The 105,915-nt window shown below is 56.7% G+C and carries 101 protein-coding genes and 3 pseudogenes; 43 read left to right on the top strand and 61 right to left on the bottom strand.

Going from position 1 to position 105,915, the window contains the following annotated elements; translation table 11 throughout:
* The 3 genes from GOV89_RS22710 to GOV89_RS19430 all read right to left on the bottom strand — a co-directional run.
* On the bottom strand, positions 1 to 314 hold a 314-nt coding region (locus GOV89_RS22710; RefSeq protein WP_217352183.1), incomplete at its 3' end, for a hypothetical protein.
* A 200-nt stretch (positions 315 to 514) separates the two neighbouring features.
* Positions 515 to 2,932, bottom strand: a complete 2,418-nt coding sequence (gyrB, locus tag GOV89_RS19435) for a DNA topoisomerase (ATP-hydrolyzing) subunit B (protein ID WP_171181218.1) — start codon at positions 2,930 to 2,932, stop codon at positions 515 to 517.
* 114 nt (positions 2,933 to 3,046) lie between these two features.
* Positions 3,047 to 3,619, bottom strand: a complete 573-nt coding sequence (locus GOV89_RS19430; protein ID WP_171181215.1) for a TetR/AcrR family transcriptional regulator — start codon at positions 3,617 to 3,619, stop codon at positions 3,047 to 3,049.
* A gap of 100 nt (positions 3,620 to 3,719) precedes the next feature.
* Between GOV89_RS19430 and GOV89_RS19425 the strand changes: the two genes are divergently transcribed.
* Positions 3,720 to 4,286, top strand: a complete 567-nt coding sequence (locus tag GOV89_RS19425; protein ID WP_171181213.1) for a carboxymuconolactone decarboxylase family protein — start codon at positions 3,720 to 3,722, stop codon at positions 4,284 to 4,286.
* Here GOV89_RS19425 and recF read toward each other — a convergent pair.
* From recF to mutM, 6 genes are all read right to left on the bottom strand, one after another.
* Positions 4,283 to 5,380, bottom strand: coding sequence for a DNA replication/repair protein RecF (recF, locus tag GOV89_RS19420; RefSeq protein ID WP_171181210.1), 1,098 nt, complete (start codon positions 5,378 to 5,380; stop codon positions 4,283 to 4,285). The two genes, GOV89_RS19425 and recF, sit on opposite strands and share 4 nt — an antisense overlap.
* Before the next feature lie 59 nt (positions 5,381 to 5,439).
* Positions 5,440 to 6,561, bottom strand: coding sequence for a DNA polymerase III subunit beta (gene dnaN / locus GOV89_RS19415; RefSeq protein WP_171181209.1), 1,122 nt, complete (start codon positions 6,559 to 6,561; stop codon positions 5,440 to 5,442).
* A gap of 225 nt (positions 6,562 to 6,786) precedes the next feature.
* A complete protein-coding gene (gene dnaA / locus GOV89_RS19410) occupies positions 6,787 to 8,172 on the bottom strand; it encodes a chromosomal replication initiator protein DnaA (protein WP_171181206.1) in 1,386 nt (461 codons plus the stop codon).
* 556 nt (positions 8,173 to 8,728) lie between these two features.
* Positions 8,729 to 8,992, bottom strand: coding sequence for a 30S ribosomal protein S20 (gene rpsT / locus GOV89_RS19405; protein WP_039541017.1), 264 nt, complete (start codon positions 8,990 to 8,992; stop codon positions 8,729 to 8,731).
* A 228-nt stretch (positions 8,993 to 9,220) separates the two neighbouring features.
* Complete coding sequence (locus GOV89_RS19400; protein WP_171181203.1) at positions 9,221 to 9,997, bottom strand: enoyl-CoA hydratase; 777 nt, start codon at positions 9,995 to 9,997, stop codon at positions 9,221 to 9,223.
* Positions 9,998 to 10,063: 66 nt separating this feature from the next.
* Positions 10,064 to 10,915 carry a bifunctional DNA-formamidopyrimidine glycosylase/DNA-(apurinic or apyrimidinic site) lyase gene (mutM, locus tag GOV89_RS19395; RefSeq protein ID WP_171181201.1) on the bottom strand — a complete coding sequence of 284 codons (852 nt, stop codon included), beginning with the start codon at positions 10,913 to 10,915 and terminating at the stop codon, positions 10,064 to 10,066.
* Positions 10,916 to 11,001: 86 nt separating this feature from the next.
* Between mutM and ubiE the strand changes: the two genes are divergently transcribed.
* Together ubiE and ubiB are read left to right on the top strand one after the other, a co-directional pair.
* Entirely contained in the window at positions 11,002 to 11,754 is a 753-nt protein-coding gene (gene ubiE, locus GOV89_RS19390; RefSeq protein WP_171181199.1) for a bifunctional demethylmenaquinone methyltransferase/2-methoxy-6-polyprenyl-1,4-benzoquinol methylase UbiE, read from the top strand.
* Positions 11,754 to 13,283: a 2-polyprenylphenol 6-hydroxylase gene (ubiB, locus tag GOV89_RS19385; protein WP_171181197.1), complete on the top strand. Its 1,530-nt coding sequence runs from the start codon at positions 11,754 to 11,756 to the stop codon at positions 13,281 to 13,283. The genes ubiE and ubiB overlap by 1 nt, the downstream gene beginning before the upstream one ends.
* Before the next feature lie 97 nt (positions 13,284 to 13,380).
* Here the strand turns inward: ubiB and GOV89_RS19380 are convergent, their stop codons facing one another.
* Positions 13,381 to 14,556, bottom strand: coding sequence for an acetyl-CoA C-acyltransferase family protein (locus tag GOV89_RS19380; RefSeq protein ID WP_171181194.1), 1,176 nt, complete (start codon positions 14,554 to 14,556; stop codon positions 13,381 to 13,383).
* Between the two features lie 113 nt (positions 14,557 to 14,669).
* On the opposite strand from GOV89_RS19380, the gene GOV89_RS19375 reads away from it, so the two are divergent.
* From GOV89_RS19375 to GOV89_RS19355, 5 genes are all read left to right on the top strand, one after another.
* Complete coding sequence (locus GOV89_RS19375; RefSeq protein ID WP_171181191.1) at positions 14,670 to 15,233, top strand: helix-turn-helix domain-containing protein; 564 nt, start codon at positions 14,670 to 14,672, stop codon at positions 15,231 to 15,233.
* 110 nt (positions 15,234 to 15,343) lie between these two features.
* Positions 15,344 to 16,528, top strand: coding sequence for a glycine C-acetyltransferase (locus tag GOV89_RS19370; protein ID WP_171238834.1), 1,185 nt, complete (start codon positions 15,344 to 15,346; stop codon positions 16,526 to 16,528).
* Between the two features lie 14 nt (positions 16,529 to 16,542).
* Complete coding sequence (gene tdh / locus GOV89_RS19365) at positions 16,543 to 17,571, top strand: L-threonine 3-dehydrogenase (RefSeq protein WP_171181246.1); 1,029 nt, start codon at positions 16,543 to 16,545, stop codon at positions 17,569 to 17,571.
* 63 nt (positions 17,572 to 17,634) lie between these two features.
* Entirely contained in the window at positions 17,635 to 18,516 is an 882-nt protein-coding gene (locus GOV89_RS19360; RefSeq protein WP_171181187.1) for a tryptophan 2,3-dioxygenase, read from the top strand.
* Positions 18,517 to 18,519: 3 nt separating this feature from the next.
* On the top strand, positions 18,520 to 19,347 hold the full coding sequence (locus GOV89_RS19355; protein ID WP_171181185.1) for an alpha/beta hydrolase: 828 nt from the start codon (positions 18,520 to 18,522) through the stop codon (positions 19,345 to 19,347).
* Positions 19,348 to 19,638: 291 nt separating this feature from the next.
* Here GOV89_RS19355 and GOV89_RS19350 read toward each other — a convergent pair whose 3' ends face one another.
* The 3 genes from GOV89_RS19350 to GOV89_RS19340 all read right to left on the bottom strand — a co-directional run bounded on the left by GOV89_RS19350 (position 19,639) and on the right by GOV89_RS19340 (position 22,271).
* Positions 19,639 to 20,550: a PhzF family phenazine biosynthesis protein gene (locus GOV89_RS19350; RefSeq protein ID WP_171181183.1), complete on the bottom strand. Its 912-nt coding sequence runs from the start codon at positions 20,548 to 20,550 to the stop codon at positions 19,639 to 19,641.
* Between the two features lie 55 nt (positions 20,551 to 20,605).
* Positions 20,606 to 21,586, bottom strand: coding sequence for an alpha/beta fold hydrolase (locus tag GOV89_RS19345; RefSeq protein ID WP_171238833.1), 981 nt, complete (start codon positions 21,584 to 21,586; stop codon positions 20,606 to 20,608).
* 67 nt (positions 21,587 to 21,653) lie between these two features.
* A complete protein-coding gene (locus GOV89_RS19340; RefSeq protein ID WP_171181179.1) occupies positions 21,654 to 22,271 on the bottom strand; it encodes a pyridoxamine 5'-phosphate oxidase family protein in 618 nt (205 codons plus the stop codon).
* 118 nt (positions 22,272 to 22,389) lie between these two features.
* Between GOV89_RS19340 and GOV89_RS19335 the strand changes: the two genes are divergently transcribed.
* The gene (locus tag GOV89_RS19335; RefSeq protein ID WP_171181175.1) at positions 22,390 to 23,289 is read left to right on the top strand and encodes a LysR substrate-binding domain-containing protein; all 900 of its coding nucleotides are present in this window, start codon (positions 22,390 to 22,392) and stop codon (positions 23,287 to 23,289) included.
* A gap of 277 nt (positions 23,290 to 23,566) precedes the next feature.
* Here GOV89_RS19335 and infB read toward each other — a convergent pair whose 3' ends face one another.
* The 6 genes from infB to pip form a co-directional block, all read right to left on the bottom strand.
* Complete coding sequence (infB, locus tag GOV89_RS19330; protein ID WP_171181173.1) at positions 23,567 to 26,041, bottom strand: translation initiation factor IF-2; 2,475 nt, start codon at positions 26,039 to 26,041, stop codon at positions 23,567 to 23,569.
* A gap of 8 nt (positions 26,042 to 26,049) precedes the next feature.
* Positions 26,050 to 26,673 carry an RNA-binding protein gene (locus GOV89_RS19325; RefSeq protein WP_171181171.1) on the bottom strand — a complete coding sequence of 208 codons (624 nt, stop codon included), beginning with the start codon at positions 26,671 to 26,673 and terminating at the stop codon, positions 26,050 to 26,052.
* A 22-nt stretch (positions 26,674 to 26,695) separates the two neighbouring features.
* The gene (nusA, locus tag GOV89_RS19320; protein WP_171181168.1) at positions 26,696 to 28,315 is read right to left on the bottom strand and encodes a transcription termination factor NusA; all 1,620 of its coding nucleotides are present in this window, start codon (positions 28,313 to 28,315) and stop codon (positions 26,696 to 26,698) included.
* Positions 28,315 to 28,905, bottom strand: a complete 591-nt coding sequence (gene rimP, locus GOV89_RS19315) for a ribosome maturation factor RimP (protein WP_171181146.1) — start codon at positions 28,903 to 28,905, stop codon at positions 28,315 to 28,317. Before rimP ends, nusA begins: the two co-directional genes overlap by 1 nt.
* 159 nt (positions 28,906 to 29,064) lie before the next feature.
* The gene (locus GOV89_RS19310) at positions 29,065 to 29,886 is read right to left on the bottom strand and encodes an ABC transporter substrate-binding protein (protein ID WP_171181142.1); all 822 of its coding nucleotides are present in this window, start codon (positions 29,884 to 29,886) and stop codon (positions 29,065 to 29,067) included.
* Positions 29,883 to 30,860 (bottom strand): prolyl aminopeptidase, encoded by a 978-nt coding sequence (pip, locus tag GOV89_RS19305; protein WP_171181140.1) that lies wholly within the window; start codon positions 30,858 to 30,860, stop codon positions 29,883 to 29,885. Before pip ends, GOV89_RS19310 begins: the two co-directional genes overlap by 4 nt.
* Before the next feature lie 48 nt (positions 30,861 to 30,908).
* Between pip and ubiG the strand changes: the two genes are divergently transcribed.
* Entirely contained in the window at positions 30,909 to 31,658 is a 750-nt protein-coding gene (ubiG, locus tag GOV89_RS19300; protein WP_171181138.1) for a bifunctional 2-polyprenyl-6-hydroxyphenol methylase/3-demethylubiquinol 3-O-methyltransferase UbiG, read from the top strand.
* A 134-nt stretch (positions 31,659 to 31,792) separates the two neighbouring features.
* Complete coding sequence (locus tag GOV89_RS19295) at positions 31,793 to 32,311, top strand: hypothetical protein (protein WP_171181136.1); 519 nt, start codon at positions 31,793 to 31,795, stop codon at positions 32,309 to 32,311.
* Between the two features lie 107 nt (positions 32,312 to 32,418).
* Here GOV89_RS19295 and GOV89_RS19290 read toward each other — a convergent pair whose 3' ends face one another.
* The 4 genes from GOV89_RS19290 to GOV89_RS19275 are packed head-to-tail and all read right to left on the bottom strand — an operon-like array spanning position 32,419 to position 34,729.
* Positions 32,419 to 32,859, bottom strand: a complete 441-nt coding sequence (locus GOV89_RS19290) for a MarR family winged helix-turn-helix transcriptional regulator (protein ID WP_170334681.1) — start codon at positions 32,857 to 32,859, stop codon at positions 32,419 to 32,421.
* Between the two features lie 15 nt (positions 32,860 to 32,874).
* Positions 32,875 to 33,705 carry a carbon-nitrogen hydrolase family protein gene (locus tag GOV89_RS19285; protein WP_171181134.1) on the bottom strand — a complete coding sequence of 277 codons (831 nt, stop codon included), beginning with the start codon at positions 33,703 to 33,705 and terminating at the stop codon, positions 32,875 to 32,877.
* Positions 33,705 to 33,962, bottom strand: a complete 258-nt coding sequence (grxC, locus tag GOV89_RS19280) for a glutaredoxin 3 (RefSeq protein WP_171181132.1) — start codon at positions 33,960 to 33,962, stop codon at positions 33,705 to 33,707. Before grxC ends, GOV89_RS19285 begins: the two co-directional genes overlap by 1 nt.
* Positions 33,963 to 34,000: 38 nt before the next feature.
* Positions 34,001 to 34,729 (bottom strand): ComF family protein, encoded by a 729-nt coding sequence (locus GOV89_RS19275; protein ID WP_171238835.1) that lies wholly within the window; start codon positions 34,727 to 34,729, stop codon positions 34,001 to 34,003.
* Between the two features lie 16 nt (positions 34,730 to 34,745).
* On the opposite strand from GOV89_RS19275, the gene GOV89_RS19270 reads away from it, so the two are divergent.
* Positions 34,746 to 35,576, top strand: coding sequence for a methyltransferase domain-containing protein (locus GOV89_RS19270; RefSeq protein WP_171238832.1), 831 nt, complete (start codon positions 34,746 to 34,748; stop codon positions 35,574 to 35,576).
* A 57-nt stretch (positions 35,577 to 35,633) separates the two neighbouring features.
* Complete coding sequence (hemH, locus tag GOV89_RS19265) at positions 35,634 to 36,683, top strand: ferrochelatase (protein WP_171181128.1); 1,050 nt, start codon at positions 35,634 to 35,636, stop codon at positions 36,681 to 36,683.
* 132 nt (positions 36,684 to 36,815) lie between these two features.
* On the opposite strand, the gene GOV89_RS19260 is transcribed toward hemH, so the two are convergent.
* Both GOV89_RS19260 and GOV89_RS19255 read right to left on the bottom strand, forming a co-directional pair.
* Positions 36,816 to 36,998, bottom strand: a complete 183-nt coding sequence (locus GOV89_RS19260) for a hypothetical protein (RefSeq protein ID WP_010442520.1) — start codon at positions 36,996 to 36,998, stop codon at positions 36,816 to 36,818.
* A 139-nt stretch (positions 36,999 to 37,137) separates the two neighbouring features.
* A complete protein-coding gene (locus GOV89_RS19255; protein ID WP_171181126.1) occupies positions 37,138 to 37,737 on the bottom strand; it encodes a L,D-transpeptidase in 600 nt (199 codons plus the stop codon).
* A gap of 169 nt (positions 37,738 to 37,906) precedes the next feature.
* On the opposite strand from GOV89_RS19255, the gene GOV89_RS19250 reads away from it, so the two are divergent.
* On the top strand, positions 37,907 to 38,422 hold the full coding sequence (locus GOV89_RS19250; protein WP_171181124.1) for a CAP domain-containing protein: 516 nt from the start codon (positions 37,907 to 37,909) through the stop codon (positions 38,420 to 38,422).
* A gap of 50 nt (positions 38,423 to 38,472) precedes the next feature.
* Here the strand turns inward: GOV89_RS19250 and GOV89_RS19245 are convergent, their stop codons facing one another.
* The 7 genes from GOV89_RS19245 to GOV89_RS19215 all read right to left on the bottom strand — a co-directional run bounded on the left by GOV89_RS19245 (position 38,473) and on the right by GOV89_RS19215 (position 43,251).
* The gene (locus tag GOV89_RS19245; protein WP_171181242.1) at positions 38,473 to 38,937 is read right to left on the bottom strand and encodes a PTS sugar transporter subunit IIA; all 465 of its coding nucleotides are present in this window, start codon (positions 38,935 to 38,937) and stop codon (positions 38,473 to 38,475) included.
* 58 nt (positions 38,938 to 38,995) lie between these two features.
* Positions 38,996 to 39,559, bottom strand: a complete 564-nt coding sequence (hpf, locus tag GOV89_RS19240) for a ribosome hibernation-promoting factor, HPF/YfiA family (RefSeq protein ID WP_171181122.1) — start codon at positions 39,557 to 39,559, stop codon at positions 38,996 to 38,998.
* A 252-nt stretch (positions 39,560 to 39,811) separates the two neighbouring features.
* Complete coding sequence (gene lptB / locus GOV89_RS19235) at positions 39,812 to 40,570, bottom strand: LPS export ABC transporter ATP-binding protein (RefSeq protein WP_171181120.1); 759 nt, start codon at positions 40,568 to 40,570, stop codon at positions 39,812 to 39,814.
* Positions 40,570 to 41,061 (bottom strand): LptA/OstA family protein, encoded by a 492-nt coding sequence (locus GOV89_RS19230; RefSeq protein ID WP_171181118.1) that lies wholly within the window; start codon positions 41,059 to 41,061, stop codon positions 40,570 to 40,572. Before GOV89_RS19230 ends, lptB begins: the two co-directional genes overlap by 1 nt.
* A 3-nt stretch (positions 41,062 to 41,064) precedes the next feature.
* Positions 41,065 to 41,664, bottom strand: a complete 600-nt coding sequence (lptC, locus tag GOV89_RS19225) for an LPS export ABC transporter periplasmic protein LptC (protein ID WP_171181116.1) — start codon at positions 41,662 to 41,664, stop codon at positions 41,065 to 41,067.
* 13 nt (positions 41,665 to 41,677) lie between these two features.
* Positions 41,678 to 42,640, bottom strand: coding sequence for an SIS domain-containing protein (locus tag GOV89_RS19220; RefSeq protein ID WP_171181114.1), 963 nt, complete (start codon positions 42,638 to 42,640; stop codon positions 41,678 to 41,680).
* A complete protein-coding gene (locus tag GOV89_RS19215; protein WP_171181112.1) occupies positions 42,637 to 43,251 on the bottom strand; it encodes a ribonuclease D in 615 nt (204 codons plus the stop codon). Before GOV89_RS19215 ends, GOV89_RS19220 begins: the two co-directional genes overlap by 4 nt.
* A 133-nt stretch (positions 43,252 to 43,384) precedes the next feature.
* Here GOV89_RS19215 and GOV89_RS19210 point away from each other — a divergent pair, with 133 nt between their 5' ends.
* From GOV89_RS19210 to GOV89_RS19185, 6 genes and pseudogenes are all read left to right on the top strand, one after another.
* Positions 43,385 to 43,642 (top strand): metal-sensing transcriptional repressor, encoded by a 258-nt coding sequence (locus GOV89_RS19210; protein WP_171181110.1) that lies wholly within the window; start codon positions 43,385 to 43,387, stop codon positions 43,640 to 43,642.
* A gap of 3 nt (positions 43,643 to 43,645) precedes the next feature.
* Positions 43,646 to 44,965 (top strand): MFS transporter, encoded by a 1,320-nt coding sequence (locus GOV89_RS19205; RefSeq protein ID WP_171181100.1) that lies wholly within the window; start codon positions 43,646 to 43,648, stop codon positions 44,963 to 44,965.
* 52 nt (positions 44,966 to 45,017) lie between these two features.
* Positions 45,018 to 45,446 carry an Lrp/AsnC family transcriptional regulator gene (locus GOV89_RS19200; protein WP_171181099.1) on the top strand — a complete coding sequence of 143 codons (429 nt, stop codon included), beginning with the start codon at positions 45,018 to 45,020 and terminating at the stop codon, positions 45,444 to 45,446.
* 73 nt (positions 45,447 to 45,519) lie between these two features.
* A complete protein-coding gene (locus GOV89_RS19195) occupies positions 45,520 to 46,218 on the top strand; it encodes a transglycosylase SLT domain-containing protein (RefSeq protein ID WP_171181096.1) in 699 nt (232 codons plus the stop codon).
* Positions 46,219 to 46,227: 9 nt separating this feature from the next.
* Positions 46,228 to 46,752: pseudogene (locus tag GOV89_RS19190) on the top strand (FHIPEP family type III secretion protein); the annotation flags it as partial.
* Positions 46,746 to 47,015, top strand: a pseudogene (locus tag GOV89_RS19185) (flagellar basal body P-ring protein FlgI); the annotation flags it as partial. The pseudogenes GOV89_RS19190 and GOV89_RS19185, both read left to right, overlap by 7 nt.
* Before the next feature lie 37 nt (positions 47,016 to 47,052).
* Here GOV89_RS19185 and GOV89_RS19180 read toward each other — a convergent pair.
* From GOV89_RS19180 to GOV89_RS19145, 8 genes are read right to left on the bottom strand one after another with little or no spacing between them, the layout of a single operon-like run.
* On the bottom strand, positions 47,053 to 47,697 hold the full coding sequence (locus GOV89_RS19180) for a DUF1523 family protein (RefSeq protein ID WP_171181089.1): 645 nt from the start codon (positions 47,695 to 47,697) through the stop codon (positions 47,053 to 47,055).
* A gap of 10 nt (positions 47,698 to 47,707) precedes the next feature.
* Positions 47,708 to 47,974, bottom strand: coding sequence for a hypothetical protein (locus GOV89_RS19175; RefSeq protein WP_171181087.1), 267 nt, complete (start codon positions 47,972 to 47,974; stop codon positions 47,708 to 47,710).
* 1 nt (position 47,975) lies between these two features.
* Positions 47,976 to 49,313, bottom strand: coding sequence for a DUF6638 family protein (locus GOV89_RS19170; protein ID WP_171181085.1), 1,338 nt, complete (start codon positions 49,311 to 49,313; stop codon positions 47,976 to 47,978).
* 30 nt (positions 49,314 to 49,343) lie between these two features.
* On the bottom strand, positions 49,344 to 50,264 hold the full coding sequence (locus GOV89_RS19165; protein WP_209509746.1) for a restriction endonuclease: 921 nt from the start codon (positions 50,262 to 50,264) through the stop codon (positions 49,344 to 49,346).
* The gene (locus tag GOV89_RS19160; RefSeq protein WP_171238831.1) at positions 50,257 to 52,194 is read right to left on the bottom strand and encodes an ATP-binding protein; all 1,938 of its coding nucleotides are present in this window, start codon (positions 52,192 to 52,194) and stop codon (positions 50,257 to 50,259) included. The genes GOV89_RS19165 and GOV89_RS19160 overlap by 8 nt, the downstream gene beginning before the upstream one ends.
* 56 nt (positions 52,195 to 52,250) lie before the next feature.
* A complete protein-coding gene (locus GOV89_RS19155) occupies positions 52,251 to 53,369 on the bottom strand; it encodes a hypothetical protein (protein WP_171181082.1) in 1,119 nt (372 codons plus the stop codon).
* Between the two features lie 33 nt (positions 53,370 to 53,402).
* On the bottom strand, positions 53,403 to 53,741 hold the full coding sequence (locus GOV89_RS19150; RefSeq protein WP_171181080.1) for a hypothetical protein: 339 nt from the start codon (positions 53,739 to 53,741) through the stop codon (positions 53,403 to 53,405).
* A gap of 42 nt (positions 53,742 to 53,783) precedes the next feature.
* On the bottom strand, positions 53,784 to 54,863 hold the full coding sequence (locus GOV89_RS19145; protein WP_171238830.1) for a hypothetical protein: 1,080 nt from the start codon (positions 54,861 to 54,863) through the stop codon (positions 53,784 to 53,786).
* Positions 54,864 to 55,130: 267 nt separating this feature from the next.
* On the opposite strand from GOV89_RS19145, the gene GOV89_RS19140 reads away from it, so the two are divergent.
* From GOV89_RS19140 to GOV89_RS19130, 3 genes are all read left to right on the top strand, one after another.
* Entirely contained in the window at positions 55,131 to 56,606 is a 1,476-nt protein-coding gene (locus GOV89_RS19140) for an NAD-dependent succinate-semialdehyde dehydrogenase (RefSeq protein ID WP_171181076.1), read from the top strand.
* Between the two features lie 128 nt (positions 56,607 to 56,734).
* Positions 56,735 to 58,918 carry an esterase-like activity of phytase family protein gene (locus tag GOV89_RS19135; RefSeq protein WP_171238829.1) on the top strand — a complete coding sequence of 728 codons (2,184 nt, stop codon included), beginning with the start codon at positions 56,735 to 56,737 and terminating at the stop codon, positions 58,916 to 58,918.
* A gap of 214 nt (positions 58,919 to 59,132) precedes the next feature.
* Positions 59,133 to 59,489 (top strand): hypothetical protein, encoded by a 357-nt coding sequence (locus GOV89_RS19130; protein ID WP_171181072.1) that lies wholly within the window; start codon positions 59,133 to 59,135, stop codon positions 59,487 to 59,489.
* A gap of 261 nt (positions 59,490 to 59,750) precedes the next feature.
* Here the strand turns inward: GOV89_RS19130 and GOV89_RS19125 are convergent, their stop codons facing one another.
* From GOV89_RS19125 to GOV89_RS19100, 6 genes are all read right to left on the bottom strand, one after another.
* On the bottom strand, positions 59,751 to 60,218 hold the full coding sequence (locus tag GOV89_RS19125; protein WP_171236348.1) for an Hsp20 family protein: 468 nt from the start codon (positions 60,216 to 60,218) through the stop codon (positions 59,751 to 59,753).
* 124 nt (positions 60,219 to 60,342) lie between these two features.
* The gene (locus GOV89_RS19120) at positions 60,343 to 61,158 is read right to left on the bottom strand and encodes a serine protease (RefSeq protein WP_171181067.1); all 816 of its coding nucleotides are present in this window, start codon (positions 61,156 to 61,158) and stop codon (positions 60,343 to 60,345) included.
* Positions 61,155 to 61,946, bottom strand: coding sequence for a trypsin-like peptidase domain-containing protein (locus GOV89_RS19115; RefSeq protein ID WP_348540128.1), 792 nt, complete (start codon positions 61,944 to 61,946; stop codon positions 61,155 to 61,157). The genes GOV89_RS19120 and GOV89_RS19115 overlap by 4 nt, the downstream gene beginning before the upstream one ends.
* A gap of 118 nt (positions 61,947 to 62,064) precedes the next feature.
* The gene (glcF, locus tag GOV89_RS19110) at positions 62,065 to 63,378 is read right to left on the bottom strand and encodes a glycolate oxidase subunit GlcF (RefSeq protein ID WP_171238828.1); all 1,314 of its coding nucleotides are present in this window, start codon (positions 63,376 to 63,378) and stop codon (positions 62,065 to 62,067) included.
* Positions 63,379 to 63,382: 4 nt separating this feature from the next.
* Positions 63,383 to 64,501 (bottom strand): FAD-binding protein, encoded by a 1,119-nt coding sequence (locus tag GOV89_RS19105; RefSeq protein WP_171238827.1) that lies wholly within the window; start codon positions 64,499 to 64,501, stop codon positions 63,383 to 63,385.
* Between the two features lie 61 nt (positions 64,502 to 64,562).
* Positions 64,563 to 66,002, bottom strand: coding sequence for an FAD-linked oxidase C-terminal domain-containing protein (locus GOV89_RS19100; protein WP_171181061.1), 1,440 nt, complete (start codon positions 66,000 to 66,002; stop codon positions 64,563 to 64,565).
* A gap of 82 nt (positions 66,003 to 66,084) precedes the next feature.
* Here GOV89_RS19100 and GOV89_RS19095 point away from each other — a divergent pair, with 82 nt between their 5' ends.
* Positions 66,085 to 66,795 carry a DUF599 domain-containing protein gene (locus GOV89_RS19095; protein ID WP_171096663.1) on the top strand — a complete coding sequence of 237 codons (711 nt, stop codon included), beginning with the start codon at positions 66,085 to 66,087 and terminating at the stop codon, positions 66,793 to 66,795.
* A gap of 5 nt (positions 66,796 to 66,800) precedes the next feature.
* Entirely contained in the window at positions 66,801 to 67,178 is a 378-nt protein-coding gene (locus tag GOV89_RS19090) for a hypothetical protein (RefSeq protein ID WP_371732334.1), read from the top strand.
* A 3-nt stretch (positions 67,179 to 67,181) separates the two neighbouring features.
* On the opposite strand, the gene GOV89_RS19085 is transcribed toward GOV89_RS19090, so the two are convergent.
* The 4 genes from GOV89_RS19085 to GOV89_RS19070 form a co-directional block, all read right to left on the bottom strand.
* The gene (locus GOV89_RS19085) at positions 67,182 to 67,667 is read right to left on the bottom strand and encodes a flavodoxin family protein (RefSeq protein WP_171181058.1); all 486 of its coding nucleotides are present in this window, start codon (positions 67,665 to 67,667) and stop codon (positions 67,182 to 67,184) included.
* A 1-nt stretch (position 67,668) separates the two neighbouring features.
* Positions 67,669 to 68,139 carry a 23S rRNA (pseudouridine(1915)-N(3))-methyltransferase RlmH gene (gene rlmH, locus GOV89_RS19080; RefSeq protein WP_171181056.1) on the bottom strand — a complete coding sequence of 157 codons (471 nt, stop codon included), beginning with the start codon at positions 68,137 to 68,139 and terminating at the stop codon, positions 67,669 to 67,671.
* Between the two features lie 44 nt (positions 68,140 to 68,183).
* Positions 68,184 to 68,543 carry a ribosome silencing factor gene (gene rsfS / locus GOV89_RS19075; protein ID WP_171181054.1) on the bottom strand — a complete coding sequence of 120 codons (360 nt, stop codon included), beginning with the start codon at positions 68,541 to 68,543 and terminating at the stop codon, positions 68,184 to 68,186.
* Between the two features lie 164 nt (positions 68,544 to 68,707).
* Positions 68,708 to 70,060 (bottom strand): mechanosensitive ion channel family protein, encoded by a 1,353-nt coding sequence (locus GOV89_RS19070; protein ID WP_171181043.1) that lies wholly within the window; start codon positions 70,058 to 70,060, stop codon positions 68,708 to 68,710.
* Between the two features lie 90 nt (positions 70,061 to 70,150).
* Between GOV89_RS19070 and GOV89_RS19065 the strand changes: the two genes are divergently transcribed.
* The 7 genes and pseudogenes from GOV89_RS19065 (at position 70,151) to GOV89_RS19035 (ending at position 77,155) form a co-directional block, all read left to right on the top strand.
* Positions 70,151 to 70,258, top strand: coding sequence for an isopropylmalate isomerase (locus tag GOV89_RS19065; RefSeq protein ID WP_171181041.1), 108 nt, complete (start codon positions 70,151 to 70,153; stop codon positions 70,256 to 70,258).
* A 43-nt stretch (positions 70,259 to 70,301) separates the two neighbouring features.
* The gene (leuC, locus tag GOV89_RS19060; RefSeq protein ID WP_171181038.1) at positions 70,302 to 71,705 is read left to right on the top strand and encodes a 3-isopropylmalate dehydratase large subunit; all 1,404 of its coding nucleotides are present in this window, start codon (positions 70,302 to 70,304) and stop codon (positions 71,703 to 71,705) included.
* A gap of 37 nt (positions 71,706 to 71,742) precedes the next feature.
* Complete coding sequence (locus tag GOV89_RS19055; protein ID WP_171181036.1) at positions 71,743 to 72,288, top strand: HdeD family acid-resistance protein; 546 nt, start codon at positions 71,743 to 71,745, stop codon at positions 72,286 to 72,288.
* A 42-nt stretch (positions 72,289 to 72,330) separates the two neighbouring features.
* Positions 72,331 to 72,936, top strand: coding sequence for a 3-isopropylmalate dehydratase small subunit (gene leuD, locus GOV89_RS19050; RefSeq protein ID WP_171181033.1), 606 nt, complete (start codon positions 72,331 to 72,333; stop codon positions 72,934 to 72,936).
* Positions 72,937 to 73,269: 333 nt separating this feature from the next.
* The gene (locus GOV89_RS19045) at positions 73,270 to 74,100 is read left to right on the top strand and encodes a hypothetical protein (protein ID WP_171181031.1); all 831 of its coding nucleotides are present in this window, start codon (positions 73,270 to 73,272) and stop codon (positions 74,098 to 74,100) included.
* Positions 74,097 to 75,125: pseudogene (locus GOV89_RS19040) on the top strand (endonuclease/exonuclease/phosphatase family protein). The gene GOV89_RS19045 and the pseudogene GOV89_RS19040 overlap by 4 nt, the downstream one beginning before the upstream one ends.
* 182 nt (positions 75,126 to 75,307) lie before the next feature.
* Positions 75,308 to 77,155, top strand: coding sequence for a dihydroxy-acid dehydratase (locus GOV89_RS19035; RefSeq protein ID WP_348540127.1), 1,848 nt, complete (start codon positions 75,308 to 75,310; stop codon positions 77,153 to 77,155).
* A gap of 190 nt (positions 77,156 to 77,345) precedes the next feature.
* On the opposite strand, the gene GOV89_RS19030 is transcribed toward GOV89_RS19035, so the two are convergent.
* The gene (locus GOV89_RS19030; RefSeq protein WP_171236341.1) at positions 77,346 to 78,269 is read right to left on the bottom strand and encodes an epimerase; all 924 of its coding nucleotides are present in this window, start codon (positions 78,267 to 78,269) and stop codon (positions 77,346 to 77,348) included.
* A gap of 84 nt (positions 78,270 to 78,353) precedes the next feature.
* Here GOV89_RS19030 and GOV89_RS19025 point away from each other — a divergent pair, with 84 nt between their 5' ends.
* Complete coding sequence (locus tag GOV89_RS19025; protein ID WP_171236340.1) at positions 78,354 to 79,247, top strand: LysR family transcriptional regulator; 894 nt, start codon at positions 78,354 to 78,356, stop codon at positions 79,245 to 79,247.
* A gap of 3 nt (positions 79,248 to 79,250) precedes the next feature.
* On the opposite strand, the gene GOV89_RS19020 is transcribed toward GOV89_RS19025, so the two are convergent.
* Complete coding sequence (locus GOV89_RS19020) at positions 79,251 to 79,778, bottom strand: redoxin domain-containing protein (protein WP_171181023.1); 528 nt, start codon at positions 79,776 to 79,778, stop codon at positions 79,251 to 79,253.
* Between the two features lie 91 nt (positions 79,779 to 79,869).
* Between GOV89_RS19020 and leuB the strand changes: the two genes are divergently transcribed.
* On the top strand, positions 79,870 to 80,973 hold the full coding sequence (leuB, locus tag GOV89_RS19015; protein ID WP_171181021.1) for a 3-isopropylmalate dehydrogenase: 1,104 nt from the start codon (positions 79,870 to 79,872) through the stop codon (positions 80,971 to 80,973).
* Positions 80,974 to 81,026: 53 nt separating this feature from the next.
* Here leuB and GOV89_RS19010 read toward each other — a convergent pair whose 3' ends face one another.
* Positions 81,027 to 83,201, bottom strand: a complete 2,175-nt coding sequence (locus GOV89_RS19010) for a transglycosylase domain-containing protein (RefSeq protein ID WP_171238826.1) — start codon at positions 83,199 to 83,201, stop codon at positions 81,027 to 81,029.
* Between the two features lie 258 nt (positions 83,202 to 83,459).
* Here GOV89_RS19010 and GOV89_RS19005 point away from each other — a divergent pair, with 258 nt between their 5' ends.
* Both GOV89_RS19005 and GOV89_RS19000 read left to right on the top strand, forming a co-directional pair.
* Entirely contained in the window at positions 83,460 to 83,798 is a 339-nt protein-coding gene (locus GOV89_RS19005; RefSeq protein ID WP_058273036.1) for a P-II family nitrogen regulator, read from the top strand.
* Between the two features lie 33 nt (positions 83,799 to 83,831).
* The gene (locus tag GOV89_RS19000) at positions 83,832 to 85,142 is read left to right on the top strand and encodes an ammonium transporter (protein ID WP_171181017.1); all 1,311 of its coding nucleotides are present in this window, start codon (positions 83,832 to 83,834) and stop codon (positions 85,140 to 85,142) included.
* Positions 85,143 to 85,189: 47 nt separating this feature from the next.
* Here GOV89_RS19000 and GOV89_RS18995 read toward each other — a convergent pair whose 3' ends face one another.
* The 5 genes from GOV89_RS18995 to GOV89_RS18975 form a co-directional block, all read right to left on the bottom strand.
* Entirely contained in the window at positions 85,190 to 85,486 is a 297-nt protein-coding gene (locus GOV89_RS18995; protein WP_171181015.1) for a YciI family protein, read from the bottom strand.
* A gap of 137 nt (positions 85,487 to 85,623) precedes the next feature.
* A complete protein-coding gene (locus tag GOV89_RS18990; protein ID WP_171181013.1) occupies positions 85,624 to 86,808 on the bottom strand; it encodes an amino acid aminotransferase in 1,185 nt (394 codons plus the stop codon).
* Complete coding sequence (gene sseA, locus GOV89_RS18985; protein WP_171181011.1) at positions 86,808 to 87,662, bottom strand: 3-mercaptopyruvate sulfurtransferase; 855 nt, start codon at positions 87,660 to 87,662, stop codon at positions 86,808 to 86,810. The genes GOV89_RS18990 and sseA overlap by 1 nt, the downstream gene beginning before the upstream one ends.
* A gap of 93 nt (positions 87,663 to 87,755) precedes the next feature.
* Positions 87,756 to 88,025 (bottom strand): hypothetical protein, encoded by a 270-nt coding sequence (locus GOV89_RS18980; protein WP_171181009.1) that lies wholly within the window; start codon positions 88,023 to 88,025, stop codon positions 87,756 to 87,758.
* Positions 88,022 to 88,585, bottom strand: a complete 564-nt coding sequence (locus GOV89_RS18975; RefSeq protein ID WP_171181007.1) for a helix-turn-helix domain-containing protein — start codon at positions 88,583 to 88,585, stop codon at positions 88,022 to 88,024. The genes GOV89_RS18980 and GOV89_RS18975 overlap by 4 nt, the downstream gene beginning before the upstream one ends.
* 107 nt (positions 88,586 to 88,692) lie before the next feature.
* Here GOV89_RS18975 and ilvD point away from each other — a divergent pair, with 107 nt between their 5' ends.
* Positions 88,693 to 90,525, top strand: a complete 1,833-nt coding sequence (gene ilvD / locus GOV89_RS18970; protein WP_171181005.1) for a dihydroxy-acid dehydratase — start codon at positions 88,693 to 88,695, stop codon at positions 90,523 to 90,525.
* A gap of 105 nt (positions 90,526 to 90,630) precedes the next feature.
* Here the strand turns inward: ilvD and GOV89_RS18965 are convergent, their stop codons facing one another.
* Positions 90,631 to 91,449, bottom strand: a complete 819-nt coding sequence (locus tag GOV89_RS18965) for a sulfotransferase family protein (protein ID WP_171181004.1) — start codon at positions 91,447 to 91,449, stop codon at positions 90,631 to 90,633.
* A 143-nt stretch (positions 91,450 to 91,592) separates the two neighbouring features.
* Between GOV89_RS18965 and GOV89_RS18960 the strand changes: the two genes are divergently transcribed.
* Together GOV89_RS18960 and GOV89_RS18955 are read left to right on the top strand one after the other, a co-directional pair.
* A complete protein-coding gene (locus tag GOV89_RS18960) occupies positions 91,593 to 93,170 on the top strand; it encodes a DUF5928 domain-containing protein (protein ID WP_171238825.1) in 1,578 nt (525 codons plus the stop codon).
* Between the two features lie 323 nt (positions 93,171 to 93,493).
* Positions 93,494 to 97,093: a flavoprotein gene (locus tag GOV89_RS18955; protein WP_171181002.1), complete on the top strand. Its 3,600-nt coding sequence runs from the start codon at positions 93,494 to 93,496 to the stop codon at positions 97,091 to 97,093.
* On the opposite strand, the gene GOV89_RS18950 is transcribed toward GOV89_RS18955, so the two are convergent.
* Both GOV89_RS18950 and GOV89_RS18945 read right to left on the bottom strand, forming a co-directional pair.
* The gene (locus GOV89_RS18950; RefSeq protein WP_171238824.1) at positions 97,090 to 98,253 is read right to left on the bottom strand and encodes a hypothetical protein; all 1,164 of its coding nucleotides are present in this window, start codon (positions 98,251 to 98,253) and stop codon (positions 97,090 to 97,092) included. The genes GOV89_RS18955 and GOV89_RS18950 overlap by 4 nt on opposite strands.
* Positions 98,254 to 101,541, bottom strand: a complete 3,288-nt coding sequence (locus tag GOV89_RS18945; protein WP_171238823.1) for an adenylate/guanylate cyclase domain-containing protein — start codon at positions 101,539 to 101,541, stop codon at positions 98,254 to 98,256.
* A gap of 478 nt (positions 101,542 to 102,019) precedes the next feature.
* On the opposite strand from GOV89_RS18945, the gene GOV89_RS18940 reads away from it, so the two are divergent.
* From GOV89_RS18940 to GOV89_RS18925, 4 genes are all read left to right on the top strand, one after another.
* On the top strand, positions 102,020 to 102,289 hold the full coding sequence (locus GOV89_RS18940) for a potassium channel family protein (protein ID WP_348540126.1): 270 nt from the start codon (positions 102,020 to 102,022) through the stop codon (positions 102,287 to 102,289).
* Positions 102,290 to 102,469: 180 nt separating this feature from the next.
* On the top strand, positions 102,470 to 103,549 hold the full coding sequence (locus GOV89_RS18935) for an AI-2E family transporter (RefSeq protein WP_171180990.1): 1,080 nt from the start codon (positions 102,470 to 102,472) through the stop codon (positions 103,547 to 103,549).
* A complete protein-coding gene (locus tag GOV89_RS18930; protein WP_171180988.1) occupies positions 103,546 to 104,610 on the top strand; it encodes an HlyD family secretion protein in 1,065 nt (354 codons plus the stop codon). The genes GOV89_RS18935 and GOV89_RS18930 overlap by 4 nt, the downstream gene beginning before the upstream one ends.
* Before the next feature lie 16 nt (positions 104,611 to 104,626).
* The gene (locus GOV89_RS18925) at positions 104,627 to 105,607 is read left to right on the top strand and encodes a DUF2955 domain-containing protein (RefSeq protein WP_171238822.1); all 981 of its coding nucleotides are present in this window, start codon (positions 104,627 to 104,629) and stop codon (positions 105,605 to 105,607) included.
* Positions 105,608 to 105,915: the final 308 nt, after the last annotated feature.

The raw sequence follows: 105,915 nt of genomic DNA, 5'->3' as shown, positions 1-105,915 counted from the left end.
CGTGATCTGGAGTAATCCCGATGCGTTTTCGAGTGAGCTTGACGTGCAGAACATGATGAATTTGTATCCGGGAAGGTTCTGACGACATTTGGTGACAATCGGCCGAACGAACCGTTTAATGCGACCCACGCGGGCGACGGTTCTTTTAGAAGCTCACTGATTTCGAAGAAGAAAACTCTTGGGACAACTTCACAAGCTCTGTTTTCGGCACCACCAAGCGTTTGCCTGGCCATAACGCGACATGTTTGTCGATTGGTGAAAGCTATTTCTTTGGTGCCTTTCTTGAAAATTTGCAAAGTCAGCTTTCTGCGCATCGCAGACCTTCGCGAGAATCCAAGTTTCCTTAGGGAGGCCCTTTGCGGGGTTGAGCAATGCAAAGGGCCATAACCGCGACGACTAAGCCATAAACTGATTGAATTCGTCGCTAATGCAGACAAACGCGCAGCGCAAAACTATGGGCGAACTACGTAAACTTATGGGGTGCGCGAAGTGTTATGCGCAAACCTACAAACGATCAAAAATCCAGGTTTTCAACACTCAACGCGTTTTTCTGGATGAATTCGCGGCGTGGTTCGACCACGTCACCCATCAGCTTGGTGAACAGATCGTCGGCCTCGACCATATCGTCCACGCGCACCTGCAGCAGCGTGCGGGCGTCCGGGTCCAGTGTTGTCTCCCACAGCTGATCCGGGTTCATTTCACCCAAACCTTTGTAGCGTTGCAGCGACAGACCCTTCTCGCCCTCTTCCAGGATAGCGCGCAGCAGGTCTAGCGGTCCGTGGATCACTTGGGAACGGTCGCGACGCACCAGCGTTGCCGGGGTGTTGTAGACCTCTTGCAGGCTCTGAGTGAAGCTGCCGGTTTTTCGCGCTTCGCCCGAACGCAGCATGGGGCCGTCCAGCGTGCGCACCTCTTCCACACCGCGCAGGATACGGGCCAGTCGGATGCCGTGATCCTGAGTGATCCGGCCTTGCCAGCCGCGTTCATATTCCAGCGCGATCAAGTCGAGACGGGCAGCAACTTTGTCAGCCACGCCTTGCAGGTCGGCATCAACGGCACCTGGCACGAAGGCCCCGGCTACGGCAGCCTGTTCCAGAATGTGACGCGGGTAATGCGTCGGGAAGGCGTCCAGAACACGTTTCAACTGGCGCGCTTCGTCCACGACACGCGTGAGGTCTTGGCCGATGATTTCTTCACCCGAGCCAAGCTTCAACACGGCCCCTTCGACGCCCTGATTGATCAGATAGTCGTCCAGCGCGGCCTGATCCTTCAGGTAAACCTCTGATTTACCTCGTGAAACCTTATAAAGCGGTGGCTGAGCGATATAAAGGTACCCGCCCTCGATCAGTTCCGGCATCTGCCGGTAGAAGAAGGTCAGCAGCAGCGTCCGGATATGTGCACCGTCCACGTCGGCGTCGGTCATGATGACGATCTTGTGGTAGCGCAGCTTTTCGATGTTGAACTCATCGCGGCCAATACCAGTGCCCAGCGCCATCACTAGGTTGCCGATTTCCTGCGACGACAGCATTCGATCAAACCGCGCGCGTTCCACGTTCAGGATTTTCCCGCGCAAGGGCAAAACAGCCTGAGTCAGACGATCCCGACCTGTTTGCGCGGAACCACCTGCCGAGTCCCCCTCGACCAGGAAAACTTCGGTTTTGGACGGGTCTTTCTCGGAACAATCCTTCAGCTTACCGGCCAGATAGTTCACATCCATCGCCGTCTTGCGGCGAGTCAGTTCACGGGCCTTTCGGGCAGCCTCACGGGCCAGAGCAGCCTCGATGATCTTGCCGACGATACCCTTGGCTTCATTGGGGTTTTCTTCAAACCACTCGGCCAGTTTTTCATTCATCAAACCTTCGACCGCCGGGCGAACCTCGGACGAGACAAGCTTGTCCTTGGTTTGGGATGAGAATTTCGGGTCTGGCACCTTTACCGACAGCACGCAGGTCAGACCCTCACGCGCATCGTCCCCTGTGAAGCTGACCTTTTCCTTCTTTGCGATCCCGCTGGACTGCGCATAATTGTTGATTGTCCGAGTCAAAGCGCCCCGGAAACCGGCGACATGCGTACCGCCATCCCGCTGCGGAATGTTGTTGGTGAAGGGCAGAACCGTCTCATGGTAGCTGTCATTCCACCACATCGCGATTTCCACGCCGATGTCGTCACGCTCACCCTTGATATATATCGGCTCGGGCATGGCCGGGGTCTTGGACCGATCGAGATACTTGACGAACTCCTTGACACCGCCCTCATAGAACAGCTCGGTCTCCAACCGCTCGGCAGGGCGTTCATCAATCAGGATGATCCGCACGCCTGAGTTCAGGAAGGCCAACTCGCGCAGACGCTTTTCCAGCGTGTCGAATGAGTATTCGAGGTTCGAAAACGTGTTGGTCGAGGCCAGAAACCGCACTTCGGTTCCTGTTCGATCGCCGCAATCACCCACGACCTTCAGATGTTCCGCTGTCTCGCCACCCTCAAAGCGTGCGACATGTTCCTTGCCCGCACGCCAGATGCGCAATTCCAGCCAATCGGACAGGGCGTTCACAACCGAAACGCCCACGCCGTGCAGACCGCCCGACACCTTGTAGGAATTGCTGTCGAACTTACCGCCCGCGTGCAGTTGGGTCATAATGACTTCAGCCGCTGAAACGCCCTCTTCCGGGTGAATATCGACCGGAATTCCGCGCCCGTTATCACTGACAGAAACGCTGGAATCCGCGTGGATTTTTACCGTGACATGGTCAGCATGCCCCGCCAAGGCTTCGTCGATCCCGTTGTCGACCACCTCATACACCATGTGGTGCAGGCCCGAGCCATCATCCGTGTCCCCGATATACATGCCGGGGCGCTTGCGAACGGCCTCTAACCCTTTGAGAACTTTAATGGAATCTGCGCCGTATTCTTGAGGAGCCTGTGCGTCTTCGGACATTCAGTCAGTACCTATATTATTTTGGTAACTTATACGTTTTCTGGTGGGGAATGTCACGCGATCCCCCAAGATTTTGTGTTTGCGAGGGTCGTTTTTTGCCTGCTGGTTACAGGCTCACAAGCGATCAATGTCAGCGGCAATATCCGCAGCGATTTCCTCTGCGTCGACATCCTCGCGCTCAGCCGACAATCGCAACCCAAGAATGTCAGACTGATACCGCGCCGCCAGTCGATCCGGGTCATGTTCAGACCGAATTTCACCAGCATTCTGAGCGCTTCGGAACAGCTCGGCAAAACACGCTTTCATCTCAGTCATGTGCCGCGCAGCTTGATCTGCAAGATCGTGATCTTTCGCTTGCAACTCCGCATATGTCTTTGCCAACATGCAGGCTTTCGTCGGGCTCTCGACCGCTTCGATCACCAAACGGGGCTGCGCTTTCAACGCCCCTTTGGGCCCCAACTTTTCAGCCAAGGCCTTTAGGCGTGCCACGCCTTCCCGGGTGTAGCTTTCCATCGTCAGCGCATAGAGCGCATCCTTCGAGCCGAATGCCGCATAAAAACTGCCGGGCTTTAGCTTCAATTCCCGCTCCAAATCCTTCAACGACGTCCCGGCCCAGCCCTGACGCCAGAAGATGTCCTTTGCTTTAGCAATCAGAGCATCACGATCATATGCGGGTTTCCGGGGCATCAGCATCACCAATTCTTGAACGTTCACTCAAGTATATACTTGAGCGATCGTTCAATAAACTCTAAATACGATTCATCGCGCCAAAAACAGGAGTTCCGACATGGCCAATTTTCCGTCGCACGACCTCGAAACCGCTCCCGAAGGGTCCAAACCTCTTCTCGAAAAATCGCAGGCCGCGTTTGGTCGCTTGCCCGGTTTGCACAAGGTGATGGCCGAAAGCCCGCAGCACCTGGAAGGTTATCAGGTTCTGCACGGCCTCTTCTTGCAAACCGATTTCGGCAACGATGAGAAAACCGTTGTTTGGCAGACCATCAACGTGGAAAACGAGTGCCACTATTGCGTGCCCGCGCACACCGGTATCGCCAAGATGATGAAAGTCTCGGACGAAATCACCGAGGCGCTGCGCAATGAAACTCCGCTGCCTTCGGCCAAGCTCGAGGCACTGCGCACCTTCACTCTGCAAGTTATGGAAACACGTGGCAACCCGACCGAGGAACAGCTGCAGGCGTTCTTCGATGCGGGCTATTCACACCGCGCTGTTCTGGATGTGGTGCTGGGCCTGGCACAGAAAACCATGTCGAACTACGTCAACCACATGGCCAAAACCCCGGTCGACGAAGTTATGCGCGGCTTCCTGTGGGAACGTAAAGTCAGCGAACCGGCCTAAGCGGTCACGACCGAGCCCTCATCCCCTTCGGTGACAACCACCGTTTGGGCCCGGTCCCCCAATTCAGTAAACAACTCAGGCCCGGTGCCCGTCATCCAGGCCTGAGCCCCCAGAGCGCAAATCTCATCATAAAGCGCCGCGCGCCGACCTGCGTCCAGATGGGCAGCCACTTCGTCCAACAGTACAATCGGAGGCGCCCCAACCATCTCTGCCAGCGCACGCGCGTTCGACAAAATCAAAGACACAAGCAACGCTTTCTGCTCGCCTGTCGAGCAATCCTTGGCCGGAACGCCCTTTGCAGCAAAAACCCCATACACGTCTGACCGATGCGGCCCTACCAAAGTCCGGCCCGCAGCCAGATCCCGGAAGCGACTCTCACTTAAGGCGTCACGCAGATCCTCTGCTGTCTCAGGCATCGCGCCTTCAGTCTGGATCAATTCCAGCTCAGCCGACGGAAAAGCCGTCTCCGCCCGATCCTGCGCGGCACGCAGATAATCCAACGCCGAAAGGCGCGCAGCATGGATGCGATGTCCGGACTCAGCCATCTGACCCTCCAAGGCCGCATACCAATGGGCATCCCTCACCTGCTCTTTCAACAGACGGTTCCGTTCCCGCATTGCTTTTTCATATGACAAAGACGCTTCGGCATGGGTCGGATCAAAACTCAGCGCGATACGGTCCAGAAACCGCCGCCGCCCCTCGGCTCCTTCGATCCAAAGCCGGTCCATCGATGGGATCAGCCAAACAACCCGCGCCAGTTTACCAAGCTCGATCTGGCTCGAGGCTTTTTCGTCAATCCGAACCTGCCGCGCCGCACCGCCCTCGGACCAGGTTTCGATCTCATATCGCTGCCCCTGCGCACCCAACACCCCTGACACCTTCCAGCCCAACGCCTCGGGCCGCCGCGTCATCTCTGCCGCGCTCGCGCGCCTCATTCCGCGCCCAGGCGAAAACAAAGATACCGCTTCAAGGATGTTGGTCTTGCCGGCTCCGTTCGGCCCATGAATCGCGACGGGCCGCCCATCCAAAGACAACCGCGCCAGTTTGTGAGATCGAAAATGCGAGACCGTAAGCTCGGTCAGGGCCAATCCCATGACCCCTCCCTTCTTCTTGTCAAAAATACGGTCGCCGAAGGCATCGCGCGCCAGCGCGATCAGACGCGCATCGGCATGACAACGTAAACCGCGCTCTGGTCATTGCCTTCGCGCATCAGGGTCGGATCACCCGCAGAGTTAAACAGGAACACTGCATTCTCACGATCGACCTGAGACGCAATCTCTAGCAAATACTTGGCGTTAAACCCGATCTCCAACCGTTCATCCCCATAGGCGACGGCCAGTTCTTCTTCAGCAGCGCCACTGTCTGGTGCATTAACCGAAAGGACCAGCTTGTCGCCGTCCAGTTGCAGCTTTACCGCACGCGACCGTTCGGACGACACTGTCGCCACCCGGTCTACAGCCTGCGCAAACTCGGCCGCATCGACCTCAAGCTTGCGCGTGTTCCCTTGCGGGATGACGCGTGTGTAATCGGGGAATGTGCCATCGATGACCTTCGAGGTCAGAGTTATATCCGGCGTGGCAAAACGTACTTTGGTTTCGCTGACCGAAACGGCGATATCCATTTCATCATCGTCCAGCAGCTTGCGCAGCTCGCCCACGGTTTTGCGTGGCACGATCACTCCCGCCATGTCTGCGGCCCCATCCGGCAGATCTGCATCGATACGCGCCAGACGGTGACCGTCGGTGGCCACACAACGCAGAACTTTGCCGCCGTCAGAGCCATCAGCCACATGCATGTAGACACCGTTCAGGTAGTACCGGGTCTCTTCCGTCGAGATGGCGAATTTCGATTTGTCGAACAGCCGACGCAGCAGCGCCGCTGACGCGGTGAAATTCGATTGATATTCCGAGGACGCCATGACCGGAAAATCTTCTTTCGGCAGCGTCGCCAACGAGAAATTTGACCGGCCTGCCTCGACGGTCAACCGACCTGCAGCACTGTCTGCGGTCAGAGTCACCAGCGCCCCATCCGGCAGTTTCCGCACGATCTCATGCAGGGTGGTCGCCGCAACAGTGGTCGCACCGGCTTTCTCGACCTGCGCGGGCGCTTTATCGAGCACTTCGATATCCAGATCGGTGGCGCGGAACTGGGCCTGATCGCCCTCCGCCTCAATCAGCACGTTGGCAAGTATGGGAATGGTATTGCGCCGTTCCACAACGGATTGAGCCTGCGAAACGGCCTTGAGAAGGGTGCCGCGTTCAATGCTGATCTTCATACCCTCAGTTCCTCTGACTTGCGTACCGACATGGGCGGGACTGGCACGTTAGCGGTTCCACCCTGAGGCACAAGGATTTTTTACGGATTTCTGGGTTGGAAAGCCCTTAGCGTCAAGGGCATCGTGCCAAACTAGCCTCAGTTCTGGTCCAACCGTGGATTAATGCGCACAAGAAAACGCCCCGGACGCAAAGCACCGGGGCGTTTTCTTCATGAAATGCTCAGATCAGGCTTCCAGCGACCGCCGCAGCATTTCTACATCTTCGGCGATCTGACCGTCGGTCAGTTTCAGCTCTTCAATACGTTTCACGCCGTGCATGACCGTTGTGTGGTCTCGCCCGCCAAAACGGCGGCCAATCTCGGGCAACGAGCGGCTGGTGAGCTGCTTGCACAGATACATCGCCACCTGGCGCGGACGCGCATAAGACCGCAGGCGCTTGGGCCCGATTATGTCGGAAAGGCGAATATTGTAATATTCGGACACTTTCCGCTGGATCTCCTCAACGCTGATCTTTCGTTCTGAGGCACGCAGCACGTCAGCCAGACAGTCCTGTGTCAGCTCCATATCGATTTCGCGGCCCACCAGCGATGCGAAGGCGAACAGACGGGTCAGAGCACCTTCCAGAACGCGGACATTGGTCGAGATGCGATGCGCCAGAAACTCCAGAACACCATCGGCAATCGATAGATCGGGATAGGTGCTGCTGTACTGCTGCACCTTGTTCTGCAGGATGCCCAGGCGCAGTTCGTAGTCAGTTGGATGCAGGTCGACGACCAGACCGCATTGCAGGCGCGATTTCACACGGTCTTCCAGATCCTTGATCTCACCCGGGGCGCGGTCGGCCGAAATGATGATCTGCTTGTTCTGATCCACAAGCGCATTGAAGGTGTGAAAGAACTCTTCCTGCGTCGAATCCTTGCCCGCGATGAATTGCACGTCATCCACCATCAACACATCGACCGAGCGGAACAAGTGTTTGAAATCCATCATCCGGCGTTCACGCAGCGCCTGAACAAAGCGATACATGAATTGCTCGGCCGAAAGGTAAAGCACGTTAAGCTCAGGATGTTTTGTCTTCAGCTCCCACGCGATGGCGTGCATCAGGTGGGTTTTACCTAAACCCACACCACCATACAAAACCAGCGGGTTGAAGGTGACAGGTCCGCCTTCCGAGACACGGCGGGCGGCGGCATGCGCCAGTTCGTTGGGCTTGCCCACAACAAAGCTGTCAAAGGTAAAGCGGGAATCCAAAGGCGCGGCCTGCAAGGACTCGAGCGCATCCGAGGCAACCTCAGCCACGGGCGCGACAACAGGATCTGCAGGCGCGTCCGGGGCCGCTTGCAAGTTTGGTTTCGGACGTGCGGGCGAATTGGCGGCAACCCGGAAATCCAGCCGCTGCACGGTTTCACCTGCCGTGTTCAGTTCATACAAAATGAGGTCTGCAAAATTTTGACTGACATAGTTGCCCATAAAATTGGTCGGCACGGAAAAAACCGCCACACCATTCTGCAGCTCCTTAAATTCCAAAGGCTCGATCCAGGTGGTGTAGTTGTTCCGACCGACGGCCTTCAGCAATTTGTTACGCAGTAGTCCCCATTTCTCTTGTGTCATTCAGCGCCTCACGCATCCCATTCTTATTGGCCTGTCGGCCTTATTCATACAAACCCGGTCGCCCGGTTAAGCGTTCACTCGCACACAGGTATCCAAGCGCCAAAACCAACCCGGTTTGGCGGGATGTCTTTCAAATGCACACATGTCCCCGCTAAACGCCCGGCAATAGTTGAGCGTCCGGAAAACCGGGTTGCACGTCGCACTCTCAATTTTTTAGACAGGGCCGAGCACACCGGGCTTGTCCCGGATTTCTCGACAAATCGGCAGCCTGACATCAGCCAGTCGTCGACAACTTCTCCGGATCGTCCTGATGCCCGTCAGTTCGACCGAAGAAACAGCCTGTCCCCCCAAGCGAGTGAATCGCTGATTACAGTGGTAACAACTCCTTGCGGGGCGCGGCAACGAAACTCTGTTATTGACTCGGTTCTTTGGCCGAAAGAATCTCTCAGTTTTGTGAAGGCGCGGTTTTCCGGCAACACGAAAAAAGGCGCCGCTTCACGCGACGCCTTGTATTTAGATCAGCCTTGCTGACATGACCATTGGTCAATCAGTGGACTTAGCCCAGTGCTTTGACGCGGGCCGACAGGCGCGACATCTTGCGGGCTGCGGTGTTTTTGTGGAACACACCTTTGGTAACACCGCGCATCAGTTCAGGCTGAGCGGCACGCAGAGCAGCGGTTGCCGCGTCCTTGTCGCCAGAAGCAATCGCTTCTTCGACTTTGCGCAGGTAAGTACGGATGCGCGAACGACGCGCTTTGTTGACTGCGAAACGCTTTTCGTTCTGACGTGCGCGTTTCTTTGCCTGGGGCGAATTTGCCATGTGTTTCTGACCTTCGTTCGGTACGGTTATCTTGGGTTGCGCGCCACGGACATATCCGCACCGGATCAGAAATCACGAGTGTGAGTCGGGCCAAGCGGGCCGCACGCGCATGTATGGCGGCGGTATGTATCCAAGTTTTTCGGGTTTGCCAAGCCGATTCTCTGCGCTTGCGAACCGGACAAAAAAAGGCGGGCAAAAGCCCGCCCCCGAACCTTGGCTAGCTACGCCTTACTTGTCGCGGAATTGCGCCGCGCGCTTTTCCAGAAACGCCGCCATGCCTTCTTTCTGGTCTTCAGTCGCAAACATCGAATGGAAGACGCGACGCTCGAACAACATGCCTTCACTTAGCGGAAGTTCATAACTGCGATTGACGGCTTCTTTGGCTGCGATGGCGGTAATCTGCGACTTCTCAGCAATCTTTTGAGCCGCTCCAGTTGCCTCTTCGATCAACTTCTTGGCGGGCACAACTCGGCTTACCAAACCTGCGCGCTCGGCCTCTTCTGCATCCATGAACCGGCCCGTCAGGTTCATATCCATCGATTTCGATTTGCCGACGAACCGCGTCAAGCGCTGACTTCCACCGAGCCCCGCGATGACACCCAAATTGATCTCGGGCTGTCCGAACTTGGCAGTGTCTGCGGCGATGATGAAATCGCACAGCATCGCCAGCTCGCATCCGCCGCCCAACGCATAGCCCGCAACAGCGGCGATGATAGGCTTGCGGATCGCCGAAACCCGGTCGTTGGCATCGGCAAACAGGTTCACGTTGTAGACGTCCACAAAGCTCATCTCGGACATTTCCTTGATGTCCGCACCGGCGGCAAAGGCCTTGTCCGATCCGGTAATCACAATGCATCGCACCTTGTCGTTGCTGTCTGCATCTTCCAGCGCGGCACACAACTCACCCAGCAACTGGGTATTGAGCGCATTCAACGCATCCGGTCGGTTGAGTTTGATAAGAGCGACGTGGTCTTCGATTTCGACGATGATCGTCTCAAAAGCCATGAGGTGAAAGCTTCCGGTTGTTCCGTTCAGATACGATTCCTTATCACGCGATTTCGTTGGATCAAGTTATCTTTGGCATTGCACACAATAGAAGGATGAGCGACCGGACTGTGTGATTCTCTTGATTGTCGCGCCACAGCCCTCTGTCCGGCAAGGCTCTCCCTCGCGCCCATAGACGTCAAAGCTGTGCTGAAAATATCCAAGTTCTCCATCAGCTTGGCGGAAATCTCGCAAGGAAGAGCCGCCTGCTTCTATGGCGTCCTGCAACACTTGCCGGATGATCGGAACCAATGCGGCAACACGGGATGCAGAAATCTGCCCGGCTTTGCGACGTGGCGACACCTTGCCGCGATAAAGCGCCTCGCAGACATAGATATTGCCCAATCCGGCAACGATTCCCTGATTCAAGAGCGCGGATTTGACCGGGGTGTTCTTGCCTTTGAAGGCCTCGATCAGGTGCTCTTCGTGGAAGTCATTGCCCAAGGGCTCTGGCCCCAGAACCGACAGCAACTTGTGGTCATCCGCCGTTGCTGTCGGCATCAGGTCCATGGCGCCAAACCGACGTGGGTCATTGAAGGTCACGCGGGCACCGTTGGCCATGTGAAAGACGACATGGTCATGCTTCTCAGGCATCGGGTGCTCATGTACAAACCGCCCCAAAGGATCACCTGATACTGTCATGCGGCCCGACATGCCCAGATGAATCAGCAGCGTTTCTCCACTGCTGAGATCGGCCAGAATATATTTCGAGCGCCGCCGCAAACGATCCACCCGCTGACCCGTAAGCCGTTCGGCCATACGCTCGGGGAAGGGCCAGCGCAGATCAGGGCGATTTACGTCTGCCTGTTCAATCACCACGCCTTCCATCGCAGGGCTCAGGCCGCGTCTTACTGTCTCGACCTCGGGCAATTCGGGCATTACACGGCTCCTAATTCAAAGGGCCGCATTGTGCGCGCCTCTTATGGCCCTATAACAGAGGCGAAATTCGACGAACGGCAAGGCAAATGTCCGACAACAGCGACAAGACCACTCATTTCGGGTTTGAAACCGTGCGCGAGGCTGACAAGGCCGGGCGCGTGCAGGGCGTATTCAACTCGGTGGCCTCGAAATATGACGTGATGAACGATGTCATGTCGATGGGCATCCACCGAGTCTGGAAAGACGCGATGATGGATTGGCTGGCCCCACGCCCTGGCCAACGGCTGCTGGATGTGGCGGGCGGAACAGGGGACATCTCTTTCCGCTTCCTCAAACGCGCAGGCCACGGCCACGCCACTGTTCTGGACCTGACCGAACCTATGCTGGTCGAAGGCCGCCAACGCGCCGAAGCCGACCAGATGTCGGACAGCCTGAATTGGGTGGTCGGGGATGCGATGGCCCTGCCGTTTGAAGACAACACCTTTGATGTTTACACGATCTCTTTCGGCATCCGGAACGTCACCCGCCCGCAAGAGGCCCTGAACGAAGCGTTCCGCGTACTGAAACCCGGCGGTCGCCTGATGGTGCTGGAATTCAGCCAGTTGCCCAATGACGGGCTGCAAAAGCTTTACGATCTCTACAGCTTCAACGTCATCCCACGCATGGGTAAGCTGATCGCCAATGACTATGACAGTTATCAGTACCTTGTGGAATCTATCCGTAAATTCCCCGATCAAGAAACCTTTCTGGGCATGGTCCGCGCTGCTGGCTTCGAGAACGCCAAGTACCGAAACCTGAGCATGGGCATCGCCGCGCTGCATTCCGGCTGGAAAATCTGATGCGCGGTCCTCACAATATTATCCGCCTGATCCGCACAGGCGCCACTTTAGAGCGCACCGGTGCCATGAACGTGGTTCTGGACGCTTTTGAGGCCCCCCGGTCGCTGCGGTTTATCGCCCACGCGTTGGGCAAGCCGTTCCAGTGGCTGGGCTACAAAGGCGATCCTGACATGCCGCCTGCCACCCGTGCTCTGACAGCGCTTGGTCCGGCCTACATCAAGTTTGGTCAGGTGCTGTCCACCCGCCCCGATGTCGTCGGCAATGAACTGGCCGAACAGCTGCGCGTTCTTCAGGACAAACTACCCCCGTTTTCTAAGTCTGAGGCCATGGCCGAGGTCGAAAAAGAACTTGGGCAGCCTGTTGCCGAGATGTTCAGCGATTTCAGCGAACCAATCGCCGCCGCATCAATCGCGCAGGTCCATAAAGCCAAACTGGTCAGCACGGGCGAGGATGTTGCCGTAAAAGTCCTGCGACCCGGCATCGAACGCGCGTTCCGCAAGGATGTAGACGCTTTCTATTTCGCGGCCCGTATCGTGCAGCTTTTCGCCCCCGGCGCGCGCCGTTTGCGTCCGATGGAAGTGATCGAACATTTCGATGGCGTTGTCCGTGGCGAACTCGATCTGCGGCTGGAAAGCTCTGCTGCATCGGAATACGCCGCCAACACCAAGGATGATGCCGGGTTCTGGCTGCCGCCCGTGGTCTGGTCGCTGTCTGCGCGTCGCGTGATGACACTGAGCTGGGCCGACGGTATCCCGCTGGGCGACAACGCAGCCCTCGACGCCGCAGGCCACAACCGCCGCGATCTGGCCGAACGCGTCCTGCGCCTGTTCCTGCTGCACGCCCTGCGCGACGGGTATTTCCATGCCGACATGCACCAGGGTAACCTGAAGGTTGCCGCCAATGGCGATATCATCGCCTATGACTATGGCATCATGGGCCATATCGACGAATACACGCGCCGGGTTTATGCCGAGATCCTCTTTGGTTTCATCCGCCGCGATTATAAACGCGTGGCCGAGGTACATTTCGAAGCAGGATATGTCCCCGCAAACCAGGACGTAGATGAATTCGCCCGCGCCCTGCGTGCAGTTGGCGAACCCATCTTCGGCATGGATGCTTCACATATCTCGATGGGCCGCCTGCTGAATTACCTATTCGAGGTGACCGAGCGCTTTGGCATGGAAACAAGAACCGAGCTGATCCTGCTGCAACGCACCATGGTGGTGGTCGAAGGTGTCGCGCGCTCACTCGACGACCACATGAACATCTGGGAGGTCGCCCGCCCTGTAGTCGAAGACTACATCAAGCGATCTATCGGCCCTCGCGCCGCTCTGAGGGATTTTGGGAAAACCGCAATGGTGCTCGCCCGTTTCGGCCCGCGCCTGCCAGCGCTTGTTGAAAACGCACTGATCGCGCAAACCCAAAAAGACGACAAAAAGAGTAACGGCTTTGGTGCATATGCCCTACCTGCCACGATAGGTGCGCTCTTTGGAATAGCCGCAACGCTGATTGCCGTGGTGCTGGGCTAATTCAAACCCGCCTGCTTCATCTGGCTAAAAATACCTTCGGGGGGAATTGCGCCAAAAGCGCAATGGGGGGCAGACAGCCCCCCTGCTCCGTTGTCGTTCAGAGCCGCTCAATGGCAAGGGCAATCCCCTGACCACCGCCAATGCACATGGTGATCAACGCTTTTGACCCACCCGTACGCTCCAACTCGTACAGCGCCTTGAGGGTGATGATCGCGCCGGTCGCGCCAACCGGATGGCCCAGCGCAATGGCACCGCCGTTGGGGTTTACCTTGGCCGCATCCAGACCCAGCTCCTGATTGACGGCCAGTGCCTGTGCGGCAAAAGCTTCGTTGCTTTCGATCACATCGAAATCACCTGCCGACAAACCGGTCTTCTTGAACAGGTTTTGCACCGCCGGGACCGGGCCAATACCCATAACTTCGGGTCGCACACCGGCATGGGCATAGCCGATCACGCGTGCTTTCGGTTTCAAACCGGCTTTTTCTGCCGCGTCCGCCGTTGCCAGAACCATCGCAGCCGCGCCGTCATTGATGCCCGAGGCATTCCCGGCCGTGACGCGCCCGTCTTTCTTGAACACTGGCCTCAACCCGGCCAGCGCCTCGGCTGTAGTCGCTTTGGGGTGTTCATCGACCTGGAAATCGACCATGTCGCGTTTGACCTTGACCTGCACCGGAGCGATCTGGCTTTCGAAAAATCCCCCCTCAATCGCAGCAGCCGCACGGGTCTGGCTGGTCATGGCAAACTCGTCCATCTGCTCACGGCTGATCTGATGTTCGTCGGCCACGTTTTCGGCCGTGACACCCATATGCCCTGTGCCAAACGGGCAATTCAGTGCGCCCAGCATCATATCGAGCGAGGTAACATCACCCATCTTAGCGCCCCACCGCGCCTGAGGCACGATGTAAGGGCTGCGCGACATGCTCTCGGCACCGCCCGCCACAGCAAATTCCGCATCGCCAAGCATCAGGGACTGCACGGCGGATACAATGGCCTGAGCCCCGGACCCGCACAGACGGTTCACATTCATGGCCGGCGTACCGTTGGGGATACCCGCCTGCATCGCAGCCACGCGTGATAAATACATGTCGCGTGGTTCGGTGTTGATGACATGACCAAAGACAACGCTGCCGATCTGCGCGCCTTCAACACCCGAACGTTCAAGGGCTGCTTCGGTGGCAACAGTTGCCAGATCAATCGGAGCCATCGAGGCCAAAGCGCCACCAAATGTGCCGATGGCGGTACGCGCACCATCCAGAATCACTACGTCAGTCATATTTTCTCCTCCAAAACCCGCGCGCATTATGCACTTGCAGCATGATCTTCAAATTAGACTCACTGTCACGCCCGGAATTGACATTACGTTGCGCAACACGCATGGATTCCGTCATGACGGAAAACACAGACGATATCCTGAACCTCCTGCCTGCACGCCTGAAAGAGGCACGCCGGGCAAAAGGACTGTCGCTTGAGGCGGTTGCCAAACTCAGCGGCGTTTCCCGGTCCATGGTCAGCCAGATCGAGCGCGGCGAAAGCAGCCCTACGATCTCGACCCTTTGGAACCTGACCCGCGCTTTGCAGGTGGATTTTGCAGGTCTGTTGGAAGGCGCACAAGCCAGTGACCAGATCGAGGTTCTGCGAAGCTCTGAGGTCCCCAGTATCGACAATATGGGGCAAAACTGCCGTATTCGCATCCTTTCCCCGCCGGAAGAAGCCGGAGGTCACGAGGTCTATGAAATTGAGTTTGGTGAAGGCGGAGCTTTGAACAGCCAACCCCACGCCCGCGGAGCGCACGAGCAGCTGACGGTGCTGGAAGGCAGGGTCAGGGTCACGTCCGGCAGCGCCATGTCGGACCTGAACCAAGGAGACACCGCGCGTTACGCTGCAGACATCGCGCATTCCATTGTTGCCAAAGGGCCCGCACGAGTCTTTTTGATCGTGAAAAACGCCTGAATCCGGCAAAATTCCGCCTTCACGGAAATTTTTCCTTCATATTGAATTTCCCCTATTTGGGAAATTCATCCGCTATGTTAGATGTGCGACTCAGTTGAACGGAGGTCGCCATGGCAGATGCATTCCTGTCCCACATCACGGACACACTCGCGCAGATCGAATCCGAAGGTTTGTACAAGCGCGAACGAATGATCACTTCGCCTCAGGGCGGTGAGATTACGGTGGGCGGCAAACAGGTCATCAACCTGTGCGCCAATAACTATCTGGGTCTGGCCGATCATCCGGCGTTGATCGACGCCGCCAAGGGCGTGATGGAGCCCAAAGGATTCGGCATGGCATCGGTCCGGTTCATCTGCGGGACGCAGGATATTCATCGTGAATTGGAACAGAAGCTGGCGACTTTCCTGAACAAGGACGACGCGATCCTGTTTGCTGCCTGTTTTGATGCCAACGGCGGTTTGTTCGAACCGCTGCTCGGCCCCGAGGACGCGATTATCTCAGACAGTTTGAATCACGCCTCGATCATAGACGGAGTGCGGTTGTGCAAGGCAAAGCGCTATCGCTATTTGAACAATGACATGAACGACCTCGAAGCCTGGCTGAAACAGGCACGCGAGGACGGGGCACGGCATATCATGATCGCAACGGATGGCGTGTTCTCGATGGATGGCTATCTGGCTAACCTGCCGAAGATTCGCGAACTGGCGGACAAGTATGACGCCATTGTCATGGTTGATGATTGCCACGCCACCGGCTTCATGGGGCCGAACGGTGCGGGTACGCCGGACCACTTCGGTGTTGATGTCGACATTCTAACAGGAACTTTGGGCAAGGCACTTGGGGGGGCAATCGGCGGTTACATCGCCGGGCCGCAGCCAGTGATCGACCTGCTGCGGCAGCGGGCGCGGCCCTATCTGTTCTCAAATTCGCTGCCGCCTTCCATCGTCGCCGCAGGGCTTGAGGCGATCCGTCTTGTAGAAGAAGGCGACATGCTGCGTGCCCAGCTGTTTGGCAACGCCAAATACTGGCGCGCGGGGCTGGAAAATCTGGGCTTTGATCTACTGCCCGGCGAACACCCGATCATCCCGGTGATGTTGGGCGAAGCGACGCTGGCGCAGGACATGGCGACAAAGCTGTTTGATGAGGGCGTCTATGTCTCGGGTTTCTTCTTCCCGGTTGTTCCACGCGGACAAGCGCGGATCAGAACGCAAATGAATGCGGCTCTAACCAAGGATGAATTGGATCGCGCGCTGACCGCCTTTGGCAAGGTTGGCAAAGAACTGGGGGTGATCTAATGCGCCCCAACACCATGAAGGCACTGGAAAAATCCAAACCCGAAGAGGGCCTGTGGATGGTGCAGGCCCCGGTGCCCGAGATCGGGCCGGAAGAGGTGCTGATCAAAATCAACAAAACCGGCATCTGCGGGACCGATATTCATATCTGGAACTGGGATGAATGGGCCTCTGCCACTGTGCCGGTTCCGATGATCACCGGCCACGAATTCGCCGGTGAGATCGTCGAGATCGGGCGCAACGTGACGGGGCTTGAGATCGGTCAGCGGTGTTCCGGAGAGGGGCATCTGATCACCACCGACAGCCGCCAGAGCCGCGCGGGCAAGTTCCACCTCGACCCCGGCACTCGCGGGATCGGTGTGAATGAGCAAGGGGCCTTTGCGCAGTACCTGAAATTGCCGGCTTTTAATGTCGTGCCACTGCCCGACGATATACCGGATGAGATCGGAGCCATTCTCGACCCCCTCGGCAACGCTGTTCATACAGCGCTGAGCTTCGATCTGCTGGGCGAAGATGTTCTGATCACTGGCGCAGGCCCGATCGGAATCATGGCCGCCGCAGTTGCGCGCCATGCCAGTGCGCGGAATGTTGTGATTACCGATATCAATCCAGATCGCCTGAAGCTGGCTGAACATGTGGTGCCAACTGTCCGCACCGTCGACGTGTCCAAAGAAGACCTGCAAGACGTCATTACCGAATTGGGAATGAAAGAAGGCTTCGACGTCGGTCTTGAAATGTCCGGGTCTCAAGCCGCGCTTGACCAAATGGTCGAAGCTCTTGTGATGGGTGGAAAGATCGCCTTGCTGGGCATTCCGCCCGGGAAATCACCGGTCGATTGGTCGCGTATCGTGTTCAAGGCCATCACCATCAAGGGCGTGTATGGGCGCGAGATGTTCGAGACCTGGTACAAGATGATTGCCATGCTGCAAAACGGGCTGGATATTTCTCGCGTGATCACACACCAGATGAAAGTCGACGAGTTTACCGAGGGTTTTGCCGCGATGAAATCGGGTAGGTCAGGAAAGGTGGTCCTCGACTGGACCTGACACTCTGGCCCTGCGCCGATTCACCCCCTACACATGGGGGGACGCCGGCGCAGGGAGAAGCACATGAGCGATAAGGATGATCGATTTCTTGAACGCGGGATCGAAGACACTCTGGTCACCGATTTCGCGCAGACCCATCGCAAAAGCTATGGCGATTTCCTGCAGCTCAAGACACTGCTGAACCTGCAAAAGACCTTTCAGGACCCTGCGCAACCAGATGAGATGCTGTTCATCATCATCCATCAGGTCAGCGAGTTGTGGTTGAAACTGATGCACCACCAACTGGTGGAAGTACGTCATTTCCTGCAACAGGACGAGTTCGGCCCGGCGATGAAGAACCTCGACAGGGTCAAGGCGATCCAGCGACAGTTGATCGCGGCGTGGGAAACCCTGCTGACCATGACGCCCGCCGATTACATGACGTTTCGGCAGGCTCTGGGCAACTCTTCAGGGTTTCAAAGCTATGGGTACCGGCAGATCGAGTTCATACTGGGCAACAAGGACCCCGCGACCCTAAAAGTGCATCAGCATGACCCCGAAGTTATGGCGATGCTGAATCATGCGCTGACCAAACCATCTCTGTACGACGAGGTGTTGTTCATGCTGTCCCGCCAGGGCTTTGACGTACCAAAGGACCTGTTAGACCGCGACTTTGCACAGCCCTATTCCGGTGATCCGCGCGTGGTCAAAATCTGGCTGCAGGTGTTTCGGGATAGGTCGCAGTATTGGGATCTTTATGCACTGGCGGAAAAGCTGATGGACGTGGAATCCCTATTCCAGCGCTGGCGTTTCGATCACGTCACAGCGGTGGAAAGAGTGATCGGCAACCAACCCGGCACCGGCGGCTCCAGTGGCGTGTCGTTTTTGCGCAAGGCCTTGGATTTACGCTTTTTCCATGATCTCTACGACCTACGCACCGAATTGATGTATGCGGATCAGGAGTGAGCAATGCTGTACCGGGGGTTCACACAGGCCGAGTTGGATCAGGAGTATTCGCCCTCGTCAATGATCGGTGGAGACCTCACACCCTATCTGGACAGCTACGCCGCGCTCAGTGCACAGCATCGCGCGCAGATGGAGGTGATCGGGAACATCTCTTACGGTGATGGAACCGCTCAGGTTCTGGATTTCTTTCCCGCAAAAGGTGCTGGTGCTCCGCTGCATGTCTTTATTCATGGGGGCTATTGGCAAGCCCTCAGCCAGCGCGATTCGGCGATGATGGCACCTGCCCTGATCGAGGCTGAACAGTCGTTTGCGACGCTGAACTACACACTCGCCCCGAATGCACGGATCGGAGAGATGGTCGAAGAATGTCGCGACGCTTTGCTCTGGCTAGCAACCAACGCATCTGATCTGGGTTTTGACCCGTCGCGGATCACCTTGTCCGGGCACAGCGCCGGGGCTCAGTTGGTCAGCATGGTAATGGCAAGCTCAGCCAACAAACTGGCGCGCGCGGGGCTGCGTGTGCGCGACGTGATCCTGATCAGCGGAATTTATGATCTTGAACCGATCAGCCTGACGCCGATCAACGACCCCCTGCAATTGACCCCGGTTGAGGTGAACGACCTGTCCCCCACCCGCCACCTGCCCCGCCCCGGCCCGCGCTATCACGTGACCGTGGCCGAACGCGATACGCCCGAGTTCATCCGCCAGAGCCGGGACTATGCCGAACAGCTGCGCAAAGCCGGGCATTCCGTCAGTTTCGATCTGAAACGTGGGATGCACCATTTTGACATCATCATGCATCCGGGGACGTTTTTATCGGTGTCGCGTTAGTCAAGGACATCGGGCGCCCAAAAGATTTGTCCCCTTCGCCGAGAGCCAAATAATCAAACACGAACCGAGGTTTGTACCGGAACTGCAAATGCCAGCCCCAAGCGCAACCCGGCCATTGAAATTTCGTGCTGCCCCCGCGAGCAGCACGAATTGTTGTTCCGAAACGCAAATACTCGTGTCGCATTGCGATGGAAAAGCAGTCCATACGCCAATGGAATGAACTCATTTCGTAAACTCGTCCTACGCGGAATTGGCCCCAACGAACGTCACACGTGATCAGCTTTTTTGTCGCTAGAAAGCAATTTGAAGCGAGCGCGCGACCTTGCCGTAGCCACCCGCCATGAGGCCCGAGATTGCGCCATCCTCAACCTCCAATTCAACTTTAATTAGGCTCGGGCTTGCAGGGTTCATAAACACTCCTTGCTCGATCTGGAATGAACGCTGAGATGAATCGCCAAAATCGTGCAATACACATGCCAGCGGCCCCGCGGCCATCCCGGTCGCTGCTTCCTCTTCAATCGCGTATCTGGGCGCGAACATGCGAGTCGTGGCATCTCGACTTGTCGCTAAGGGATCGTTTGTGAAGACGTAGTAGCCGATCAAATCCAGCTGCTCACTGATTTGAGTGATTTTGGCATAATCTGGTTTGACATTGGCAAGAGCCCTGGCATTTGAAAGACCAACAACGATGAAGCTATTACCGGTATTGACCAGAAGCGGTGGGAACCTCCGATCAATTTGAGAATTGTCGATCCCGAGTGAGTTCAGAACATCATCGATTTTCACGCCCTTTTTGGCCCACTCTTCAACTCCTGAATAGCGTGGGGCCAATTGCTCCATGTAGGCGGCACCTTCTTTCATGAGGATGCGCCTCGGCCCATCAACCGTCTCCTTGGAAGTATCGGGGTTGGGGATCCGACCTAACGCATCAAGGTGCGAAAAGGCTGCGATTGTCGCGTGACCGCAATGAGCGATGCGTCGGTTCGGTGTGAAGAAATCCAGCTTGAAGCCTTCGGTCTCGGACCGAGAGACAAAGGCCGTTTCGGACAATCCAACCCTTGCTGCAATGTCCTGCATGTCTTGCTCACTCAATTCATCAGCGTCCAAAATGACACCTGCGGGATTTCCTCCGGTGCCACCGTCGACAAAGCCGTGTACGACTTCAACCGTTGCCTGTCTGGCTGTATTTGCCTGCGTGTTCATTGTTCGTCTCCATGCATAAGGCCGCACCCTTGAGCATGGTGCGGCCATTTCTACGTCAGTTGCTGGCGTTGGTGATACGATTCAGAAAGGCAGTCATCTGCGTGGCAATCTCGGGTCCATACTCTTCCAGCGCGAAGTGTCCAGTATCGAGCAGGTGAAACTCAAGATCCTTCAGATCACGTTGATAGGGAAAGGCACCTTCGGCAGGGAAGATGTGATCATTCTTGCCCCACATCAGCAGCGCCGGTGGCTGATGCTTGCGAAACAGCGCCTGCCATTTTGGGTATTCGGCAACGTTGGTGCCGTAATCCAGGAAAAGTTCAAGTTGTACCTCCTGATTGCCTTCGCGGTCGAGCAAGTATTGGACGTGCCAGAAATTGTCCGGGTTAATCAGTTCCGGTTTCTGGACACCGTGGGTGAATTGCCATTTGGTAGCATCCAGAGTGAGGAATCCACGAAGCTGATCGCCATTCTCTTGCGATGGCTCGGCCCAATAGGCTTTGATTGGATCCCAGAATTCGCGCAGCCCTTCCTCATAGGCATTCCCGTTTTGAATGATGAAGCCCGTGACTCGTTCGGGCCGTTCCGCAAACATACGAAAACCAACCGGAGCGCCGTAATCCATCAGATAGACCGCGTAGTGATCTACGCCCTTTCGGTCGAGCAGCGACGTCATCATTTTCGATATATTCGCGAAGGTATACTCGAAGTCTTCGGCCATCGGCATATCCGATGCCCCGAATCCTGGAAAATCGGGCGCAATCACGTGGTAGCGCTTGGCCAGTTCAGGAATAAGGTTTCGGAACATGTGTGAAGAGGTCGGAAACCCATGAAGCAGCAGGACAGTGGGCCTGTTCGGATCTCCGGCCTCACGATAGGCGATATTGATGTCGCCGATTTGTTCCGTACGGAAACTGATGGCCTGAGTAGCTTCAACTTGGGTCTCTGCGGCGATTGCAGGGGCTGGTGCCAATGGCCCAACAATAGAAAGCGCAAGAATACTGGCGCTCAGGATGGATTTCAGATTGCGCGGCATGGGTATTTCCTTTCGTCATTCTAGGGCGCGCGTCTTAACGCGCGGGGTTTGACACCGGTCAGTTTTGCTAGCCGAGCGCCTCTTCGAGCCTTGCGTTTCGCGCTTTCAGCGCTGCCAGTTCAGTGCGAAACGGGGCCAGATAATCTTCAAATTCTTCAAGGGTCATGCGTTGGGGGATGTGCTGCGGGCAGTTCCAGTCCATCGCCTCAAGCTTGATCACAATCGCCCGCTCAGGATGAGCGCGATAGCCTGGCGCACTCAGGCGCCGCATCAGGGCCGGATCAGTCTCGGCATCAATGAGCATCGCCCGACCCCAGATCTTGAGACGTCTCTGATTGGGGTAATCCATTAGGATCAGCGAGATGCGGTCATTGATCAGCAGGTTGCCTGTACTGAGATACTGCCGGTTGCCCCGAAAATCGGCGTAGGCAAGTGTCCGTTCATCCAACACCTTCAAAAAACCAACTGGTCCACCGCGGAATTGTACGTAAGGCCAGCCGGTTTCCGAGACCGTAGCTTGATAGAAGCCGTCCCTTTGCGCGATGAAGCTGGCCTCAACCGGGCTGATCAGGTCCTCCTGACGGGCACCTGCCAGAAACTTCGCGTAACCGGTCGCTGACCCATTCTTGGCCTGCGTTTCGCGTACGGAGGGCGTGAAACTGATCTCTGCAAAGGGTCGTACCATCGTATTCTCCACCTTGATCTGGGCTATGCCCTGGGACTGAGGTGAAGTTAATCAGAGCTTCTGTGTTGCGGAATTAGGATAATTGGCAATATATTATTCCAAAATATGGAATAATATTTTGGACAGATTTCACGCGCTAAACGTCTTTGTCAAAGTGGCCGAGCTGAAAGGCTTTGCCGCTGCGGCCCGTCACCTCAGAATGTCGCCGCCAACAGTGACCCGAATGGTTTCCATGCTTGAGGAAAGCCTCGGGCTACGTCTTTTTGTGCGCACAACGCGCTCAGTTATGCTGACTGATAGTGGGCAAAGGTTTTTTGAGGATGCCAAACGTATTCTGGCTGATCTTGAAGAGGCCGAGCGCGCTGCAATCGGTTCCTATTCCGAACCCACCGGGGAATTAAGTGTCACTGCATCGGTCTTGTTTGGTCGTATGTTCATTACTCCGCTTTTGGGCGAATTTCTGGATCTGTACCCAAAGCTCTCGGCACGTACCCTCTATGTTGACCGCGTGGTCAACCTGATTGATGAGGGCCTCGACGTCGGCATCAGGATCGGCAACATGGCGGATTCAAGCCTCATGGCTGTCAAATGCGGCGCAGTGAGGCAGGTACTATTTGCGTCGCCGGCATATCTTGACCAACACGGCGAACCGGAAACACCCGAAGACTTATCCAATCGTGCCATAATCAACTCAACTGCGCTCAATCCATCGGCCCAATGGCATTTTCAAACGGGCAGAAAGACAACTGTCAAACGCGTGAGCCCGCGCATCAGCATGAATACAAATGATGCTGTGATCGAGTTGGCCTTGCGAGGCCATGGCATCGGGCGGCTTCTGTCTTATCAGGTGGCACCCTACATAGCAGATGGGCGACTCAAGACTGTTTTAAAGCCTTATGAACCGCCCGAGGTTCCCATCCATCTTGTGCATCAAGAGGGCCGAACCGTGTCTGCGAAAGTGCGCGCCTTTGTGGATTTTGCCGCCGAGTGCCTCAAGTCCAACCCCCTACTTGGCTAAACGGGATCCCGGTTTGAGAGCGCGACCAACTAAAAGGCGAACTCGTACTATTCAGCCGCTGCTGCACCCGAAGATGTCCATACATTTGGAACAAAGGCACCATCCAACGCAGTGTTGAGAGGAAATGCAGTTGCCGCGAATGCGTCAGGATGCTGCGTCAGAAAAGGTGCGGAATCCAAGATTGGTTTTGCCCACGCGGCAGATGTTGAAACCCAACAAGAACCAACAAAAAAGCGGCCCAAGGGGGCCGCTTTCTCTAATTTCGTTTTGAACCGGATCAATCCAGTGTCCGGGTGACCTCTTCGCGCTCGAAGATTTCGATAACGTCTCCTTGGCGAATATCGTCGTAGTTCTCGAACGCCATACCGCATTCCTGACCCGACTGAACCTCGGCCACTTCGTCCTTGAAGCGTTTGAGCGTCTTCAGCGTGCCCTCGTGGATCACCACGTTGTCGCGCAGCAGGCGGACACCTGCCGAACGACGGGCAACACCTTCGGTGACCAGACAGCCGGCAACTTTGCCGACGCCGGTGACCTTGAAGACTTCGCGGATCTCGGCATAGCCGATGAACTTCTCGCGGATCTCGGCGCTCAGCAGGCCGGATGCAGCTGCTTTCACGTCGTCCACAAGGTCATAGATCACCGAGTAATAGCGGATCTCAACACCCTTCTGGTTCGCGGTGTTCCGGGCCGATGCGTTGGCACGAACGTTGAAGCCCATGACTGGCGCGCCTGATGCTTCGGCCAGGCCGACGTCGGTCTCGGTGATCGCGCCCACGCCCGAATGCAGCACGCGCACGCGCACTTCGTCGTTGCCGATTTTTTCCATCGCCTGAACGATAGCTTCGGCAGACCCCTGCACGTCAGCTTTGACGAGGATCGGCAGCTCGGCCACGTTCTCGTCTTCTTTCGCCTTTTGCATCAGCTGTTCAAGGGTCGTTGCGGCACCAGCGGCGGCGCGTTTGTCCTTGGCAGCTTGTTCGCGATAAGCGGCGATTTCGCGGGCTTGTGCTTCGGTCTCGGTCACGTTCAAAACGTCACCGGCTTCGGGCGTGCCGTTCAAGCCCAGAACCTCGACAGGAACCGATGGGCCAGCTTCTTTGACGCGGTCACCCTTGTCGTTGATCAGCGCGCGGACCTTACCGTATTGCTCACCCACAACGAAGATGTCGCCCTGGCGCAACGTGCCGTTCTGAACCAGAACGGTGGCCACAGGACCACGACCAACATCCAGCTGCGCCTCGATCACAGCACCTTGGGCGGCGCGGTCGGGGTTGGCTTTCAGTTCCAGAATTTCGGCTTGCAGCGCAATGGCTTCCAGCAGCTCGTCCAGACCCTGACCGGTGATCGCGGACACTTCGACGTCCTGAACCTCACCCGACATTTTCTCGACGATCACTTCGTGTTGCAGCAGATCGGTGCGCACCTTGTCCGGGTTTGCGTCCGGCTTGTCGACCTTGTTGATCGCCACGATCATGGGCACTTCTGCCGCTTTGGCGTGGTTGATCGCCTCGATCGTCTGCGGCATCACTGCGTCGTCAGCCGCAACAACCAGAACCACGATATCCGTGACCTGAGCACCGCGCGAACGCATCGACGTAAACGCTGCGTGGCCCGGTGTATCCAGGAAGGTCAGCGTGGTGCCGCCCTCGGTTTTCACCTGATAGGCGCCGATATGCTGGGTAATGCCACCGGCCTCGCCCGCCACAACACGCGCATCGCGGATTGCATCCAACAGCGAGGTTTTACCGTGGTCAACGTGACCCATGATGGTGATGACCGGCGGGCGCGGCTTCAGATCTTCATCGCTGTCTTCGACCTCTTTGATGACGTCTTCAACATCCGAGTCAGAAACACGCGTGACCTTGTGGCCAAATTCTTCGATGATCAGTTCAGCCGTGTCAGCGTCGATGGTCTGGTTCTGTGTGACCATCATGCCCATCTGCATCAGCGATTTGACAACGTCAGCCACACGTTCGGCCATACGGTTGGCCAGTTCCGAGACCATGATGGCCTCGGGCAGCTGCACGTCACGGATCACCTTTTCCCGCTCAACCGTGCCGCCCATGGCTTTCTGACGCGCACGCTCTTGCTTGCGTTTCATCGCAGCCATCGAGCGTTGGCGGTTGCCTTCGCCACCAGTGGCCTGACCCAGTGTCAGCTTGCCAGAACGGCGATTATCTTCACGACCTTTGCCGCGACCGCGCTGCTCGCGTTCACGATCCTGTTTACGCGGAGTCGCAGCAGGCGCAGGTTTGCTGGTCGGAGCGCGTGCCGCTTTCGGCTCTTCCGGCGCGGGCGCTGCAGCAGCACGTTTGGCAGCTTCTTCCGCCTCTTTGCGCTTGCGCTCTTCTTCTTCCGCCTTCTGGCGTGCACGCTCTTCGGCTTCGCGCTGTTCGCGCTCCTTGGCTTCCTGTTCCGCACGGCGGCGGGCGCGCTCTTCTTCGCGCGCCTTTTCAGCGGCCTCACGGGCGGCGGCCTCTTCAGCCTCGCGCGCCTTGGCTGCTTGCAGCGCCTTCATGCGGCGCGCCATTTCCGCGTCGGATATACCCGCCGGGCGACGCGACGGATCACCCGAAGGTGCAGCACCGCCACTTGGCTTTGCCGCGCCCGGCTTGGGGACCACCACGCGCTTGCGTTTGGTTTCCACCACGACATTCTTGGTGCGTCCGTGGCTGAAACTCTGTTTCACATTTCCGGGGCGTGCCCCGCCACGAAGACCCAATGTCTTTTTGCCGTCATTATCGCTCATAAAGCTTCTTACCCTTCCGCGCGGCCCCTGCCGCCGTCATCCGTTTCGCGCAAGCCACGCAAGCGCTGCGCTTCCTCTACAACACGTTTGGCGAGTCCGCCAGAGGCCATGGCAGCATGAATCACCGTTTGGCGTCCAAATGCCTGCCCTAATTCGTCCGCAGTCAGCCAACCAATGTATTTTCCGAAGTGCGGCGTGCTGAGTTTGGACTTGCCGCGCCCCGATCCATCAATGGCCTGAAGCAGCACCTGCGCTTCTTCTCGGTCCAGCCACGTCTTGACCTTTTCATAACCGGCAACCGCGTCACCAGACTTGCGCGCCAGACTGAGCAACTCAACCACGCGGCGCGCGATCTGTTTTTCAACTTCGTCGCTCAGATCGCTCGGCACAGAAACCTGCGCCTTGAACCCGCGCGCAAACAGCTTTTTGCCAACGGCCTTGTCCAGTGCGGCGCGATCTGCCGCCACATAGACCCCACGCCCCGGCAGCTTTGCCGCAACATCGGGATAAACCTGACCGTCCGGTCCCGTCACAAAGCGGATCAGACCGTATTTCGGCTGAACCTCGCCCGTGGCAATGCACTTGCGTTCGGGTCCGTCAGACCGATCTTTATGGACGCCACCGCGACCCATACGCGCCACCCGAGGCCTGAGATCAGGCCTCGACCTCCTCGTCTTCTCCGTCGCCGTCGACATCCTCTTCCGCCTGCTCCAACTCGGCCGGATCAACCCAACCCAACAGGATGCGCGCGGTCATGACCATGTCCTGTGCCTCTTCCAGCGTCACGCCAAAAGGTTCAAGTACACCGTCATCCTTGATGCGTTCGCCATCAACCGTGGTCCAGCCACCGGCCAGTTCCCAGTCCGCGCAGGTTGCGAAATCTTCCAAAGTCTTCACATCGTCCTTGGCCAGCGCTTCTACCATCTGGGGTGTCAGGCCTTCGAATTCAATAAGGCTGTCCTCAGCGCCCAGCGCACGGGCTGCGTCCAGTGCTGCCTTGGCCTGCGCTTCCAGGAATTCACGTGCACGGGTTTGCAGTTCCTGTGCCGTGCCTTCATCAACGCCGTCAATGACCAGCAGTTCTTCGATTTCGACATAGGCAACCTCTTCGAGGTTAGTAAAGCCTTCGGACACCAGCAACTGAGCGAAGAACTCGTCCAGATCCAGCGTTTCCATGAACAATTGGGTGCGGGCTTCGAATTCTTTCTGACGACGCGCCGATTCCTCGGCTTCTGTCATGATGTCGATGTCCAGATTCGTCAGCTGGCTGGCTAGACGTACGTTTTGACCACGGCGGCCGATGGCCAGCGAAAGCTGTTCCTCGGGGACCACAACTTCGATCTTGCCGGCTTCTTCGTCCAGAACCACCTTGGAGACCTCGGCGGGCTGCAGCGCGTTCACCAGGAAGGTCGGTTGATCTTCGTTCCACGGAATGATGTCGATCTTTTCGCCCTGCAATTCGTTCACAACCGCCTGTACGCGGCTGCCGCGCATACCGACGCAAGCACCGACGGGGTCAATCGAACCGTCATACGAAATCACGGCGATCTTCGCGCGCGAGCCGGGGTCACGGGCCACGGCCTTGACCTCGATGATGCCGTCATAGATTTCCGGCACTTCCATCTTGAACAGTTCCGCCATGAATTCTGGCGCGGTGCGCGACAGGAAGATCTGGTGGCCACGAACCTCACGACGCACTTCCTTGATATACGCACGAACGCGGTCATTTGGGCGATAGCTTTCGCGACCGATCTTGTCATTGCGGCGCAGAACAGCCTCGGCACCGCCCAGATCGACGATGACATTGCCGAATTCCTCGCGCTTGACTGCACCGTTGATGATGGTGCCCGCACGATCCTTGAACTCTTCGTACTGACGATCACGTTCCGCTTCGCGGACTTTTTGCAGGATCACCTGTTTCGCGGACTGCGCTGCGATACGGCCCATTTCCACGGGGGGCACTTCTTCGACGAAGACGTCACCAACCTCGGGCGCTTCCATGTACTGGCGCGCCTGTTCGACAGTCATTTCCGCCTGATAGTTCTCAAGCTCTTCATCCTCGACCACGGTGCGCACACGAGTAAAGGTCGCCTTGCCGGTCTTACGGTCGATGGACACGCGAATGTCCATTTCCGCGCCGTAACGGCTCTTGGCGGCACGGGCGAGCGATTCCTCCATCGCTTCGACAACCAGACCGGGGTCGATCATCTTTTCGCGGGCCACGGCCTCGGCGGTCTGCAGCAGCTCCAGCTGGTTGGCTGAGGTGATTGCCATCAGTTCGTCTCCTCTTCGGACCCTTCGGTCTCAATCTCGTCGAAAGCGTTTTCGTTCAGGGCGCCGGCGTCCTTGCGCTGGCGCAGCATTTCCTTGATCAGATCATCGGTCAGGACCAGCTTGGCGTCGCTCAACCAGTCGAATTGCAGACCGATGGTGATCGTCTCATCTCCCTCGGGGATGTTGATCAGAACCTCATCCCCTTCGATCCCGGCCAATTCACCTTTGAAGCGGCGGCGACCGTCGATCAGCTCGGCCGTTTCGATCTTGGCCTCATAGCCTTCAAACGTCTCAAAATCCTTGAGGCGCGTGAGAGGGCGGTCGATACCGGGACTGGACACTTCCAGCGTATAGGCATCAAGGATCGGGTCTTCGACATCCAGCGTGGCGCTGACCGCGTTCGAAATCTCGGCACAGTCGTCCACTTCGATGCCGCCGTCGGGCTTGTCCGCCATGATCTGCAGCGTGGTCTGCTTACCGCTCATCAGGCGGATACGCACGAGTTCGTACCCCAGATCCTCGATCACGGGGGCGATGATCTCGGCCAGTCGCCGGTCAATGGCAGCTTTGGCTATCAAGTCGTTTGTCATCAGGTGCTCTACCCTTTAATCGGGCACAAAAAAACGGGCGCGCGGCCCGTCGAATTTTCCGGTGGAGCCTTGAACCAGAAGTCCAACGCGCCGCTGTTGAAACTGCATATACGCAGGATGGTCCGAGTCTGCAACCCCCGGCGGGATTCGCAGCCGAATTTACGCCATCCACCACCGTTCTGCGATACGGCCGTCGTCTAAAACCGAAGGTCCTGCAATATGGCGCGGCATTCCGACAGCACCAGCTACAGCAAGGGCCATGTCCGCTTCGGACGGGTGAAACCGAAGACCGCGGACACCCTGCATTTCCGCCTTATCCGGCAGAGCCGCCACATCGACATAACCATCGCGCAGCGCTTCGGCCCGAACCCCCGCGTCCGGAATTACGATAACCTCGATGGCATCGACCCATCCGGCCTGACCATCCTTGTAATGCCCCACCACACGGCGACCGAGGAAATGTCGCCCGTCTTCGGCCCGTTCGACGCGGTAACAGCCAGTGCCGTTGGCGGCATGTAATGGCGACACAGTTTGACCCGATCGTTTGACGACAAACCGGCTGTCTGCCAACATAAAGGGCAGACCCGGATTGGCCTGAGCCAGTTCCAAGTGCACGCGATTGGGGGCCATGGCTTCGGCGCGACCAACTTCCGCCAGAACGGCCAGAACGTCCGTAATTTCCAACGGTGTACCATCGTGGAAAACCGCATCATCACGCAGATCAAAGGTCCAGACCCGTGCGTCGGCGTCGGTCTGCCACCCTGTTGCAAGCTCACCCCGCAGCGTTCCGTCGGGCGCGATCTCGGTCAAAGAGTCGAAAACAGCCCCGCGTGCAACTTGTTCAAGGCTGTCGTCGCGCGGTACGGCCAGACGCAACGTGCCGCCTTTCTTCGGCGTGTCCGCCAAGGACGCACCGGTCGCCGCCAAAAGCGCGGCAGCGGCACCTGACGCAAACAAGGCACGGCGGTCAATCCGGGTCATGCCACACCCTCCGCCACGCGATCCATGATGCGCACAAGCTCGGCGCTGATGCCGGGTTCAGACAACGCATGGCCCGCCTGCCGCACCATCTTCAACTCGGCATTGGGCCAGCGTTCAGCCAGATTCCATGCGGCCTGAGGCGGGCAGATCATGTCGTACCGCCCCTGAACGATATGTCCGGGAATATCGGCGATCCGATCCATCTGATCCAGAATCTGCCCATCCCTCTCCAGAAACGCCTTGTTGATGAAATAGTGATTCTCGAGCCGCGCAAAGGTGCGGGCGTATTCACCCGGACTTTCGCCCACCGATCCGTTGGTATGGATCGAGGCCAGCGCATTTTCCCAATGCGACCAGGCGCGTGCATACAGGATCTCGGTCGCGCGATCGCCCGAGAACAGGCGCTTATTATAAGCAGCAATTGTATCGTCCAGCTCACCCTCGGGCAGCAGAGCGGTGAATTTTTGCCAGTGCTCGGGCCAGAACCGTCCGGCCCCACCGCCGTAGAACCAGTCCAACTCGGCCTGCGTGGCCAGAAACACACCGCGCAGCACCAGACGGCTGACCCGATCAGAATGCGTCTGCGCATAGATCAGAGCCAGCGTCGCCCCCCAGCTGCCGCCAAAAACGATCCACTCATCAATTTCGAACAGTTCGCGCAGCCGTTCGATATCAGCGACAAGATGCCACGTCGTGTTGTTTTCGACCGATGCTGTGGGCCGCGACCGACCACATCCGCGTTGATCAAACAGAATCACCCTGTACGCACGCGGATCAAAATAGCGCCGCATAGCAGGGCTGCAGCCGCCCCCTGGGCCTCCGTGAAGGATAACAACCGGTATCCCATCGGGATTGCCGCATTGTTCCACATAGATACGGTGCCCATCGCCCATATCGACCATGCGCTGATCGAACGGGTCGATCGGCGGGTACAGATATTGAACTGCGCGCTTTTGGTCCGGGTACTTGTCCATTATGGCCCTATATAGTCCTTAAGCGTAAAAGAGCATACGGAGACAGGAATGCAAGCGCATCCGAACACTGTGGACCCGTCCGAGATCGCAAAATTCGAGGCGATGGCGGCGGAATGGTGGGATCCCCACGGGAAATTCAAACCTCTGCACATGCTGAATCCGTGCCGTCTGGATTATATCACACAGCAGATTGCAGGTGAGTTTGACCGTGATCTGACCGCGCAAAACCCGTTCGAGGGTTTGCGCCTGCTGGATATCGGCTGCGGTGGTGGGTTGCTCAGTGAACCGATGGCGCGCTTGGGCGCGGCGGTCGTGGGTGCCGACGCCGCCGAACGCAATCTTCCTGTCGCTCGCATCCATGCGGAACAATCGGGCTTGGAGATTGACTATCGCCACACCACTGCCGAGGACATGGCAGCCGCTGGTGAGCAGTTCGACGTCGTGCTGAACATGGAAGTGGTTGAACACGTGGCCGACCCGCAAAGCTTCCTGACCGCCACGCAACACTTGCTGAAACCCGGTGGGCTGCAGATTTGTTCCACCATAAACCGTAATCCGAAATCATACGCGATGGCGATCTTCGGGGCCGAGGTGGTCATGCGCTGGTTGCCGCGCGGCACGCATGAGTGGAACAAGTTCATCACACCTGACGAACTGTTCGAGCTACTGCGCCAGGCCGGGCTGGACCCGGTGGATCGCAAGGGGTTTGTGTTCAACCCGATCTTGTGGAGCTGGTCGATCTCGGACCGGGACTTGAGCGTGAATTATGTGACGGCGAGCGTGAAGCCGGGGTCATAAAACTGGTGTGGAAAGAAAGAGCATAAAAAACCAAACAATAATTCGAGGCGATCGAAGTTGGCATTCCCGTTGCTGTTGCCTGCCAACACGTCCAAAAAAGCCAATAGATTGGTATTAAAACGATTGGAAAAATTATGTTTGGATGGTTGAAAAAACGAGTTTTAAACGCATCCGCGGATGCAATGAAAAACGATATCGAGCGCTTCACGGCTGGCTTAGAAGGTGCTGATGCCGAAGAAATTTCAACAATGTTGGTTATAGCAAATATTTTAAGGCTTAGAATGTTAGATAGCGGTGTGATTCCAGCCGCAGCACTCGACCTAAGCATCCCTCGGGATGAGGACGTTATGTATCAATGTGACATGTGTTCGTTAAAATTAGTAAATGGTGTAAAGAAATTCCAGAAAATCGGGCAGCCATCTGATGCGGCGGGTGCAATGATATGGCTTCATAGCGTTCGCGCGCTAAATGTTCCGGAAATTCGAGTATGTGGCCGTAAGATGTGGGGTCAGCTTGTTCGCGGCTTTCCTTATGTTGATAACACGCTGGGAACGATGCGAGCCGTAATGGGAACACGGCTTCATGAGAACATTGACGAAGAATTGAGGTTCATTCCAATTGGTTTAGAACCCATAGAGACAGGTGCAAACTAAAACGGCCGCTTAATCTTAGTGTTTTGTCGCGCAGGTTATTCAAACATGGCCAGTTCTAGCTTAAAACTAGAAACTGACGGACGTCGAAAATTGGAAAGCGTCTACCCCTACTCTCCCTCCAACTGCAACCGTAAATCCCTCAACACCGGCAGCGTGCTGCGGACGCGCTCCAGCCCCAGTTCTCCGACCACGCGGTTGATCAGCGGGGCAATCGACGAAATCGCCTGATCCCGTGCCCGCCGACCGGCGGGGCTGATCGCCACCATCTTGCGGCGGGCGTCGTCCCAGTCGGGGCGGATGTGGATGTATCCGGCCCATTCCAGCTTGGCCAAGGTGTTTGTCATGGCTCCACGCGTGACGTGGAAGGTGCTGGCCAGTTGCGCCGGGGTCCGCTCATCCCCCACAAACACCAGATGGTTCAGCACCGAGAAATGCGAGATTTCCATGCCCTTGGGCAGCACCCGGCTCAGCCGGTTGCGCAACAATTGGTCTGCAGTCAGAATCTCGCTGAACAGCGTGACCGCCAGGGCATTTTTTTCGTCCGTCATAAGTCCGGTTCTGGATCAGGGCCTGTCGAAAGGCCGCACATGCGTCAAAGAGGGCACACGTCGGCGCGCCTCTGTCACAGAACTATCATCCAAATCGAAAATGTGAATGCCCGGATCGGTACCTGCGTCGATCAGCACCTCCCCCCACGGGGCGACAACCATGCTGTGGCCGTGCGTGTAGCGGGTTTTTCCGCGCGTCTTGGGATGTTCTCCGGTCTGTGCCGGAGCCAGCACCCAACACCCGGTCTCGATCGCGCGGGCGCGCAACAGCGATTCCCAATGCGCGGCCCCTGTGACAGGCGAAAACGCCGCTGGAACCGTCAGGATGCGTGCCCCCGCCTGCGCCAGAGCAGCGTGCAAATTGGGGAAGCGGATATCGTAACAGATGGTCAGCCCCACCTTGCCAAAATCGGTCTCGGCAATCACGGCTTTCTCGCCCGGGCGGTAGTTCTTCGATTCGCGGAAGGTCTCGGATTCGGAAACCTGCACGTCAAACATATGGATTTTGTCATAGCGCGCCACGACCTGACCCTGCGGGTCGATCATGAAGCACCGGTTGGCAAAGCGTCCATCCGTGTCATGGGTTTTAATCCCCAGCGAACCGATCAAAAGCCACACACCCAGTCTGGCGGCCTCTTCGCGCAAGCCCGCCAGGGTGATGTCGTCTTCTTCATGCTGCAGAACCTCGCGCTGCCGCGTTGTGCTGGTCGAAACACAGTTCGTAACCTCAGGCGTCAAAACAAACCGCGCGCCTTGCCCAGCCGCCTCGGCCATCATGGCGCGCACCGTGTTCAGATTTTCGGCCGGATCGTCCGACGAGGTGATCTGCAGCAGCGCGGTCTTCATCAGGCCGCCAGCAACCGGTCGAGCTTGCCCTGACGTTCCAGTTCATACAGATCGTCACAGCCGCCTACATGCTGTGTTCCGATGAAGATCTGCGGCACCGTGCGCTTGCCACCGGCCCGTTTGATCATCTCGGGTTTGCGTTTGGGATGCATCAGCACGTCGACTTCTTTGAATTCAACGCCTTTCTGTTTCAGCAGACGTTTGGCCGCATGACAAAAACCGCATAGCGGCGAGGTATAAATTTCTACCGGCTTCATTTTCCGTTCCCTTTGGGTTTCGCGCAATCTTGGGCGAATTAGGCATCCTTGGCAACGCGCGCTAGAGCCAACACGAAAATATGATTTGCTCCTGCATCCTGGCATACACGGGCGCAGGCCGCCAGTGTTGCGCCAGATGTCATCACGTCATCCACTAGCAACACGTCCCGGTCGTTCAGATGCTGTACCCTGCGCGGGTGGATGCGAATCGCATCTTTCAGGATCTCGGCCCGTTCTTGCGCCGTTTTGCCATCCAGAACCGGTGTCCGTCTTTTTCGCACCAGCAGGTCCGGCACACAGTCCAGCCCACTGTCCTGACCCAGGTGCTGCGCCAACAGGGCCGATTGATTGTAACGCCGTTTGAGTAGACGGGACCAATGCAGCGGCACAGGGGCAATCACCATATCCGGTCGCAACAGCTCATGCCCTGCCTGCGCCATCCAACGCGCTGCCGGGCGGGCTAGCTCGGGCCGGTCGCCATGTTTCAAAGCCAGGATCAGCGCACGCGCCTTTCCATCATACAGCAACGCTGATCTGCCAGCCTTCCAGGGCGGCGGGGCTTTTAGGCAGCCGTCACACTCGATCCGATACCCATCCTGTGTGCCCATCAGCGGCACTCCGCAGCTTTCGCATACGGTGCCTCCAATAAAGGGCGTTTCGCGCCAACACGCCCCGCACAGGCCAAAATCTGACGCGGTAAGCGCGCCGCATCCCATACAACGAGGCGGGTAAATCAGTGCGAGTGCGGTTTGAATCCGCCGCGCGATGCGATACTTGCGAGCTATGAAGTTGCCCGAGTCCAACGCACCCTCTCTGTTTGATCGCAAAACTATCCTGCGCCACCGCGGACGTGCACAGGATGACGCCTTCTTCCTGCATCGCGCCGCGATTGACGAGGCGCAGGATCGGCTCTCTATAGTTAACAAAGCCTTTACAGCGCCTGCGATCGTGAGCCCGTTTCCACAGCTTTGGGACGGCATTTTTTCGGGAGCTACCTTGGTCCAGGATGACGACGTTCTGCCACTGCAGCCCGGCGCCCATGATCTGGTCATCCACGCGATGGCCCTGCATTGCGCCAATGATCCGGTTGGGCAGCTGATTCAATGCCACAGGTCGCTGCAACCTGACGGGCTTTTGCTGGTCTTATGTTTGGGCGGCGAAACACTTCACGAACTGCGCGCGGCTTTGGGGCAAGCCGAAGTCGAAAGTACAGGCGGGCTGAGCCCCCGTGTCGCACCAATGGCCGAGCTGAGAGATCTGGGCGGGCTGCTACAACGGGCAGGTCTGGCCTTGCCCGTGGCGGATTCGATACCTCTGACGGCGGAATACCGCGACATTTGGCATCTGATGCGCGATCTGCGCCATATGGGCGAAACCAACGCTTTGTCTGCACGGCTAAAACGCCCGACCAGACGGACCGTGTTCGAGGCCGCACAACGTATCTATGCGGATCACTTTTCGACCGACTCAGGCCGCTTGACCGCCACTTTCGAATTGATCTGTCTGACCGGTTGGTCGCCGCACGATAGCCAACCCAAACCCCTGCGCCCAGGATCGGCCCAAGCCCGTCTGGCTGACGCCTTGCGCACCACCGAGGGCAAACTGCCTGATTGACGTGCGGATAAATCCCCTTATCTCAGGCCGGACCATAAGAAATTTAGGAAGTCCCATATGTTCGACGCTATCCGCCCTGCACACGCTCCTACGGATCATCCCAAGATCAGGATGGGCCGCGTCGGCATTCTGCTGGCAAATCTGGGTACACCGGATGACTATACATATTGGCCGATGCGCCGTTATCTGAACGAGTTTCTGTCGGACCAGCGCGTCATCGACTATCCGAAATGGAAATGGCAGCCGATTCTGCAGGCCATAATCCTAAGCAAACGGCCTTTTAGCTCAGGCGAAGCTTATAAATCGATCTGGAATCACGACAAAGGCGAAAGCCCTTTGATGACGATCACCAAGGATCAGACCGCCAAGCTTAAGGCGGCGATGCATGACCGCTATGGCGATCAGGTGATGGTCGATTTTTGTATGCGATATGGCAACCCTTCAACCAAGTCCAAGGTACGTGAAATGGTGGCGGCAGGGTGTGACCGCATTCTGTTCTTCCCGCTCTACCCGCAATACGCAGGCGCAACGACGGCCACAGCCAATGACCAGTTCTTCCGTGCGTTGATGGAAGAGGCCTGGCAACCAGCATCTCGCACTGTGCCCGCCTATTTCGACCAGGCCAGTTACATCGACGCGCTGGCGCAATCTGTCGAGCGCGCCTATGCGGCAATGGAGACAAAACCCGACATTCTGGTCTGTTCGTACCACGGAATGCCAGATCGCTATCTTCAGCAAGGCGATCCCTATCACTGCCAGTGCGCCAAGACATCACGTCTGCTGAAAGAGCGGTTGGGCTGGTCGGATGATCAACTGGTTTCGACCTTCCAATCTCGATTCGGTCCCGAGGAATGGCTGAAGCCTTACACCGTGGATCACGTGGCGGATCTGGCAAAGCAGGGTAAGAAAAACATTGCCGTCATCGCGCCCGCGTTCTCAGCCGATTGCATCGAAACGCTGGAAGAGATCAACGAAGAGATCAAGGAAAGCTTTGAAGAGGCGGGAGGCGAGACCTTCACCTATATTCCATGCCTGAACGACGACGATGCGCACATAGCGGCCCTTGGGAAGGTGGTCGAAGATAACCTGCGCGGTTGGCTGGAATAATTTCGCTCGGGCGATCGCCACGGTGGACGGGCGATTCGTTCAACAATGAATCCCCGAGGGCCGAGACAAACAGTCGGAAATAAAAAAGGCGGTGGATTGCTCCACCGCCTTTTTCAAGAATTCCGTGTTGGCTTAGCTTGCAGCAACAGCAGCAGCAACAACAACCAGCAGGATCAGCGGCAGGATGATGCCCTGCGACGAACCTTGAGTTTCTTCAACAACAACAGGTGCTTCAACAACCGGCTCTTCCAGGTTGCCAGCGTATGCGGTCGAAGCTGCGGCGGTCAGAGCTGCGGCGAGAACGAGTTTTTTCATATTAACCTCCAGAATTTGCACGGTTCCAATGCCCGGAACCGCGCACCTAAGACTTACCTCGTGTTTTTTTCTAATCAGCATTGGCGCTGGATTGCAATTGCAACTTGAGCGCTAAGCGGCTTCGCGAAGGAAAATGTCGTCAAATTAGCAACACTTGCGTGCCGACCTTCGCCATAGAAAACAGTTCAGCAATATCATCGTTGAAGAGGCCAATACAGCCATTCGACGAACGTCGCCCAATTTTGCGCGTATCGTGGGTGCCGTGAATGCGATAATATTTCCAGCCCAGATATAAAGCGTGCGTTCCCAGAGGGTTATCTGGCCCCGGCGGGATATAGTCGGGCCATTCCGGATTTCTTCTCTTCATCGACGGTGTCGGCGACCAACTGGGGCCTTCAACTTTGCGGATCACGCTGGTGCGCCCGCGACGGGTCATCTCTTCGGTTAAAGGCACCGAAGATGGATAGAGTTTGTATACGGATTGATCATCTGACCAATAATGCAGCGCGCGAGACACGGTATCGACCAGAATAGCGCCGTTTCTGGTGTTCGAGAAATACGGCTGCCAGTCCAAAGCCCGGAAACCGGACACGTTGCGACGCACGGGCGGCTCGGGTTCAGGCGCGGGGCGCAGCGGATCACCCGGAATGTACTGGGCCAGCGCCGGAGACGCCAACGACGCGGTAGCACCGGTCAGAAACCCCCGGCGTGTGGGCGACAGAAAACGCTTTTTGTCCATGACAATGGGTCCTGTGTTCTGGAGAGTTCTGAAATCTGGCCTATTCTATTGCGAGAATGCTTCAGTCGCAAACCAAACCGGCAGAATCACGCGAGTAATGACGAATGTACGTTTGCTCAGCGCAGTCAGGCACGCTATGCCGGGTGACAACACAATTATCAGGTCGATCATGACGCGTATCGTTTCTTTACTGTTGATTTGCTTTGTCGCACTTGCGGCATGTACTGACACCCGCACCACGGCCATTGGCGCAGATGGCCGCCCCTTGCCGACGGTTTACAAGATTCGCGGCAACCCGGAAAAGCTGCAGTTCCGTATGTTGGATTCGGTCAACGCTCTGCGGCAGGCTCAGGGTCTGCAGGCAGTGCAGTTGAACTCTCAGCTTAACGCGGCGGCAGCAACGCATTCCAAGGATATGGCCCGACAAAACCGGCCCTGGCACTTTGGGTCAGATGGTTCTTCGCCGATCGATCGGGCCGCGCGGGTCGGGTATTTCGGCACATTTCTGGGCGAGGCCATTTCCGAAACCTACGAGACCGAGACCGAGACACTGGCAGCCTGGATGCAAGAACCGGGACCGCGCGCTGTCATCATGGACCCTAAGGCAACCCAGATGGGGTTCGCCTGGCATCAGGAAAGCGGTGGAAAAATCTGGTGGACGCTGGAAATGGGATCCGGCGGCTGATCCAGATCTGCCTAAAAAAGCCCCCGGAAAACGGGGGCTTTTTTAGTCTTTTAAGCAGCTTGCATAGATTGAGCTTCGGTCAATATCGCATAGAGCTTAACCGGATCTGGGTTCGCTCGCAGCTTGGTGCAGACCGAAGTATCTCGCAACGTGCGCGACACCAATGCCAGCGCCTTGAGATGATCCACGCCCGCCTCTTCCGGCGCAAACAGCGCAAAAGCGATGTCTACAGGCTGTCGATCAACCGACCCGAAATCGATGGGTTTTTCCAGCATGACAAACACGCCCGAAACCGCTTCAAGCCCGGCCAGGCGCGCATGCGGCAAAGCCACACCATGCCCAACGCCAGTGGGGCCAAGGCTTTCGCGCTCAAGCAGGCAATCAACGACGGCCTGAGCATCAAGGCTCCGGGTCGCGGCGGCGACGTCGCCGATTTCCTGAAACAACCGCTTCTTGCTGGAAGCGGCCGAGAGTACACGTACTGCCTCGGGCTTGAGAATGCTCGAAAGCTCCATGATCACGCTCCATGGAACGGCACCCGCCTTGGCGGGTGCGGTCCCGTTTTCTTGCCTGTTACGGATCGATCCAGCCGATGTTACCGTCATCGCGACGGTAGACAACGTTCAATCCATCCTTGTTCTCATTCCTGAACACCAGCACCGGAGCGCCAGCAAGTTCCATTTGCATCACGGCTTCCCCAACGCTCAGAGACGGAATTTTCGTCTCCATCTCAGCCACAATCATGGGCTGCAGCGATTCGGGTTCGTTTGCCGTGTCCGATTCGTCAGAGGCGAGGATATAAGAGGACGCACCAAAGAGTTCAACCGGCTCTGAACGGTCCTTGTGGTGATCCTTCAGTCGGCGCTTATAGCGGCGCAGTTGGGTTTCCATCTTGTCACAGCATGCCTCGAATGCTGCATAAATCTCAGTTGCGTGCGCCTTGGCCTGGGCGGTAAGGCCCGTCGACAGATGCACAGTTGTTTCGCATACATATTCATGCGCTGAACGGGAAAAGACGACGTTGGCATCTGTTGGCCGCTGAGCATATTTGCCCACAACCTCGCCCAGCTCGGTCTGCACGTGTGTCTGCAGGGCCGCGCCGATGTCGATCTGTTTTCCGCTGATTTGGTAACGCATGTGATCTCCTTCACAATTCACACCCATTCTGACGTCGCAGTCCGCGACGAACTTGTTTTTATCGGGTGGGGGGTCGCGACATTTTCTGCGGTTGCCTTAAAACCTGCCCTTCGAAGAAGGGACATCGAGATCCAGACTGGAACCGAGTAAATGCCATAGACCAATTGAGGCAAGAGACGAAGGAAGAGTCAATCAAAACAGGCGTGTATATACGCGATTTCCGTCGTGAACCGGATGCCATTCAGCACAACCCTATGAAATACGGAAGTTTTCGCCCAAATAGACCCGACGCACATTCTCGTTTTCGACAACTTCATCAGGTGTGCCAGACATCAGCACCTGGCCATCATGCAGGATATAGGCGCGATCCACAATTTCCAGCGTTTCCCGGACGTTGTGATCTGTGATCAGAACACCGATTCCCCGTTTTTTCAGGTCAGCCACCAGATGCCGAATATCCCCGACACTGATCGGGTCGACGCCTGCAAAGGGTTCGTCCAAGAGCAGATATTTCGGATCTGCTGCCAAACAGCGCGCGATCTCGACACGGCGGCGCTCACCACCCGAAAGCGCCAAGGCCGGGGCCCGGCGCAAATGCTCGATAGAGAAATCAGACAGCAGTTCTTCCAGCCGCTCTTTGCGCCGATGGGCGTGTGCGACAGTGATGTCCAGAACGGCGGCGATGTTGTCCTCGACGCTCATCCCGCGGAAAATCGACATTTCCTGTGGCAGATAGCCGATCCCCATTCGAGCGCGCCGATACATCGGCAAGGTCGTGACATTCTGGCCGTCGATTGTCACTTTACCCGCCTCGGGAAACACAAGACCCGCCACGGAATAGAAAGTTGTGGTTTTACCCGATCCGTTTGGTCCCAGCAGCGCCACGACCTCGGACCGGTCCAGTGTCATGGAAACCTCTCGGATAACCGTCTTTTTCCGATAAGACTTTCGCAGCTTCTCGATACGTAGGCCTGAACTGCCCTCGGCCACAGAAAGCTCGGGGCGCGCCATCAGTTGTTGCCCTGCTGCAAGATCGTTTTGACACGCCCTGTCATCGTTGCGGTACCCGTCGTCAGATTGGCGTTCATCTGATCGCCGCTGATAACACTGGGGCCCTGTGTCAGAAGGACGTTCCCCTTCATCACGATCACGCCCGAGTCGATTGTGTATTCTGCCCAATCGCCTTCAGCAGCGTCAGGTGGGCTGACCAGAACCACGTTTTCGCTTGCCTCCATCCGTTCGATGGCCGAGCGTTCCTGATTGTAGATCACCAAAACCCGTTCAGCTGTCAGCCGCATTTCACCCTGTACAACGATGACATCTCCAAGGAACTCGGCAGAGCCGTCTTCCTGGTTCACATTCAGCGTTTCAGACGTCACCTCGACCGGCAGACTTGGGTCGGCATTCGCAGAACCAAAGGCCACCTGCGCTTCTTGCGCAGTCGCGGACCCGGCACCCACAATTACAGCGAGACACAGAGGAACAAAACGAAAATCGAACACAGGTTATCTTTCTGCCTTTTCAGGCTCGTATATCAGCTTCACGCCATCTGTAAAAACAATATGGACGGGACCATCCTTTTTTTCAGTTCCAAAGGTCATGCGCCCGGCGGAAAAGTTGCCGATCGGCCCGGTTCCGTTCACCTGCCCCGGTGTGTCGCCGCGAATTTCGTCCAGCGACGTGTTGAGCAGATCTGTTGTGACCTGAAGACCATCCGCTGTGGTGATCACCACGTCGCCGACAAAGGTGGCCGTGCCCTCATCCGGACGAATTAACCCAGAGTTGGAATCCAATGTGATCGTTCCGCCATTCAGTAAACCAAACCGGCCGCGGAATTCAGACGCTGCCGGAGTTGACCCTTCGCTGCCTTGGGTGGCCTGCGTGGCTTCAATTTGCACATCTTCGCCTTTGCGGGTTGTACCCTGGTAATTTGGCTGGGTCACGACTTGCTGCGCCAGCCGTTCATCAATGTCATTTTGCGCGAAAGGCACTGACACATTTGTTTCGATGCTGCGGGACAGCAGAAAGACAGTGGACAGCAAGACGATGGCCGCAAGCGGCAACAGGACCTTCAGGAACTGCACCATGCGGGAATATCTGTCCACTTCGCCCCCCCCCTCAGCCCAGACCGACGCGCAAACAATCGTGGATATGCAACAAGCCCTGTGCTTGTCCATCCGCCTCGGGGTCGACCACAAACAGCGAAGTGATCTTGCGATCATTCATGATCGCGACCGCTTCTTCGGCCAGTGCGTTGGGAGCAATGGTCATCGGATCACGGGTCATGACATCTTGCGTGCTCTTGTCCAACAGCCCGTCCATGTTACGACGCAAATCGCCATCGGTGACAATGCCCAGCAGACGGCCTGCGTCATCGGTAACACCAACGACACCAAAGCTTTTTTGGCTCATGACCAGCAAAGCCTCGCTCATCGGAGTGCCCGATGCGACAACAGGCATATCCGAATGCATCAGGTCGCGCACCTTACTGAGCTGCGCGCCGAGTTTACCGCCAGGGTGGAAGTCGCGGAAATTCTCGGGCTTGAAATCCCGGTACTTCATCAAAGCAATCGCCAGCGCATCGCCCATTGCCAAAGTCAATGTCGTCGAGATCGAAGGCACCATGCCAAAGCCACATGCCTCACCCATTGACGGGATCAGCAGATGTACATCCGCCTGCTTCATAAGCGTGCTCTGGGGCTTACTGGACAAGCCGATCAGCGGAATGCCAAAGCGTCGGGTAAATGCCAACATGTTGGCCAGTTCCGGAGCCTCGCCCGAGTTTGAGATCGCCAGGACAACATCGCCCTTGGATACCATCCCCAGATCGCCATGGCTGGCCTCGGCCGGATGAACAAAATAGGCCGGCGTACCCGTGCTGGCCAGAGTCGCAGCAATCTTGTGACCGATATGGCCTGATTTGCCGATCCCGCTGACAATGATGCGACCCGTTGCTTGCAGGATCAGTTGCACAGCCTCGGCAAAGTGTTCATCAAGGCTTTCGGCCAGCACGTCAAGGGCGCGGGCTTCATCAGTGACAACCTGTCGGGCAGTTCTTAGAAAGGCTTCGGTATCGGTCATGAGTGCGCAAAGATATCCGTTTCGGGCCAACCGGCGAGGTCCAGCTTCGCACGCATTGGCAAGAAATCAAAACACGCCTGCGCCATCTCGGTCCGGTCCTCGCGGGCCAGCCGTTTGTTCAATTCGTCCCGCAGGCGGTGCAGGTACAGAACGTCCGATGCCGCATAGTCCAACTGAGCGTCCGTCAGGGTTTCAGCGCCCCAATCGCTCATTTGCTGTTGTTTCGAGATATCGACACCGATCAGTTCCTGGCACAGGTTTTTCAGCCCGTGCCGGTCCGTATAAGTGCGCACCAACCGGCTGGCGATCTTGGTGCAGTAAACCGGTGCAGCCAACGCGCCAAAGGTGTGATACATCGCGGCAATGTCGAAACGCCCAAAGTGGAACAGCTTAAGCACGTCGGGGTTTTCCAGCATGGCGCACAGGTTCGGCGCTGCGGTCTGGCCCCGTTCAACCTGAACAATATGGCTGTTGCCGTCACCACCCGACATCTGGATCACGCACAAGCGGTCGCGATGCGGGTTCAACCCCATGGTTTCGCAGTCAATGGCCACAATGGGCCCCAAATCCAGCCCGTCCGGCAGATCGTTTTTGTACAAATGGTTCGCCACGCAACTATTCCTCTGAGCGCTTTCGCCTCCGAGATAGGCGGTTTGGTCCATAAACTCAACGCCGTCCAAAAATCGCGGTCATTTCATCACCAAGCAATTGATTTTATCCTCAAGGGGGGGATAAGGATAAATCATGCCAAATCACAAACATGAGTCGCACCCACAAATCACGGCCCGGCTGAAACGCGCCCACGGTCATTTGGCCAAGGTCATTGCCATGCTGGAAGAACACGCCCCCTGTTCAGACGTCGCACAACAGCTTTTCGCTGTTGAAAGGGCCGTCACCAATGCCAAGCGCGCTTTGATCCATGATCATATCGACCATTGCCTGTCTTCTGAAGACGGTGGCAGCGGGATCGAAGACTTCAAAACGATTACGAAATACCTTTGAACCATGCTGAGCATTCTTAGAAACCGCACCTACCGCCACCTGTTCCTCGCCCAGATCGTCGCCCTGACCGGAACCGGGTTGGCCACGGTTGCGTTGGGTTTGCTTGCTTTTGAACTGGCAGGGGACGCCGCTGGCCTTGTGCTGGGCACCGCGTTGACGATCAAGATGGTGGCCTATGTCACCGTCGCCCCATTGGCGGCCGCATTTGCCGAACGCCTGGATCGTCGCAAAATGCTGGTTTTTCTGGACCTTATCCGCGCTGCTGTTGCGGTATGCCTGCCTTTTGTAACTGAAGTCTGGCAGGTCTATGTATTGATTTTCGTACTACAATCAGCCTCGGCGGGATTCACGCCTGCCTTTCAGGCAACGATTCCTGACGTGTTACCTGATGAGGCTGAATACACACGCGCGTTGTCTCTGTCGCGCCTGGCTTATGACATGGAAAGCTTGCTCAGCCCCATGTTTGCCGCAACCCTGCTGCTGCTTGTCAGCTTCAACAGCCTGTTCTGGGGCACTGCATTGGGTTTTTTGGCTTCTGCTTTACTTGTGATTTCAGTCGGGCTGCCTTCTCCAAGGCCAACCAAACCCCGCGGCATTTATGACCGCACGACACGCGGCATTCGCATTTATCTGAGGACACCCCGGTTGCGTGGGTTGCTTTCGCTCAGTTGGAGCGCAGCCGCGTTGAGTTCGACGGTTATCGTCAACACTGTGGTCATCGTGCGCGCCAATCTGGGCCTGTCGGAAAGCGCCGTGGCCATAGCCTTGGCCGGGTTCGGAGGCGGATCGATGCTGGCAGCCTTTACTTTGCCTCGCCTTCTGGATCGGATCGAAGACCGTCGCGTCATGCTCTCGGGGGCCGTTTTTGCTACAGGATCGATGGCCGTCGCTGCGGTTCTTGCAGCAACTGTTCCCTTGTCACTGGGTCTGCTGACCCTGTTGTGGGCCTTTACAGGTTTCGGATATTCCACAACGCTCACACCTTCGGGCCGCTTATTAACCCGGTCGGCGCAGCCCGAAGACCGCCCTGCCGTGTTCGCCGCACAGTTCACCCTGTCGCATGGCTGCTGGTTGGTTCTTTACCCACTGGCAGGATGGCTGATGACCGTGTACGGGCCGACCGTTACCCTCAGCAGCATGGCGACATTGTCCGTGGTGGGCGTTGTAGGTGCAATCAGCCTTTGGCCGCGGCTTGATCAGGAACCGATCCTTCACGATCATCCGGATTTACCGCCCGATCACCCGCACCTGGCCGGGTCAGGCCCGCATGTGCATCCAATTGTCATTGACGACCTGCACCCGCACTTCCCGCGTGAGCCTTGAGCAAGAGCTTCGATCTGAACTAAACCCGGAGTCATAGCATACCGGAGCCCCAATGGACCAGCTAGACCGTCGCATCATCGCCGCACTGCAAGCCAATGCGCGTGCATCGACAACACAGATCGCAGCCACACTGGGCGTCGCGCGCACGACGGTACATGAGCGGATCAACCGGATGGAACAGCGCGGCATCATCACGGGGTATTCCGTGCGCCTTGGGGCGACGGAAGATACACCCAAGGTTCAGGTGATCGTCATGCTGGAGGTGCAGCAAAAAGAAACGACCCGCATCATCAAACGGCTCGAAGCCTACCCCGAAGTCAAATTGTGTCTGTCAATCAACGGTGAATTCGACCTTATGCTTTCGGCTGAAGCACCCCGGTTGGAAGATCTGGACATTCTGGTCGACGACCTGGCCAAGATTCCCGGCGTCCTGCGCACCAATACCAGCGTTGTCTTTGGGCGCAGGATCGATCGAAACTGAAGCGGCGATAACCCTCTGTAAACCGATTATTGGCTAGCTTGGCCGGGACAGTTCAGAATCCCGGACCGGCAGAATGCCAATTCGAAAGCTTTCGTTTTTCATCATGTTCCTGCTTGGCGCGCTGGCTGAGGCAGTGTTTGCCGCGCCCAATGCCCATACACGGGATCTGTGCGATCAAGCCGCGCAACGTGCGGCTTTGTCCGAAGGGGTGCCTCTGGACGTGTTGCGCGCAATCTCACGTGTTGAAACCGGCCGTACACTGGCGGGGCATTTTTCACCCTGGCCATGGACCATCAACGCCGAAGGTCAGGGATACTGGTTCACGACCGAAGATGAAGCCAAAGCCCATGTTTTCAAGATCTTCAAAGCAGGTGCGCGCAGCTTTGATGTCGGCTGTTTCCAGATCAACTACCGCTGGCACGGAAAAGACTTCCGCTCGATCGACGCGATGTTCGACCCCGATGAGAACGCCAGCTACGCCGCCCGCTTCCTGAAAGCCCTGTATACCGAGCTTGGCACGTGGCCCGCTGCCGCCGGGGCCTATCACTCCCGTACGGAATCGCTGGCCAAAGCGTACACGGGGCGGTTTCAGGCCGTGCTGGCCCAGCTTAGCGGCGAGACCTCGCCTCGGCTTGCAGCCATGTCACGCGATCCGTTCACCGGGACAGGAACACCTTTGATCCCCCTGCGGTCAAGCGTGAAGCACGGTGGGGCATTGGGCTCTTTGGTCCCGACCGCGGGCGCCGCCACCGCATTTATCGCGTTCAACTAGGAGTTTCGTGTGCCCAAAATCGACGCCCGATCCCTGTTTTCACCCACAGTTCTTCTGGCACTGGCTCTGATGACGGTCATCGTAATGATGATCCTTCCGATGCCAGCCTGGGTGCTGGATGTGGGGCTTGCCGCATCGTTTGCCTTGGCCATCCTGATTTTCACACTGACCCTGTTCATCGAAAGACCTCTGGATTTTTCGTCCTTCCCAACGATCCTTCTGGCATCCCTTATGCTGCGGTTGTCGCTGAATGTGTCCTCGACAAAACTGATCATCGGGCAAGGACATACCGGCCCAAACGCGGCGGGTGATGTGATCGAAGGGTTTGCCAATTTCGTCATGGGCGGCAGTATTTTTCTGGGCCTTGTGGTGTTTGGCGTCCTGTTGATTGTAAACTTCATGGTCATCACCAAAGGTGCGGCCCGGATGGCCGAGGTCGGCGCGCGTTTTGCCCTGGACGGGATGCCGGGCAAACAGCTTGCCATCGACAGTGACATGTCCGCCGGGGCCATTGACCACCAGCAGGCCAAGGAAATCTGACGTTAACAGTGCAAGAGGCCCCGATTGCAGTGCAACCCAACCCGTTTGCCAGAGGTGAAACAGTGGTCGTGCCCCGCACCATCGCTGGCATCGAAGAGGAAGAAGGCACCGGTCTTGCCGAAATCCCCGAGGCGACAACTCTGTCCGAAGTGGTTGCTGGATTGAACGCGCTGGGCGTGTCGCCTCAGGACATGATCGACATTTTGAAAACCATAAAAGCAGCGGGCGCGCTGCACGCAGAGTTCATAGTCAGGTGACGGCGGAAGGGCGTGCTGATTGCACGCCCCTTGCGCTTTACTTTGACTTCCAGCTGTCCAGCCAGCGTCGAAACCTGGTGCGCCGTTCTTCAATTGCGTCACCCGCCGCATACAGCCCGTCTTCCACGTTTTCGATCATCGGGTCGATCCGGGCCTCCCGGAACCTGCGCCAGCGCACCCATATCGCCCAGACCACCGCGGCGAAAATCGTCAGGAATATGATGTTGAACCAGGGGATAATCCGCGCATCCGGCCCATCTACATGGTTGATGAAGATGGCGTTTGGAAAGATCGACAGAAACTCGTTGCGCCAGCCGTAGTGAGTAACAACCACCCATTTCGGATTCTCTTTGGTCGATTTCGCATCATTGGCTTCGGTATACAGGTTTGCGGTATCGAACTTGAAATAGGGGGGCCAACCCCATCCAGTATCCTCGTTTCGATAGACGATGGGTTTACCGCTTTCGCGAACGGCCTGAATGAACTGCACGTCCCGATTGGCAAGGCTTGCGGACTGGTCCTGGGGTTCAGACCAGAAAATCCGGGTCCAGTCGTTCAGATCCTGCCGTTCTTCATAGGTATTGACGATGCGCACAATGTCATGCTGCGGCAATGAGTATTGCAAGACCGCCGCAATCGTACCCCAGAAGATAATAATGAACGCCCATTTCACATAGGCCATGCCTAAATCCTCACATGTAATTCACAATGTAGATCAGCGCGCCAATCGCCACCCACGGCACAATATAGACACCCAGGATCAGTTTACGCCGGAACGAATTGTCATACACATGCAATCCGCGTTCGACAAAGGCTTCTTTGTTGCCCGTTTTGCCTTTTTTATCCCACCAGTCCTCAAGCTTACGCCGCCGAATGCCGCGCGAATAGAAAGACAGCGCCACATAGGCAATCGTCTGGACCACCAGCAAGATCAGCAACAGGCGCAACAATCCGATCATATCAGCCTTTCCTCACCGAACCCCAGGGACCGACCCGAGCGATTATGTCATCGCTGACCCGGTCATTGCCGCTCATATCCGGCTCATGCCCAAACAACGCGGCGCGGGCCCCTTGCTTGTCCACCTGATACTCACGCGCAAGGAAGTCGGCAACATAGGCTTTCTTGCTCTCGGGCCAACCTGAATATGTGCGGTAGAACAGCTCTTTATGGCAGATGAACATCTGGCGCGGGTCCAGCGGGGCCAACTCAGACAGCAGCATGTTCACCAGATCGCGGTTCGGTGTATCCGCCGCGCGCAAAGTATAGAAATAGGCCGGATGGTCCGAGGTGATACGCGGCCATGGCCCCCCATCGCTCGCCCAGCGCAGCAATTGAGCGAGCCCGTGATAAGCCTCGGGCAGGCGATCCGAGTGGTTGCGCGCCAGCCGACGCATGTCGCTGCGATCCAGCCCGGTCAGGTCGACATCTGCATCCGCAGCCGCATCGACGGTCAGGAAATCCATCTTTTGTTGCAGGATCGCGGCGGCATCCACGCCGCGCGCTTTGACAATCGGTTCGACCAGATCGTTGTAGTCCAGAAACTTGGCAATCTGGTTCCGCTGTGACGGGTCGAAGGTGTACTTTATCGGCAGATCATCCGGCTTTTCGCCCATACAGATGGCCGCCGGGTGATCCACATCCGGAAACAGATACAGCCCGCCAAAATGCGCGGTCCAGAAATTGCGCTGCTCAAAATCCGTGTGGCGCAGACGGACCGGATTGCGGGTGACGTCGCCGGTTTCTTTGGCCGTCTCGATCATCTTGGCGATCAATACGTCGTCGAACCACGCATCCTCTTCGGTCTTGAACCGTTCGACCATCCCCGCCAGTTGCTGGGCCTTGCGCAAGGTGCCGCCTGCGGTGTCGGCCTCAATCTCGATTTTGCGCAGGTTCAGCAGGTCGCGCGGTGTGGACAGTTTGAAGACTGAGTTCACCAGCTCTCCGGCCACTGCATCGGTGGCGGTCAGGGCGAACAACTGCGCCTCGTTCATCTCGATGAATTCACGCAGGATATCACGCGAGGTCGAGAATTTGACATTCAACAGCGGCGCGCGTTTCTGTTCGGTCGTCAGCAGGATGAACTGCCGGTTGACCCCGTTGGGATTGAGGTAGAGCGTGTCCTCCAGCTCAATCCCCACCTCCGGCGAATAACCCGAGATATCGACATGGAAATCCGTCAGCGCCGTGGTCTTGCCCGCCAGATGCTGCAGCGCGCGGTTATACCGCTCGACCAGAGCCGGGCTGGAGATGTGGACAAGATTACCGAACATCAGGCCTTTTTCGATGAGGCGGATCACTAAGCGGACCTTCCTTCCTTTGATTTAACACTAAACGCTGGCAAAGAACTTCTCATCTATTGTGACCGACTCAATCATTTCTGTCGCAACCCCAAGGTCGTTTTCTTTGAGCAAATCACACAGGCGATCCCCATCAATTAGGTCAATCGCGGTAGCCCCATCCCTTGTAGCTTCGTCCGAAGCTTGCGCGGTGAAATTTCCAGTCGTTATGAACAATCCTTTGTCTGCTCGCCCCATCATCGCCCCTTTAAAGTCGCGAATTTCCGATGACCCAACACTTCCTTTGTAGCGTTTGCACTGAAAGAACACCTGGAACGAAACGAGGTTCACCCGAAGAACGCCGACACCGTCGATTCCACCGTCACCGGATTTTCCACGGACTTCGACTTTGGTAAACCCTGCTTCCCGAAGCAAGCGCTGTGCTAAACGTTCAAAGGCGTATGGGTCCATTTGTTTTAGAGTGGTAAGTAACCTTGATTTCCACGTCTCTGTATCAGGCGTCTCTTCGATATTGCCACTCTGATCAGAAGGTGAAAACAACTCGGGCTCATCCCCGTTTTGTTGTTTCTTCTTCCGGCGCTCGCGAGCTCTAGCTTTTTCTTCTTCGTTAACCTGGTCGATTATTCGCTGAGTATCGTCAATTGTATCTATGGTGCTTCCGAACTCAGTTAACGCCCAAATACCACGAGCGGAATTCTCGAGCGCACCACCCTTCTTCAAAAAGGTTCGAGCCCAAGCCAGATAGTAGTTCAATCGTGGTTGGCCTTGGTTAGTTCCGGTCATCATGAAGGATTGTTCTTCCTCAGAAACGCCTTCAAGTTCCGCGACCTTCTCGTCAAGTTCGTAAATACTTGCGGAGCCCCCTACCTGTTTCATAGCCTCGACGGTTACCAGCATCATGCCAGGCATTTCCGGGTAGCCTTCTGCTTCAATAACAAATCTTCTAGTCAAAGTTCTTTCCTTTTAAATACCGCCGCTTGGCCTCTTCCATCCGGCCCATCTCACGGACAGCGTTCTCGATGGCGACCTCGTCGCTCTTGTCGGCATAGCGGAACTCGCTGTCGGCGTAGCGGTTGATCTCTTGGATCACCATCTCAACCGTGATCGGCTGGCGCAGGTCTTCGATCATCGCTTTCTTGGTGTCGTAGTCGCGGAACAGGAACAGGTCGGGGTTCTCCATCCACTCGTCGGGCAATTCGAAATCCATCGCGCGGACCTTGACCGCGTCGGTGATGTTCTTGATCGCACGGCCGGTGAACCGCTCATCCGCGGCCTGGATCGCCTTGAGGTAGGTGCCCAGCTTGGCAATCGTGTCCATCTGGCCGATCTCGCCCGAAACCCGGTCATAGACCTGCAACAGGGCGTCCTCATGCGGGCGGGCATGGCTTTCGAAACTGGCGGCGACGGCCTTCTTGATCTCCTGCGCGGCGTAAGCCTCGTGTTCGCCCAGCGGGATGTCGTGGTTGCGGCCCATCAGCAGGTGCAGGATGTCGATGTAATCCTCGCGCGTTTGCGGCCCGTCCACCAGAAACCGCGCGCCGGCCCGCTGTCGCAGGGCGTCGTCCACATTCTCGGGGTAGTTCGAGAACATGCCAAAGGTGCAATTGCCGCGCACGACGGTGTTGGCGCCAGCAAAGCTCTCCATCAGAACAGCGGTGATTTCCAGTTGGCCCGCGCTGGACTGCCGGTCGCCGCGTTTTCCCGCCAGTTGGTCTATATCGTCGATGGTCCCGAAACCGATGACCGAGGGATCAATGATCGTATTGATAAAGGCTTTGGCGTTCTGGCCGGACTTGCCCTGATAGCTGTCGATATTGTCGGTGCTCAGGTTCTGATAGCGGAACGGATAGCCCGCGTTCTGGCAATAGTCATTGATCAGCCCGGCCATCATCTGGATCAGGGTGGTCTTGCCGGTGCCCGGTTTGCCGTCACCCATGAAGGTAAAGATGAACCCGCCGAGTTCCGCAAACGGGTTCAGGCGGCGGTCGAAGTCATAGGCCATCAGCATCTTGGCCAGCTTCATCGCCTGATACTTGGCGATATGGTTGCCCACCACCTCGTTCGGTTTCTTGAACGTCATGGTCAGAGTGGAGGATTTGGCCTTTGAGGCCGGCTCGAACCCTCGGATCGTCAGGTCATCGGCGTCGATATGCCAGGCGGCGTTCTGGAACGGGGCCAGATGGTCCGCCGACTGCGCACGCAGGGCGGCCTTTTCCATCAACTGCTCGGCATAGGCACTTGTGGCGGCGATCAGGTGGGCGTCGTCAGGGGCGTGTTTGGCCAACATTTGGTCCAGCTCCCACAGCGCGCCATGCAGGGCGAGTTGGCCGTTGTCGGTCAGGATCTCTTCGACCTCGCCGATATCGACGGTGGTTTCACTTAGATGTGAGGACATCAGATACGCCAGCGCATTTCCAAGCACATGCGATGAGATAAGCGCCTCCGCGGTCAGCAAACCCGAGAACTCGGCCTTCCGCGCGGCAGGCAGATCCCCGGCTAGGTTCGCACGCTTCAAATCGGCCAGCGGTGTCTGGTCCGCATAAGCCTCGGCCACAGCCAAAGCGATTGCGATGGCGCGGCGAATGGCCTGTTGCGTGGTGGCCTGCGGCGGCGAGACCAGCGTATCGCCGTCATCGGATGCCTCAATCCGTTCAACCAGATGCACCCCGTCTGCGCGTACAGTGCGCCGCGTCACCAAACCGGGTGTGGTGGATCGAAACCGCCTCCCGGTCGTGACACCCGGAGATCGCTCGACCGCCACTTCAACCGGTTTCGCAATCCGCGGCGCGTGTTCGAACCCATTCAGCAAGGCGGTCGCCGCCGGGTAATGTTTGCGAATATCGTCTTCGCGCAATTCCATCTGATCTGACGTCAAACTCATTTGTTCAACCCTGCATCTTCTTCTCGTCCAAAATACGGTCGCCGAAGGCGAAAAACTCAATAGCGCAACACCTGTCCTGCCTTGCTAACGACGAATTTGCGCACATCGGCAAACCCCGGCGGGTTGCGCTCGGCCAGCACCTGAAAGGGGCGTTGGGGCAGGATGATCGACCGCTGCGTCCGCGTGGCCCCGGTCTCAGCGCCCTGCCCGCCAAACGGATCCAGCGCGAAAATCTCGCGCTCGACGGTTGAAAACCATCCGGCGCGTTCTTCGATGACCTCTTCGCTTTCCAGCTCCTCGGTGGTCCAGGCCAGTGCCCAATCTTGACCTTCGGGTGCCTGTGCGTCCTCCAGCACCTGCCGCAAAGGACCCGATTGCTCGGTATAGGCCGAGGAATACATTGGCCCCACATGAATGCGGCGCAGGTGTTTGGGATGCAGGTCGTCAAAATCCTGGTCGAAGCCCTTGGCGATGGTCACCAGTTTCAAACCGCCCAAAGACTGCGCCATCAGATGCGCCTGCACCTCGGGCCAGCGGCGCTGGTCCTTGGGCAGGGCCGTCTTGCCGCTGTCCTCAAGCTGCATCAAGTAGATGACCGGCAGGTTGATCTGGCTGTCATAGACCGCCCAGTGGATCATGAACTTGCGCCGATCCCCCTCATTCCCGATCCAATGGCATTCGGGATCGTTGCGGGCCCAGAACAGCTGACCTTTCAGTAATTCTTCATAAAAGAGCCTTTGTGACAGGGCGAATTGCAGCTTGGTGGGGATCTCCCGGTCGCCAATAATTGTCCGAACCATGTCGGTTTTCAGATCGTCTTCCGACGGCATATTCGCCAGATGCACCTGCGCCTGCTGCGCGTCATTGGCCATGGTCAACAATTCGGCCGCCACCGGAAACCCGCTGTCGCGCTTGTCCATGGCCAGGCTGCCAAAGAACCGCCCAGTATCGCGCCCGACCAGCAGGTATTTCATGGACAGTGCGCGGAAGGTATAGAGCAACCCCGAGAGATACCGCGACACGATCCGCACCTCTTGCTTGCTGATCGCGCCCTCCGCCTCCATCGTCGCGGCCACGCGCAGGAGGTGGACAGTGATCACCTCAAATTTGCGGAAATAGCGGCGCGAGGCGAAGGTGTCGGTCAGGCCGACATGGTCTTGGGTGGGGTCAGTCATTTGCGGTTCTCGGCAGCATTTCAACTTCTGAAATCACTGCCCTTCATCCTTGACAGAAAGCACTCTTCCAAATGCATCAAGTTCAAAGAAGCTAAAGAGCATATTGGCCTCCGATTGGCGCACATTGAAGAATTGTGGCTCGCGGCTCCGAATGGTGTGAGCAGTCATTGAAAACAGCGCGCGGGCTAGATTTCCAAGACACCCAACCAAGATGAAAATAATTGCCAGAAAAAGTGCTGCGAACACAATTCCGTTTACTGCCTCTTGGCTGGCAACCTGAAAGGGCGCATCGGCACCAATTTTCGACAACGAAACACCGACACCAGAGAGAAAGGAGACTAATCCCCCTGCAATCGTGAAAAAAATGCCCAAGAGGCCAAACCTGCAAAATACTTTCCAGCTCCACATCAGGGTTTAACCCCCATACAAATTTTTATCATGCTTCTCGACAATAGACGCAAACCGGCGGGCAAAGCGTTCGTCCGCCTTGGCCTTTTTCTCCAGCACGTCGCGGGCAAAAACCATGTGGTCCTCGTGCGCTTCAAGCATATCGGCCATTTTCTGGTTGGTCGCGGTGCCGATGGCGGCCATTGCGGTTTGCGCCTCTTGGTCGGTCTGCACGCCGATTTCGTTGATGCGGTGCGCCACGTCCTGCTGCTGCGCGGTTTTCAGCGATTTGGTCAGCGCGTCATACAGCACCACGCGCTGCTGCGTGTCTGTCTGCAGCTTGTTGATCAGCACCATCTGAGTCGCCGCCTGGTTCTGCAGTGAGTCGACCCAGGTCTTGCCCTTTTCGATATAGCGCTCCAGCGTCTGAGACTTGGCCAGCTTGACCTGCTCTTCCTGAACCTTGGCGTTGTATTGCTTGTTCAGCTCGGCCAATTCAGTCTCTAACTGGGTCCGTGCAGCGGCGTCCTGTTCAACGCTGATCTTGTTTTCCAGCGTGATAATGGTCGGATCCATGCCTTGGATCTCGGCGCGCAACGCCTCAAGCTCGGCCACGGTCGCCTCACGGTCATCCAGTGTGCCGGTCAAGTTGTCCTCAACTTTGACGCGCTGCTCTTCCAGTACGGACAGCTGCCCCTGCAACAATTGCACGATCACATCTGATTTAGCGATCAGGTCCTGCAGCTTGTCGTCGATATTGGCCGTGCGCATCCGTTCCTGCCGCATCGACTCGGACTTACCTTTCGAGAAGATGCCAACAAACGCCTCCCACCCGGTTTTCGAGCGCATTTCGTCGAAATCTTTGGAAAACGCGTTTGTAACGTCGTCCAGCCCCATGATCAGCTCGGCGATATTGGCATTCATCACCTCGGTATGGGCGTGAACATCCTCGAGCGTTGCGTTCTCAATGTCGATATCCGCCTCGGCGGTGCCGATCTTGGCCCGCGCAGCCTCAATCCGTGAGGTCAGCCCTTCGATTTGTGACTGAGACTCACGCACTTTTGCCTGAGTTTCTTCTATAAGGGCTTCGAATTGCTGGTTCGACATCTCTGGTGTCCCTTTTTGTCTGTTTAACCAATAAGATAGGGAATGTTACACCGATTTACATCCCCCTGCGCTAATTTTTCCACCAGACTTTTGCAAACTCGGGGCAAAAAAGATAGGCGGCTGGCTGCAGCCTAACGTGGATCGGTATACGAAAATCACACACTATTCAGCCAAATCTGGATTGATTTAGGGGGCGAAGTGGCCATAGACAGTTTCGAACCCGCTGATTGGGTGCGCGCAAACATTATTCCTGCCGGAGGCTGGCCCATGCTGGACGCAACTACAGACCTGAAGTCGATTTTGAAGAACCCTGAACTGCTGGCGACGAAAGCCTATATAGGCGGCCAATGGGTGGACGGGGATAACGGGACGTTTGACGTGACCAACCCCGCACGCGGTGACGTAGTCGCTGAAGTGGCCGATGTCAGCCGTGCCCAGGTTGCCGGAGCGGTTGCACAAGCTGAAGCCGCGCAAAAGGAATGGGCCAAACTGACCGGCAAGGAACGTGCGGTGATCCTGCGCCGCTGGTTCGATCTGATGATGGAAAACGCTGAGGATCTGGGCAAAATCCTGACGGCCGAGCAAGGCAAACCACTTGCCGAGGCGATTGGTGAGATCGGCTATGGCGCGTCCTTCATCGAATTCTTCGGCGAAGAAGCCAAGCGTGTCTACGGTGAGATGATCCCGGGGCATCAGCGTGACAAGCGGATCATGGTGCTGAAACAACCGATTGGTGTTGCGGCGTCGATCACACCATGGAACTTCCCCAACGCAATGATCACCCGCAAAGCCGGTCCTGCCCTGGCCGCTGGGTGTGCGTTTGTTGCGCGCCCGGCCAAGGAAACACCCTTGTCCGCTCTGGTTCTGGCCGTTTTGGCCGAAAAGGCTGGCATTCCGGCTGGTGTGTTCAACGTGGTTCCGTCGTCGCGCGCCAGCGAAATCGGCAAGGAATTCTGCGAAAACCCCGGCGTGCGCAAGCTGACCTTCACCGGTTCAACCGAGGTCGGTCGCATCTTGCTGAAACAGGCTGCCGATCAGGTGATGAAATGCTCGATGGAATTGGGCGGCAATGCTCCGTTTATCGTGTTCGACGACGCCGATCTGGATGCAGCGGTCGAAGGCGCGATGATGTGCAAGTTCCGCAACAACGGTCAGACCTGCGTCTGCGCCAATCGTATCTACGTGCAGGCTGGCGTTTACGACGCCTTCGCAGCCAAGCTGAAAGCCGCCACCGAGGCGCTCAAGGTAGGTGACGGTCTGACCGACGGAACCACAACCGGCCCGCTGATCAATGCTGAAGCTGTCGCCAAAGTTGAAGAGCATATCAAGGACGTCACCGACAAGGGCGGCGCGGTTTTGACCGGTGGCCTGCCGCATGATCTGGGTGGCACGTTCTTCCAGCCGACCATTGTGACCGGTGTGACCCAGGATATGTTGGTCGCGCAGGACGAAACCTTTGGCCCGTTGGCGCCTTTGTTCAAGTTTGAAGATGAGGACGATGTCATCGCCATGGCCAATGACACGATCTTTGGTCTGGCCTCTTACTTCTACGCCAAGGACCTGAGCCGCGTCTACAAAGTGGCCGAGGCGCTGGAATATGGCATCGTAGGCGTGAACACGGGCATCATCTCAACCGAGCTGGGCCCGTTCGGTGGCGTCAAGCAATCCGGTCTGGGCCGTGAGGGCAGCCACCACGGTATGGAAGACTATTTGGAAATGAAATACGTCTGCATGTCGGTTTAATCTGACCTGGCCCCGGTGCAAAGCGCCGGGGCCATTCGGTTTGTCATAAAACTGCAAATAAACCGTCACATCCCTGCAATGACCTGCGTTCATCCCCCTCTCATCCAACTGAGAGGGGATACTCAACGATGTCTTTGCGTTTTGCCTGCCTGACATCTGCCCTTGCCCTGACCGCCGGTCAGGCCGTGGCAGAGATGAACTTCAACCGAATTGCGTCTTTTCCAGTCGTCAAGAACATAGCCGAAGGGGCCGACACCACCCGAGAAACCTCGCCCGAGATCATCGCGGCCACCGCGGATGGTATGACGCTGGTTTATACCGACAGCCCATTGGCCGTGATCGGCATGATCGACATCACTAACCCCGCGAACCCGGCCCCGCTGGGCGCGATGGAAGTGGGCGGCGAACCGACCTCCGTGGGCATTGTTGGCACGACGGCTTTTGTCGGCGTGAACACGTCGGAAAGCTATACCGCCCCGTCCGGCAAACTGATCTCAGTCGATATCGCAAGCAAGGCCGAAACCGGTGCCTGTGATCTGGGCGGTCAGCCTGACAGCGTCGCCATCGCACCGGATGGCAGCTTTGTTGCCGTTGCGATCGAAAACGAACGCGACGAAGACCTGAACGATGGCATAATCCCACAATTGCCCGCCGGATCGCTAGCACTGGTGCCACTGAAAGACGGCGCGCTGGAGTGCGCGGGTATGACGATGGCCTCGCTAACCGGTTTGGCAGAGGTCGCGCCCACCGACCCCGAGCCCGAGTTCGTTGACATCAACGCTCTGGGTGAAATTGTCGTCACATTGCAGGAAAACAACCACATCGCAGTGGTCGACAGGGACGGCAACGTGGTCAGCCATTTCTCGGCAGGCGCGGTTGATCTGGTAAGCATCGACGCCACTGATGAGCGCGGCGCGCTGATCTTCACCGAAAGCCAGCCGGGTCGTTTGCGCGAACCGGACGCGGTGAAATGGATTGACGACAATCATTTCGCGACCGCCAATGAAGGTGACTATGAAGGCGGGTCGCGCGGTTGGACGATCTTCCACAAAGACGGCACGGTTGTTTACGAGAACGGCACCGATTTCGAGAAGGCCATCATTAAGATCGGCCACTACCCTGACAAGCGTTCAGACAGCAAAGGCGTTGAGCCGGAAAGTGTAACCGCGGCCACCTTTGGCGGCACACCAATGATCTTTGTCGGGGCCGAGCGCGCCTCGGTCGTGGGTGTCTATGACGCCACCGAACCAGCCAACCCAGTGCTGAAACAACTGCTGCCTTCAGGCGTTGGACCGGAAGGCTATGTTGCAATCCCCGAACGCAACCTTCTGATCTCGGCCAACGAGAAAGACCTGATCGAAGATGGCGGCCCACGCGCGCATGTTTCGATCTTCGAATATCAGGACGCCCCGGCCAACTATCCGCATCTAACCTCGGAAGGTGCGGATGAACTGATCGGATGGGGGGCTCTGTCCGGCTTGGTCGCGGATGAGGACGGCATGATCTATGCGGTCAATGACAGCTTTTATGGCTTCCAGCCGTCGATCTTCAAGATCGACCCCAGCCAGAGCCCGGCACGGATCGTGGACGTGATCCGCATCCACCGTCAGGACGGTAATCCGGCGCAGAAGCTGGATCTGGAGGGCATCACGCTGGACGGCCAAGGTGGTTTCTACGTCGTCTCCGAAGGCCGCACCGACCGCGTCATCCCCCATGCGATCTATCACGTCTCGGCAGATGGTCTGATCAAGGACCGCAAGGGCGAGATCGGCCTGCCGCCGGAACTGATGGCAGTTGAGAAACGCTTTGGTTTCGAAGGCATCACCAAGGTGGGCAATACCCTGTGGATGGCAGTTCAGCGCGAATGGAAGGATGATCCGGAAAACCACGTGAAACTGGTGGCCTACAACCTTGAGACTAAGGAGTGGGGTGCCGTGCATTACCCCAAGGCAGACCCGCAAAAGGGCTGGGTCGGTCTGTCGGAAATCGTGGCCTTTGGTGATCATGTCTATGTCATCGAGCGCGACAACCAACATGACCACCGCGCCGTAACCAAAAAGGTCTACCGCATCCCGCTGTCGGAAATGACACCGTCCCCGCTGGGTAGCGCTCTGCCCTTGGTCAGCAAGCAAGAGGTCCGTGACCTGTTGCCCGACCTGACCTCGACGGGTGGTTATGTTTTGGACAAGATCGAAGGTCTGGCCATCCTGCCCTCGGGCGAGGCGTTTGTGATGACCGACAATGACGGCGTTGACGATGCCTCGGGCGAGACGATGTTCTGGTCGATCGGGTCAGTGACGGCTGGGAACTAATTTATTTGCAAGACGTCAATGGGCCCCGCACGAAATTGTGCGGGGTCATTTTGATTCTAGCGTCAGCTTTGAGCCCATATTGACCGATGCTGCGCCAGGCACGAACGATCGGTTTGAGAAATTGGAATGATAGAAACTTCAGGGGCTAATGGAACCAAGGCCAATCATGCACTAACACTCAATTAGGACCCCTCAATACGGAGACTGTTTCACCATGGTCACGCATATTTTCGTCGTAGAATCCAATTGCGTCGATCCTTCTCGTGAGGATGAGTACAATCAGTGGTATGACGACATCGACCTGCCGGATGTCCTCGCCATCAAAGGAATCCTGCGTGCCACACGATACATCTGTGAAGCTGATTTGAATTCACGCTATGAACGTGCCGAAGTGTGTGAGGGCAAGGGAAAGTACTTAACAGTTTACGAAATTGAAACGACTGACATTGATTCAGTGCTTCGATCGTTGGACGCGGGCGTTTTGCAAATGGAGAAGCGCGGAAGGCTTACGGATTTGATCGAAGTCACTGCGCGACGACTTTATAAAACCGGAAAGATGCTTTCAAAATAAAGAAAACTCCATGATTGACGCTAACGTCAATGACCCACCCAGTACCAAAGTTGCGTCTAAGCACAAAAGGTACTGTAAGCGTTCTGTATCAAGTTTACCGACGACCAATAGCCGACACTCGTTCCGATATGCCAAATGGCAGAATTGTCCGCCTACCGAAGGTCCCGATGACGAAAAAACATCGCCCCGCGTCTGGAGGAACGCGGGGCGGGTGTTGCGGCAGTCAGGGAGGAGGCGACTGCCGCGGAACGTTAAGGCGCGTTAGTTGACAGCTTTGGCGTCAACGACGTCCTTCTCGATGGCCTTGGCCGAAGTGATCTCGATACGGCGTGGTTTCAGCGCCTCGGGTACTTCACGCTTCAGGTCGATGTTCAGCATGCCGTTTTCGTGGCTTGCGCCCGTGACGCGGACGTGGTCAGCCAGCGCAAAACGACGCTCGAACGCGCGGGTGGCGATGCCGCGGTGCAGATAGCTGCGATCCTTTTCCTCGGCGGCTTTCTTGCCAGCGACAATCAGCGAATTCTCTTTCACTTCGACGGACAGGTCATTTTCCGAAAAACCGGCAACAGCGACCGAAATGCGATAGGTGTCGGCGTCAGTTTTTTCGATATTGTATGGTGGGTAGCTCGGCTGAGCCACATCATTGGTCAGAACGCGATCCATCATATCGGCGATCTGATCAAAGCCAATGGTCGCGCGGTGCAGCGGTGCAAAGTCAAATGTACGCATGTGTCGTATCCTCATCCTTGAGCGATTTACGAAATTTTGCCCTCCGACTGGACGGGCAGTGGTTCATACCGGACCCCGTTGTGGCGATCCGATATTCATCACATGGGTAGCGATTTGACCGAGTTCAACCCCCGCCAGAGCTGATGAATTTTGCACCAGACGCGGACTTGCCTGACCCCACCTGCAGCCTGCGGATTGACGCTTTGGGTTGCGGCGCATCGCGTCGCATGATTGCCTTTAGCTCGGCGACAATTTCACCAAGCTCCATACCAAAGCCAACCTTTCGGCTGCCATTTGTACCAACCGCCGAAACCACCGACAGAATCTGCCATCGCGATCCCTTCTTCGTCAGAATGGCGGACCCGGACGAGCCAAACGTGATGTCACAATTGAACAGGATCAGGCCCTGACGACGATCAATGATCCGGCAGGAGCGTTCTCGTGTGATCGCCTCGGACCGGCCGCGCCCATACGAAGCGATACTGACCTCATCCCCCAGAACACGCCCACTGTACAGCGCAAAGGGATCTGCGACGGAATAGGGGATGGGCTTATCAAGTCGCAACAGCGCAACGTCAATCCGAACGCTTTCGCTCGAAAGCGGCGGTCTAGAGCCGTAGTTGGGGTGGATCGCAACCTGTGTGACCTGACGTTCTGCCAGGGCTTTCCCGTTGCTCAGCCCTGCACGAAAAGTGATGTCCTCGCCGGCAAACGCTGTTCCGGTACTTTGGTCCACGGCACAATGGGCAGCTGTCAGCACCATGTCTTGCGCGATCAGCGTACCGGTGCAAAAGGATCCGTCCCCCATGTCCAGACGCCCAACCGCCTCCCATCCGTAAAGATCGTCGCGATCCGTCAGCTTACGCTTGTTTGATTGAGCGTGGGACGTGGTTGCCAAAACACTCAGTCCGACAATGAGGCTGAAGAAAACTCTGATCATGGTCTGATAAACCTTGCGCCGATGTTCTTCCCTGCCCCCGGCCCAGGCGTTGACAGCCCAAACCCTCGCCCTGCAGAAAGCTCGTCGCGCAGCAGTTGCAGCGAGTGTTCGACCGCAGTGCCTATTGCTACGTTCTGGCCGTCCAGACTGGCCTTGGCCGCCACAACCGACACGATCTGAGGGCGCGCGCCTGCAAAGGAAAAGACCGGCGCACCTGATGAGCCAAAATCAACGTCACAGGACATGATCATGACACCCTGCTGCCGGTTCATGACTGAGCAGACCTGCTGCAGCGAAGGGACCTCGGACCGGTCATGCGCATAAGAGACCACGCCAACTTCGGCACCTCTGCGGGGCTGATTCCCTGACTCAAAAGGAATGACGGCGGTATTTCTGATCGGTTGCCACAGCTCGATCAAAGCCACGTCTGCGCTGACCCTGTCGGCCGTGGATTCTGCACCAAATTGATAGTCGGGATGGACCACAGCTTGCCGCGCAGTCCGATAGGCCAGGGCACGGCCTAAACGCCACCCGGCCAGAAACTCAATTTCCGACGGATTGATCCGTTGCCCGGACACCTTGTCAAACAGGCAATGCGCTGCTGTCAGCACCAGTGTTGGCGACACCAGCGTTCCGGTGCAAAACCCTCTGCCTGCTATGTCCAGCCGCCCCACGGCCATCCAATCGCGCCCGGAATCCGAGGTGTCCAGACTTTCCAGCCCGGTATCCTGCGCTGTGGCCGCCATCGGCATGACACAGAGCACAATAGCCTTGATCCAGTTGCGCACGCGGTTCTCCGGGACTCACTCTGACCTTTTTGTCCTACGGGTTACGTTGGGCGAAAATAGGGCAATCAGGGGTTATAAGAAATTCCGGGCAAGTGATGCGCGTCGGCACCAAAGCGAATTACTTCAGGATCGGTACAGCGTCCCTGGGGTGTTGCAACGACGGCGGCCTTGGTCCGCCGGTCGCCCAGTCCAACAATTCAACCGTGTGCACGACCGGCACTTGGGTACCCGACCCGATCTGCATCATGCATCCGATGTTTCCGGCTGAGATCAGGTCCGGCTTCTTCGCCTCCAGCGTTTTGACCTTGCGCTTTTTCAATTGGCCCGAAATCTCGGGCTGCATCAGGTTGTAGGTGCCTGCGCTGCCACAGCACAGATGGCTATCTGCAGGCTCAACAACTTGGAACCCTGCCCGTTTCAGCAAGTCCTTAGGATAGGTCTTAATCTTTTGTCCGTGCTGCAACGAACAGGCCGCGTGATAAGCGACCGTAAGGTCTTGGTCGCGCCCTTCAGGAAGGTCCAGTTGCATGACCAACTCGCTGATATCCATGGCAATACCCGCGACACGCGCCGCGTCCTTGGCCAGAGAGTCATTGCGGAACATGTGCCCATAGTCTTTCACCGTCGTGCCACAACCAGACGTATTGATGACGATGGCGTCCAAGCCGTCACCATCCATTTCGCGCGCCCAGGCCTTGATATTGGCTGCGGCAGCCGCGTGGCTTTCACGACTTTTACCCATGTGGTGCGTCAAGGCTCCACAACATCCGGCGCCTTCGGCCACCACAACCTCGCACCCCAAACGCGTCAGTAACCGGATCGTAGCATCGTTAATGTCGGTATTTAGAGCCTTCTGTGCGCAGCCGGTCATCAGCGCGACACGCTTTCTTCGTTCTCCCTTGGGCGCAAAGCTCTGAGGGTCGTCGTTGCGACTGACCGGCGGGATGTGCTTTGGGGCCATGTCCAGCATCGCCCGCAACCGGGCGTCGGGCATCAGAAACCGAAACGGACGGCCCAACTTTGCTCCGATCAAGGCCCAGCGAAATCGCATCGGGTAGGGTAGGATTTGGGCAAGAATCGAACGCAGGATACGGTCCGTCAAAGGACGTTTGTAATTCGCCTCGATATATTCGCGCGCATGATCGACCAGGTGCATGTAATGCACGCCCGAAGGGCAAGTGGTCATGCAAGCCAGGCAGGACAAGCAGCGATCAATATGCTTGACCGTCTTTTCATCCGGTACACGTTCGTTTTCCAGCATGTCCTTGATCAGGTAAATACGACCGCGCGGGCTGTCCAATTCATCCCCCAACACCTGATAGGTTGGGCATGTCGCAGTGCAAAACCCACAATGGACACAGCTGCGCAAAATCTCATTCGAACGCTGAATGGCCGGATCTTCCAGCTGTTTTTTCGTAAATGTTGTCTGCATCGCGCTATCCCATGAGTCCCGGATTGAACACAGATCGCGGGTCGAATCTTGCCCGTATCCCCTGTGTTAGAGCCGAAACAGCAGCATTTTCCGGCTGAAACCGCCCCAGATTCTGTATGTCTTCCGGGGTCGCGCGCACCAGGGTCGAATGTCCCTCGAGATCACTTAGTTCAGATCGCAGATCAGTGCCTTCCGGTGCTAAAGTCCAGATCAGACCCCCACCCCAGTCCACGACCCTGTTCGGGTTGGCGTCACCGACCACACGGATCATGTCAGTCGGTTTGACAGAGGTTTTCCAGACATTGCCCGGTCTGTCGGCAAAAGGCTCAATATCACGCACTTCGCGCCAAATGGCGGTGTTTTCGGCCGCATCAGTGACAACCTGATCCGGATTCGTTTCCGCAAAGAGCTCTTGCAACTTGGAAACGCGATATTCGACCGATTGGTCAAACCCTTCAATCCGCAGCACCGTCCGGGACGGCTTGCCGCCGCCCTCGGGCAACCGAGCCGCACCGTTGACTTCGTATGGCGATCCCAACGCGTCACAAAACAACTTTGACGTCACGACCCATCCGCGATCCTCCCAAACAAGCGTCGCAACGGCCTCTGGCTTGGGTAGCACTTTCAGCGAAACCTCGGTCAACACGCCCAAAGTGCCCCAGGACCCAGCCATCAACTTCACCAGATCATAACCGGTGACGTTCTTCATCACCCGTCCGCCATTCTTGACCACTTGACCGCGCCCATCGACAAAGCGAACGCCCAACAGAAAATCCCGGCACGCCCCGGCCTGTATCCGCCTCGGCCCAGATACGTTTGCCGCCACAACACCACCGATGGTCGGTTCGCCCGAAGTTCCAAGCAATCCACGATGGTCCATCGGCTCGAACGCCAGTTGTTGCCCCTCCGCGTCCAGCGCGGCTTCAATCTCGGCCAACGGCGTGCCTGACTTAGCCACAAGTGTTAGGGCTCCGGGTTCGTAAAGGGTGATACCGCTCAGCCCGGAAACGTTCAGTTCAGGCTCCGGCCCGGTCACACCACGCGTTCCGCCCCCGGCTATGCGCACTGGCTCGGTCAGCCCGGCCACCAGATCCGCCAATTCGTCTTCCGTTTCAGGTCTCATGTGCTTCATCTTTTCACAAAAACTCCGGGGAAACCGCGCCTGCGCAATTGGGGCAGAGCCCCTATTCCGCCGCAAGGCGCCTCGCCTCGGATGCGTCCAAGGGGAACACCTTCGCGGGATTCAACAACCACTGCGGATCGAACACATCTTTAATCGCCATCTGCGCCTCAAGATCCGCTGGCGCGTACTGGTGTGCCATCAGATCACGCTTTTCGATGCCGACACCATGTTCTCCGGTCAGGCACCCGCCTACGTCGACACACAGCTTCAGAATATCAGCACCAAATGCTTCGCATTTCTCCAGATCGCCCGGTTTGTTGGCGTCAAACAGGATCAAGGGGTGCATGTTGCCGTCACCCGCGTGGAAGACATTGCCAACGGGCAGGCCGTATTCCTCGCTCAACTCACCGATGCGGCGCAGGACTTCGGGTAAGGAGGATACCGGGATGGTGCCGTCCAGACACATGTAATCGTTCATTTGACCCATCGCGCCAAAAGCCGATTTGCGACCCAGCCAAATCTTCGCGCTTTCTTCGGCAGACTGGCTCTCACGCAATTCAACAGGATTGTGGCGCTTGGCGATTTCTATGATCTTCGCCAACTGATAGTCGATCTCAGCCTCCGAGCCTTCGACCTCGACAATCAGCAAGGCGGTGCAATCGGGATACCCGGCATGCGCAAAATTCTCGCAGGCTTGAATGCACAGGGTGTCCATGAACTCGATCGCAACCGGCAAGATGCCCGATTTGATAATGTCAGAGACACATTGGCCCGCGACCTCATTGTCGTCGAACCCCATCAGAACCGGTCGCGCCCCTTCGGGTTTACGCAGAATGCGCAGCGTGGCCTCGGTCACCACGCCCAGCTGCCCCTCTGAGCCACAAATAACACCCAGCAGGTCCAGGCCAGAGGCATCCAGATGCGCGCCGCCGATTTCCACAACACTGCCGTCCATCATCACCATGGTCACGCCCAGCAGGTTGTTCGTGGTCACACCGTATTTCAGGCAATGCGCGCCACCCGAATTCATCGCGATATTGCCCGCAATGGCACAGGCCAATTGCGAAGACGGATCGGGCGCATAAAAGAAATCCTCTTCCTCGACCGCGCCTGTCACGCTCAGATTGGTCCGTCCGGTCTGCACCTTTATGAAGCGGTTGTCATAATCGACCTCCAGCACCTCATTCATCCGCGCCACGCCCAGAATGACGCAATCCGCAGTCGGCAAGGCCCCACCCGCCAGTGACGTGCCGGAGCCACGTGGCACCACAGGAACCCCTTCTTCATAGCAGATTCGCAGGACATCAGACACGTCCTGCGTCGTTGACGGAAGTACTGCCAGCATCGGCGGGCAGCGATAAGCGGTCAGCGCGTCACACTCATAGGCCCGCGTCTCAGCCGGATCGTGAATCACAGCATCCTCAGGCAATACCTGCAGCAATCGCGCCAGAACGGCTTGCTTTCGCGCCAGAACATCGGGATTTGGCCGGGGCATTTCCATCGCTGATCCTCCAATTTGGTAAAATAATATTACCAATTTCATGATCTGGCAAGTTCTTCCGTTCAGTTTTACTGTCACGCCCATGACCTGGATCGAACGTGCCGCTTTGTTTGCCCCTTTGGATTACGCCGCCCTCGGCTTGCTGCTGGGCGCATGGCTGTGGATAGGGTGGAAGATCGAACATCCGTCGCCACAGAGGCGATCTGTCTCGCAAATGATGGACAATTACCGCCGCGACTGGATGCGCGAGATGGTGACGCGCCAACCGCGCATGTTTGACGCGCAGGTTGTGGCCGCCATGCGGCAGGGCAGCACGTTCTTTGCATCCACCACGATGATTGCCATCGGCGGCGGGCTGGCCCTGCTGGGCAATACCGAGCGACTTGCCGGGGTGGCCAGCGACCTTGCCATTGGAAGCGCACCCGCTTTGGTGTGGGAAATCAAGATACTTGTCGTCGTACTTCTGCTGGCCAACGCATTCCTGAAATATGTCTGGGCGCATCGCTTGTTTGGCTATTGTGCTGTGTTGATGGCCTCGGTCCCGAACGATCCCGAAGACCCGCAGGCGTACCCGCGCGCCGCTCAGTCGGCCGAAATTTGCGTCACAGCCGCCCGCAGCTTTAACCGTGGCCTGCGCGCCACCTATTTTGCATTGGCCTCGCTGGCATGGTTCCTCGGGCCAATCGCTTTGATGCTGAGCACCATAATCACGTTCGGTGTTTTGTATCGACGCGAGTTTGCTTCGCAGTCCCGAACAATCCTGATATCCCAATCCCCTTACACAGAGACGTGATCCCGATGCGCCGTGATAACCCGTACATTCGCGCCATGCGATATGTGATTCTCAGCGCCTTCCTGGCCAGCCCTGCCTTTGCCGACCCCCCAACGATCGAGAAGGTCGCGGCCACCCGCGGCGGCGACACATGGCGCTTCGATGTCACGATCCGGCACCCGGACACCGGATGGGATGACTACGCCGATGGCTGGCGCGTTTTGGACATGAATGGCAATGAACTAGGGATGCGTGTCCTGCATCATCCGCATGTGGATGAGCAGCCGTTCACCCGCTCGCTGAGCGGTGTAGCGATACCCGAAGGCACAACCCAGGTCCAGATTCAGGCACGAGACAATGTCGGTGGCTGGGGTGAAGACACAACGGTGATTGACCTGTACTGAAGTTCAGAACACCCCAAGGGCCAAGCCTGCCGCCATCGCTGCACCGATCTCGCGGCATTTCTCAAGTTGTCCTTCGGGGATGGTCTTTTCGGCCAGAATCGCTTCGGACGTTTGTGAATGAGTGCAGAGGATCAGAGGCGGCTGCACTTCTTTCAACCGCCAGCCGGTTGCAATGCGCGCGGTTTGGCGCGCGGCGTTGGCACCATCTGATCCTGCACAAACCATTTGCGCATAAGGGCGACCTTCGATCTTACCCAGAACCGGATAGTAGCTGCGGTCGAAAAACTCTTTCATCAGACCTGAAATTGCGGCCAGATTTTCCGGGGCACAGAAGATATAGCCATCCGCGCCCAACAAATCCTCAGGACCGGCCTGATCAGCGGTTTTCAGAACAATGTCTGCCTCGTCGTGACCCGCCGCAGCCGCCGCTTCGGCCATTTGCCGGGCGCCACCAGTGCGCGAATGGTAAACGATCAGAAGCTGCGCCATGTCAGACCCGGTGATAAGGGCCGCCCGACAGGATGGTTGCGGCCCGGTAAAGTTGCTCGGCCAGCATCACACGGACCAGCATATGGGGCCAGACCATTGACCCGAATGAGATGGAAAAATCGGCCTCGGCCCGCAGATTAGGGTCTATTCCGTCCGCTCCGCCAATAACCAGCGCCAAATCCTGCCGCCCGGCATCACGCCAGCCGCCCAGCTTCTTGGCAAAATCGGGTGAGGACATGACCCGTCCGCGCTCATCCAATGTACAGATCACCGCGCCTTTGGGCAGCGCTTTGCGCAGAAGAGCAGCCTCGGCCCCCATGCCTGCATTTTTCTTGTCTTCGACCTCGATCACGCGGGCGGGACCAAGGCCCAAGCCGCGGCCGGTCCGGTCAAATCGGTTCACGTAATCATCAAGCAGGGACTTTTCCGGTCCAGCGCGCAATCGCCCGACCGCAACTATGCTGATACGCATATCTCTCTCGCCTCCGGCCCCTCAATGCGGGCCAGGATGGCGCCTCAGTTCGCCGAGGCGCTGCCGCCCTGAGGCAGCCACATCTTTTCCAGCTGATAGAATTCACGCACTTCGGGGCGGAAGATATGGACGATCACGTCGCCCGTATCGATCAACACCCAGTCGCCGGCATCCTTGCCTTCAACCTTCGAAGTGAAACCGAATTCCTGCTTGATGCGATCCGTCAACTTTTCCGCCATGGCCGATACCTGACGGGTCGACCGACCCGAGGCAATCACCATGTGATCCGCAACAGAAGACTTACCTTGCAGGTTGATCTGCACGACGTCTTCGGCCTTGTCATCGGTAAGTGAGGAAAGGATACGCTCAAGCAGCTTGTCGCTGATTGACTGAGAGTGGGCCATTACACTGGCCCCATCATCGGCGGGCAAACCCGCCTGAGTATGTAGAGACAGGGCATAGTCCTCCTTTGCTGCGCGCCGTGAAACCCCGGCGCCGGGGTACTAATAAGGTAACAAGGGGATTGCAACATTTCAATGAATGCAAACCAAAGGTCGCGTACGCGTGTTCACTCTTCAACGATCTGTTGCGCGGTTACGCCGTCTGGCAGTAACCGAACCTCGCGCTGCGGGAACGGGATCGAGATGCCTTCTTCCTTGAAAGCGTCCCAAAGCGCCAGATAGACATTGCCGCGAATATTGGTCAGCCCTTTGGTCGGATCGCTGATCCAAAAGCGCAACACATAGTCAACGCTGCTGTCGCCAAAGCCGGTGATGTGGCAAACCGGCTCATGGGACCCTCCGCTCAGAACCCGTGTCACCGCTTTCACCGCCCGGATCGCCGTGGAACGAACCTTGTGAGGGTCATCGTCATAGCTGGTGCCAAAATCCAGATCCAAACGCACGAACTTGTCGGAATGCGACCAGTTCACCACTTGATTGGTGATCAGATCCTCGTTCGGGATCAGGTATTCCCGCCCATCCCGAGTGACCACCGAGACGTATCGCGCACCCAATGCGTTGATCCAACCGAACGTGTCGCCCAGCGAAATAACGTCGCCGGGCTTGATCGAGCGGTCCATCAGAATGATGATCCCGGAAATCAGGTTTGACACCACTTTTTGCAGGCCAAACCCGATGCCCACACCGATCGCCCCCGACAGCAGCGCGATACCTGTCAGATCAAACCCTAGCGTGCGGATGGCGGTCAAAAAGACTGCGCCATAAAGCAGAACCTGAATGCCCTTGGCTAAAAGCACCTGCATTGACGGCGTGATGTCATCATTGCTCTGCAACCCCTGCTCAGCCGCCCGGGTGCCGATGCGCGCCAACGTCAGCAGAACGCCAATCAGCAGAATCGCCTTGAGAATGCCCAGCGCCGAAATGTGCAGATCGCCGATGGAAATCGCCACGCCATCCAGAAAACCTGCCACGTCATCCGTCAGGTTCAATGCAACGAGCGTTGCATAGACCCACATGGCCCATTTGAAGATGCGCCGCAGTGTGCGGTTTCGTACAAGTCTGGCGATCAGCGCAATAGCCAGCCAAGCCGCTGCCAATGTTGCAAGCACACCAATAAAATAGCTGCGAGACGGCCAGGTGACGTGCTGCATAATCAAATACAGCGACCAGGATAAAATCACGAAATAAACCAGTGTCAGCCGCCGCATCAGCTGGACGAGCACGCGCAGGCGCCACTTTGGCCATCCGCTTCGCGCTCGTGCCCAAGCTTCCCATCTGGACTGCGTCAGAGCTTTTAGCAGGAAGGCCAGCGCCCACAGGAACAGGATGATAATCAACTGGTATTGCCGCCAGCCCGGTGTAACGACCAATTCGACCATTTTTCCAAACTGAACAGAAAAAGCCCCGACCATGTTGTTGTATAGGTCCGACAACGTGCTGGGGATCAGGTCTTGGTTCATGATCACAGCTTGGACAGCAACGCCGGGTGATGCAAGCCTGACACCGGATTGAACCTTGATTGACAGTCAAGCCCGATATATCTGGACCGCATGAGACTCAACTTGGCCCCTGCTCCGAAACTGCAAGACCGCACGCGCCTGCGTGAACGGTTCTTTGGGGCCGCCCGCACGGTTCTGGCCCGCCTATCTGCGGCCTGAGCCAACTCGCCAGCCATTTCTCATTACATACGGGAGAGGACCGATGTCCCCCAAAACACTCTATGACAAGATCTGGGATGCCCATGTCGCGCACGAAGCCGATGATGGCACCTGTTTGCTTTATATCGACCGCCATCTGGTGCACGAAGTGACCAGCCCGCAAGCCTTTGAAGGGCTGCGGATGGCCGGTCGCAAGGTGCGCGCGCCGGAAAAAACTATCGCTGTGCCGGATCACAACGTGCCCACTACACCGGACCGCGTGAACGGAATTGAAAACCCGGAATCGCGCATCCAGGTCGAAGCACTGGACAAGAACGCCAAGGATTTCGGTATTCACTACTACCCCGTGAACGATGTGCGTCAGGGCATTGTGCACATCGTTGGCCCTGAACAGGGTTGGACCCTGCCCGGCATGACCGTTGTTTGCGGCGACAGCCACACGGCGACTCACGGCGCGTTCGGTGCGTTGGCCCACGGCATCGGCACCTCTGAGGTCGAGCATGTTCTGGCCACGCAAACGCTGATCCAGAAGAAATCCAAGAACATGAAGGTGGAAATCACCGGCAAACTGCAGCCGGGTGTGACCGCCAAAGACATCACTTTGGCCGTGATCGGTGAAACCGGCACAGCCGGTGGCACGGGTTATGTGATAGAGTATTGCGGCGAAGCGATCCGTGATCTGTCGATGGAAGGTCGTATGACCGTCTGTAACATGGCCATCGAAGGCGGCGCGCGCGCTGGCCTGATCGCGCCGGATGAAACCACCTTTGAATACGTCAAAGGCCGCCCGCACGCCCCCAAGGGCGCGCAGTGGGAAGCCGCTTTGAACTGGTGGAAAACGCTTTACACAGACGAAAACGCGCATTTTGACAAGGTCATCACCCTGCGTGGCGAGGATATTGCTCCGGTTGTGACTTGGGGCACCAGCCCTGAAGATGTTCTGCCGATCACCGCATCTGTACCTCACCCTGAAGACTTCGAAGGAGGCAAGGTCGACGCGGCCCGCCGTTCGATCGAATACATGGGTCTGGAAGCCGGTCAGAAGCTCAGCGATGTGGAAATCGACACAGTGTTCATCGGGTCCTGCACCAATGGCCGCATCGAAGACCTGCGCGCCGCGGCCGAAATTCTGAAGGGCAAAAAGATCAAGGACGGAATGCGCGCCATGGTCGTGCCCGGTTCGGGTCTGGTTCGTGCGCAGGCCGAGGAAGAAGGTCTGGCGGACATCTTCAAAGAGGCCGGGTTCGAATGGCGTCTGGCCGGATGTTCGATGTGTCTGGCGATGAACCCGGATCAGTTGCAACCGGGCGAGCGCTGTGCCGCGACCTCGAACCGCAACTTCGAAGGTCGTCAGGGCCGTGGTGGTCGGACCCATTTGCTGAGCCCGGCAATGGCTGCCGCAGCGGCAATCACAGGACGGCTGACAGACGTCCGTGAATTGATGTAAGCTTCCCTCATATCTAGATATTTGAGGGATTGAAAACATGAGTGACTGGATCAAATGGCTCCTGCTGGGGCTTCTGTCCATAGCGTTCGGTATCTTTGTGCTGGGCGCGCCAGTTGTGGCGTCTGTGGCCGTCACGGTCGTGACCGGAGCGTTGCTTCTGATCTCGGGCGCGTTGCAGGTGGTCGGCGGTTTCACCGTTGAAGGCACCGGCAACAAGATCCTGTCGCTCATCATGGGTGCGGTCATGCTGTTTCTGGGCTGGTCCTTTCTGGGTCACCCATTGCAGGGTACGCTGACGCTGGCGACCGTGATGCTGATCCTGTTCATGGCAGGCGGCATCGCGCGGGTCATTCTGTCGTTCCAGATGAAAGGAACACAGTTTTTCTGGCCCACCATGATCTCGGGCATCTTGTCGATCATCCTTGCCGGTATCATCTGGAGCTATGTCGGGCAGGAGCCACAGGCATTGCTGAGTATACTGGGGATCTTCTTGGGCATCGAGATGCTGTTCAACGGGTTCGGATTGGTCTTCATGGCGTTCTTCGTCAAGAACGCACCCAAAGACGAAACAAAAGAAGCTTAAACGCGGGGCATGGGCGCGGCCCTCTCCCGCAGGAGTGTGAACATGGAAAAGTTTGACAAAGTCCACGGGGTGGCCGCCCCAATGCCGCTGATCAATATCGACACCGATATGATCATTCCGAAAGTGCACCTGAAAACTATCAAGCGGTCCGGCCTGGGCGTCGTTCTGTTTGACGAGATGCGCTATCACGATGACGGGCAGGAGAACGAGGAATTCGTCCTGAACAAACCCGCCTATCGCGAGGCCGAGATTCTGGTGGCTGGCGACAATTTCGGCTGCGGCTCATCGCGCGAGCACGCGCCTTGGGCGATCAAGGATTTCGGCATCAAGGTTGTGATCTCGACCAGCTTTGCCGACATCTTCTTCAACAACTGCTTCAAGAACGGTATCCTGCCCATCGTGGTCGAGGAAGAGCATCATGCAGTCCTGATGGAAGACGCGCACAAAGGCGAGAACGCCCGCATGACCGTTCATCTGGAAGATCAGCAGATCACAACCTCGGATGGTGTTGTCATCGAATTCGACATCGACCCACACCGCAAGCACTGCTTGCTGAACGGTTTGGACGATATCGGCCTGACAATGGAAAAAGACCACCACATCGACAAATTCGAAGATCACGCCGGTCAAGCCCGCCCTTGGGTCTGATTCTGGGGTCGAATCTGTGGATACTCAACCTAACGGGGTCGCCTAGGTGGCCCCGCTCTCATTCTTGGGGTTGATTTTCCAACAACCACAACATCTTGGTCTCAAATTGAGATACACGTCGAATTTGCGCCCAAAATGATGCAATCCCGCACCAGTTGCGCCATCATTTTGCCCGAAATCACGTGTTTTCTGCACCCTGTCTTGAGCGAAATGCCGCTTATCGTTCATCTTGGCGCTAACGAGGCATCCGTCGCAAAGACGAGATTGGACGGGCACAAGTTGGATACAAGTCGGCAAAGATCGGCTGGTCCGGTTTGAAAAAGGGTTCGGAATGTGATTGCACGCACAACAGGGGCGGCTATACGCGGAGTACTTGTGGCACTGATGGTGCTGACACCCGCGTTGTATCTGCCTGTATCATCGACGAACGGGACCGAAATACTGGTCTTCCTCGCGATCCTCGCGTTCATACTGACGTTCGCCGAGTATAACTCGGCCTTTCCCAGCTTTATAGAATTTCGCGATGCCCCACCGGTCAACCGCCTGCGTTTTGTTGGCCTTATGTCGATGGTCACGTTTTTGACGCTAATCTGCAAAAACGTTTATGCTCCAACAGAACTGACAACCTTTTCTTACGGCGTTGGTCTGGCCGTCGCCAACGTGGTGGACTTTCCCTATTCTCCGGTGCGCCTGATCGTGTTGATGCTGCCAGCGGATGCCAGCCAGTCGCTGATCGAACTGATTAGGGTTACAGCCAGCGTAGCCTACGTCGCGGCTTTGGTGACGATCGCCAGTTTTGCCTATGCCGTCAAAGTCCGGGGGTGGCCCACAGGAAACGGTGCCTTCAATGTATGGACCAATCTTCCTTTGTTTGACCCCACCAAGGGCGGAGATGTCGTTATTCGGTTGCAACGTGATGGCCGCCTGAACATCTGTATCGGTATTTTGCTACCGTTCCTCATACCGGCCGTCATAAAACTGATGAACAGTGTGATCGCTCCGATTTCGCTGAACAATCCACAGACACTGATCTGGATGATGAGCGCCTGGGCCTTCCTGCCCGCCAGCATGATCATGCGCGGTGTGGCCACCCTGCGTATCGCCGGGCTGATCGTGGAAAAACGGCGCGCCTATTCAACAAGCGAGACGACTCAGGCCGCATGATCCGCCTGCTTATCCTGCTTCTGCTGCCCATTGCGGCGCAGGCAGAAGTCGTGCGCATCGCCACCTACAACACCGAGCTGAGCCGAAAAGGCCCGGCGCTGTTGCTGCGGGACATAGACCGGGATGACGCCCAGGTTCTTGCAGCCATCGACGTGGTTTCAGCCGCCCGCCCCGACATTATCGCGCTTCAGGGTATCGACTGGGATCTGGAGGGAGCCGCAGTCAACGCTCTGTCTCAAAAGCTGCGCGCCGCTGGTCTGGACTATGGTTACTTTTATGCCGCTCAGCCCAATTCTGGCTTGGAAACACCGTTGGATCTGGATGGTGATGGACGCACACAAGGCCCCGGTGACGCGCAGGGCTGGGGCCGTTTCACCGGACAGGGCGGGCTGGCAATTCTGTCCCGCTATGAAATCGTCACCGAAGAGATTTTGAACTTTTCAGAGCTGCTCTGGCAAGATCTTCCGGGGGCAGCATTACCTTTCGTGGATGACCGCCCTTTTCCGTCTTAAGAAGCACACCAAATACAGCGCCTGTCCTCAACAGCGCATTGGGTGGTGCCCATTGAAACACCTTTGGGGCGGCTCAACCTGATGACCTTTCACGCAGCCCCACCGGTGTTCGATGGGCCCGAGGATCGCAACGGACTGCGCAATCGGGATGAGATTAGGTTTTGGTCTGTCCTGCTGAGCGGTGATCTGGGGCCGGTTCCAAATGGTCCCTTCGTCATTGCGGGTGATGCCAACCTCGATCCCGAGCGCGGGGAAGGTCACAAACGGGCCATTCGCACCCTTCTGACCGATCCTCGCCTTCAAGATCCGGTACCGACAGACCCATCAGGCTCGTCCGTAACAGTTGACTGGAAAGCGACGGGTGAAATGCGCGTCGATTACGTTTTACCGTCTCGCGATCTGCGTGTCTTGGATTCAGGTGTTCTATGGCCCAAAGATGGTGAACCTTTGTGGGACAATGCGCATCGTGCAAGCAGGCACCGGCTGGTCTGGGTCGACGTGGCGCTGCCATAGCTCTTTGCCCCGAGAATACGTTTAAAAAAACCCCAATTTGAGTTTCATTGACGGAACCGCGTCTTTGAGTTTCACTGATCTGGAACCCTCATACCTGCCTGCGCGCAAGGTTTTGCGCCCACAGTTTCCCTCAGAGGTGATGGCGGTCGATTGAGTTCTGAAATCCATTTTGGAGGTATCTCGTGGCTAAGAATCCTGTACTGATCGACGACCATCCTGGACGCAACTCTCAGGCCTATGGAATTGCGCGCGAACTTGGCACGGACGAAGATCTGATCCACGCGCCTTCTGTTGGTGTTGTCGGCACAAAAGGCGATAGTCAGTGCTATCTTGGCGTGCAGCCCAAGGTCGAAGCAATACATGCAGCACTGCGAGACCAGATTGGCAAAGACGCAGGCAAAATCGCCATGCGTCTGGTTCAGCCTGAATACTCCATCGCAACATCTGACGGCATCCGCAATGGAACGCGCGAAATGCGCTATTCACTCATCGGGCGCGAAGTGACCAACGACGTGTTTTCCGAACATCTCTCAGCCTCCGGCCTGGGGGGCACAATTGCTGTGGTGGCATGTGACAAGCCACCGGTTGGTACGCTGGCTGCTTTGCTTGAACACAACCAGCCTGCGATCATGATGTCCGATGGGTCCATTCATCCCTCGAAAGACCCGGAAACCGGCGAAATGCTGGACATCATCGCCGCCTATCAAGTTGCCGGGAGCGAGGACGCAGCATACCGCAAACGCATCGCTTGCCTTGCCTGCCCCGGTATTGGATCGTGCGGTGGGATTTTCACCTACAATACGATGCAGACCTTTATTGGCGTTGTGGGCATGCAGCCATTGCATATGGTGGCACCGCCTTCGGACGACCCGCGCCGCATGGAAGAGTTTCCGTCGCAGTTGGTAGGCTACCTTGCCAAGTTGATTGAAGACGGCACGCGACCGCGCGACATCGTCGGGCGCGACTCACTGCGCAACGCGTTGACTGTTGCGATGGCGATCGGCGGCTCGACCAACGTGGTTCTGCACGTGCCCGAGATTGCCCGTGCCGCAGGTTACGCGAATTTCTGGAAAGACATCGTCACACCAGAAGAGTTCAATGAATGGTCTCAGAAAATTGTTCCGGTCCTGACAGACGCACGACCCTACGGCCGCTATTCGATGGTGGACATCGACAGGGTCGGTGGTGTGCAGGTGATCGTCAAGGAACTGATCGACGCTGGCATGGTCAATGGCGACGCGCCGACGTGCACTGGCGAAACTCTGGCGGAACAGGTCCAACGTCTGGGCGCTGCCGCGCCGGACGGTACGGTGATCTATCCTGTGTCAGCGCCCTTTAAAGAAACGGGCGGCCTGCGCCTTCTGGGCGGTAATCTGTCACCGGAATTCAGCGCCATTTTGAAGCTTGCAGGTGTCGAGCGCGGACTTGAGGACAACGTGTTCCGAGGTAAAGCGAGGGTGTTCGAGGGCGAAGCCCGCCTGCTTGAGATGCTCGACACCAACCCAATGGGATTTGAAGACAATGATATGATCATTGTTCGATACGAAGGGCCGTCAGGTGCACCAGGCATGCCCGAGATGTTGGACGCAACGGCACGGATCACGACCCTGTGCCGCGAACGGGGGATCACAGTTGCTCTGATGACCGACGCGCGTTTTTCGGGCGGATCGGTCGGGCTGGTTATTGGGCATGTCGGACCTGAGGCTGCTTTGGGTGGCCCGATTGCTTTGGTTGAGGACGGAGATGAGATTATTGCCGATTTGAATGTGAACGAGCTAAACGCGCCGGTTTTGGACGACCCAAATGTTGTTGCTGAACGCAAGGCACGCTGGGAGGCCGAGGTGGCTGGAAACGGCGGCGTACATCCAAATTGCGGTACAGCGGATACCCGCCTTTTGCACCGGATGCGGTCATCCGCCGTGCCCGCTGTGCGCGGCGGCGGTATGCACCCGGACCGTGAGCTGTGGGTCAACACGCCTCGTGAGCCTCAGCTATCAGGGTTTTTGCCAACAAACCGGTGGAGGTCGTGAAACCTCGGGCGACGCGATAGTTGGTCCCGAAGGGGCGTGGCGCACCCGTTGAAGGATCAGATCCAATAAACAGAAAAATTGTTCGCGGCGGCATCCGTCGCTCCGCCGCAGCCAATTGGATTAGCAGCGCGAGGTCTGGCCTCTTATTGAACCGGGTAACCTTCACCGTCCAAAGTAAACGCAACGAAGGTCAGTTGTTGGCAGGTTTCAACAGACCGCCGCCGACGGACCGGATCGCAGGCGATGGGGCTACAAGTTGCGTTGGAATCGCAGAACATAGGGCAACATCCAAATCAGTCCGCGGCACCGCGCCTAGCAACTCGGTAAGGTATGTGCCGTCCAACTGATGGGGCACTTGCCAAAGATACCGCATCTCAAGCAAGTGCGCGGCCATACGCCAAAACGGTCGAGCCAATTTCAAGGGCCACCAGTGCATCGGCTTCACGGAAATGTCCTGCCCAGTGACCTTCGACAGAGCATGAGCAAATTGTGATCCGGTCAGGGTGTAACCTTCGAATGGGACATCGCAAAACCGGGGCAACTCATGGCGCTTTTCGGCCAGCAGCACTGCAACGCGGGCCAGATCTGGTAGATAAGCCCACGCATGCGGGATGTCCGGGTTGCCGGGATAGACCAACCGCCCCTTAGCAAGATCTTTGATCATGACCTGATCAAACCAGTTGCCCGAGGCACATGTGTCAATGAAATCCCCGGCACGCAGAATAATGGTACGCGCGGTCGAGCGGCGATAGGCTTCCTCCATCTCTATTCTGACACGACCCAAAGGGTTGCGCGCCTTGTGCGGTGTTCCACCATACCAGGGACCCGGTGCTTCAGGTCCAAAGACATAGACGTTTCCCGGCACCAAAACCGTTGCCCCGGTCTCCTCCGCTACCTTAATCACCTGTTGGTGCAGGCCCGGTACAAGACCTGCCCAATCGGGGTAGGGCGGATTCCAGCCATTGACGATAACGTCCATTCCGCGCGCCTCTTGTTCCAGCGTGTCGCGCGTGCGGTCAAAGCTGTGCACGGTCCACCCGGCGTTGCGAAACGCCAGCGCAGCGTTGCGACCAAATCGGCCCGTGGCCCCCAGAATAAGTACGGATTGCGGCATGGTTCCCTCCTGTTGGGGCAGAGATTACCCTAAGGAAAGCAATAGGGAATTGCCCCAAATTGCAGATCATGTATTCATTTTTGAATGGACAAAGCCCTTACACATGCCGACTGGTCCCTGATCCAAAGCTTTCTTGCGGTGGCCGAAACCGGGTCTCTTTCTGCCGCAGCCCGACAGTTGGACCGCAGCCAGCCCACCTTGGGACGGCAGATTCAGACGCTGGAAGCCGAGCTGGAGGTTTCTCTTTTTGAACGACACGCAAGAGGGCTGAAGCTAAGCGATGTGGGCCATCAATTGCTGCCCATGGCCCAACAGATGCACACGGCCATGAACGCTTTTAGCATGACAGCAGCCGGTCAGTCGCAACAACTGGAAGGATCAGTGCGCATTACCGCGTCGGTCTTTGCATCGAACCACATCCTGCCGCCGATTTTGGCACATATCCGGCAACAGGAACCTGCGATTCAGTTGGAACTGGTTGCCACCGATGCCACCGAAAACCTGCTGTTCCGAGAAGCCGATATTGCCGTGCGCATGTACCGCCCCGAACAGATGGACATTCTGACCCGGCATTTGGGTGAGATCTCGTTATGTTTTTGCGCCGCTAAAAGCTATTTGGATCGCGCAGGTCGCCCGACCTCACCAGAAGAGGTGTTCCAACACGACCTTGTGGGATTTGACACGGATGACCGCATCATTGCTTCGATGCAGGAAAGGGGCTGGAACGTTGGGCGCGATGCCTTTGCCACACGATGCGACCACCAGACCGTGTATTGGGAACTGATCAGAGCAGGCTGCGGACTGGGATTCAGTCAGATTCAGGTGGCCGAGGCCGATCCGCTGGTCGAAATTCTGGATATTGGGGTCGAGATCAAGAAAATGCCGGTGTGGCTGGCCGCGCCGCAAGCCATGCGCCAGACCCCGCGCATTCGCAGGGTCTGGGACCTTTTGGCCGAAGGGCTCAAGGCTAGTCTTTGACGGTCAAAGCGGCCCTGTATAAGTCCCGCGCGCAGGGTAATTGTTGCCAAGGGTAAACTTCAGACCACCCGCAATATCCGACATCGACGGGCGCCCAAATGGCGTGGTTTGCTGCCACGCGTAATAGAGCGTCTGATCGGGTGCGATATAGAAATGACCGGGCTCTGCGAAAAAATCGGGTTCTGCACTGCCTTCGCGCTTGGTTGAGATGTTCAGCCCCCAATCCTCGCGGGCGGCAGCCAGCGGCAGGCTGTGACCCACGCGCAGTCGTTTTGCCCCGGCTTTCTCGGCTGTTTCGGCGGCACGTTCGGCGGTATCGGTTGTGATCATGATGACCTCGACGCCCAGCGCCGCAAAATCGTCCAGCGCCGCCTCGACCTCGGTCATCTGCTTGATGCAGATCGGGCAATGAAGTCCGCGATATTGAATCACCAGAGTCCCGTTTTCGCCCTTGTCTGCCTCAAGATCGAAGCTGCCATGCGCCACGGTTTCGATTTTCAGCGCAGGAACCGGATTTCCAGGTGTCAGCATGTGTTTTCCTCGTGTTTTGACGGGTTCGTCTCATTGACCCGATGCACCGCAGACGCTAGGGCCTGTGCAACAAAACGCAAGGAGACCCTTCATGTCCAACCCCTCGCTCCTCATCCTGCCCGGAGACGGAATTGGCCCGGAAGTTATGGCCGAAGTGCGCAGAATCATCGATTGGTTCGGCACCAATCGCGGTCTTCAATTTGACGTGAGCGAGGATCTGGTAGGCGGTGCCGCCTATGACGCCCACGGCAAGCCGCTGTCTGATGAGACGATGGCCAAAGCGCAAGAGGTGGACGCGGTTCTGCTGGGTGCTGTTGGCGGCCCGAAATACGACGATCTGGATTTCAGCCTCAAGCCCGAGCGCGGTCTGCTGCGCCTGCGCAAGGAAATGGACCTGTATTCCAACCTGCGCCCGGCCCAGTGCTTTGACGCGCTGGCCGATTTCTCGTCGCTGAAAAAAGACATCGTTGCCGGTCTGGATATCATGATCGTGCGCGAGCTGACCTCGGGCGTCTATTTCGGCGAACCGCGCGGCATCTTCGAAGAAGGCAATGAACGCGTCGGCATCAACACCCAGCGTTACACCGAATCCGAGATTGAACGCGCCGCACGCTCGGCCTTTGAACTGGCGATGCGCCGGAACAAAAAGCTGTGCTCGATGGAAAAAGCCAACGTCATGGAATCCGGCATCCTGTGGCGTGAAGTCGTGAATCGTGTCGCCGCCGACTACCCCGAGGTTGAGCTGAGCCATATGTATGCCGACAACGGCGCCATGCAGTTGGTGCGCGCGCCGAAGCAGTTCGACGTGATCCTGACCGACAACCTGTTCGGTGACATCCTGTCCGACTGTGCCGCGATGCTGACGGGCTCTCTGGGCATGTTGCCTTCAGCTTCGCTGGGCGCGCCTATGGCCAATGGCCGCCCCAAGGCGATGTACGAACCGGTCCACGGCTCGGCCCCTGATATCGCGGGTCAGGGCAAAGCAAACCCGATCGCCTGTATCCTCAGCTTTGCCATGGCGCTGCGCTATAGCTTCGATCAGGGCGAAGAGGCAGACCGCCTTGAAGCCGCGATCGAGAAAGTTCTGGCTGAAGGCGTCCGCACCGGCGACCTGCTGGCGGATGAAGGCGTCACACCGGTGTCCACCACCGAAATGGGTGATGCGATCCTGGCAGCTTTGGATGCCAGCGTCTAAACCACGCAAGAAACGAACGACAAAAGGCGGTACCCAGTGCACCGCCTTTTTTGTTAGTTGCCGCCGAATATATTTCTCAGCAGGTTATTGATGTCTTCCGCAAAACCGCCCTGCCTACGACGGGGCTGTGGCTGCGCAACTTGCACCGGCGGTTCAGGTGCCATCATCGGCAGGGGCGTAGGCGTCATCCCTTCGGTGACGCGCAGCATGGTCTCTTTCCAGATTTCAGCAGGCAGCCCGCCCCCGGTTACGCCAGACAGCGGCGTGTTGTCGTCATACCCCATCCAGACGCCGGTCACATAATCAGCCGTAAAGCCGATGAACCACGCATCCCGCGCGGCCTGAGTTGTCCCGGTTTTGCCTGCCACCTGCCAACCCGGCAGCTTGGCGCGTCCGCCGGTGCCTTCGGACACCACACGCTCCATCATCCAGGTCAGTTGCTTGGCGGCCGAGTCGTTGATCACCCGTTCACCAATACCTGTCGTCGTGACCATGACGGGAGTTTCATCCCCCAGCAGCTTCAGCTCGGTTAAGCCATAAGGCTCCACTGCCGATCCACCGTTCAGGATTCCTGCGTAAGCTCCGGTCATCTCGATCAGCGTGCTTTCCGACGCGCCCAGCGCCAAGGCCGGACCCTGCGCCAGATCGCTGGCAATACCAAAGCCGCTTGCGACAGTGCGGACGTTATCCAAACCCGAAATCTCCGCCACTTTCACAGCCGGAATGTTCAAAGAGTTCATCAACGCATCTGCCAACGTCACCTGCCCATAGAACTTGTTGGTGTAGTTTTTGGGGCACCATTGACCTGAACCGGGAATGTTCACGCAGTAAGGCTCATCCATCACCGTATCCAGCGGCGAATACCCAAGTTCCAGCGCGGTGGCGTAAACGAACGGCTTGAAGGACGACCCTGTCTGACGCAACGCCTGCGTCGCCCGGTTAAACGCACCAGACACCCTTGTCTTGCGCCCACCAACCATGCCGCGCACTGCACCGTCCGCAGACATCACGACAATCGCGGCCTGCGCCTCGGACCCTTCGCGCACCTTTTCCTGAAAGATGAACTTCAGCGCTTCTTCGGCAGAGGTTTGGATGCGCTGATCCAGAGTGGTACGGATCACCACATCCTCGGTGGTGTTGCGCGTAAAGAACTCGGGCCCACTTGCCATGACCCAATCCGCGAAATATCCGCCTGCGCGCGCAGCGGCAGCTTCTGAAAGCTCGGCCGGTCTGGTGCGTGCTTCGCTGGCTTGTGCCGCGGTCAAATAGCCCTGGTCCTCCATCAAACCAATCACAAGCCGTGCCCGGTCCTGAGAACGTTGCAGGTTATTCGTTGGCGCATACCGCGTGGGTGCCACCAGCAGACCGGCCAGCATCGCAGCCTCAGCTGGGGAAACTTCTGCGGCAGACTTTCCAAAGTATCGCTGGCTGGCCGCTTCAAACCCGCGCGCGCCTGCACCCAAGAAGGCCCGGTTCAGGTAGATCGTCAGAACCTCGTTCTTGGAGTATTTGACCTCCATCGCCATTGCATAAACGGCTTCCTTGGCCTTGCGCCAAAGCGAGCCCTGGCGGCAATCGGCCTCGTAAGTGGCTTCAGAGTCCCATTCAGACGGATCATACGGCTCTCCCAGACACAGCAGTTTGGCTGTCTGTTGGGTGATGGTTGACCCGCCATGGCCAGACAAAGGCCCGCGTCCTTCGCTCAGGTTGATGCGCACGGCACTTGCAACGCCGCGCGGGCTGACACCGAAATGACGGTAGAATCGCTTGTCCTCGGTCGCGATCACGGCGTTCTTCAGATGGGGCGACACCGTATCCGCCGTGATCACCCCGCCAAACTGATCCCCGCGCCAGGCAAAAACCTTGCCATCGCGATCCAACAAGGTCACTGACCCGCGCGCGCGCCCGTCCAGTAAGGCATCTACATTGGGCAGAGTTGTATACACGATGCCGACCGCCAATGCGATCAGGGCGGCGACAATTGCCCCCACGCGCCACGTCAAACCCCAGATCAACCTCCAGATCCAGCGGAAGAGTCGACGGAAAATACCGCCTCCGTTTCCGCCGGTGCGTTTGCGCTTTGTCTTGCGCGTGGTTTTGCGGGCGGTCGTCTTGCGTGCGGTCGATTTCTTGCCCGCCGGGCGCTTGGAGGCCGACGGTTTACGCCCTTTGGAGGGGTATCTTTTGTCCGCAACCAATCGCGGCTTTCGGCGCTTGGACTCAGTCATGCTCAAACTCTGCCCGTTATACTTTTGCGCCACCATACCCCGGAGACCCGTCTATGTAGAGGTCCGAATTTCCGTAATTTCCCCTCATCAATCTGCTCATTTTTTAGCCACTTCGTACTTTTTGTGCAAAAAATGTGCAACAATACGCCATTTTGGTATGCAATTACGACCCGTAACCGTTTCTTACGACGTTCTGTCACGCTCTTTTTCTGCAGGTGCAAACAAACCGGTCCCACCGGACAATCAGAGGGGAAAGACGTGAAACTGATCATTGCGACAATCAAGCCGTTCAAGCTGGAGGAGGTGCGCGAAGCACTGACCGAAGCTGGCGTGCGCGGCATGATGGTGACCGAAATCAAGGGCTTCGGCTCGCAGTCCGGTCACACCGAAATCTACCGTGGGGCCGAATATGCGGTGAACTTCGTGCCCAAGATCAAGCTCGAGATCGTGGTGCCCGCCACAATGGCCGACCAGATCGTCGAGACCATCACCAAAACCGCCAAAACCGGGAAAATCGGTGACGGCAAGATTTTCGTCCTCGATGTCGAGCAGGCTCTGCGCGTGCGAACCGGGGAAACCAACGAGGAAGCGCTGTAAGCGCGGCCACTCACACTCATTCGAGGAAGTAAAATGAACCTGATGAAATCTCTCATCCCTGCCGCTGCACTTGTCGTGCTGCCGCAGATGGGTCTGGCGCAAGAGGCCGCTGAAGGCGAGGCTGCGCTGCACACCCAGTATATCTTCACCACCTTGCTGTTCCTGATGGCGGGCTTTCTGGTTTTCTTCATGGCTGCAGGCTTTGCCATGCTGGAAGGCGGTCTGGTGCGGTCCAAGAACGTCGCCATGCAGATGATCAAGAACATTGCGCTCTTTTCCATTGCCGCGATCATGTACTGGCTGGTTGGCTTCAACACGATGTATCCGGGCGACTTCAATGGTTTCCTTGCCATTGGTGGTCCGACCGTGCTTGATCCAGTCGGCGTTGACCCTGCCGAGGCTGCTTTGGACTACGCCTCGATCGGGTCGGACTTCTTCTTCCAGTTGGTCTTTGTGGCGGCAACCGCGTCGATCGTGTCGGGTGCCGTAGCGGAGCGTATCAAGCTTTGGCCCTTCCTGATCTTCGTCGTCGTGCTGACCGGTATCCTGTACCCGATCTCGGGGTCTTGGAAATGGGGCGGCGGCTGGCTGGACGCCATGGGCTTTTCCGACTTCGCCGGTTCGACCGTTGTACACTCGGTCGGTGGCTGGGCCGCTCTGGCTGGCTGTCTGATCCTTGGCCCGCGGATTGGCAAGTACAAGGACGGCAAGGTTCACCCGATGCCCGGTTCAAATCTGGCGCTGGCGACCTTGGGTACCTTCATCCTGTGGCTGGGGTGGTTCGGTTTCAACGGCGGCTCGCAGCTGGCGATGGGCACCGTGGGTGACGTAACCGACGTATCGCGCATCTTCGCCAACACCAACATGGCCGCCGCATCCGGTGCTGTCGCAGCCCTGATCATGACACAGGTCCTGTACAAAAAGCCTGACCTGACCATGGTGCTGAACGGCGCGCTGGCCGGTCTGGTGTCAATCACCGCTGAACCTCTGGCCCCGACCCTGTTCGGCGCGCTTTGGATCGGTGCTGTGGGCGGTATCATCGTGGTCTTCGCGGTTCCGATGCTGGACAAGTTCAAGATCGACGATGTGGTCGGTGCCATCCCGGTCCACCTGTTCGCAGGCATCTGGGGCACCATCGCCGTCATCTTCTACGGTGAAGCCAGCCTGATAACCCAGTTGACCGGTGTAGTGGCCTACGGTGTCTTCACCTTCGTGGCCGCTTTGATCCTTTGGACGATCCTGAAAGCCACCCTTGGCATTCGCGTCAGCGAAGAAGACGAGATCAACGGCCTCGATATGGCAGAGCTGGGCATGGAAGCCTACCCCGAATTCTCGAAGGGCTAAAGCCTGAGATATTAGAGCCTAAGCCGGGCGTTCGCGCCCGGCTTTTTTTATAAAACCGCCATCTGATCTTCGAGCAATTTTCCCCAAGTGAAAATTTCAAAGCTACGATATTGCGGCACATAAAAAGGGTCTTTTTCGATCAAACCGACGACATCCGCTCTGCTGTCGGCCTCAACAACCCAAAGCGCGCCGCAAAAGTCTTCATCTGTATCAGGCTTCAAGCCGCCGCCGATCAACAACTCGGGATGGGCCTTGGCATATGCGACATGCGCATCGCGAAGGTCGCGCCGTGCGCGAACTTGAAGCATGTCCTCTGTGTCTTTGAAGATAACAGCCCAGCGCATTCCTAACCTCGTATTCAGTACCTCTATGAGGTTAGGGGCGGTTGTTTGTTGGCGATAGGGCCAGTCGGACCGAATGCCATATTCCAGAAAAAAGCCGCGCTGGTTGGCGCGGCTTCTGTTATTTGATGGTGACCCGGTCAGACACCCACGGCGATAATCGCCTGTGCCAGAATCGGCACCGTCGCCGCATTCAGACCTGCGATGTTCAGGCGGCTGTCACCAACCATGTAAATGCCGTGATCTACGCGCAGTTTCTCGACCAGTTCCGGTGCCGCACCCAGGCGTGAGAACATACCCCTGTGCTGGGCAATGAAACCGAAACGGTCCGAACCGCTCAGACGCTGCAACTCGTCGGCCATTTGCTGGCGCAGTCCCAGCATGGACAGGCGGACTTCTTCCAGCTCTGCTGCCCAATCCGCGCGCAGGGCCTCATCCATCAGGATGGTTGTCACGACGCGCGCGCCATGATCCGGCGGGAAGGAATAGTTCTGGCGGTTCAGAAACGCCAGTGTTCCCTGATTTAAAGCGGTTTGTCCGGCGTCCGCGCTGATCGCCATCAACAAACCAGTACGCTCTCGGTAGACACCGAAATTCTTCGAGCAAGACGCGGCAATCAGGCATTCCTTGACCGATGAGGCAACCAGGCGTGCCGCCTGTGCGTCTTCTTCCAAACCGTCACCAAATCCCTGGTAGGCGATGTCGATCATCGCCACGAGGCCAAGCTCGTTGATCAGGTTCACGACCTCTTGCCATTGCACCATGTTCAGGTTGGCACCGGTCGGGTTGTGACAGCAGCCATGCAACAGAACTACGTCACCTGCTTTGGCGGTTTTCAGGTCGGCCATCATCCCGTCGAAATCAACGCCGCGGGTTTCGCCATCGAAATACCGGTACTGAACGGTCTCTATCCCCAGATAGTTCAAGATCGACAGGTGGTTCGGCCAGGTCGGGTTCGAAACAAACACACGCGCCGAAGGGTTCGCCATGCGGATCATCTCGAACGCCTGTCGGCAAGCGCCCGTGCCGCCGGGTGTCGCCACAGCGGCAATGTTGGCACGCGGAACCGATGTGCCCAGAACCAAGCCGATCATCGCGTCTGCAAAAGCCGGATCACCCGCCAGACCGGTGTAAGCTTTGGTTTCCTGCTCTTCCAAAATGCGTCGCTCGGCAGCTTTGACTGCACGCATCACTGGAGTCACGCCATCGGCGTTCTTGTAGACGCCCACACCCAAGTCGATCTTCTGATCGCGCGGGTCTTCGCGGTACATCTGCATCAAGGCCAGAATCTTGTCGGCAGGCTGCGGCTTGAGGTTCTCGAACATCAGTTCTCTCCGGTTGCGACGGGCAGGGTTGGGAAGGCACCCCATTCAGCCCAGGAGCCGTCATAAAGCGAGTGGTCTTTCTTGCCCATGCGTTCAAGCGCAAGGCTCAGAATCGCGGCAGTGACGCCCGACCCGCATGAGGTGATTGCAGGTTTGGACAGATCAACGCCAGCGGCCTGGAAAATGGCACGACAGTCCTCGGGCGATTTCATTGTGCCATCTGCATTGAGCAACTGGCCGAACGGGACGTTGCGGGACCCGGGGATATGGCCCGAACGCAATCCTTCGCGCGGCTCGGCTTCCGCGCCGGTAAACCGACCGGCAGAGCGGGCATCGATGATCTCATGATCAGCCAACTTGGCTGCAGCGGAAACTTGCGTGACGTCCCGGACAAGTTGGTTTTGAACGCGCACAGTCATGTGACGATCACGGATGACCGGCGGCAGATCCTCGATCTCGCGATCTTCGGCTTGCCACTTGGGCAAACCGCCATCCAGAACCGCGATGTTTTCCTGGCCCATCAGACGGAACAACCACCAGACACGTGCCGCTGACATCAGCCCAGCGCCGTCATAGACGACAACCTGATGACCATCGCCCACGCCCATCGCCCGAAGGCGTGACATGAATTTCTCGACCGGAGGAGCCATATGCGGCAGTTCCGATCGGTGATCCGAGATTTCGTCAATATCGAAGAACCGCGCCCCGGGGATGTGGCCGGCATCATATTCGGCTTTGGCGTCGCGGTTCTGCGCGGGCAGATACCAAGACCCATCCAGAATCCGCAGATCCGGGTCTTTCATATGCGCGGCCAGCCATTCAGTCGAAACGAGGGTTTTTGGATCGTCCTGCATCAAAGCCTCCCCTAAGCGAGCTTGGATTTTCCCTATACCCCGCGTCTTTTAGGTTCAAGTGTGGATAGCGCTAGCGCCTGATACCCACTTGATTTATCGCGCCCCGCGCGGGCGAAAGTGCTGAATGATGCCGATGATACTGATCAAAATCCAGAACCCTTCGATCAGCATTGAAGCCAAGTTGAAATTCTCAAGCAAGGAATAGACGATCAGCACCGACCCCAGCAGGTTGACGACAGGAAAGGCCAGGTCGTCAGAGTTCATCATCCGCATTTGTGTCGCGAAATAGGCCGCAACCACAATAAGGGCTCCGAACGAGCCGATGGCGTCAACGATGGTGAGGCTGTCGAAAAATGCGGTCATGACTCTGCCTTGGTCGTCTGTGAATATTCGGTGTGTTGGGCGTAGTGATGCATGTTCAGAAACGCTGCCCCCTGCGGACCTGCGCGATAGCCATGCGGCAAATCAGCAGCAAATCGCACGCCCTGGCCTGCTTGCAAGGGTACCCAGTCCCCGTTGCGCAGAATGTCGAGAGAACCTTCAAGAACAAAGACTTCTTCTGTTACACCCGTTGCGTGCGCTGGTGACTCGTGACTTTGGTTCGGGGTCAGACTGACGTGAAACGTCTCGGCCCTCAGAACGGGATCGAAAGGGAAGACGATCTTGACTTCGATACTGCCGGGAAAGGTGACAGTCTGAAAGACTGAGGGGTCGCCATTGGCCGTGTCGATCAACGCACTCAGCGGCACCTGAAAGCCTTTGGCGATCTTCCACAGTGTTGCAATTGTCGGGCTGGATTCACCACGCTCGATCTGACCCAGCATGGCCTTGCTGACGCCCGTCAACTCAGCCGCTTTCGACAGGCTCAGACCCGAAGCCGACCGCACATCTCGCAACCTAAGCGTAATGTCATCAGCATCCATTTTAGCGCTCCGCGAATCCTCTTGTACGTTATAACGCACATATGCTACGTGCGCTATAACGTACGACCCCAAAGACATGCAACCCGAGGAAATAGGGAAAACAGCACATGCCATTGTACCGATCCAGAACCTCTACCCATGGCCGCAACATGGCCGGTGCCCGCGGATTGTGGCGCGCCACAGGCATGGGCGATGATGATTTCGGCAAGCCGATCATCGCCATCGTCAATTCGTTCACCCAGTTTGTGCCCGGCCACGTGCACCTGAAAGATCTGGGTCAGATGGTGGCGCGTGAAGTCGAGGCCGCAGGTGGCGTTGCAAAAGAGTTCAATACCATCGCGGTGGATGACGGCATTGCCATGGGCCATGACGGGATGCTCTATTCGCTTCCCTCGCGTGAAGTGATCGCGGATTCTGTGGAATACATGGTCAATGCGCATTGCGCTGACGCCATGGTCTGCATTTCGAACTGTGACAAGATCACGCCAGGCATGCTAATGGCTGCCATGCGCCTGAACATTCCTGCGATCTTTGTGTCAGGTGGGCCAATGGAGGCGGGCAAGATCGACATCGCCGATCTGGACGCGAAGAAAATCGACCTTGTGGACGCCATGGTCGCCGCAGCGGATGACAAATTCACCGACGAGCAGGTTCAGCACATCGAAGAAAACGCCTGCCCGACCTGCGGATCATGCTCGGGGATGTTCACGGCCAACTCGATGAACTGTCTGGCCGAAGCGCTGGGTCTGGCCTTGCCGGGCAACGGTTCGACACTGGCAACACATGCCGACCGCAAAGAGCTGTTCCTGGAAGCGGGTCGCCGTATCGTTGAGATCACCAAGCGACATTACGATCTGGACGAAAAAGGCTTCCTGCCGCGTGAGATCGCAACTTTTGACGCGTTTGAGAACGCCATGAGCCTCGACATCGCCATGGGTGGGTCGACCAATACCGTTCTGCACCTGCTGGCCATCGCACATGAGGGCGAGGTCGATTTCACCATGACCGACATGGATCGCCTCAGCCGTAGGGTGCCGTGCTTGTGCAAAGTCGCGCCCAACACTGAGAACGTGCATATGGAAGATGTTCACCGCGCTGGCGGAATCTTCTCGATCCTCGGCGAACTCAGCCGAGCGGGCCTGCTGCACGAAGACTGCAGCACGGTGCACTCGGCCACGATGGGCGAGGCGATTGCCAACTGGGACATCAAGGTCGCCAACAACCCCAGGGCGCAAGAGCTGTTCAGGGCCGCTCCTGGCGGTGTGCGCACAACGCAGGCGTTCAGCCAGTCGAACCGGTTCAAAGAATTGGATACCGACCGCGAAGGCGGCGTGATCCGCGCGAAAGAGCACGCTTTCAGCCAGGATGGCGGCCTTGCGGTTCTGTTCGGAAACATCGCCCGCGACGGCTGTATCGTGAAAACAGCTGGTGTGGATGAAAACATCCTGAAATTCACCGGTTCTGCTTACGTTTGCGAAAGTCAGGATCAGGCCGTCAGTGACATCCTGACCGGCAAGGTGAAAGAGGGTGACGTGGTTGTCATCCGCTATGAAGGCCCGCGCGGCGGGCCCGGCATGCAGGAAATGCTCTACCCCACCTCCTATCTGAAATCCAAAGGGCTGGGCAAAGCCTGCGCCTTGCTGACCGATGGCCGCTTCTCGGGCGGCACGTCCGGATTGTCGATTGGCCACGTCTCGCCCGAGGCAGCCGAGGGTGGTGAAATTGGACTGGTCAAGAACGGCGATAAAATTGAGATTGATATCCCCAACCGCTCGATCCACCTGGCTGTGTCCGATGAAGAGCTAGCAGAGCGCCGCCAGGAGCAAGACGCCAAGGGGTGGGAACCTGCCGCGCCGCGCAAACGCAAGGTCTCTACTGCGTTGAAAGCTTATGCCAAGCTGACCACCAGCGCGGCAAAAGGAGCTGTACGCCAGCTTTGATCTGGTAACGGCCAGCCTTTTCAGCTGGCCGTTAATCGACCCTTTCTAGGCTAATACTTGGAAGTATTTGGCAGGAAACAGTGAGGATAGGCGGAGGCCCTGCCCTCAATCGCCCAGTTTGGCGTGAATTTCATCCAGATCGATTTCGCCGATCGGCATCTTGTTGGCCGGGTTTTCGAAATCGTATTTGAACAGCTCAAAATCCTGTTTGTAGATTTCATAGACCAGATGCATCGACAGATCGTCGAAGTAATCCTCGACCGGATGCGCGCGTTTGGGGCCGTGGCCTTCGGATTCGTTGAACCGCGGAATATCGGCCAATGCGACTGGGTGCTTCAATTCGACATGATCCAGAACACCCTGCATTCCGTCGTTGAAGGCCTCGGTCCAGAAAATCTGGTCGTAACGCCCGCCATTCACAATGAAGGTCGATACATGACCTGACATGGCTGACCAGTGAATGTCCGGGTCCATCGGACGCCGCCAGCGGATCGTATCACGGGCAAACAGCAGGAACCGGCGGAAGCTGGCAATCTGATCGAATTCGCCCTTTCCGTCATCGCCACCCACTTCGATCCCGTAGTTGTAGATCAGCGTCGGCACCAGATTGCCCCGGTATCGCTTGCCGTTTCGCTGGATGCCGCAGATCTTGTCAAAGAACGAGCTAAGTATGCGGGTGTAAGGGTTGCGCACACAGGTGAAAGAGTACGAGGCGTGGCTGCGCACATTATTGGTAATCAGGCCCTGACTCTGGTCAAAAGCCCATTTGTGCATTCCGTCCTTTGCATCGTGGATGTCGCCATCAAAAAACTGACCGTGATCCGAGTAATACATGATCTGGCCAATGGTCGAGCACGCACATTTGGGCACCACACGGTACACCATGCTTTCACTCTCGGTCATCCAGGTACCGGGAAACCCCATCTGCTGTGCCTCCTTCGCTGGTCAGAACTCGATCCGATACGCCAGCGTTTGGTCTTAAAGAACCAAAATTATTCTGTTTATTCAATCGCGCATCCTCAGTATCACGGTTGAAACCGGGCAGAAATGGAAATTACCTGATACCAATGGCAAAGATTGCCTACATATTGCTGTGCCATAAGGACCCCGAGGCGATCATCGCACAGGCCGAACAGCTAACTGCAGCGGGCGATTGCATGGCGATCCACTTCGATGCGCGTGCAAGCTCTGACGCCTATGACCGGATCCGAACCGCGCTGCGCGAAAATCCCAACGTGGCCTTTGCCGCCAAGCGCATCAAATGCGGCTGGGGAGAATGGTCGCTGGTGCACGCCACGCTGAACGCCGTGAAGGCCGCGGTCGAGGCATTTCCGCGCGCCACGCATTTCTACATACTTTCTGGCGATTGCATGGCCATAAAAACTGCCGAATACACCCACCGTTTTCTGGACGATCGCGATAAGGATTTCATCGAAAGCCACGATTTCTTTGAAAGCAACTGGATCAAGACCGGCATGAAAGAAGACCGGCTGATCTATCGCCATCATTTCAACGAACGCACTCAGCCCAAACTGTTTTACACCGCCTATGAGATGCAGAAGCGGTTTGGTCTGACGCGGGAAATTCCCGAAGATCTGCAAATCATGATCGGCAGCCAGTGGTGGTGCTTGCGCCGCCGCACGGTTGAGATGATCCTGGACTTCTTGCGCCAGCGACGAGATGTGATCCGGTTTTTCTCAACCACATGGATCCCGGACGAGACCTTCTTTCAGACGCTGGTACGCCACCTGATTCCGAAGGGTGAGATCGAAAACCGCACACCGACTTTCCTTATGTTTTCTGACTATGGAATGCCGGTCACATTCTACAACGACCACTATGACATGCTTTTGGGGCAGGATTACCTGTTTGCTCGTAAGATCAGCCCCGAAGCGCACGAGCTTAAAGATCGCCTGGGGTCGCTTTATGCCAGCGAGGGCATTGATTTTCCGGTCTCGAATGAAGGGCCTAACCTTTACGCATTTCTGACCGGACGCGGGCGGATCGGTCGCCGCTTTGGGCAACGCTTCTGGGAATCCGGTCGGGCCTTGGGCCCTGAACGCGAGCTTTTCGTGATCGTGTGCAAGAAATGGCATGTTGCCAAACGGCTGGTCAGTCAGATCGCGTCTGAGACGGATATCCCCTGTGTTGAGTACCTGTTTAACGAAGAGGACACCTACCTGCCCGACTTGGGTGGGATAGAAGCGAGCCTTACCAAGCGGTCACGCCATAGGCGGGCGGTTGTACGCATGCTGTTTGACAGTTTCCGGTCGGATCAATTGGTTCTGTGCCTCGACCCAGCCAATTTGGATGTGCTTGAAGATTTCTGCGGGGATCAGGCCAAAACCCATGTGCTTGAAGTCGAATGCGAGTATTCCGACGACTATCTTATCGGACATGCCCGCCGCGTCGGGCTGGCGGGTGAAAACAGCCCGAGGGAAAACGTAGCGCGCCTAGTGCCGACGCTGCGAAACGATCTGAGTTATGAATCGCAACAGATCCGAGCGGCGCGGATTGAGAATTGTTTGCGTCTGCGGGAAACGGCCGACCGCAGTGAAAACGAAGCCGTCATCTCAAGGTTCCTTGGCGTGAATCAGGAAAAGGCCAGCGCCGTGATGCGCCTAGATTACCTCTTCCTCGATTAGGCAGAAACTCTGCGCGACAAACGAAAAATGGCTCTGGCAGGGTACGCGCCGTGCACTGATTCAGACCGCAGCCGACCCAAGCATCAACGCCATTGAAATCAAACTCATAGTATTCGTGATTTTTGTCTAAAAATCGGATATTGTTCGGCCAATTGGGCCGATTTGTTCATACTTTTTAAATCAACAGATCAGCCTCGATCAGAGAAAAAGCTCCGACCCGGGTGGTCTTTGTTGCGCGAAGATAAGTTCCCACCCGAACAACAAACAAACATTCTGCTGGTCGAAATTCAAAATTTGAAACGCAGCTCCGGGGGGACATAGTTTTGACCACAGACCAAATTGCCAATGCCAGATCATACATCCCAAATGACGCAGACTGGAGCCAGATTTACAAAGTGCTGCCCGGCGAGGCCGAAGTGGCCGAGCCTGCTGTTATCAACCCTCATTTCGAGTGTATCGAGGTAACCGGAAACACGGTCCTGCCCGCGAACGGCATGTATGTTGTGTTGCGTGGTGTCGTTCAATTGCGGCAAAACGGCCACCCTCTGGCCAGCGCAGATGTGGGTGATTATTTCTACGAAGAACATCTTCAGATCTCGGATATCCCTGTCAGCCTCGAAGCGCTTGCGCTGGACGGAACCCGGTTGGCATACCTGTCCAGCGAGAGCTGGCGGAATATACCCAAAGACATCAGAAAACGCTGTTTCGCTACAATGTTCGGCGACCTTGTCAGTGTACAGTTGGAGAATTTCCAGCAGCCGATCAATTGTTGCAGCGTGACGGCTGCCGCGCTCAGCATGTCGGCTCTGGGTTTCAGCTGCGAGGTGAATGACATATTCCGCGAATGCGCGCTGCCGTCATCCTTTGTGGTGAATGACGGCATCTCGTTGGGTGAACTGTTTGACGTCGCCTGCACCTATATTCATTCGCAAGGGCTTAGGGACCGGGTTCAGGTTCAGGCCTATTTCATGGACGAAGACACAACAAGCGTGCCGCTGCTGCTTGAGGCAATCGACGAGTCCAATCAGTTGGGCGGAGAAAACGATATTCTGGTGGCGAATTTTCAAGTCGGCGTCGCCCATGGCAAAGAAAACATGCCGGGCGGACATTTTGCCGTCATTGCCAAGTGCAACCCAAGCACCGGGCTGATCCACATGATGGATGTGCATCCAGAAAAATACGGCAAGCTTTGGGTCACTACGATCGAACGGCTGTGGAAGGCCATGTCGGACCGTGACGGAACCTCGATGCGGTCTCGTGGCATACTGCGGTTCTCGGCGCGTGCCGCGGTCAAAACCCATCTGAAAACGTTCAAACAGCGGTGCAACTATGTCGACAGTACGCTCTATTTGGCAAAAGACCCAAAGAAGCGCCGCAACCTGTTCCGTCGGGCCACACCCAATATGAACTCACTCGGTGTGTTGGCGGAAAGTTTGGCCATTCACGGCGACAACCGCGTGGACGAGGATGAGCTTTTGCGGGCCACCGAGGCGTCGTTCACAGAAGCTGTCAGCCGGGTCGCCACCGCCAAAGACATGCACGAGATGGCGGAAAAATACCTCAGCCAGTCTGAAAACGTGCATTTGGGCAGTACGTTCCAAAGCTTTGCAACCCGCAAGGACAGATCGATCCAAACCCCGCAGGATTGGTTCAAGGAACAGCTAAAGAGCCTGAATACGAACAAAGATCGTCACCTGATGATCAATATCGACTTCAACCGCGTCACCGGGATTGAAGCAATCCGCCCACCGGAAAACGTCTATCGGGAAACTGCCCTGCTGGAAGAGTTCTGGTGTCTTTGCATCGCCTATGACGAAGACACAGATGTTGTCACCATTGTCGACATGAGCCCCGCGACCTCTCAGGTCTGGCAAGCGCCACGCGGCAATATTTTCCGCGGGTTGCGCGATCTGGAAGACCCCGCATTGGTGATGATCGAAGAAATCGACCCGCCCGAGGACCCGAGCGATGTTGTCAGTATTCTCAAGCACAACACGATGGTTCTGTTTTATGAGGATGAAGACCCCTGGTCCTATATGCTGCGTAGCATTCTGTCGAATATCGGCGCGACAACCGTCAAGCAGATCGACGTAGGCGGACGCGATCCCAATATGATCAGGATGCGGCGGCAATTGGTAACGCTTGGTGAACGACCGGACGTGCCGTATTTGTTTTTCCAGGGCGAATGCATCAGTAAAAGCGAAGAGCTGGAAGACATCGTGGACATGATCCGGGCCGGTGAATTGCAGGCCAGGATGCGCCAGGAAGGGCTGCCTGTTTCCGAACTGAACGAAACCCCAAGCCTGGAAAAGAACCCGTTCGGCTATCCCAAAGGGGTGATGAATCAGGTCAACGCGGGCAAGCGCAACGTATTGTTGTGTGCTTGCGGCTCGTCTGCAGCAGACAAAATCCCTGAACTTGTCGAGCGCATCGTCGATGCCGGGCACAATGTGAAACTTATCCCCTCAGTCTCAGCCGAAAAGTTCTTCCGCGATTTCGGGGCGGAGAGGATCGACGCCAAAATTACCCACAATGACTATTACCGCGACGATGATGAGTGGAATTTCCGCTATATGAAATTCGACATGCCAGTGCGGGCTTCGCATCTGGCGCTGTGCGACTGGGCCGATTGCGTCATCGTGGCTCCCATCACCTGCAACACGATGGGCAAGGTGGCCAACGGTATTGCTGACAACCTTCTGACCTCAGTCTTTGTGGCGTGGCAGTACCAGAAGAAACCGGTGATCCTTTGCCCCGCTTGCAATACGAATATGTGGAACAACATCACTACGCAGAACAATGTCGAAAAGCTGAAGACGCTGGGCGTTGATTTCATCGGGCCGCGCGAGGGTCGCCTGTCAAACGGGCGGATGGGTATCGGAATGATGGCAACTCCGGACCAGATCATGGAGGCTTTGGCCGACGCCTTCGAGGAGTTGGACGATCAAAAATACCGTGTTTGCAAATGGGCGCGCGAAGCTGCCGCCGCCGATGACATCAACGAATGGAAGCGGGTGTTCCGCGCCATCGACGAAGATATTGTCGGCATCAACATCGTGGACGAGGCCCATGGTGATTCATTGCTACATTATGCAGCCGGTGGTGAAGGTGAGTTGAACGAAAGCGGTCACAATCTGGGCAAGCCGGATTACGAGGCTGCGCAGAATCTGATCGACCGCGAGATCGACGTCAACATCGTCAATGACCACGGGTTTACGGCCTTGCACGTGGCGGTGATGAACAAAGCGCCCAGGATGGTGGAAATCCTGCTGGGGGCAAAGGGCATGGATGCAACATCATGCATCGAGTTTGTCCAGGGCATGACAATCGAACCCGAAATCCAAGCCATGCTGGACGCCTGGGCACGCGATCATGACGTGAAGATCGCTGAACCAGAACAGGGGCGCGACGAGAGCTTTGTGGCCGTGCAAGAGCCAACATATCTTTATTTCACCTACGGTTCGCTGAAACAGGGATTCCCGAACCACGCCGCGCACAGCAAAGTTCTAAACGACTTCGTGGGTCCGGCCCGCACCCGGCAACCCATGCCGCTGATCGTCCCGAACGAGCCATTCTGTGACAATCCGAACTGCGGATACCTGCACCGTATGGCCACGCTTGTGGATCAACAAGGTATGGGCAAACAGGTCAGTGGTGAGGTCTATCGCGTGACGGAATCCGGCTTGCACGAGCTGGATAAGCTGGAAGGTTACCACGGCCCAAACTCATCTGAAAACGTGTATATCCGCAAGAAGATCAATGTGGTTGTGAACGGCGTGATGAAGCCCGCATACGCCTATGTGATCGCAGACCCACAGAAATACCTGAAGAACTTGCGCGATGGTACTTCAGAGATGGTCAGCGATTACACGCTGGACATGGCGCAGGGCGAGCCAAAACCGGGGTTTGAACCTGTAGCTTAACCGTCTTGTGTGATGATCGGCGGCGATTCATGGCTTTCCTTCAGGCTAATGTTATAAGCCGTGATCGTCACCATGCACAGCAGCACAAATGGCCAGAAACTTGCCTTGGGAATAAGGTTGTCCCGGTAGTGGATGATCCGCAGCGACGGCACCGCCTCGGAGGCGAATAGATAGGTGTTGATCGAGACTGCCAGCAGCATGAAATACATCAGAAAAAAGAACGACTCCATGTAGATTACGGGCGAGCCGGCAAAGCCTTCGCGCAGCTGCACGTGCGCCAGCAGGATCACAAAGAACAGAACCGAACAGGTGCCGATCACGCTGGACGTGCTGAAATCATGCCTCTCGGCCAAGCCCTCGCGGCGGGTGACTGTCATGACCGCACCGAACAGCAACATCATCACAACGAGCAAAGGGACCATATGAACGATAAACGCATTGCCAAAATTGCGTTTGATGACGAAATTATAGTGCAACTCGGGCGCGTTAGTTTGATACGCATTCTGTCCGATGCCCAGCGTTGTATCCAAATTTGACAGCTTGTAGTCGAAATAAGTGTTTTCCCGTTCCCAGGTACCCATCACGATCTGATTGTCGATTCCAAAAATATCGTCCGGTCCGGTCGCTGGATATGCCTCGAAATCAGGAACCAAAGCGACGGCGTCGTGAAACGATGCCGGCCAGAACCGCACCCAGACCGTTTTGTGATCAAAGGGGTAGCTTGTGTAATCAAAGCTCTGGCGCAGGGTTTGTTCGAAATACCACCCAATCAGAACACCGTCAGGCTGCGGCAGTCGATACGCCTCGGCAATCAGGCCGCTTGCGGTGTCCACCGCCTCGGGCAGAAGAAATCCGACCTCGCCCTCTGCCGGGATAATCTTATCATGCTCGCCCGTCTTGTAGTGCTGCCAGATATAGCCCGTGACCTGAACATCACTGGCCCCCATAAAGTTGAATGACTTTATGAATATCCCTGTCCGCACGTAGTAGTCTGGAACAACATCCAGCTTACCCAGATATGAGTCTACGGCGGCCTGATCTGGCAACTGCGTCGGATCACCTTCGAAATGGTTCAGTTCGATCCATAGTTTCAGCAAAAGACCTGCCAACCCTAGGGTCAGCAGGCCAGAGATAAGCCAAACCTTCTTCTCGACGCTCATTCAGCCCCCTGCCTGTTCCGTCAGAAAATCAGCGCGCCCCAGCAGGGATTGAGTAATTCCCATCTCGGCAAACTCGGCTTGAAGGGTGGTAAATCTCTCATGTTCGCTTGGCACGATACCCTTTTGCCCGCATTCCGCCAGAAAGCGCGTCTGGCGGATGGACAAATTAACCAGTGGCAAAGGTTCCCCGGCCGTAAAGGCCGCCAGCCCATCCGCATAGTCATTTGCAGCTTGCCAATCACCTCGCGCCAACATGACTGCGCTGGCATCGGGGTAGAAGTGCAGATGGCTATGACCGACACATCCTTCCGCAATGATTTCGGCCCCCAAATTCAACAGGTGTATTTGCTCGTCCGGGTCAGTTTCGGCCATCGCCAGAGCCGACAAGGCCTTGGGCCCCACAAAATTCCGACCATGTTCCAATGCAATCTCAACCGCACGGCGGCCCGTTTCCAAAGCCTGATCCATTTGCCCGGCATAAACCTGGGTGCGGGCGAGATGTTCCAACGCCTGCGCCTCTAGCCGCTTAGCCCCCACACGCTCGGCGATCTCGGCCGAAACCCGGAATGCCTCAAGCGCCTGATCAAGATCGCCCAAAAAGGTATCGGCCACACCCAGGCAGGTCTGAGCCACACATTCGGGCACAAAAGCAAAATACTTCTGCGAAACTTCGATGGCTTCGTTTGCGTCTGCGCGCCCTTGTTCGACATCCCCCATGTAACTGCGCGCAACGCTCAGGTTGTGCAGATTGGCCGCCAGGTCCCGAACCAGACCCTTTTCGCGCGCCCGATCAACCGCCTGCGTGTAGAACCCAGTCGCTGTCCTCATTGTGGCCTTCATGAAGTTGGCATCACCAAACCCGCTGAGCGCCCCCACTTCAAGGCGCACGGAGTCCAGTTTGCGGGCCAAAGTAAGCGCTCGTTCATTGGCGCTCAACGCTTCCTTGTCTCGGCCCAAGGGGAAATACACGTTGCCGCGCACATAGTTGATCTGGGCCACGTCCCGTTCGGAGCCAGCACGCTCGGCCGCAGCTTCAGCCGTATCCAGCGCCTCAAGCGCGTCCTGATACAAGCTGGCCTGTCGCGCAGCCTGTGCAAGACCAATATGCGCCCGGCTGATTTGCTCATCTGTCTCTGCAAGTCGCGCTGCGTCTCGAAATTCCTGCAAGGCTTCGTTGGACAAACCCTGCAGCCGGTGCGTCTCACCCCGTGCACACAGCAGGTCAAACCGGACGCCTGCGGGCGACGGCAGTTCCAAAGCACGTTCGATCAACGGGCTGGCGTCGTCGAACCGGAACGCGTGGATCAGCTTGTCGGCAGCTTCAAGATAGGCTTGCGCCGCATTGTTGGCACCCGCCCGGTCCAGATGCTGCGCGCGCAGGGTTGCATCACGATCTTCGAACCATTTGGCCGCCTGGCGATGCAGGCGCGCGCGCTCGGATTTGACCAACGTAGCATATGATCCATCCCGGATCAGCGCGTGGGCAAACATCAGATCAGCCCCGGCCTCTCGGATCAGGGCCGAACGGATCAGATTGGTGGTGTCCAGATGCCCTTCCCCGAGAATGTAATTCAGAACCTCGGGTGAGAACCTCTGCCCCAGCACTGACGCCGCCTGAATGGCGGTGCGGCTGGCGCGGTCCAGCGCATCCAAACGCGACTGGACGATGCCTTGAATGCTTCCAGGCACGGTTTCCTGCTTGAGAATGTCAATGTTGCGCAGCAACTGTTCCAGAAAAAGCGGGTTGCCACCCGCACGTTTGACACAAGTTTCCAAAAGCTCGGGGTCGATGGCCGTAAACTCCTCGACCAATTGCCGTGCCTGATCTTCCCCCATCGGTGCCAATTCCAACTTGGAGACAAGCGCGCCATCCGTGGCTGTTTGCCAGTCTCGGTCGATCGGGTCTCCTTCGACCCGGCTGGTCATCATCAAGACGCAGGGGATTTGCCGCGTTGCTGCGGCGATATGTGCGCAGGCTGCAAGAATGTCGGGTGACGCCCAATGGATATCTTCGATCTGGATCAGCAAAGGCGCGTCCTGACTGCGGGCAAGCAGCAACTCATCAATGACCTGCCTGCGCCCACGCAACCGGGTCTTGTTATCCATTACGGCATAGACCTCAGCCAAACCGGGATCCTGCTCAAGTTCAAGCAGTGCGTTGAGATGCGCGGCGTTCGAAGGGCTGACCCAGCCTTTGGCGATCGCGTCTTTGGCCAGGGCCGTACCTGTTTCCGCGCCATCCGACGGATCAAGGCCCAAAACACTGCGGGCCACGGTCTGAATAGCCGAGTGCCCCTCGCGCGCTCCGAAATCCATAACCACGCCATTGTGGGTTGAATAGGACAGGCTCTTGGCCAACTCGGCCACCTGTTCGGACAAATGCGTCTTGCCGATCCCAGGCTCACCCAGCACCACATGAACCTCGCCTTCTCCGTGTCGCTTGCATCGGTCAAATGTCGCCGAAAACAACGACATCTCGCGGTCGCGCCCGATGAACTTATGTCGTCTTGTCCGAATGTTCCGGGCCAAACGGTCCAAGCGCCAGACTTCGACAGGGTCATTCAGGCCTTTTATCGCCTGCACACCAATAGACTCGCCCACGAAAAGCGGACCCAGAGCGCGTTGAATGTCATGTGAAACCAATGTTTCACCGCCCTTTGAAATATCGGTCAAGCGCGAGGCCAGATTCACCCCGTCTCCGGTGACGGTATATTCCGTATGCGCCAAGCTGCCTGTTGTACTGGCAATGACCTGACCCGAAGCGATACCGATATGACAAGACAATGGTGGCGTCAGTGTTGGCAATACCGCATGTATCTCGGCCGCTGCTCTGGCCGCCCGTTCTGTATCGTTGGTATGTGAGATAGGTGCACCGAAAACCGCCATGACAGCATCGCCGATATGCTTGTCTATGCGCCCGCCGAATTTCTCAACCACGCTGTCAACTTTGCCAAAGAACTGGTTGAGCAGCGCGTGCAGATCCTCGGCATCCAAACCACTGGACATTTCTGTAAACCCCGTGAGGTCAACAAACATCACAGTCACTTGGCGCCGTGCAGGTTCAATTGGATCGGAGGATTCAGATGCCTCGGACGTTTCCGTCACGTCGAGTTTTTCTATAGCACGCAGCAACCGCCGACGATCCCCGACCGCAGTTACCCCAATTTCTATAAGATCTTCAGCCGTCAAATCTGGCAGTATGGAAAAATCGATCTTGTTATCTAGGAAGGCCTGCGCGTAGTCAGATAATCCAATTGCGCTTAGCCACTTGCTCAGGTCCCGAGACATGTTGCCCCTCTGAAGTCCCCTTACTTCAACTTTATTCCTAACATGGGTTTCAGGGTTGAGTCTGCAAAAACCAAATTAATTTGCGTATATGTCTATATTTATCCAAGTTTGCTCCGTTGGATTTGTGTCTTCAAACATCGGCGGGACGCAAATTTGAACGCAATATTCTTGGCACGTCAGCAACCATCAAACCGTTTGCATGGATTCGACTTAAAGCCGCCTTTGGTACGCGTCGCGGGTCAGTGTTTAAGCCCTGCTAAATTGCCGGTTCAGATATCCAATATGCTTTCGCTTGAGGGGTTTTCCCATCCGTCCTTTGAACACACCTTGTAACCCTGTGCACGACCGTCCGCCAAAATGCTTCAAATTTTCGAGTTCTTTGTTAATAGTATATATGAATTTGTTTACCAGTGAGGGCTCGTTGAATTCACTAACCAGAATAACACGAGGGATAAGTGTCGCCTTCAAGGACGGTCGAGTGAAAGGCTTACTTGCCTTCACAATCGGAATGATTTTGTGGGCTTCGGTCTTCTACCGCTTTGTCGAAGGATGGAGTTGGCTTGACTCCATCTACTTTTCTGTCGTGACGATTTCGACCGTAGGCTTTGGTGACTTTTCACCTGAAACTGCGGCGGGAAAGATATTCACGATGGTATACATCATTGTGGGCCTCGGCGTCTTCGTGACTGCGGCAACCACGGTCGCGGACACGATCTTGTCTCAAAGCGACGAGAAAAAAGAGAAATAGCCGTATCGTCCCCGGCTAAGCAAATCCTCGTGCTGACGAGGCGTCAACATGACGACACAGGCTCTGACCGGGATTCATACGTGTCTTCAAAATGATAGGTGACCCCCAAAGGTCAAAAAAATACACATATAGTGTTTTTTTGAATGTAATATTCAAAAAAACGGATAGCGGAGGGATGGAATGGAAAAGACTCAGGACGCCAAAATTGTCGACCTCGCAATACGATTACTCTTTCTCGGATTATTCCTCTATAGCGCGCTGGTCATGGTTGCGCCGCTTGCCAGCGTGGTCATCTGGGCCACGATCCTGTGCGTCGCACTTTATCCTGTTTTCGATTGGTTGCAGTCCAAGCTGGGCGGGCGGAAGAAACTTGCCGCAACAATCCTGGTGTTGCTGGGTCTTGTACTAACCCTTGGTCCGGTGGCAACGGCGGTATCGGGCGCTGCAGAGCTTGGGTCCGAGTTTGCAGAACAGGCTGACAAAGGTGAGTTGAAAATTCCACCTGCGCCAGAGGGTATCAAAGAGCTACCTCTGGTTGGAGGCAAGATTGCCGACGTTTGGGGGATGTTCGAGCGGAATTTGGACGGAGCGTTGGCGAAATACGGCGCGCAGATCCTTGAGATCACAAAGTCCCTTTTCGGTAAGGTTCTGGGAATCGGAATTGGGCTGTTGGGACTTGCTCTGTCCGTTTTGATCATGGGGGCGTTGTTCAGCCCTGGACCAACTATGGTTCAAGGTTTGCAACGTTTTGCGAACCGTGTTTTCGCACCACGTGGCGGGGAATTCGTCACTCTGGCTGGAGCAACGATTCGAAACGTAACAAAAGGCGTGATCGGCGTGGCGGCCATTCAGGCGGTCGTCGTCTGGATATTGCTTGTGCTGTTCGGGATCAACTCGGCCGCGACGCTGGCATTTGTCTGCCTGATACTTTCGATCATCCAGATTGGCCCCGGCTTGGTTCTTCTGCCGGTGATCATATACGCATGGAGCTCGATGTCCGGCGGCACCGCCTTGATCTTCACGATACTGGCCGTTCCCGTCACAATAATGGATAGCTTCCTAAGACCCGTGTTCATCTCGAAAGGGCTCGAGACACCCATGCTGGTGATCCTCATCGGTGTTCTTGGGGGCATGATGGCTTATGGCTTGATCGGTATTTTCATGGGGCCGGTTCTGTTCGCTGTCTTTTACGAGCTGTTCAAAGTCTGGATTGATGCTTCGCCCGAAGCCGAGAGTGCTGCGGCAGGAGAAGCAGAATGAGAAAGACGATATGGACCACGCTGGGCATCATCCTGATCTTCCTCGTCTGGTACCTCGTCGCCGACCGAAAGACGCCATTTACTGGAAACGCCAGAGTAAAGGCCGTCGCGACCCAGATCGTTCCTCAGGTCACCGGAACAGTCACCGAAGTCCTTGTTGCAAACGGTCAGGTCGTCTCGGCAGGGGAAATACTGGTTCGGATTGATCCCAGGCCGTATGAAATCGATCGCAACAAGGCAGAAGCTGATCTGGAAGCAGCCACGCAGGAAGTTGGTGCATCTTCGGCAGAGGTGAGTGCCGCGCAGGCCAAACTGGCGCGGGCGCAAAGTGATCTCGACACGATGCGCATTCAAACCGAACGTGTGTTTGCCCTTGAAAAGAAAGGGTTGATCGCCGTCTCAAAGGCTGATGACGCACGCGGGCAACTGGCCGAGTCTGAAGCAAACTTTGAGAATGCCAAAGCTGATCTGGAAAAAGCCAAGCAAAGGCTGGGCGATGACGGTATCGAAAACCCGAAAATTCAGCGCGCATTGGCCGCTTTGGCAGACGCAGAACTGAACCTTGAATGGACGGAACTGCGCGCACCAGCAACAGGTGTCATATCCAATCTGCTGATCGCCCCTGGTACATATGCACGATCCGGTCAGGACCTGTTGACGTTTTTAGATGCAACCGACGTCTGGATCGAGGCGTACTTTACCGAGAACAACATCGGCCGCGCTTCGGTGGGATCGCCGGTTGACGTCGTGTTGGACATGCACCCCGGCAAGATTGTTCCCGGCGTGATTGAGAGCTTCAGCGCAGCCGTCTCACTCAGCGGTGGGGATGAACCGGGTCAGTTGGCCAGCCCACCAAGCACCAAGGGCTTTCTGCGTGAACCAGAACGGTTTCCCGTACGGATAGTTCTGCCGGGATATGAGGCTGGAGACGCTGAAGATGATCTTCGCTTCCAGCTCAACGGACAGGCCGATGTGATCATGTATCTCAGCGACAATTCCCTGCTGAACATGGTCGGCCGGACCTATATCCGTCTGGTTTCAATCCTGTCCTATGCGTATTGAGGACCGAAACTCGGTTATGCGACTGGCGCTGGGTGTGACTGGCGTCTTCGCCTTGGGCCTGTTTCTGGGGTGGCCACTTGCCGTGGTCGGGTCGGTTTTCACAGCCCTGTTCCTTCAGGCACCTGCAGCACTACCGTTGGCAGCCTTCGGAAAACTGTTCATTTTTTCGATTGGATTGATGTTCATTTCCTTCTTTCTGTCGTCTGTGCTTGCACCCTATCCTCTCGTGTTCCTCATACTGGTGGCCATCGGAATAATCCTGTCCTTCATGTGGTCGGTTTCCGGAGCAGGCGTTCTGCCCGGTGTCATCGCTCTTATGGGCGCATTGATGATTCCAAACCTTGTTTTACAATCCCAGGATTTGGCGTTGGTGCTTGTGTTCTGGATACCGTTGAACCTGCTATTTGCAGGGTTTGTTTCAACGTTGATGTTTGTTCTGATACCATCGACCCCGCAAACGGCATCGGGCAGCAAAGCCGCAGCATCGACAGATTTTGACCCTCATCGACGAATTGTCAGAATGTCGCTTGTAACAGTGCCCTTTGCTTTGGCATTCTTCGTATCTGGTGCCTCAGCTTTGCTGGTTTTGTTTTTTGTGGCCCTTCTCAGCCAACAACTCGCAGCAATGCCTGCAGCAGGAAAAACCGTGGCAAAGGCGATGCTCACGTCAAACCTGCTCGGAGCCGCAATATCAATCATTTGTTATGAGATTAACGTCATAGCCCCAGTCATTCTGACATCAATTCTGCTTTGCTTTTTCTTTTGCTTGGCACTTGGTGCTCTTGGAAAGTCCCAATTCCCTCTGGCCGCAGCAGCCGGGTCTGCAATTACAACAGCGTTGATTGTGTATGGTGGATCAATTGCACCATTCTCCGACGAGGCAGATGTCAAAAGCATTACGCGCGTTCTGCAGGTCGCCAGCGCTGCGTTCTTTGTAATCGCAGCCTATGTCGTAGTAGATGAGTTCTGGCCGGAAAAGAAACGTCAGACCGTTTGAGCAACCTAGCTTCGTGTTGGTCTCGGGAATGTGACTAGTCGTATTTGCGTCTGTTGTCCTGAGCTTCGGCGGCTCGGTTCATGGCTTGAAGTGTTGGCCCAGTAGTATTTTGGGTTGTTTTTTTGTGTTTCTGACGCTGTTTACGTGATTAGGGTTTGCACCTCTGAGCTTCGGGTTACGAGGCTGACGGTGTTTGATCGTTAAGCAATTGATCCGGTGGATTTTTTGTAGATCGACCGGGCTGTTTGGATTTTGGTTGCGGGGAGAGGATTTGAACCTCTGACCTTCAGGTTATGAGCCTGACGAGC

Source organism: Ruegeria sp. HKCCA5763, from assembly GCF_013034545.1.
Classification (GTDB): domain Bacteria; phylum Pseudomonadota; class Alphaproteobacteria; order Rhodobacterales; family Rhodobacteraceae; genus Ruegeria.
This window is presented reverse-complemented; position numbering and strand designations above follow the sequence as displayed.

Bases quoted from the DNA above. Each gene is read 5' to 3' on its own strand.
- GOV89_RS19425 (WP_171181213.1), top strand. From the start codon at position 3,720: ATGGCCAATTTTCCGTCGCACGACCTCGAAACCGCTCCCGAAGGGTCC.
- glcF (WP_171238828.1), bottom strand. From the start codon at position 63,378: ATGCAGACAACATTTACGAAAAAACAGCTGGAAGATCCGGCCATTCAG.
- GOV89_RS18965 (WP_171181004.1), bottom strand. From the start codon at position 91,449: ATGGGGTTTCCCGGTACCTGGATGACCGAGAGTGAAAGCATGGTGTAC.
- GOV89_RS19255 (WP_171181126.1), bottom strand. From the start codon at position 37,737: ATGGACAAAAAGCGTTTTCTGTCGCCCACACGCCGGGGGTTTCTGACC.
- GOV89_RS19000 (WP_171181017.1), top strand. From the start codon at position 83,832: ATGAACCTGATGAAATCTCTCATCCCTGCCGCTGCACTTGTCGTGCTG.
- GOV89_RS18930 (WP_171180988.1), top strand. From the start codon at position 103,546: ATGAGAAAGACGATATGGACCACGCTGGGCATCATCCTGATCTTCCTC.
- GOV89_RS19210 (WP_171181110.1), top strand. From the start codon at position 43,385: ATGCCAAATCACAAACATGAGTCGCACCCACAAATCACGGCCCGGCTG.
- GOV89_RS19360 (WP_171181187.1), top strand. From the start codon at position 17,635: ATGAGCGATAAGGATGATCGATTTCTTGAACGCGGGATCGAAGACACT.
- leuC (WP_171181038.1), top strand. From the start codon at position 70,302: ATGTCCCCCAAAACACTCTATGACAAGATCTGGGATGCCCATGTCGCG.
- GOV89_RS19025 (WP_171236340.1), top strand. From the start codon at position 78,354: ATGGACAAAGCCCTTACACATGCCGACTGGTCCCTGATCCAAAGCTTT.
- leuD (WP_171181033.1), top strand. From the start codon at position 72,331: ATGGAAAAGTTTGACAAAGTCCACGGGGTGGCCGCCCCAATGCCGCTG.
- GOV89_RS19030 (WP_171236341.1), bottom strand. From the start codon at position 78,269: ATGCCGCAATCCGTACTTATTCTGGGGGCCACGGGCCGATTTGGTCGC.
- tdh (WP_171181246.1), top strand. From the start codon at position 16,543: ATGAAGGCACTGGAAAAATCCAAACCCGAAGAGGGCCTGTGGATGGTG.
- GOV89_RS19175 (WP_171181087.1), bottom strand. From the start codon at position 47,974: ATGATCGGATTGTTGCGCCTGTTGCTGATCTTGCTGGTGGTCCAGACG.
- GOV89_RS19260 (WP_010442520.1), bottom strand. From the start codon at position 36,998: ATGAAAAAACTCGTTCTCGCCGCAGCTCTGACCGCCGCAGCTTCGACC.
- GOV89_RS19130 (WP_171181072.1), top strand. From the start codon at position 59,133: ATGGTCACGCATATTTTCGTCGTAGAATCCAATTGCGTCGATCCTTCT.
- GOV89_RS19155 (WP_171181082.1), bottom strand. From the start codon at position 53,369: ATGACTGACCCCACCCAAGACCATGTCGGCCTGACCGACACCTTCGCC.
- GOV89_RS18995 (WP_171181015.1), bottom strand. From the start codon at position 85,486: ATGCGCTGGGCTGTTATCTTCAAAGACACAGAGGACATGCTTCAAGTT.
- GOV89_RS19055 (WP_171181036.1), top strand. From the start codon at position 71,743: ATGAGTGACTGGATCAAATGGCTCCTGCTGGGGCTTCTGTCCATAGCG.
- GOV89_RS19010 (WP_171238826.1), bottom strand. From the start codon at position 83,201: ATGACTGAGTCCAAGCGCCGAAAGCCGCGATTGGTTGCGGACAAAAGA.
- GOV89_RS19350 (WP_171181183.1), bottom strand. From the start codon at position 20,550: ATGAACACGCAGGCAAATACAGCCAGACAGGCAACGGTTGAAGTCGTA.
- GOV89_RS19180 (WP_171181089.1), bottom strand. From the start codon at position 47,697: ATGGCCTATGTGAAATGGGCGTTCATTATTATCTTCTGGGGTACGATT.
- dnaN (WP_171181209.1), bottom strand. From the start codon at position 6,561: ATGAAGATCAGCATTGAACGCGGCACCCTTCTCAAGGCCGTTTCGCAG.
- GOV89_RS19285 (WP_171181134.1), bottom strand. From the start codon at position 33,705: ATGAAGACCGCGCTGCTGCAGATCACCTCGTCGGACGATCCGGCCGAA.
- GOV89_RS19195 (WP_171181096.1), top strand. From the start codon at position 45,520: ATGCCAATTCGAAAGCTTTCGTTTTTCATCATGTTCCTGCTTGGCGCG.
- GOV89_RS19100 (WP_171181061.1), bottom strand. From the start codon at position 66,002: ATGGAAATGCCCCGGCCAAATCCCGATGTTCTGGCGCGAAAGCAAGCC.
- GOV89_RS19345 (WP_171238833.1), bottom strand. From the start codon at position 21,586: ATGCCGCGCAATCTGAAATCCATCCTGAGCGCCAGTATTCTTGCGCTT.
- GOV89_RS19380 (WP_171181194.1), bottom strand. From the start codon at position 14,556: ATGACTGACGTAGTGATTCTGGATGGTGCGCGTACCGCCATCGGCACA.
- GOV89_RS19105 (WP_171238827.1), bottom strand. From the start codon at position 64,501: ATGAGACCTGAAACGGAAGACGAATTGGCGGATCTGGTGGCCGGGCTG.
- GOV89_RS19125 (WP_171236348.1), bottom strand. From the start codon at position 60,218: ATGCGTACATTTGACTTTGCACCGCTGCACCGCGCGACCATTGGCTTT.
- rlmH (WP_171181056.1), bottom strand. From the start codon at position 68,139: ATGCGTATCAGCATAGTTGCGGTCGGGCGATTGCGCGCTGGACCGGAA.
- GOV89_RS19205 (WP_171181100.1), top strand. From the start codon at position 43,646: ATGCTGAGCATTCTTAGAAACCGCACCTACCGCCACCTGTTCCTCGCC.
- gyrB (WP_171181218.1), bottom strand. From the start codon at position 2,932: ATGTCCGAAGACGCACAGGCTCCTCAAGAATACGGCGCAGATTCCATT.
- GOV89_RS18945 (WP_171238823.1), bottom strand. From the start codon at position 101,541: ATGTCTCGGGACCTGAGCAAGTGGCTAAGCGCAATTGGATTATCTGAC.
- ubiB (WP_171181197.1), top strand. From the start codon at position 11,754: ATGCGCGGTCCTCACAATATTATCCGCCTGATCCGCACAGGCGCCACT.
- GOV89_RS19145 (WP_171238830.1), bottom strand. From the start codon at position 54,863: ATGTCGAACCAGCAATTCGAAGCCCTTATAGAAGAAACTCAGGCAAAA.
- GOV89_RS19120 (WP_171181067.1), bottom strand. From the start codon at position 61,158: ATGATCAGAGTTTTCTTCAGCCTCATTGTCGGACTGAGTGTTTTGGCA.
- ubiG (WP_171181138.1), top strand. From the start codon at position 30,909: ATGCAAGCGCATCCGAACACTGTGGACCCGTCCGAGATCGCAAAATTC.
- GOV89_RS19140 (WP_171181076.1), top strand. From the start codon at position 55,131: ATGCTGGACGCAACTACAGACCTGAAGTCGATTTTGAAGAACCCTGAA.
- GOV89_RS19085 (WP_171181058.1), bottom strand. From the start codon at position 67,667: ATGGCGCAGCTTCTGATCGTTTACCATTCGCGCACTGGTGGCGCCCGG.
- GOV89_RS19325 (WP_171181171.1), bottom strand. From the start codon at position 26,673: ATGGGTCGCGGTGGCGTCCATAAAGATCGGTCTGACGGACCCGAACGC.
- GOV89_RS19020 (WP_171181023.1), bottom strand. From the start codon at position 79,778: ATGCTGACACCTGGAAATCCGGTTCCTGCGCTGAAAATCGAAACCGTG.
- GOV89_RS19310 (WP_171181142.1), bottom strand. From the start codon at position 29,886: ATGACCCGGATTGACCGCCGTGCCTTGTTTGCGTCAGGTGCCGCTGCC.
- GOV89_RS18975 (WP_171181007.1), bottom strand. From the start codon at position 88,585: ATGGATGCTGATGACATTACGCTTAGGTTGCGAGATGTGCGGTCGGCT.
- GOV89_RS19295 (WP_171181136.1), top strand. From the start codon at position 31,793: ATGTTTGGATGGTTGAAAAAACGAGTTTTAAACGCATCCGCGGATGCA.
- GOV89_RS19375 (WP_171181191.1), top strand. From the start codon at position 14,670: ATGACGGAAAACACAGACGATATCCTGAACCTCCTGCCTGCACGCCTG.
- GOV89_RS18935 (WP_171180990.1), top strand. From the start codon at position 102,470: ATGGAAAAGACTCAGGACGCCAAAATTGTCGACCTCGCAATACGATTA.
- GOV89_RS19220 (WP_171181114.1), bottom strand. From the start codon at position 42,640: ATGACCGATACCGAAGCCTTTCTAAGAACTGCCCGACAGGTTGTCACT.
- ubiE (WP_171181199.1), top strand. From the start codon at position 11,002: ATGTCCGACAACAGCGACAAGACCACTCATTTCGGGTTTGAAACCGTG.
- GOV89_RS19270 (WP_171238832.1), top strand. From the start codon at position 34,746: ATGAAGTTGCCCGAGTCCAACGCACCCTCTCTGTTTGATCGCAAAACT.
- dnaA (WP_171181206.1), bottom strand. From the start codon at position 8,172: ATGACACAAGAGAAATGGGGACTACTGCGTAACAAATTGCTGAAGGCC.
- sseA (WP_171181011.1), bottom strand. From the start codon at position 87,662: ATGCAGGACGATCCAAAAACCCTCGTTTCGACTGAATGGCTGGCCGCG.
- rimP (WP_171181146.1), bottom strand. From the start codon at position 28,905: ATGACAAACGACTTGATAGCCAAAGCTGCCATTGACCGGCGACTGGCC.
- infB (WP_171181173.1), bottom strand. From the start codon at position 26,041: ATGAGCGATAATGACGGCAAAAAGACATTGGGTCTTCGTGGCGGGGCA.
- GOV89_RS18950 (WP_171238824.1), bottom strand. From the start codon at position 98,253: ATGAGCGTCGAGAAGAAGGTTTGGCTTATCTCTGGCCTGCTGACCCTA.
- GOV89_RS19430 (WP_171181215.1), bottom strand. From the start codon at position 3,619: ATGCCCCGGAAACCCGCATATGATCGTGATGCTCTGATTGCTAAAGCA.
- GOV89_RS18990 (WP_171181013.1), bottom strand. From the start codon at position 86,808: ATGTTCGAGAACCTCAAGCCGCAGCCTGCCGACAAGATTCTGGCCTTG.
- GOV89_RS19200 (WP_171181099.1), top strand. From the start codon at position 45,018: ATGGACCAGCTAGACCGTCGCATCATCGCCGCACTGCAAGCCAATGCG.
- GOV89_RS19065 (WP_171181041.1), top strand. From the start codon at position 70,151: ATGAGACTCAACTTGGCCCCTGCTCCGAAACTGCAAGACCGCACGCGC.
- lptB (WP_171181120.1), bottom strand. From the start codon at position 40,570: ATGGCGCGCCCCGAGCTTTCTGTGGCCGAGGGCAGTTCAGGCCTACGT.
- nusA (WP_171181168.1), bottom strand. From the start codon at position 28,315: ATGGCAATCACCTCAGCCAACCAGCTGGAGCTGCTGCAGACCGCCGAG.
- GOV89_RS19160 (WP_171238831.1), bottom strand. From the start codon at position 52,194: ATGAGTTTGACGTCAGATCAGATGGAATTGCGCGAAGACGATATTCGC.
- GOV89_RS18980 (WP_171181009.1), bottom strand. From the start codon at position 88,025: ATGACCGCATTTTTCGACAGCCTCACCATCGTTGACGCCATCGGCTCG.
- mutM (WP_171181201.1), bottom strand. From the start codon at position 10,915: ATGCCCGAATTGCCCGAGGTCGAGACAGTAAGACGCGGCCTGAGCCCT.
- GOV89_RS19095 (WP_171096663.1), top strand. From the start codon at position 66,085: ATGACCTGGATCGAACGTGCCGCTTTGTTTGCCCCTTTGGATTACGCC.
- leuB (WP_171181021.1), top strand. From the start codon at position 79,870: ATGTCCAACCCCTCGCTCCTCATCCTGCCCGGAGACGGAATTGGCCCG.
- GOV89_RS19290 (WP_170334681.1), bottom strand. From the start codon at position 32,859: ATGACGGACGAAAAAAATGCCCTGGCGGTCACGCTGTTCAGCGAGATT.
- GOV89_RS19340 (WP_171181179.1), bottom strand. From the start codon at position 22,271: ATGGTACGACCCTTTGCAGAGATCAGTTTCACGCCCTCCGTACGCGAA.
- grxC (WP_171181132.1), bottom strand. From the start codon at position 33,962: ATGAAGCCGGTAGAAATTTATACCTCGCCGCTATGCGGTTTTTGTCAT.
- GOV89_RS19370 (WP_171238834.1), top strand. From the start codon at position 15,344: ATGGCAGATGCATTCCTGTCCCACATCACGGACACACTCGCGCAGATC.
- GOV89_RS18960 (WP_171238825.1), top strand. From the start codon at position 91,593: ATGGCAAAGATTGCCTACATATTGCTGTGCCATAAGGACCCCGAGGCG.
- GOV89_RS19135 (WP_171238829.1), top strand. From the start codon at position 56,735: ATGTCTTTGCGTTTTGCCTGCCTGACATCTGCCCTTGCCCTGACCGCC.
- GOV89_RS18925 (WP_171238822.1), top strand. From the start codon at position 104,627: ATGCGACTGGCGCTGGGTGTGACTGGCGTCTTCGCCTTGGGCCTGTTT.
- pip (WP_171181140.1), bottom strand. From the start codon at position 30,860: ATGGACAAGTACCCGGACCAAAAGCGCGCAGTTCAATATCTGTACCCG.
- rpsT (WP_039541017.1), bottom strand. From the start codon at position 8,992: ATGGCAAATTCGCCCCAGGCAAAGAAACGCGCACGTCAGAACGAAAAG.
- rsfS (WP_171181054.1), bottom strand. From the start codon at position 68,543: ATGGCCCACTCTCAGTCAATCAGCGACAAGCTGCTTGAGCGTATCCTT.
- GOV89_RS19250 (WP_171181124.1), top strand. From the start codon at position 37,907: ATGACGCGTATCGTTTCTTTACTGTTGATTTGCTTTGTCGCACTTGCG.
- recF (WP_171181210.1), bottom strand. From the start codon at position 5,380: ATGGGATTGGCCCTGACCGAGCTTACGGTCTCGCATTTTCGATCTCAC.
- GOV89_RS19245 (WP_171181242.1), bottom strand. From the start codon at position 38,937: ATGGAGCTTTCGAGCATTCTCAAGCCCGAGGCAGTACGTGTACTCTCG.
- hemH (WP_171181128.1), top strand. From the start codon at position 35,634: ATGTTCGACGCTATCCGCCCTGCACACGCTCCTACGGATCATCCCAAG.
- hpf (WP_171181122.1), bottom strand. From the start codon at position 39,559: ATGCGTTACCAAATCAGCGGAAAACAGATCGACATCGGCGCGGCCCTG.
- GOV89_RS19400 (WP_171181203.1), bottom strand. From the start codon at position 9,997: ATGGCTTTTGAGACGATCATCGTCGAAATCGAAGACCACGTCGCTCTT.
- GOV89_RS19070 (WP_171181043.1), bottom strand. From the start codon at position 70,060: ATGAACCAAGACCTGATCCCCAGCACGTTGTCGGACCTATACAACAAC.
- ilvD (WP_171181005.1), top strand. From the start codon at position 88,693: ATGCCATTGTACCGATCCAGAACCTCTACCCATGGCCGCAACATGGCC.
- GOV89_RS19355 (WP_171181185.1), top strand. From the start codon at position 18,520: ATGCTGTACCGGGGGTTCACACAGGCCGAGTTGGATCAGGAGTATTCG.
- GOV89_RS19090 (WP_371732334.1), top strand. From the start codon at position 66,801: ATGCGCCGTGATAACCCGTACATTCGCGCCATGCGATATGTGATTCTC.